This window comes from Flavobacterium anhuiense, from assembly GCF_004151235.1.
GTDB classification, from domain to species: domain Bacteria; phylum Bacteroidota; class Bacteroidia; order Flavobacteriales; family Flavobacteriaceae; genus Flavobacterium; species Flavobacterium anhuiense_A.
Genome location: NZ_JUIV01000009.1, coordinates 1 through 115,343 on the forward strand (window position 1 = coordinate 1; position 115,343 = coordinate 115,343).

Annotated in this window: 98 protein-coding genes (1 of these 98 running past the window's edge); 47 read left to right on the forward strand and 51 right to left on the reverse strand. The window is 35.0% G+C overall.

From position 1 onward, the window contains the following. Positions 1-228: 228 nt before the first annotated feature. Both NU08_RS12360 and NU08_RS12365 read left to right on the forward strand, forming a co-directional pair. Positions 229-1,245, forward strand: coding sequence for a sensor histidine kinase (locus NU08_RS12360; RefSeq protein ID WP_129747399.1), 1,017 nt, complete (start codon positions 229-231; stop codon positions 1,243-1,245). Beyond that, a complete protein-coding gene (locus NU08_RS12365) occupies positions 1,226-1,993 on the forward strand; it encodes a LytR/AlgR family response regulator transcription factor (RefSeq protein ID WP_129747401.1) in 768 nt (255 codons plus the stop codon). The genes NU08_RS12360 and NU08_RS12365 overlap by 20 nt, the downstream gene beginning before the upstream one ends. A gap of 213 nt (positions 1,994-2,206) precedes the next feature. On the opposite strand, the gene NU08_RS12370 is transcribed toward NU08_RS12365, so the two are convergent. The 7 genes from NU08_RS12370 to NU08_RS12400 all read right to left on the reverse strand — a co-directional run bounded on the left by NU08_RS12370 (position 2,207) and on the right by NU08_RS12400 (position 6,747). Further along, positions 2,207-2,602, reverse strand: coding sequence for a DoxX family protein (locus tag NU08_RS12370; RefSeq protein WP_129747403.1), 396 nt, complete (start codon positions 2,600-2,602; stop codon positions 2,207-2,209). Positions 2,603-3,089: 487 nt separating this feature from the next. Next, positions 3,090-4,151, reverse strand: a complete 1,062-nt coding sequence (locus NU08_RS12375; protein WP_129747405.1) for an NAD(P)H-dependent flavin oxidoreductase — start codon at positions 4,149-4,151, stop codon at positions 3,090-3,092. A 6-nt stretch (positions 4,152-4,157) separates the two neighbouring features. Next, complete coding sequence (locus NU08_RS12380; protein WP_129747407.1) at positions 4,158-4,532, reverse strand: nuclear transport factor 2 family protein; 375 nt, start codon at positions 4,530-4,532, stop codon at positions 4,158-4,160. Positions 4,533-4,552: 20 nt separating this feature from the next. Beyond that, complete coding sequence (locus tag NU08_RS12385) at positions 4,553-5,290, reverse strand: SDR family NAD(P)-dependent oxidoreductase (RefSeq protein ID WP_129747410.1); 738 nt, start codon at positions 5,288-5,290, stop codon at positions 4,553-4,555. Positions 5,291-5,302: 12 nt separating this feature from the next. Then, the gene (locus NU08_RS12390; protein ID WP_129747412.1) at positions 5,303-5,530 is read right to left on the reverse strand and encodes a tautomerase family protein; all 228 of its coding nucleotides are present in this window, start codon (positions 5,528-5,530) and stop codon (positions 5,303-5,305) included. A 12-nt stretch (positions 5,531-5,542) separates the two neighbouring features. Further along, positions 5,543-6,076: a YceI family protein gene (locus NU08_RS12395; protein ID WP_129747414.1), complete on the reverse strand. Its 534-nt coding sequence runs from the start codon at positions 6,074-6,076 to the stop codon at positions 5,543-5,545. 86 nt (positions 6,077-6,162) lie between these two features. Continuing rightward, the gene (locus tag NU08_RS12400; protein WP_129747416.1) at positions 6,163-6,747 is read right to left on the reverse strand and encodes a Crp/Fnr family transcriptional regulator; all 585 of its coding nucleotides are present in this window, start codon (positions 6,745-6,747) and stop codon (positions 6,163-6,165) included. Positions 6,748-6,961: 214 nt separating this feature from the next. On the opposite strand from NU08_RS12400, the gene NU08_RS12405 reads away from it, so the two are divergent. From NU08_RS12405 to NU08_RS12435, 7 genes are all read left to right on the forward strand, one after another. After that, positions 6,962-7,795, forward strand: coding sequence for a universal stress protein (locus NU08_RS12405; protein WP_129747418.1), 834 nt, complete (start codon positions 6,962-6,964; stop codon positions 7,793-7,795). Between the two features lie 617 nt (positions 7,796-8,412). Further along, a complete protein-coding gene (locus NU08_RS12410; protein ID WP_129747420.1) occupies positions 8,413-9,459 on the forward strand; it encodes a beta-ketoacyl-ACP synthase III in 1,047 nt (348 codons plus the stop codon). A 38-nt stretch (positions 9,460-9,497) separates the two neighbouring features. After that, entirely contained in the window at positions 9,498-10,592 is a 1,095-nt protein-coding gene (locus tag NU08_RS12415; RefSeq protein ID WP_129747422.1) for a sensor histidine kinase, read from the forward strand. Between the two features lie 5 nt (positions 10,593-10,597). Beyond that, positions 10,598-11,353, forward strand: coding sequence for a LytR/AlgR family response regulator transcription factor (locus NU08_RS12420; protein WP_129747424.1), 756 nt, complete (start codon positions 10,598-10,600; stop codon positions 11,351-11,353). 519 nt (positions 11,354-11,872) lie between these two features. Next, the gene (locus tag NU08_RS12425; protein ID WP_129747426.1) at positions 11,873-13,006 is read left to right on the forward strand and encodes an efflux RND transporter periplasmic adaptor subunit; all 1,134 of its coding nucleotides are present in this window, start codon (positions 11,873-11,875) and stop codon (positions 13,004-13,006) included. A gap of 27 nt (positions 13,007-13,033) precedes the next feature. Beyond that, on the forward strand, positions 13,034-16,189 hold the full coding sequence (locus tag NU08_RS12430) for an efflux RND transporter permease subunit (RefSeq protein ID WP_129747428.1): 3,156 nt from the start codon (positions 13,034-13,036) through the stop codon (positions 16,187-16,189). A 2-nt stretch (positions 16,190-16,191) separates the two neighbouring features. Continuing rightward, positions 16,192-17,601 carry an efflux transporter outer membrane subunit gene (locus NU08_RS12435; RefSeq protein WP_129747430.1) on the forward strand — a complete coding sequence of 470 codons (1,410 nt, stop codon included), beginning with the start codon at positions 16,192-16,194 and terminating at the stop codon, positions 17,599-17,601. A 199-nt stretch (positions 17,602-17,800) separates the two neighbouring features. Here NU08_RS12435 and NU08_RS12440 read toward each other — a convergent pair whose 3' ends face one another. The 11 genes from NU08_RS12440 to NU08_RS12490 form a co-directional block, all read right to left on the reverse strand. Beyond that, positions 17,801-18,739, reverse strand: a complete 939-nt coding sequence (locus NU08_RS12440; RefSeq protein WP_129747432.1) for a ring-cleaving dioxygenase — start codon at positions 18,737-18,739, stop codon at positions 17,801-17,803. Between the two features lie 572 nt (positions 18,740-19,311). Beyond that, a complete protein-coding gene (locus NU08_RS12445; protein ID WP_119790407.1) occupies positions 19,312-19,662 on the reverse strand; it encodes a hypothetical protein in 351 nt (116 codons plus the stop codon). Continuing rightward, positions 19,662-20,282, reverse strand: coding sequence for an alpha/beta hydrolase (locus tag NU08_RS12450; protein ID WP_129747434.1), 621 nt, complete (start codon positions 20,280-20,282; stop codon positions 19,662-19,664). Before NU08_RS12450 ends, NU08_RS12445 begins: the two co-directional genes overlap by 1 nt. Positions 20,283-20,482: 200 nt before the next feature. Further along, a complete protein-coding gene (locus tag NU08_RS12455; protein ID WP_410501064.1) occupies positions 20,483-20,848 on the reverse strand; it encodes a GNAT family N-acetyltransferase in 366 nt (121 codons plus the stop codon). 49 nt (positions 20,849-20,897) lie between these two features. After that, the gene (locus NU08_RS12460; RefSeq protein WP_129747437.1) at positions 20,898-21,569 is read right to left on the reverse strand and encodes a YoaK family protein; all 672 of its coding nucleotides are present in this window, start codon (positions 21,567-21,569) and stop codon (positions 20,898-20,900) included. Positions 21,570-21,578: 9 nt separating this feature from the next. Next, positions 21,579-22,052: a Dps family protein gene (locus NU08_RS12465; protein ID WP_129747439.1), complete on the reverse strand. Its 474-nt coding sequence runs from the start codon at positions 22,050-22,052 to the stop codon at positions 21,579-21,581. Positions 22,053-22,372: 320 nt separating this feature from the next. After that, positions 22,373-22,807 (reverse strand): DoxX family protein, encoded by a 435-nt coding sequence (locus tag NU08_RS12470; RefSeq protein WP_129747441.1) that lies wholly within the window; start codon positions 22,805-22,807, stop codon positions 22,373-22,375. 11 nt (positions 22,808-22,818) lie between these two features. Next, the gene (locus tag NU08_RS12475; RefSeq protein WP_129747443.1) at positions 22,819-24,705 is read right to left on the reverse strand and encodes an amidohydrolase; all 1,887 of its coding nucleotides are present in this window, start codon (positions 24,703-24,705) and stop codon (positions 22,819-22,821) included. A gap of 61 nt (positions 24,706-24,766) precedes the next feature. After that, positions 24,767-25,399, reverse strand: a complete 633-nt coding sequence (locus tag NU08_RS12480; RefSeq protein ID WP_129747445.1) for a hydrolase — start codon at positions 25,397-25,399, stop codon at positions 24,767-24,769. 102 nt (positions 25,400-25,501) lie between these two features. Continuing rightward, positions 25,502-25,819, reverse strand: coding sequence for a phosphoribosylpyrophosphate synthetase (locus tag NU08_RS12485; RefSeq protein ID WP_129747447.1), 318 nt, complete (start codon positions 25,817-25,819; stop codon positions 25,502-25,504). Between the two features lie 57 nt (positions 25,820-25,876). Further along, a complete protein-coding gene (locus NU08_RS12490; protein ID WP_129747449.1) occupies positions 25,877-26,692 on the reverse strand; it encodes an alpha/beta fold hydrolase in 816 nt (271 codons plus the stop codon). A 441-nt stretch (positions 26,693-27,133) separates the two neighbouring features. Between NU08_RS12490 and NU08_RS12495 the strand changes: the two genes are divergently transcribed. The 6 genes from NU08_RS12495 to NU08_RS12520 all read left to right on the forward strand — a co-directional run bounded on the left by NU08_RS12495 (position 27,134) and on the right by NU08_RS12520 (position 33,404). Beyond that, positions 27,134-27,544, forward strand: a complete 411-nt coding sequence (locus tag NU08_RS12495) for a hypothetical protein (RefSeq protein ID WP_242502545.1) — start codon at positions 27,134-27,136, stop codon at positions 27,542-27,544. 236 nt (positions 27,545-27,780) lie between these two features. Beyond that, positions 27,781-28,704 carry a hypothetical protein gene (locus NU08_RS12500; RefSeq protein WP_129747451.1) on the forward strand — a complete coding sequence of 308 codons (924 nt, stop codon included), beginning with the start codon at positions 27,781-27,783 and terminating at the stop codon, positions 28,702-28,704. A gap of 4 nt (positions 28,705-28,708) precedes the next feature. Further along, positions 28,709-30,688 carry a TonB-dependent receptor plug domain-containing protein gene (locus tag NU08_RS12505; protein WP_129747453.1) on the forward strand — a complete coding sequence of 660 codons (1,980 nt, stop codon included), beginning with the start codon at positions 28,709-28,711 and terminating at the stop codon, positions 30,686-30,688. Between the two features lie 50 nt (positions 30,689-30,738). Continuing rightward, positions 30,739-31,605 (forward strand): MbnP family protein, encoded by an 867-nt coding sequence (locus NU08_RS12510; RefSeq protein WP_129747455.1) that lies wholly within the window; start codon positions 30,739-30,741, stop codon positions 31,603-31,605. A 356-nt stretch (positions 31,606-31,961) separates the two neighbouring features. Further along, entirely contained in the window at positions 31,962-32,981 is a 1,020-nt protein-coding gene (locus NU08_RS12515) for a cytochrome-c peroxidase (RefSeq protein WP_129747457.1), read from the forward strand. A gap of 174 nt (positions 32,982-33,155) precedes the next feature. Beyond that, on the forward strand, positions 33,156-33,404 hold the full coding sequence (locus NU08_RS12520) for a hypothetical protein (RefSeq protein ID WP_111369468.1): 249 nt from the start codon (positions 33,156-33,158) through the stop codon (positions 33,402-33,404). Between the two features lie 41 nt (positions 33,405-33,445). Here NU08_RS12520 and NU08_RS12525 read toward each other — a convergent pair whose 3' ends face one another. From NU08_RS12525 to NU08_RS12540, 4 genes are all read right to left on the reverse strand, one after another. After that, entirely contained in the window at positions 33,446-33,649 is a 204-nt protein-coding gene (locus tag NU08_RS12525) for a hypothetical protein (RefSeq protein ID WP_129747459.1), read from the reverse strand. 180 nt (positions 33,650-33,829) lie between these two features. Continuing rightward, positions 33,830-35,260: an FAD-dependent oxidoreductase gene (locus NU08_RS12530; protein ID WP_129747461.1), complete on the reverse strand. Its 1,431-nt coding sequence runs from the start codon at positions 35,258-35,260 to the stop codon at positions 33,830-33,832. Between the two features lie 116 nt (positions 35,261-35,376). Next, positions 35,377-35,907, reverse strand: coding sequence for a hypothetical protein (locus NU08_RS12535; RefSeq protein WP_129747463.1), 531 nt, complete (start codon positions 35,905-35,907; stop codon positions 35,377-35,379). Positions 35,908-35,909: 2 nt separating this feature from the next. Beyond that, positions 35,910-36,527, reverse strand: coding sequence for an isochorismatase family cysteine hydrolase (locus tag NU08_RS12540; protein ID WP_129747465.1), 618 nt, complete (start codon positions 36,525-36,527; stop codon positions 35,910-35,912). 237 nt (positions 36,528-36,764) lie between these two features. On the opposite strand from NU08_RS12540, the gene NU08_RS12545 reads away from it, so the two are divergent. From NU08_RS12545 to NU08_RS12570, 6 genes are all read left to right on the forward strand, one after another. Beyond that, positions 36,765-36,968 carry a hypothetical protein gene (locus tag NU08_RS12545; protein ID WP_129747467.1) on the forward strand — a complete coding sequence of 68 codons (204 nt, stop codon included), beginning with the start codon at positions 36,765-36,767 and terminating at the stop codon, positions 36,966-36,968. A gap of 189 nt (positions 36,969-37,157) precedes the next feature. Then, positions 37,158-37,793, forward strand: coding sequence for a hypothetical protein (locus NU08_RS12550; protein ID WP_129747469.1), 636 nt, complete (start codon positions 37,158-37,160; stop codon positions 37,791-37,793). Between the two features lie 184 nt (positions 37,794-37,977). Further along, a complete protein-coding gene (locus NU08_RS12555) occupies positions 37,978-38,421 on the forward strand; it encodes a hypothetical protein (RefSeq protein WP_008463513.1) in 444 nt (147 codons plus the stop codon). A 635-nt stretch (positions 38,422-39,056) separates the two neighbouring features. Next, positions 39,057-42,248, forward strand: coding sequence for a SusC/RagA family TonB-linked outer membrane protein (locus NU08_RS12560; RefSeq protein WP_129747471.1), 3,192 nt, complete (start codon positions 39,057-39,059; stop codon positions 42,246-42,248). A gap of 12 nt (positions 42,249-42,260) precedes the next feature. Next, on the forward strand, positions 42,261-43,685 hold the full coding sequence (locus tag NU08_RS12565) for a SusD/RagB family nutrient-binding outer membrane lipoprotein (RefSeq protein WP_129747473.1): 1,425 nt from the start codon (positions 42,261-42,263) through the stop codon (positions 43,683-43,685). A 150-nt stretch (positions 43,686-43,835) separates the two neighbouring features. After that, positions 43,836-44,288: a YybH family protein gene (locus NU08_RS12570; protein WP_242502547.1), complete on the forward strand. Its 453-nt coding sequence runs from the start codon at positions 43,836-43,838 to the stop codon at positions 44,286-44,288. Here the strand turns inward: NU08_RS12570 and NU08_RS12575 are convergent. The 4 genes from NU08_RS12575 to NU08_RS12590 form a co-directional block, all read right to left on the reverse strand. Further along, positions 44,285-45,103 carry a helix-turn-helix transcriptional regulator gene (locus NU08_RS12575; RefSeq protein ID WP_129747475.1) on the reverse strand — a complete coding sequence of 273 codons (819 nt, stop codon included), beginning with the start codon at positions 45,101-45,103 and terminating at the stop codon, positions 44,285-44,287. The genes NU08_RS12570 and NU08_RS12575 overlap by 4 nt on opposite strands. A gap of 348 nt (positions 45,104-45,451) precedes the next feature. Next, entirely contained in the window at positions 45,452-46,222 is a 771-nt protein-coding gene (locus NU08_RS12580; protein WP_129747477.1) for an alpha/beta hydrolase, read from the reverse strand. Between the two features lie 7 nt (positions 46,223-46,229). Continuing rightward, a complete protein-coding gene (locus NU08_RS12585; RefSeq protein ID WP_129747479.1) occupies positions 46,230-46,769 on the reverse strand; it encodes a hydrolase in 540 nt (179 codons plus the stop codon). Between the two features lie 225 nt (positions 46,770-46,994). Further along, entirely contained in the window at positions 46,995-49,430 is a 2,436-nt protein-coding gene (locus tag NU08_RS12590; protein ID WP_129747481.1) for a sensor histidine kinase, read from the reverse strand. Positions 49,431-49,633: 203 nt separating this feature from the next. Between NU08_RS12590 and NU08_RS12595 the strand changes: the two genes are divergently transcribed. Continuing rightward, the gene (locus tag NU08_RS12595) at positions 49,634-51,601 is read left to right on the forward strand and encodes a sigma 54-interacting response regulator (RefSeq protein ID WP_129747483.1); all 1,968 of its coding nucleotides are present in this window, start codon (positions 49,634-49,636) and stop codon (positions 51,599-51,601) included. A gap of 87 nt (positions 51,602-51,688) precedes the next feature. Here NU08_RS12595 and NU08_RS12600 read toward each other — a convergent pair whose 3' ends face one another. Beyond that, positions 51,689-52,474 carry an alpha/beta fold hydrolase gene (locus tag NU08_RS12600; protein ID WP_242502548.1) on the reverse strand — a complete coding sequence of 262 codons (786 nt, stop codon included), beginning with the start codon at positions 52,472-52,474 and terminating at the stop codon, positions 51,689-51,691. A gap of 275 nt (positions 52,475-52,749) precedes the next feature. Between NU08_RS12600 and NU08_RS12605 the strand changes: the two genes are divergently transcribed. Further along, complete coding sequence (locus tag NU08_RS12605) at positions 52,750-53,586, forward strand: alpha/beta fold hydrolase (RefSeq protein ID WP_129747485.1); 837 nt, start codon at positions 52,750-52,752, stop codon at positions 53,584-53,586. A 165-nt stretch (positions 53,587-53,751) separates the two neighbouring features. Here NU08_RS12605 and NU08_RS12610 read toward each other — a convergent pair whose 3' ends face one another. Then, positions 53,752-54,432: a metal-dependent hydrolase gene (locus tag NU08_RS12610; RefSeq protein WP_129747487.1), complete on the reverse strand. Its 681-nt coding sequence runs from the start codon at positions 54,430-54,432 to the stop codon at positions 53,752-53,754. A gap of 509 nt (positions 54,433-54,941) precedes the next feature. Between NU08_RS12610 and NU08_RS12615 the strand changes: the two genes are divergently transcribed. Genes NU08_RS12615 through NU08_RS12630 form a run of 4 tightly spaced genes read left to right on the forward strand, consistent with a single transcriptional unit; the run spans position 54,942 to position 59,699 of the window. Beyond that, a complete protein-coding gene (locus NU08_RS12615) occupies positions 54,942-56,396 on the forward strand; it encodes a TolC family protein (protein ID WP_129747489.1) in 1,455 nt (484 codons plus the stop codon). Next, positions 56,397-57,386: an HlyD family secretion protein gene (locus NU08_RS12620; protein WP_129747491.1), complete on the forward strand. Its 990-nt coding sequence runs from the start codon at positions 56,397-56,399 to the stop codon at positions 57,384-57,386. After that, the gene (locus tag NU08_RS12625; protein WP_129747493.1) at positions 57,386-58,570 is read left to right on the forward strand and encodes an ABC transporter permease; all 1,185 of its coding nucleotides are present in this window, start codon (positions 57,386-57,388) and stop codon (positions 58,568-58,570) included. Before NU08_RS12620 ends, NU08_RS12625 begins: the two co-directional genes overlap by 1 nt. Continuing rightward, positions 58,539-59,699, forward strand: a complete 1,161-nt coding sequence (locus tag NU08_RS12630; protein WP_129747495.1) for an ABC transporter permease — start codon at positions 58,539-58,541, stop codon at positions 59,697-59,699. Before NU08_RS12625 ends, NU08_RS12630 begins: the two co-directional genes overlap by 32 nt. A 299-nt stretch (positions 59,700-59,998) precedes the next feature. On the opposite strand, the gene NU08_RS12635 is transcribed toward NU08_RS12630, so the two are convergent. From NU08_RS12635 to NU08_RS12655, 5 genes are all read right to left on the reverse strand, one after another. Then, the gene (locus NU08_RS12635) at positions 59,999-61,168 is read right to left on the reverse strand and encodes a porin (RefSeq protein ID WP_242502549.1); all 1,170 of its coding nucleotides are present in this window, start codon (positions 61,166-61,168) and stop codon (positions 59,999-60,001) included. Between the two features lie 43 nt (positions 61,169-61,211). Then, positions 61,212-62,261 carry a type II asparaginase gene (locus NU08_RS12640; protein WP_129747499.1) on the reverse strand — a complete coding sequence of 350 codons (1,050 nt, stop codon included), beginning with the start codon at positions 62,259-62,261 and terminating at the stop codon, positions 61,212-61,214. 29 nt (positions 62,262-62,290) lie between these two features. Next, entirely contained in the window at positions 62,291-63,937 is a 1,647-nt protein-coding gene (gene aspD, locus NU08_RS12645) for an aspartate 4-decarboxylase (RefSeq protein ID WP_129747501.1), read from the reverse strand. Positions 63,938-63,972: 35 nt separating this feature from the next. Next, entirely contained in the window at positions 63,973-65,667 is a 1,695-nt protein-coding gene (gene aspT / locus NU08_RS12650) for an aspartate-alanine antiporter (protein ID WP_129747503.1), read from the reverse strand. 314 nt (positions 65,668-65,981) lie between these two features. Further along, entirely contained in the window at positions 65,982-67,457 is a 1,476-nt protein-coding gene (locus tag NU08_RS12655; protein WP_129747505.1) for a DUF1254 domain-containing protein, read from the reverse strand. A 214-nt stretch (positions 67,458-67,671) separates the two neighbouring features. Here NU08_RS12655 and NU08_RS12660 point away from each other — a divergent pair, with 214 nt between their 5' ends. Next, positions 67,672-68,694 carry an LLM class flavin-dependent oxidoreductase gene (locus NU08_RS12660; RefSeq protein ID WP_008463550.1) on the forward strand — a complete coding sequence of 341 codons (1,023 nt, stop codon included), beginning with the start codon at positions 67,672-67,674 and terminating at the stop codon, positions 68,692-68,694. A 197-nt stretch (positions 68,695-68,891) separates the two neighbouring features. Here the strand turns inward: NU08_RS12660 and NU08_RS12665 are convergent, their stop codons facing one another. Next, positions 68,892-69,683 (reverse strand): polysaccharide lyase, encoded by a 792-nt coding sequence (locus NU08_RS12665; RefSeq protein WP_129747507.1) that lies wholly within the window; start codon positions 69,681-69,683, stop codon positions 68,892-68,894. A 504-nt stretch (positions 69,684-70,187) separates the two neighbouring features. On the opposite strand from NU08_RS12665, the gene katG reads away from it, so the two are divergent. The 4 genes from katG (at position 70,188) to NU08_RS12685 (ending at position 76,788) form a co-directional block, all read left to right on the forward strand. Next, the gene (katG, locus tag NU08_RS12670; protein ID WP_129747509.1) at positions 70,188-72,464 is read left to right on the forward strand and encodes a catalase/peroxidase HPI; all 2,277 of its coding nucleotides are present in this window, start codon (positions 70,188-70,190) and stop codon (positions 72,462-72,464) included. Between the two features lie 158 nt (positions 72,465-72,622). Further along, positions 72,623-73,198, forward strand: coding sequence for a hypothetical protein (locus NU08_RS12675; protein WP_129747511.1), 576 nt, complete (start codon positions 72,623-72,625; stop codon positions 73,196-73,198). A gap of 3 nt (positions 73,199-73,201) precedes the next feature. After that, a complete protein-coding gene (locus NU08_RS12680) occupies positions 73,202-75,319 on the forward strand; it encodes a cation:proton antiporter (protein ID WP_129747513.1) in 2,118 nt (705 codons plus the stop codon). A 110-nt stretch (positions 75,320-75,429) separates the two neighbouring features. Beyond that, positions 75,430-76,788 (forward strand): hypothetical protein, encoded by a 1,359-nt coding sequence (locus NU08_RS12685; protein WP_242502550.1) that lies wholly within the window; start codon positions 75,430-75,432, stop codon positions 76,786-76,788. Between the two features lie 49 nt (positions 76,789-76,837). Here the strand turns inward: NU08_RS12685 and NU08_RS12690 are convergent, their stop codons facing one another. Both NU08_RS12690 and NU08_RS12695 read right to left on the reverse strand, forming a co-directional pair. Next, positions 76,838-77,392 carry a hypothetical protein gene (locus NU08_RS12690; protein ID WP_129747515.1) on the reverse strand — a complete coding sequence of 185 codons (555 nt, stop codon included), beginning with the start codon at positions 77,390-77,392 and terminating at the stop codon, positions 76,838-76,840. Beyond that, positions 77,379-78,098: an NIPSNAP family protein gene (locus NU08_RS12695; protein ID WP_129747517.1), complete on the reverse strand. Its 720-nt coding sequence runs from the start codon at positions 78,096-78,098 to the stop codon at positions 77,379-77,381. Before NU08_RS12695 ends, NU08_RS12690 begins: the two co-directional genes overlap by 14 nt. A 131-nt stretch (positions 78,099-78,229) precedes the next feature. Between NU08_RS12695 and NU08_RS12700 the strand changes: the two genes are divergently transcribed. Together NU08_RS12700 and NU08_RS12705 are read left to right on the forward strand one after the other, a co-directional pair. Beyond that, a complete protein-coding gene (locus tag NU08_RS12700) occupies positions 78,230-78,550 on the forward strand; it encodes a winged helix-turn-helix transcriptional regulator (protein ID WP_410501065.1) in 321 nt (106 codons plus the stop codon). A 111-nt stretch (positions 78,551-78,661) separates the two neighbouring features. Further along, entirely contained in the window at positions 78,662-79,609 is a 948-nt protein-coding gene (locus tag NU08_RS12705) for an aldo/keto reductase (RefSeq protein ID WP_207214070.1), read from the forward strand. A 99-nt stretch (positions 79,610-79,708) separates the two neighbouring features. Here NU08_RS12705 and NU08_RS12710 read toward each other — a convergent pair whose 3' ends face one another. The 8 genes from NU08_RS12710 to NU08_RS12745 form a co-directional block, all read right to left on the reverse strand. Further along, positions 79,709-80,659 carry a polysaccharide deacetylase family protein gene (locus NU08_RS12710; protein ID WP_129747521.1) on the reverse strand — a complete coding sequence of 317 codons (951 nt, stop codon included), beginning with the start codon at positions 80,657-80,659 and terminating at the stop codon, positions 79,709-79,711. Positions 80,660-80,874: 215 nt separating this feature from the next. Beyond that, entirely contained in the window at positions 80,875-82,242 is a 1,368-nt protein-coding gene (locus NU08_RS12715; RefSeq protein ID WP_129747523.1) for an alginate export family protein, read from the reverse strand. Positions 82,243-82,244: 2 nt separating this feature from the next. Then, complete coding sequence (locus NU08_RS12720; RefSeq protein ID WP_129747525.1) at positions 82,245-83,255, reverse strand: MBL fold metallo-hydrolase; 1,011 nt, start codon at positions 83,253-83,255, stop codon at positions 82,245-82,247. Between the two features lie 236 nt (positions 83,256-83,491). Next, positions 83,492-85,258, reverse strand: a complete 1,767-nt coding sequence (locus NU08_RS12725; RefSeq protein WP_129747527.1) for an amidohydrolase — start codon at positions 85,256-85,258, stop codon at positions 83,492-83,494. An 8-nt stretch (positions 85,259-85,266) separates the two neighbouring features. Then, positions 85,267-86,286 carry an alpha/beta fold hydrolase gene (locus NU08_RS12730; RefSeq protein WP_129747529.1) on the reverse strand — a complete coding sequence of 340 codons (1,020 nt, stop codon included), beginning with the start codon at positions 86,284-86,286 and terminating at the stop codon, positions 85,267-85,269. Positions 86,287-86,324: 38 nt separating this feature from the next. Next, a complete protein-coding gene (locus NU08_RS12735) occupies positions 86,325-87,122 on the reverse strand; it encodes an alpha/beta hydrolase (protein ID WP_129747531.1) in 798 nt (265 codons plus the stop codon). Between the two features lie 283 nt (positions 87,123-87,405). After that, the gene (locus NU08_RS12740) at positions 87,406-89,352 is read right to left on the reverse strand and encodes a sigma 54-interacting response regulator (RefSeq protein WP_129747533.1); all 1,947 of its coding nucleotides are present in this window, start codon (positions 89,350-89,352) and stop codon (positions 87,406-87,408) included. Between the two features lie 6 nt (positions 89,353-89,358). Then, positions 89,359-90,978: a sensor histidine kinase gene (locus NU08_RS12745; protein ID WP_129747535.1), complete on the reverse strand. Its 1,620-nt coding sequence runs from the start codon at positions 90,976-90,978 to the stop codon at positions 89,359-89,361. Between the two features lie 175 nt (positions 90,979-91,153). Between NU08_RS12745 and eptA the strand changes: the two genes are divergently transcribed. The 9 genes from eptA to NU08_RS12790 all read left to right on the forward strand — a co-directional run bounded on the left by eptA (position 91,154) and on the right by NU08_RS12790 (position 101,085). After that, positions 91,154-92,692: a phosphoethanolamine--lipid A transferase EptA gene (gene eptA / locus NU08_RS12750; protein ID WP_262708815.1), complete on the forward strand. Its 1,539-nt coding sequence runs from the start codon at positions 91,154-91,156 to the stop codon at positions 92,690-92,692. Between the two features lie 199 nt (positions 92,693-92,891). After that, a complete protein-coding gene (locus NU08_RS12755; protein ID WP_129747539.1) occupies positions 92,892-94,316 on the forward strand; it encodes an amino acid permease in 1,425 nt (474 codons plus the stop codon). 248 nt (positions 94,317-94,564) lie between these two features. Further along, on the forward strand, positions 94,565-95,179 hold the full coding sequence (locus NU08_RS12760; protein WP_129747541.1) for a YdeI/OmpD-associated family protein: 615 nt from the start codon (positions 94,565-94,567) through the stop codon (positions 95,177-95,179). A 53-nt stretch (positions 95,180-95,232) separates the two neighbouring features. Beyond that, positions 95,233-95,931, forward strand: a complete 699-nt coding sequence (locus NU08_RS12765; RefSeq protein ID WP_129747543.1) for a DUF1826 domain-containing protein — start codon at positions 95,233-95,235, stop codon at positions 95,929-95,931. Positions 95,932-95,958: 27 nt separating this feature from the next. Beyond that, positions 95,959-96,594: an MEDS domain-containing protein gene (locus NU08_RS12770; protein ID WP_129747544.1), complete on the forward strand. Its 636-nt coding sequence runs from the start codon at positions 95,959-95,961 to the stop codon at positions 96,592-96,594. A gap of 314 nt (positions 96,595-96,908) precedes the next feature. Continuing rightward, on the forward strand, positions 96,909-97,931 hold the full coding sequence (locus NU08_RS12775) for an META domain-containing protein (protein WP_129747546.1): 1,023 nt from the start codon (positions 96,909-96,911) through the stop codon (positions 97,929-97,931). Positions 97,932-98,305: 374 nt separating this feature from the next. After that, a complete protein-coding gene (locus NU08_RS12780; protein ID WP_129747548.1) occupies positions 98,306-99,064 on the forward strand; it encodes a hypothetical protein in 759 nt (252 codons plus the stop codon). A gap of 182 nt (positions 99,065-99,246) precedes the next feature. Further along, complete coding sequence (locus tag NU08_RS12785) at positions 99,247-100,038, forward strand: hypothetical protein (protein ID WP_129747550.1); 792 nt, start codon at positions 99,247-99,249, stop codon at positions 100,036-100,038. A gap of 48 nt (positions 100,039-100,086) precedes the next feature. Further along, positions 100,087-101,085: a helix-turn-helix domain-containing protein gene (locus tag NU08_RS12790; RefSeq protein WP_129747552.1), complete on the forward strand. Its 999-nt coding sequence runs from the start codon at positions 100,087-100,089 to the stop codon at positions 101,083-101,085. A 111-nt stretch (positions 101,086-101,196) separates the two neighbouring features. Here NU08_RS12790 and NU08_RS12795 read toward each other — a convergent pair whose 3' ends face one another. Next, positions 101,197-101,604 carry a helix-turn-helix domain-containing protein gene (locus tag NU08_RS12795; protein ID WP_129747554.1) on the reverse strand — a complete coding sequence of 136 codons (408 nt, stop codon included), beginning with the start codon at positions 101,602-101,604 and terminating at the stop codon, positions 101,197-101,199. Between the two features lie 182 nt (positions 101,605-101,786). Here NU08_RS12795 and NU08_RS12800 point away from each other — a divergent pair, with 182 nt between their 5' ends. From NU08_RS12800 to NU08_RS12810, 3 genes are all read left to right on the forward strand, one after another. Then, the gene (locus NU08_RS12800) at positions 101,787-102,383 is read left to right on the forward strand and encodes a hypothetical protein (RefSeq protein WP_129747556.1); all 597 of its coding nucleotides are present in this window, start codon (positions 101,787-101,789) and stop codon (positions 102,381-102,383) included. Between the two features lie 285 nt (positions 102,384-102,668). Then, positions 102,669-105,611 (forward strand): Ig-like domain-containing protein, encoded by a 2,943-nt coding sequence (locus NU08_RS12805; RefSeq protein WP_129747558.1) that lies wholly within the window; start codon positions 102,669-102,671, stop codon positions 105,609-105,611. A gap of 546 nt (positions 105,612-106,157) precedes the next feature. Then, positions 106,158-106,814 (forward strand): outer membrane beta-barrel protein, encoded by a 657-nt coding sequence (locus tag NU08_RS12810; RefSeq protein WP_129747560.1) that lies wholly within the window; start codon positions 106,158-106,160, stop codon positions 106,812-106,814. A gap of 107 nt (positions 106,815-106,921) precedes the next feature. Here the strand turns inward: NU08_RS12810 and NU08_RS12815 are convergent, their stop codons facing one another. After that, positions 106,922-107,728 carry a helix-turn-helix domain-containing protein gene (locus tag NU08_RS12815; protein WP_129747643.1) on the reverse strand — a complete coding sequence of 269 codons (807 nt, stop codon included), beginning with the start codon at positions 107,726-107,728 and terminating at the stop codon, positions 106,922-106,924. A gap of 29 nt (positions 107,729-107,757) precedes the next feature. Beyond that, positions 107,758-108,753 (reverse strand): SDR family NAD(P)-dependent oxidoreductase, encoded by a 996-nt coding sequence (locus NU08_RS12820; protein ID WP_129747562.1) that lies wholly within the window; start codon positions 108,751-108,753, stop codon positions 107,758-107,760. 268 nt (positions 108,754-109,021) lie between these two features. Between NU08_RS12820 and NU08_RS12825 the strand changes: the two genes are divergently transcribed. Beyond that, entirely contained in the window at positions 109,022-109,954 is a 933-nt protein-coding gene (locus NU08_RS12825; protein WP_129747564.1) for a Dyp-type peroxidase, read from the forward strand. A 63-nt stretch (positions 109,955-110,017) separates the two neighbouring features. Here NU08_RS12825 and NU08_RS12830 read toward each other — a convergent pair whose 3' ends face one another. From NU08_RS12830 to NU08_RS12845, 4 genes are all read right to left on the reverse strand, one after another. Continuing rightward, positions 110,018-110,935 carry a bestrophin family protein gene (locus NU08_RS12830; RefSeq protein WP_129747566.1) on the reverse strand — a complete coding sequence of 306 codons (918 nt, stop codon included), beginning with the start codon at positions 110,933-110,935 and terminating at the stop codon, positions 110,018-110,020. A gap of 110 nt (positions 110,936-111,045) precedes the next feature. Next, entirely contained in the window at positions 111,046-113,415 is a 2,370-nt protein-coding gene (locus tag NU08_RS12835; RefSeq protein ID WP_129747568.1) for an FdhF/YdeP family oxidoreductase, read from the reverse strand. Positions 113,416-113,496: 81 nt separating this feature from the next. Further along, positions 113,497-114,390 (reverse strand): formate dehydrogenase accessory sulfurtransferase FdhD, encoded by an 894-nt coding sequence (fdhD, locus tag NU08_RS12840; protein WP_129747570.1) that lies wholly within the window; start codon positions 114,388-114,390, stop codon positions 113,497-113,499. Between the two features lie 216 nt (positions 114,391-114,606). Further along, positions 114,607-115,343: the 3' portion of an ATP-binding protein gene (locus NU08_RS12845; RefSeq protein WP_129747572.1), read on the reverse strand. The gene runs 568 nt beyond the window's last position; 737 of the gene's 1,305 nt are visible here — the last part of the coding sequence; the start codon falls outside the window, past its right edge; the stop codon is at positions 114,607-114,609.

Below are 115,343 nucleotides of genomic sequence, written 5' to 3' on the forward strand. Positions count from 1 at the left end.
AATAAGTAACTTTTACAATTTCGACGAAGGAGAAATCTCCACAAGAAGCTCTACAAAGATTGGCGACGTGCTGTGTGGAGTTACTTACGAAGATTTCTCCTTCGTCGAAATGACAACTGTGTGGGAAACTGGGAAAAAAATCCACATACATCTGCTAAAATCCTATAAAATCTGCGTGAAATCTTTTTCAAATAAACTTATCTTTGATCATAACAAACCAATTAAAATATGGAAAAAACAAAACGTTTTCAGGTTTCGCTCAAAGTCATTTGGGGAAGTTCGATTGCATTGGCGGTTATGGCTTCGATTCCTAAATTATTTGATGCCGATTCTACACCTGGAGATCTTATTATAAATTCTTCGATTACGCTGTTGTTTTCTCTTTTTATATGGTACTACAACATCTACAGTTTGCCCAAATTTTCTGCTAATCATGCTAATAAAAGTCTGTTTAACTGGAAACTTTTACTGAGTGTTATTCTAGGGATTGTCTTGATGGTGATTCTGGTAATTGCGCATCAGGAATTGTTTCAGGTTTCAAAAATGGATGCACCAATCATGTTTGAACTTCGAGGAGTTTTAATCAATTTGATTGTCTATATGTTTTTGCATCTGCTTTTTCAAAATTATCAGACACAGCAAATGGGAGTTGAACTAGAACGCACAAAAGCCGTAAATTTAGGCGCTCAATACGAATTATTGAAACAGCAGGTCAATCCGCATTTTTTGTTTAATAGTTTGAATACGCTAAAATCTATGGTTGATATTCAAGACCCGCAGAGTTCGGATTTTATCTTGAAATTATCCGATTTTTATCGTTTTACGCTAGAAAGCCGAAAAATGGATTTGATTCCGCTAAGCGAAGAACTTCAGATTTTAGATTCGTATGTTTATCTGCTGAAAGCTCGTTTTGAAGACGGATTTGTTTTAGAAAATGAAGTAAATCCAAAACAGTACGATTCGGCAATTCCGCCTTTTACTTTGCAATTATTGATTGAAAACTGCATCAAACACAATGTCGTTTCTTTAGATAAACCCTTGAAAATAAAACTCTATACAGAAAATGAGTTTTTAGTGGTCGAAAATAAAATTCAGCTCAAAAGAGGCGCCGTGTCTACAGGTGTTGGTTTAGATAATATCAACCAGCGTTTTATGCACCTGATTCATAAAGAAATTGAAATTGACAAAGACGAAACTACCTTTAAAGTAAAAATACCACTTGATTATGACTATCATAATAATTGAAGATGAAGTAAAAACGGCCAAAGCGCTTGGCCAGCTAATTCTGAGCATCAGACCCGATGTTCAGATTTTGTCGTATATACAAAGCATTGACGGGGCGGTGGATTATCTTTCAGAAAACGATCAGCCCGATTTGATTTTCATGGATATTCAGCTGGCAGATGGTCAGTGTTTTGAGATTTTTAAGAATGTTGAGGTTTTATCGCCCGTAATTTTCTGTACCGCTTTTGATGATTATGCAATCGACGCTTTCAAGTCAAACGGAATTGATTATGTTTTAAAGCCTTTTTCAAGAGAAAGTATTTCGCAAGCTTTGAAGAAAGCGGGAGAACTGAAAAACTTCTTTCAAAGAAATAAAAAAGCAATGCCCGATTTTGATTATTTGCTGACTCGAAATGGAGAAAACAAAGGGAAAAGCAGTTTTTTGGTTTTTAAAAACAATAAATACCAAACGGTTTTAACGGAGAATATTGCGTTTTTTTATATCAGAAATGAAACGCCAACGATTATGACTTTAGATAAAAATGAATATCCGTTAACGCAGTCTTTGGATGATATTCATAAACTTTTATCACCAATTCAGTTTTTTAGGGTTAACAGACAGTATTTGGTTAATTTTACAGCTATAAGAGAAGCAGAACATTATTTCTCGAGAAAGATATTGGTAAAATTAAGTGTTCCAACAGAAGAAAAAATATTGGTAGGAAAAGAAAAAGCAACAGCATTTTTGAGTTGGCTGGAAAATAGATAACCAATTAATTTATTGATGATTCAGATAAATTAATTGGCTTGATTTTATAATCCAGGAAACATAAAACAGCTTATAAAAAACAAAGCTGAAAGTATAAAACAGAGAATTAAGATGATCTTTTTCATGATAATTAATTAAAGAAAGATTAAATAGAAAATAATAAAATGCCTAATATTTAATTATTAGGCATTTTTATTTTGATGTAATTTTGTTTTAATTGATTTCTGAAGGAACGTAAGTTGCAGTATATAGTTTTCTATACATTGCATAGGTTACGCTCACCATGATAAAGGCAATAATCGCATCAGTTGCAGCCCCGAAACCTAAGACCGCAATTTTTGAAAAGAAAGCAAAAATGATGTCGAAAAATATGCCTGCGAAAACCCATTCTTTCAATCTCAGTAATTTGTTCGGAATTAAAAGCGTAATAACTCCAGCTACTTTAAAAACGCCTAAGATGTAGATAAAATGCGCTGGATAACCCAATTGTTGTGTGATTCCCCAAACCAATGGATTGTTTGTTAATTCGAAGAAACCGCTTGCGCCAAACCATAAAGAAGTTAATACTGCGCCTGTCCAATAGATAATTTTTGTTGTTTTTGAGTTCATGATTTTGATATTTAAAGTTATTTAACGGTACAAATGTGCGTTGAAAGCCTTAAAAACGAAATCAGAATCTTGTTGAAACGGACAAACTTCGGGGTGAAATGGACGGGATGTTGGGTGGTGTTTTTTAACCGCAAAGAGCGCAAGGATTTTTTTATATAAATGCTGGAGATTTTAAGTTCGCAAAGCTTTGTGTGGAAATGTTATGGTTTTTAATCTCGCAAAGTCGCAGAGTCGCAAAGTTCTATTTCACGCAGATTTAAAATGATTTAAGCAGATCGGCGCAGATTTTTTAAATAATAAAAATGAAATCTGCTAAAATCTGCAAAATCTGCGTGAAACAAAATCCTTTTAATCCTAATAATCTGTGGCTTTAAAAATAAAATCCTTTGCGACTCTGCGATTTTGCGAGATTATAAAAGACAAAGCTTTGCGAACTTAAAAACACAATCTAAAGCAAAAAAACTTAGCGCTCTTTGCGGTAAAAAAACTAAGCAGACATTTCAGCAATTAAAGCCTGCATCAATTCTCCAGCTTTATGATGTTTTAAATTGCTTGTATTTTGTCCCGACCAAAAACTAACCATATCAGTTCTTCCTTGCGCGAGTGCGGCTACTTTTAAAGGTGCGATTAATTTGGTCTGAAGCGGAAATGGTAATACCTCAGTTTCAAAAGGAACAGCATCAGAAATTGTATTGCTGATCATTCTGCCCATTCTTCCTGTTAGTGATTTCGAAACTGTTGTTGGCGTGTTTGGTTTTGTAAAAAGCATTTCTTTATGAATCGGTGCAGCGCCAGATTCATCGGTAACCATAAAAGCAGTTCCCAATTGTACGGCATCGGCACCTAACGCCATTGCGGCTTTTATTCCTTTTGCATCTATAATTCCGCCCGCAGCAATAATTGGCGTTTTGGTTTTAGCTTTTAGTTGCTGTACAAGAGTGAATAATCCCGTGAAAGAATCTTGCGCTGGTTTTAAGAATGATGGTCTATGACCTCCCGCTTCAAATCCAGCAGCGATAATAGCATCTACTTCGGCATCTTCTAGAGCGAGTGCTTCTTCTAGAGTCGTTGCGGCTCCAATGGTTTTTATGCCTAGTTTTCTACTTTCTTGAAGGATTTCTTTAGATGGAATTCCGAAAATGAAACTAAAAACGGCTGGTTTGAGTTCGAATAAAACTTCAACTTGTTTTTCAAATTTAGAAGGAATATCAGAAGATAAATCAGGAAGCGGAATCCCTAATTCGTCAAAATAAGGCTTAAAAAGCAGTTTTATTTTTTCCAGTTTTTCTGGAGGATAATTTAGGAGGCTTTTGTCAACATCATTAACCCATAAATTAATATTATAAGGTTTAGAAGTAGCGAGTTTTATTTCTTTTCCAGCTTCACGAATTTCTTCGGGAGTGAGCGTATAAGCGCCATAACTGCCTAATCCGCCTGCATTGCTTACGGCAGCCAATAAGGCGGCAGTTGAAAAACCACCGCCCATAGGACCTTGTAAAATTGGATACTCAATTCCTAGTAACTGTGTTATTTTGGTTGAATTCCACATTGTATTTTAATTTACGTTTGTTAGTAATTTATTGATGATAATCCATTTACCATCAACAATAACAAAGCTTAACTGATCGTAGTAATTGTAACCAAAGATTGGAACCTGAACTTTAGCAACAGCTGTGTTATTGATAATTTCTAAAGATAGGATTTTCATTTTGAAATCTTCGCCCAATTCTTTCGGACTTTTACGGTTTTTTACGCCTTCAAGATATTCCTCTAAAGTTTTAAAATAAGGCTGTCCGTTGATATCTCCAGCGACAATTGCTTTAGGATGAAAAGCACTTTTTAAGGTAGTTATGTCGCCGTTGTAAATTCCGTTAAAATAATTCATAAGTACAGCCGTAATTAAAGCTGCATTTGTGCTAAAATTTTCCATGATTTTAACTTTTGAAGTTATCAAATGCTATGGCCAGCAACGTGACCGCCATCTAAATTAATGATTTCTCCCGTTACAAAATTGCTTTCAGCCAAATAAAGAGCCAATTGTGCCACATCGTTGGTTTCTCCAATACGATTTAGTAAATGAAGTCCAGCTAAACTGTCTGCATCATCAACACCTGTTTTTGCCTGAAGCGGTGTTCGAATGATTCCGGGAGCTATCGCATTTACCCGAATATTGTTTTTGCCAAATTCTGCTGCCAGCTGTTTGGTAAACGCATGAATGCCGCCTTTGCTTGAAATTGGTGCTGTAGCAGGAAATCCATCAATAGCATGGTCAACCAAAACGGTTCCGATATTAATAATAGATCCTTCTCCTTGCACAAGCATTTGTTTTACTGCGGCTTGACTGGTAAAATAAGTTCCTTTTAAATTAATGTTTAAAAAACGATCTAAATCTTGTTCTTCAACATCTAAGAAAGATTGAGGCTGAAAAATTCCCGCATTATTGATTAATACATCGACGCTTCCAAAACGTTCTAAAGCCGTTTGCACTAATTGTTTTCCCGTAGCAATAAGACTTACATCGCCATGTACCATTGCTAATTGGTTAGGATGCCCTAATTCGTGATACGTATTTTCAAGGTTTTTTAAATTTGCGGAGTTGATCACCACATTATACCCTTTTTCTAAAAATAATTGTGCGGTTGTTTTACCGATGCCTGTAGAGGCACCGGTGATTATAATTGTTTTCATTTTTTCTTATTCTTAAAAGTTTTTTTTTCTTTGAGCGGTAATGCCTTTTTCGCGCAATACCGAAACTTGTTCGCCTGCAAATCCCCAATCGTCCAATTCTATTTCCTGAATGACAATATGAGTAAGGTTTGGATCTTTGTCTAAAACTTCAGTGATGAGTTCTGTAATACCAGAAATCAGTTGTTGTTTTTGTTCTCTGGTAACGCCTTCTCTTGTTAATTCAATTTTTACGTATGGCATGATTTCTAGGTATTAAGCAAGTTTTGCGGTTAGGTTAACATCCAATTCAAAATCATTGTAGATTAAAGTGTCTCCAAGATTGGTGAAGAAATTGCCAGAACGGAATTTCATGTCATATTTGGTGCGGTCAATGATAATTTTACCTGAAGCTTTCAAATCGCTCTCGTTTCTTTTTACTTCCAAATTAAAACCAATTGGATATGTAATAGCTTTAATCGTAAGATTGCCTTCAATAAAATAATCTGATTCAGTTTGTTTCGAAACCGCTGTAATATCTAAAGTAGCAGTTTGAAATTTATCTGTAGAAAAGAAATCATCTGAAGCCAAATGTCCAGCAAATTGCTGATTTGTTGCAGGATCGGTAACGTCAAGAATTACTATAGAAGTAGTATCGATAATGACATTTCCGCCAGTAAGTTCATTATTAGAAAAAGTAAAATTACCTTTTTCAATATTAATTGTTCCATTGTGTTGTCCAGTAACTTTTTTTCCAATCCAGTTTACTTGACTTTCAGTATTTGAAATTTTAAAATTTTGAGTTTCCATTATTTTATACTTTTAAATTGTTATTAATTTATAGTACAAAGTAATGGCGGTTTCAGAAGTTCATTACGTGATGTAGATCACATTCGTCAATGCGATTTGGAAGCGTTGTATAATCGGCTTAAAGTTTCTCTTGAAACACCTAGATAAGCTGCGATTAAATGTTTGGGAACAGTGTTGTATAAAGCAGGGTAGAGAGCCAGCAGTTCTTCGTATCTCGTTTTCGTATCATTATTCATAAAAGAAAGCAATCTTTTCTGAGAAGCCACATAACCGCGATTGGTACGCCATCTAAAGAAATGCTCAACTTCGTGTATTTCTCTGCAGAGTTTTTCTCGGTCATCATTAGAAAGAGAAAGAATTTCAACGTCCGAAATGCAATCTACATTAATTGTTGCTTTGGTTTTGTTGTAAAGTGCCGCATAATCTGATGCCCACCAAGTAGACATCGCAAACTGCAGAATGTACATTTTTATTTCATCATTAACATAAAAAGATTTTAGACAGCCAGAAACAACAAAATACTCTTTGTCAACATTCTGACCTTCACTAATAACAGTTTGCCCTTTCTTAAAAGTTTCTGTTTTAAAATGCGAAAAGAAATAATCAAACTGTTTGTCTGTTAAGGCAACAATTTTTGAGACATGTTCTTTTAAGAGGTTTTTAGCATCCATTACTGAAGTTTTAATAAAGGTAAAAATACTAAATATTGAAACGGCTCGCTTCAGTAATTTTTGATGGTTTTAAAGTAAGAAACAAAAAACGAATGGCTATTTTTTCAGGAATGATATTTTACGGTTGGGTCGTAAAAAATGATTATTCGGTTATATAAAAAAAATGTAAAGCGTTTATTTAGGCAATTTTGCAGAAAGCTTAATTACTTAATTTATGATTTCACCTCTTACTATAATCGCCGCGACAAACTTTTCTGATATTGCAAATAACGCAGTGGCTTATGCAGCTGGGCTTGCAAGAGCTACTGGCGCAAAATTGGTTTTATTTAATTCATTTTCTCTGAGCGTGCATAGCGCAAACTCACATATAACTGCTGATGCTATGCAAAAGCAGATTGACAGAGCAATTGCTAGACTAGAAAAATTGGCAAAGGAAACAGCCGATTTATATAGAATTGAAACTGCAGCAATTTGTACGTATTCTTTTTTAGAAGATGAACTTCCAAGAATTATTAAGGAGACCAATGCAGATGTTGTGGTAATGGGAATGGCGGAGCGTTCTTTTGAGCAGGAATTATTAGGAAATTCAACTACAACAGCGATTAAAAATTTGCAGATTCCAGTTTTGGCTATTCCTCAAAATGCACGTTTCGTTAATATAAGAAAGGTTTTATATGCTTGCGACAGCTTAAGTTTTTCGGCCATTAAAAAATTCAGTTGGATCAAAAATGCTTTAGGTGATTTTGAAGCCGAAATTGAGTTTTTTACTGTAGATGATAAATTGGATGATTTGAAAGAAGAACAGCACAGAATTTTGATGAATTCGAATCTCGAAAAAGAATTTGAAGATGTAAAATATCTGTATAAAACAGTTAGATCGAACGCTGTTATTAACGAAATTAAGAAAGAAATTAAAAATTATGAAGCCGATCTTCTGATTATGGTGCCTCAAAAATACGGTTTTTGGGATTCTTTGGTTCACAGAAGCAAAACTAGGATTCTGGCAGCGGGACTTGATATCCCATTATTGTCATTTCCGAATTATTAAAGATTGATTTGATTTAAAAATAATGATATAAAAATTATAAAGTTTTTTTGAAGAAATGGTATCAAAATAAAATTTAACAGATTTTTTTTGATTTTAGGGATTTTATAATTTTTGGAGCTAGTTGTCGAATTTCAAAATTATATTTTAACATTTCAGCCAGTTTTGTTAATTATTCTTAATTGTCTGCTAGTTTAAGATATTTTTAAATTAATTTTGTGGCACTCTAAAAAACGTAATGCAGATAGGTTTTTTTATCAGCATTGGCAACAGCCAAAATTGAGAATTATCTGCAAACTGAAACCGCATTGTATGATTTTAAAAATAAGATAAATTAAAGATTCTACACAAAGTAATACCGAGAGAACACTTTGTATAGGTTTTTAATTTATTTTAATTGGATTTTGTATAGTGTTTTTAGTTTGTTAAGGTTTTCTAAAACATTAATTTCTCAAAAAAAGTTATTGCTAACAGATTTAATCGGCTTTTAAGGAATACTAAAATTGTTTCCTGCGACTGCTCTATAAGATATTTCGTTTCCTATCGGGAGCTGTCAAAAAGAAGAAAAAATATTAAGCATTGGGTTCTAAGAGTACAAAGCTTAAAAAAAATAAAAAACAATGAGCGCAGTAATTACAGCTATAGGTGGTTACGTACCATCATCAATTTTGACCAACAAAAAAATTTCAGAGACAGTTGATACATCGGAGGAATGGATCATTAAAAGAACTGGAATTAGAGAACGTAGAATCGCAGACGACGACACAGCAACATCTGATCTTGCCGCAGCAGCGATTGAAAATCTTATCGAAAATTATAATGTAGATCGTGGAGAAATAGAAGCGTTGTTAGTAGCAACAGCAACTCCAGATCACATTTTAGCACCAACAGCAAGTATTGTTTGCGATAAAAGCGGACTTACAAATGCTTTTGGAATTGACATGAATGCGGCTTGCAGTGGATTTTTGTATGCGCTGGAAATGGGAGCAAACATGATCGAAAGTGGACGCTACAAAAAACTAATCATCGTTGGAGCAGATAAAATGAGCTCTATCGTAGATTATGAAGACCGTAATACCTGTATTCTTTTTGGAGATGGTGCAGGAGCCGTTTTATTAGAAAAAAGCGAATCTGATGCAGGTTTAATGAAAACTATCTTGAAAACCGACGGAAGTGGAGTTTCTTCTTTGGCTGTTCCAGCGGGAGGTTCTAGAAATCCAACTTCTATGCAGAGTCTTTTACATAGAACACACTATTTAAAACAAGACGGAGCTTTTGTATTTAAAAGAGCCGTTGCTGCCATGAGCCAAGTTTCTCAAGACGCTTTGGCAAAAAATGAATTGGAAGCTGACCAAATTGACTGGGTAGTTCCACATCAGGCTAATTTGAGAATTATTACAGCTGTGGGCGAAAGTTTAGGTATTGATTTTGAAAAAGTAAAAGTAAATATCGACCGTTACGGAAATACAACATCTGCAACAGTTCCGTTGTGTTTATGGGACTTCAAAGATGATTTCAAAGAAGGTCAAAATGTATTGATTACTACATTTGGAGCAGGATTCTCTTGGGGTGCAACTTGCTTAAAATGGGGCGTTATGCGCGATAAAAAAGTAGTTGAAACTATTAAAGCCGATAACAAAGAAGAAGGTGTTCTAGTGGAACACTAATAAAATAGGATTTTTCAATTTTACAGTTGAGGGAATAAATGGGTAGAAAGAACCAAAATAAAAAATCGGGCAAGAATTTTTTCTATAAATACTACAGAGTTATAGTAATTCCAGCCGTTTTTTTGGTTTATCTTTCATCTTATTATTTTCTAAATCCGTACAGAAATTTTGAAGAAGAAGGTTTGCTCGATTTAGACCAGACCTTCGACATCTTCATTATTTTATTGTATTGCGCCATACTTACAGAGCTCACTTTGTTTGTTGGCCGAAAGTTAAATTATTACATAAGTTGGGAGCAAAATCCAGCCTTTAGGGCCATTGCCCAGTTTATCTGCTTAATTGCAGGAAATATTCTTCTTAATTACTTTTTTTCATGGCTTTGGGATTATTTATACCCGTGTACAGCTTTAGAAGAAAATGATTTGGTTACCATTTGGCAATCCAAAATCATGGCGGCCATTATATCACTATTTATAAGTGCTATTCATACTGGAATTTTTCTTTTAAACAGATGGCGTTTAAATGCGATAGAAACAGCTGAATTAAAAGTGAAAGCTTCAGAACTTCAAGAAGCCGTAACACGTTCGAAATTAGAGTCTCTAAAAATGCAGTTAGATCCGCATTTTGTGTTCAATAATTTCAGCACTTTGACCGAATTGATTTATGAAGATCAGAAAGAAGCGGCTTCGTTCTTAGAAAATATAACGAGAGTATATCGTTATATGATTTCAAATTCAAACAAAGATACCATTACAGTAAAAGAGGAAATAGAATTCCTGAATGCCTATTTTTATTTATTGAAAAAAAGATTAGGCGAAAAAATTGATTTGAAGATTAATATCGATTCTGCTTCGTTGGCACTTCATTTACCGCCTTTGACCTTGCAATTGTTGGTAGAAAACGCGGTAAAACACAATATGGCAACTTTGACTAATCCGCTAACCATTTCTGTTTTTTCGGATTCTGGTGATATTATCGTTCGAAATAATCTGCAAAGAACCGCTGGAAAAACGTTGACTTCAACAGGAATTGGAAATAAAAACATCGAATTTCGTTATAAAATTTTATCTCAGAGAATGCCGATTTTCACAGAAACAAATGGCTATTATGAAGTACGTCTGCCATTAATTTAAGAGTTATGAAGATTTTAATTGTAGAAGATGAAAGCATTAACGCTAGCCGATTAAAAAGGCTGTTGGAAGAACTCGAACCCAATTGCGAAATTCTAGGCATTATTGATACTGTTGTAGATACTGTTGCATGGCTAAAATCGAATCCATGTCCAGATTTAATTACAATGGACATTCGTTTAGCAGATGGACTGAGTTTTGCTATTTTTGACGAAATCGAAATCACTTGTCCTGTAATTTTCACCACAGCATATGACGAATATGCGATTCGAGCTTTTAAGGTAAATAGCATCGATTATTTGATGAAGCCCATCGAAAAAAACGAATTGGAATTCGCCTTAACTAAATTCAAATCTTTAAATAAAAATGAAACCAGCGTAACCAATATCGCTGGAATTCTAAAAGAACTTATACAAAAGCCAGTATTCAGAATGCGCTTTTTAGTAACGCATCGTGACGGCTACAAAAGTGTAGATGTTGCCGATATCGACTTTATCTATTCGGAATTTAAAACCAGCAATCTGTTCCTAAAATCGGGTGTTATTATCTCGATTCCGCAAACTATGGAAGAACTGGAACAGGAATTAGATCCGAACATTTTCTTCCGTGCCAACCGCCAGTTTTTCATTCGCGCGGAAAGCATCAAATCTATTGCGAACTACTTCAACGCAAAATTAAAAATCCAATTAAAACTAGATCCCGAACGCGAGGTAATCATTAGCCGAGAAAAAACACCTTTCTTTAAACAGTGGATGGATAGATAAAGTTGCTAAGGTTCTGAGATGCTAAGGTGCTAAGGTTTTTTTTCGCCACGAATTCACAAATTTTTTTGATACGGAGATGCGATTTTTTTGCTACAAATTCCACGAACTTCCGCAAATTTTTTCCTGTATTTATGATGTTTTGCTCTCATTTTTGTCATTTCGACGAAGGAGAAATCTCCGCAAGTAGCTCCATAATCTATAGCCAATCTTTGTAGAGTTTCTCGCGGAGATTTCTCCTTCGTCGAAATGACAAACTTTGCGTTTTACCAACTTGGCGATAAAAATTCGAGATATTATCTGCAGTATTGCACAAAACAATTTAATTTGAGAAAATTCGTGGAATTCGTGGCAGAAAAAAAACTTAGAATCTTAGTATCTCAGAACCTTAGCACCTCAAAAAAAACATCCGTTTCAGTATCAAAATATGTCGTTTGGGTAAATTTCTTCCATAAAAAAGCGGTTTTACGCTGTTATTTTGCTGCCAAATTTGAGGTAATTCATTTAAAAATGAAAAGTAAAATGACAAAACAGTATTTTAAAAATAATAACGCAATTGGCAGGATTGCAATTTTATTGATAATGATCTCCCTTTCTTCATGTGGAAAAAGTGGAGATGCGCAAATGGCTCCGCCAAAGCCAGAAGTAGACTTTCTTCAGACCAATTCGGCAACAGGAGAAGTAGAAAAGAAATATCCAGGTACAGTCGAAGGTACTGTAAACGTTGATATAAAAGCTCAGGTATCAGGTTATCTTGAAGCTATTTATGTAAAAGAAGGAGACTATGTAGCCAAAGGACAATCTCTTTTTAAAATTAAAGGCGACGTTTACGCCGAACAAGTAAACAACAGTCGTGCAGCTTACAAAAGCGCTTTAGCAAATCAAGCGAATGCGAAATTGGAAGTGGAAAAAATTAAGCCTTTGGTTGAAGGAAAAGTTTTCTCAGACATGCAGTTAAAAACTGCGCAAGCCAATTACGAAGCCGCAACAGCACAAGTAGCACAAGCTAAAGCCGCTTTGGGATCATCTCAGTTAAATGCCGATTTCTCTTTGATTAAAGCTCCCGTAAGCGGCTATATTAGCCGTATTCCAAACCGAATTGGAAATTTAGTTACACCAGCTGACGCCGTTCCATTAACTACACTTTCGGAGATTAATAGCGTATTTGTATATTTTTCTTTGACAGAAGCAGACTATTTGGCTTTTTCAAAAGACGCAAAAAACAATCAGACCGTAAGTTTAATTATGGCCGATGACAGCGAGTACGATCAAAAAGGAAAACTGGAAGTTGCCAGCGGAAACATCGATCGTGCAACAGGAACAATTGCTTTAAAAGCCATCTTCCCAAATCCGAAGAAAATATTGCGTTCAGGAGGTTCTGCAAGAATTGTATTGAACAAAAGTTTGTCATCAGTTATAACAGTTCCGATGGCGAGCGTAAAAGATATTCAGGATAAATTTTTTGTTTTTGTTTTAAAAGAAGGCAATAAAGTAGCCATGGTTCCAATTGAAATCGCAGGAAGTGCCGGATCAGATTATTTCGTGAAATCTGGATTGAAATCTGGAGATAAAGTAGCGCTGAATAATATCGACATGCTTTACGATAAAATGGAAGTTGTTCCAAAAATAGCCACTGCAAACACAAGCAGTAAATAATTTTTCATTCAATAAAATAACATTTCCATGTTAAAGAAAATAATAGACAGGCCAGTATTGGCCACAGTTATCTCTATTGTACTGGTTATACTGGGGATTATAGGTCTTACCCGATTATCGGTAACAAGATTCCCAGATATTTCGCCGCCAACAGTTATGGTAAGCGGTTCGTATCCGGGAGGAAATAGCGAAACCGTTATTCGTTCGGTAGTAACGCCTTTAGAAGAGCAGATTAACGGAGTTGAAAACATGCAGTACATTAAATCTACTGCTAGTAATGACGGATCTTTTTCGATCAGTGTTATTTTCAAACAAGGTGTAGATCCTGATCAGGCTGCGGTAAACGTACAGAATAGAGTGCAGCAAGCAACGCCAAAACTGCCTCAAGAAGTTATCCGAATGGGATTGACGACTTCGAAACAGCAAAATAGTATGATTGTTATTTTCAACTTGTATACAGATGATAATAGCAAATACGACGAATTGTTTTTGCAGAATTACGCAAATATCAACTTAGTGCCTCAAATGAAACGTGTTCCAGGAGTAGGGCAGGTTCAGATTTTTGGGGTGAAAGATTATTCGATGAGAATTTGGCTAGATCCTCGCAAAATGGCAAATGCAGGTTTAGTTCCGTCAGATGTAACTCAAGCTATTGCAGAACAGAGTTTAGAATCGGCTCCGGGAAAACTGGGCGAAGAATCTTCTGCAGCATTAGAATATGTAATACGTTACAAAGGAAAAAAGAATAAGCCAGAACAATATGAAAATATTGTCGTTAAAAATAATGGAAGTAATGTCTTAAGATTAAAAGATGTTGCACGAGTTGAATTTGGTTCTATTTCGTATAGCGGAGACAATAAATCGAACAGTAAAAATGCTGTTACGATGGCGATTTTACAAACTTCGGGTTCTAATGCAAATGACATTGAAATCGGAATCAACAAAGAAGTAGAACGATTATCTAAATCTTTCCCTCCAGGTATCAAATACGTTAATGTAATGAGTACCAAAGAAAGATTGGACGAAGCAACGGGACAAGTAAAATCGACTTTGATTGAAGCTTTTATTCTGGTATTTATCGTCGTGTTTATTTTCCTTCAGGACATTCGCTCGACGATTATTCCAGCTATTGCAGTTCCGGTTGCGATTGTAGGAACGTTTTTCTTCTTATTGGTTTTTGGATTTACGATTAATATTCTAACGCTTTTTGCCTTGGTGTTAGCGATCGGAATTGTGGTCGATGATGCCATTGTAGTTGTCGAAGCCGTGCATAGTAAAATGGAAGAAGACGAAGGAATTTCGGCCAAAGAAGCAACACACGGTGCAATGGCAGAAATTACAGGAGCCGTTATTTCGATCACTTTGGTCATGTCGGCGGTATTTATCCCAATTGGATTTATGACAGGATCTTCTGGAATTTTCTATAAGCAATTTGCTTATACGTTGGCGATTGCGATTATCATTTCGGCTGTAAATGCCTTGACTTTAACGCCTGCATTATGTGCGCTTCTGCTAAAAAATCATGGACATAAGCATGGAGAAAATGAACATAAAACGAGTTTTAAAGACCGTTTTTTCGTCGGATTTAATAGCGGTTTCAACAATTTAACGGGAAGATACATTAAAGGTGTTCGTTTCTTAATTGGCAGAAAATGGCTTGCAGCAGGATTAGTTGCTGGAATTACAGCCATTGCGGTTTACACGATGATGTCTACGCCAAAAAGTTTTGTACCTCTTGAAGATGATGGTTTTATGGTGTACAGTTTATCAATGCCACCAGGAACAGCTTTGGATCGTACTACGGCCGTAATTCAGAAATTAGAAAAAGAATTGGCTCCAATAGAAGCAATTGATGTAAACACAAGTATTACAGGATTCAATATTTTGAGTAATAGTGCCAGCCCTGCTTACGGATTAGGTTTTATCAAACTAAAACCTAAAAAAGATAGGGGAGCAGTTAAGGATATTGAAGAAATCATGAATATCGTAAGCGGAAAATTGGCTAAAATTAAAGAAGGCCAAATTATGGTTTTCAGAATGCCTCCTGTTGAAGGATTTGGTGTAACGAGCGGTGCCGAAATCGTGTTGCAGGACAGAATGGCGAGAAGTCCAGAAACTTTAAAAGCGATGTCTGATAAAGTAATCGCACAGATTATGAAACAACCAGGAGTGCAATATGCCTACACGACTTTTAGAGCCGATTATCCGCAATTGGAATTGGAAGTTGACGAAGATAAAGCACGCCAAATGGGTGTAAATATCAAAGAACTTTTAGGAAATATTCAGACGTATTTTGCAGGAGATCAATCAGCTGACTTTTCGAGATTTGGTAAATTTTACCGTGTGAATGTAAAAGCCGATGGTATTTTTAGAATGGATGAAGATGCTTTTAATGAGATTTTTGTGAGAAATGCCGATATGCAAATGGTTCCTGTAAAATCTATAGTGAAATTCCACAAAGTGTACGGACCAGAATCCGTAAACCGTTACAACCTTTATAATTCGGTAAATATTACAGCGATGGCTTTGCCTGGTTATAGTAACGGACAAATTATGGAGAATCTGGAACAAGTTTTAGATAAACTGCCTTCTGATTACACTTACGAATGGACAGGTTTAAGTTTGGAAGAAAAAGCAGGAGGAAGCCAGACTGTTGCCATCTTCGGATTATGTCTATTGTTTGTATTCTTCTTATTGGCAGCGCAGTACGAAAGTTATTTATTGCCACTTGCTGTATTGCTTTCTATTCCGACTGGAATTTTAGGGGCTTTCGCTGGAATTAAAGCAGTTGGTTTAGATAATAATATTTACGTTCAGGTCGGATTAATTATGCTTGTTGGACTTTTGGCGAAAAATGCCATTTTGATCGTGGAGTTTGCCTTACAAAGACGTCTTGCTGGATTAACGATAATCGACGCAGCAATTGAAGGAGCAAAATCAAGGTTGCGACCAATTATTATGACTTCGCTGGCATTTATTGTAGGTATGATTCCGTTGATGTTTGCTTCTGGAGGAACTGCAGTCGGAAACCGATCTATCAGTGTGAGTGCGGCAGTCGGAATGTTTAGCGGTGTTGTTTTGGGAATTTTTGTGATTCCGTTACTTTTCATTGTATTCCAATATTTACAGGAAAAAGTATCAAGAAAGAAGATTGCGACTCAAGTTCAAACGATAAAAGAATAAGAATGAAAATAATATATAAAATTGGAATGGTTTTACTTATTGCATTGATAATGACATCGTGTGTGGTAGGAAAAAAATATTCCCGTACAGAATTAAATGCTCCAGAAAAGTTCCGCGAAGAAATCGCGGTAACTGGAGATACGGTTTTGCTTCCGTGGAAAAGCTATTACAAAGATCCTCTTCTGGTTGCTTTGATAGAAAAGGCTTTAGTAAAAAACAATGAAGTTATCATTGCGATGAAAAGCATGGAACAGCTCGACCTCAGTTATAAACAAGCCAAATTATCGTTATTACCTACACTAGATTTCGATGCTGGAGCGAGCCGTTCTTATCCGTCTAAAAATTCCCTAAACGGATCTTTAAGCCAGCAGTTTATCGGTAAAGATTATATGGATGACTACAGCGCTAATCTTCGTCTTTCGTGGGAAGTAGATATTTGGGGAAAAGCAGCCATGCAGAAAAGAGATGCAAAAGCAGCTTATTTTGCTCAAAAAGAGAATCTTTCGGCATTAAAAACCCGAATTATTGTTCAAGTGGCGCAGTCGTATTACAATCTTTTAGGTTTAGATGAACAGCTTAAAATTGCAGAGAAAAATATCGAGTTGAGCACCAATACTTTGGACATGATGAAATTGCAATATGCATCGGGTTCAATAAGTTCTTTGGCAGTAAATCAGACCGAAGCTCAGAAGAAAACGGCCGAATTGTTAGTGCCTTTAGCGAAAGCGAATATTGCAGTTCAAGAAAACGCTTTGCAGATTTTATGCGGAGAATATCCAGATAAGATTGAAAGAGCAGGAAATATTGATGCTGCCGAAGTTTCGGTTATTTTCCCAACAGGAATTCCAGCTTCGCTTTTAAGCAGAAGACCAGATGTGAAAGCTAGTGAATATGCGGTTATGTCTGCCAATGCTAAAACAGGATTGGCAAAAGCAACCATGTATCCGACTTTAAGTTTGAATCCGTCAATTGGGGTTAATTCTTTTGAATTTGAAAACTGGTTCGATTTTCCAGGTTCAATCACCAAAACTATTGCGGCCAATTTAGCACAGCCGATTTTTAGAAAAAAAGCGTTGCGAACGACTTATGAAGTGGCGGTTTTAGAACAAGAAAAAGCGGTTGTACAATTCAAACAGTCTTTTATAACGGCAGTTGGCGAAGTAAACGATGCCATGTCTAGAATGAAATATGCTGATGAACGTATAATTTTAGCAAAAGATAAAGCCGAGTCTTTGGACAAAGCGACTTCAGATGCTTCTTTGCTTTACAAAAGCGGAATGGCCAATTACCTGGAAGTTATCGCAGCTCAAAACAGTTCGCTCCAAAACGAATTGGATTTGGTAACAATAAAACTCGAAAAGCTGAATGCAGCAATTAACCTGTACCGTGCTTTAGGCGGCGGAGTAGAGTAATACTTAATTTTTGATGGTTCACCATTTCTGTAAGCAATTATAGAGGTGGTGAATTTCTTTTTGAATTGAATTAAAAAAGAATAGTGCAACGGAATCTGTGCTTTCGGGTTTCAGGGCAAACAAAAAAGCCATCCTAAATAAGGATAGCTTTTTCAAAATAGTTGTGTGTTTCGGGATCAAACCCAGTTTAGCTTTTCAATTAATTAATTTTAACCAAATGAGCTTCAATAGCAGCTCTTTGCGGCTCGTATTGAGCTGGAAGTTTTAAGTTTTGACCTAATTCTTCTAAGCTTTCGTCTACAGTAAATCCAGGATTATCAGTTGCAATTTCGAATAAAACTCCGCCCGGTTCTCTGAAATATAGAGAGTGGAAATACTGTCTGTCAATTTGCGGCGTAATCTGTAATCCGTAATCTTCAATTTTTTCTCTAAATTTCATCAAAATTTCGTCGTTTGGAACACGGAATGCTACGTGATGAACAGTTCCGTTTGCGTTTAAACCGCGTTTTTCTTCTGGCAATTCTACCAAGTCAACAATTGCAGCATTTTCTACAGCATCTGTAGCATAACGGTAACGGTTTACTTCCTGATCGATTAATTTGTAACCGAATATGTCTGTTAAGATGGCAGCGGTTGCTTTGATGCTGTTTAAAGTCAATGTAATGTTATGAAAACCTTTTGTAGCCACATCAGCTTTTACTTCGTCAGTTTCCCAAGCTTTTCTGTTATCGTCTGTTTTAGATTCGATTAACTCTAATTTTAATCCGTCTGGATCTAAGAAAGTCAAATATTTTTCTCCAAACTTTTCAGCTGGTTTATTGTAAATTACATTGTATTTTTCAAAACGTTTCTGCCAGAAATCCAAACTTCCTTTTGGAACAGAATAACCAATTTCTGTTGCCATTCCAGAACCTTTTCTTCCTTGTTGGATTCCTTCTCCCCAAGGGAAAAAAGTGAGAATTGTTCCAGCGCTTCCCACTTCGTCACCAAAGTAAAAATGGTATGTTCCAGGATCGTCAAAGTTTACTGTTTTTTTGATAAATCTTAATCCTAAAACTTTTGAATAAAAGTCAAAATTACGTTTAGCGTCACCTGCGATTGCAGTAATATGGTGTAAGCCTAATATTTTATTTTCCATGGTATTTGTTATATTAAATTGTTATTGATTTTTCTTTTACAAATTTACGTCCGTTATGCTTCTGCATCGATTAACCTAGATTAAGAAATGAAAAATGGCACGTTTTAGAAATTTTCAAAGAATAACCAAATCCTATTCCATTTGATTAAACGCTTTATTTTCAGGGTTTTTAAGAAAGGTCTAATTTGGTATTACACGATATATCGAGACTTTACTGATATGAAATGGCATATTTAGAGAATCACAAGAATATTTTTCTCACAGATTTAAACTGATTCAAGCCGATTAAATATTTAATCTTTCTTAAACACATAGAAACATAGTTTTTTTTGGGATGTATAAAAGGCGTTTCACTTATATAAATACACATAGAGTCTTGCGCTTACTTTTGATTTTTTTTCACGCAGATTTAAATAGATTTAAGCAGATTGAAATTTATTATTGATTTAATTTTAGAAAAAACTTTGCGACTCTTTGTGAGATTCCTTTTTAGTATTTGCAAAAAAAAAACTTTGTGCCTTAGCGCCTTCGTGGCAAAAAAAAATCCTTTTAATCTGTGACACTTTTTTAAATTACAATTTTATAAATATTGATTTTCGCAGCTTTGGCTCGATATTTTTAGTTTTGTGGCCTTTTCCGGTAGTATCTTCTACCAATAAAATTGAACCGGTCGGGAATGTTCTTTTTTCTCCCAGGGAAGTTTCGATTTCTACGCCACCTTCCAGTAAAACAATATACTGGCGGTCTGGCGCATTATGAAAATCGTAATCGTAAGACGGACTTACTTCTCTGAAAACAATAGATTTGACAGGCTCATCATCAGATAAAAATCCGATATCGCCATTGTTTTTCAACGGAACTTGAAAGTCTTCAAAATGACTTTCTCCGTTAGCATCGCTGTAAACACGAGTTATGGTAATCATTATTTTTTATTAAAAATCAATGCATTTGCACAATCTACTTCATCCTGACTGATGGTGTGTCCCATATTTGGATAGATTTTTTTAGTAACGTCAGCACCCATTTTTTCCATAAGTGCTTCGGTATCATTCACTCTTTCTACAGGAACGTGAAAATCAGGATCGCTTGTTCCAATAAAAACGGGCGTATTTTCAAAGTTTCCAGAATAATGATTTTCATACACCTTATCACCAATTAATCCGCCTGTAAAAGCTACGATTCCGCCATACTTTGCAGCATTTCGAGTTGTAAATTCCAAAGCAAGGCAAGCACCTTGAGAAAAACCTAAGAAATAAATATTTTCTTTTTCAATTCCGTTTTGCTGAATAGCAACAACAACCTGATGAATTGCATCCAAAGATTTTGAAAATGAAGGTTCATTTTCGTTTAGCGGAGCCAAAAACGAATACGGATACCAAGTTCTATTTTCTGCCTGAGGAGCAACCAGTGCAAAATCTTCTACTTTAAGATGTTTTGCGATAGAAAGAATATCATGCGCACTAGCACCGCGACCGTGAATCATGATTAGGGCTTTTTTGGCTTCATTTAAAGGAACACCGCCTGTAAATATATCTGTATTCATAATAAATTTTTAATTTTTTTAAATCTGCAACTGTCTTTTTAAACACATAGAAACATAGTTTTTGTTACGATCAAAAGGCGTTTCACTTAGTTTAAAAAAACACAGATCTATGTGTGAGAAACTAGTTTCTTTCTTTATTCTTTTCCAAAATCAAGAAAAATCTAAGTTTCTATGTGTTTAATATTTATAGACTAAAGAGCTTAAGATTTCTTCCAAATATCTTCGTATTCATCTGGATGTCTTTTGAATTGAGCGTGCACATAAGGACAAAGCGGCAAAACCTTCAAATTGTTGGCGCGAACATACGATACCATTTCTTCTAAAAGTTTCTTTGCATAACCTTTTCCTTCTGCTTCCGGTTCAACTCCAGTGTGATAAACCGTCAATAGATCAGGTTTGATACTTACCGTCATTTCTCCCAGTTTTTTACCGTCAACATATAGATTGAAAGCACCATGTTTTTTTTCGTCTAATTCTAATTTTATTGTTTCCATATTATTGGGTTGTATTTTTATTTTATACCTAATATCCGTCATTTCTTTTTTAGGAAAAAGAGAGAAAACCATTCTTTAAAGATAGTATATTATTAGTAAACTGCAATTCAAAAAAGCTTGTTTACTGGCTGTCTCGATGGTACAAATAGCAAATAATCATAGCAATTCCTGGCAGAATTAAAGTCCCTAATCCGAAAAACTTTCCTGCAACAGCTCCAAGAAAACATCCTACAAGAAATCCGATTATAGTAACTAATTGCTTTTTAAAACTTAATAAAACTTCAGCGTCTTTAAATCCGTTTTTTAATAAATTTCCTAAATCAAGAGAGGCTTGAGTTACGTTTCCTGTCATCATAGTTGTCGGGCCGTGTGTTTCTTTGGCGTAAAGCTTTCCAAAAGCATTCTGTAGTCCCATTGCAAATACAGTCGTCATGGCAACCGTGTACATCGTCCATTCTTCGAAATTTTGCAGGTAACCAAAAACATACGATGCAATGCCGCTTAAAACCAACATTATTCCTTCCCAAAATAAGATAGTGTAGCGATTAGTGGCTTTTAAGGCAATTCTTCCTCCAGTAATTACCGCAATAATAAAAATAGGGAAAGTAAGCAGTTTTATCCACGCATGAAGATCTGAGCCTTTGATAATCTGGTAAGCAAATACGATAAAGTTGCCTGTAACGTGCGCCGAAAATATCGAATCGGCGGCGACAAAGGTTACGGTATCGCAATACCCTGCTATGATTGTTAAAAGCAGGGTTACGTACCAGATATTGTTTTGTTTTACTTCCATAATTTCTTTTTAGTTTAAATGAGCGCGAAGCATCCACGTCATTTTTTCATGATTTTCTACAAGACCTGTAATAAAATCGCTTGTTCCTGCATCTTGCAGATCGTTAGCAATAAGATTGATGTTTTCTCGCAGATAAATAATAATGCTTTCGTGATCTAAAAGTAATTCTTTAATAAAACCATTGCTGTCATTTTTCTCTTGTAATTCTTCAGTAAGATGTGTTAAAGCTAAGAAATCTTTTAAAGTAGCAGGAGTATAATGTCCTAAAGAACGGATTCTTTCTGCTACAGTATCAACAATTTCGTCAATTGCATCATATTGTTGTTCAAAGAAAATATGCTTGTTATAAAAATCTGGACCTTCAACGTTCCAGTGTGCTCTTTTTGTTTTGGTGTAAAGTATAAATTCGTCTGCAAGAACTTTAGTTAAAATCTCTACGATTTTTGAGATGTTTTCTTGTTTGATTCCGATGTTTGCTTTCATTTTAAATTGGATTTAATAAGTTATGAGTTATGAGTTATGGAGGAATCTAAATGAATAAACACATAGAAACATAGGTTTTTCTTGATTTTGAAAAAGAATAAAGAAAGAAACTAGTTTCTAACACATAGATTTATTAACGCTTTGTGAGAACTTTGTCAAAGTTTTAAACTTTGACAAAGTTTGTAATGGAAAATATCCGCCTAATCTGCTCAATCTGCGAGAGAATAAAAATATGCTATGTGTATTAATGCAAAGAGAAACGCCTTTTACTCAATCCCAAAAAGCTATGTTTCTATGTCTTAAAAATATTTGTGTTTAAATTAATTGTTTAATAATGTTACTAAATAATGATCTAGTGAATATGTTCCTGCACCAAGAGCAAGAAGCAGTAATAAAGATAAAGTGTACATGTATGGTACATCGCGCACTTCGAGCGAATCGTTTTTGTGAACCACAAAATAGCCAATTGCCGTTACGCCAATTGTGGGCAAGACAGCGAGCCTTGTTCCAAGTCCGAGAATAATGAAAAACGGAATTACAGTATCTGAAAACGTTGCTACTAAACCGTTTAGTTTTTCTGGCAAATGCAACGGATTTGGAACATGTTCTTTTTGTCCGTTTTCAACTCTGAATTTCTTCATTCCGTGTACTCTAAATAATTCAACAGCAAGCAGAACTCTAAAAGCTAAAAGCGCTGCATTGTTGAATGAGGTTCCTAAGTCGGAGTACAATATTTGTTTTATAAATTCGATCATTTCTTTAAAATTTAAAAAGCAAAACAAGAACAGCCTAAAGCTCCCCAGAATGCATTATAATTATTAACTGGAACATTGCTCAATCGAGCCGCATCGTGATTGTGTAAATGAACGTCGCAACTTCCGCTGCAGCTATGAATCTGCGATGTTATTTTTGGTTTTGCATCGGCTTTTGCATTTTTTTCAATTGCACTCTGCAGACCGCTTCTCACAGGATATCCGTTGTAAATATTTGTTGGTGACCAATCTGGCAAAATCGGAATATGAGGCGGGGAGAAAGAAGAAAAATCTCCGTTTGCATACACAATTTTTCCGTCTACAATAGTCAAATCGGCTTCGATTTTTTTAATGTCTTCGTCGTCAATTGTAAAATAATCTCGGTCTAAAACCACTAAATCGGCAAACATGCCTACTTTGACATCTCCTTTTTTAGTTTGTTCTTGCGAAAACCAAGCGCTTCCTCTGGTATACAATTCCAAAGCAGTTTGTCTATTCAATCTGGTTTCGTTGTACAATTGCAATCCTCCGACAGTTTTACCAACGGTCATCCAATACATTGAAACCCACGGGTTGTAACTGCTAACGCGCGTTGCATCTGAACCCGCACCGACAGGAACTTCCATTTCGATCATTTTCTTAATTGGCGGTGTATTTTCAGCGGCTTTCGTACCGTAGCGATCTGTGAAATATTCCCCTTGATACGCCATTCTGCTTTGTACAGCAATTCCGCCACCTAAAGCTTTTACACGTTCGATGTTTCTTTCGTCAATCGTTTCAGCGTGGTCAAATATCCAAGGAAGTCCGTTAAAAGGAATGTCTTGATTTATCTTTTCAAAAACATTCAAAAATCGCGTAATACTTTCGTTATAAGTCGCATGCAGTCTAAATGGCCAACGGTTTTCTACCAGAAGACGAACCACTTTTTCTAAATCGGCTTCCATGTTTTCTGGAAGATCTGGTCTAGGCTGCAGAAAATCTTCAAAATCGGCAGCAGAGAAAACTAACATTTCGCCAGCGCCATTGTGACGGTACATGTCATTTCCTTGATATAATTTTACGGTATCAATCCAATCTGAAAAATCTTCAAATTCGTGTTTTGGCTTTTGCGTGAAAAGATTGTACGCAATTCTTACCGTCAGTTGTTTCTTTTCATTCAATTCATTAACCACTTTATAATCGTCGGGAAAATTCTGAAATCCGCCACCAGCATCAATGACACTTGTGATTCCGAAACGATTCAGTTCTTTCATAAAATGACGCGTTGAATTGATCTGATGCTCATAAGAAAGAGCAGGACCTTTAGCCAAAGTAGAATATAAAATCATCGCATTTGGCGTTGCAATAATAAGTCCTGTTGGTTCTCCGTTTGAATCGCGCTCTATTTGTCCACCCGGAGGCGCAGGAGTATTTTTGTTGTAACCAACAGCTCTCAGCGCAGCTCTGTTCATAATGGCTCTATCGTATAAGTGCAGAATAAAAACAGGAGTATCTGGCGCAATAGCATTGATTTCTTCTAAAGTTGGCATTCTGCGTTCGGCAAACTGAAATTCCGACCAACCGCCAACCACACGAACCCATTGCGGATTTGGCGTGCGGTCTACCTGCTCTTTCAGCATTCGAAGCGCATCGGCTAGGGAAGGAACTCCGTCCCAACGCAATTCTAAATTATAATTTAATCCGCCACGGATAAGGTGAATATGTGAATCGTTTATTCCAGGAACAGCTCTTTTATTCTGAAGGTCGATTATTTTGGTTTCCTCAGAAGCAAACTGCATAATATCGCTGTCGTTTCCAACTCCGATAAATTTTCCATCTTTAATGGCTACTGCTGTAACGTCTGGCGTTTCTGGATTGAAACTATGAATTTTTCCGTTGAATAAAATTAAATCTGCTTTCATAATTCGATTATTTAGAGTTGAGCCTCGGATAGGTATATAGGTTTAAATGAACTCTTTTAGATTAGTGTTTCAACATAGTGTGTGCATATTGGATGCCTATTCCGTAAGAACCTCCATATTTTTTCATTAAAGAAGTTACAGGACCATAAGTAGCTTCGCGTGCCCAGTCTCTTTGAAGTTCTAATAAATATTGGATAGAAGTTACAGGAATTGCACCAGCTTGCACCATTCTCTGTACAGCACGTTCGTGAGCTTCTTTGCTTACGTCACCACAGGCATCTGTAATAATGTAAACTTCGTAACCCTCCTCAATAGCCGATAATGCTGGTCCAACTATGCAAACGCTTGTCCATAATCCGGCAAGAACAATTTTCTTTTTATTTTTTGCTACAATAGCTTTATAGGCATTTTCGTCTTCCCAAGTATTCATTGTAGTTCTGTCAATATATCCAGAATTAGCAATTGGATAAAATTCTTCAACTTCAGGAAAAACAGGGCCAGAGAAGCTTTCTTCTGCGACTGTAGTTACAACTGTTGCCACATTAAAGATTTTTGATGCTCCAGAAACGATAGCTACATTTGTACGTAATTCGCTTACTGGAATATTGTGTGTTGCGAAAGCCATTTGCCCTTCAAAATCGATTAGTACTAAGGCGTGATTATCTGGTGTCAATAAGTTAGATGATGGTTTCATGATGTTTATTTTTTTAGAGTTACAATTAGTTATAGAGTATTTAGATTCCGAGAGAACTAGCGATATATCGTTATTTTGTTGAGATACGCTATTATTTTAATATTAATGAGTAGAAAGCTTTTTAATCATTTCGGCAGAAGTAGAGTCTGCATAAATTCCAAAAGCACTGGTTAGGACACCTTTTACATTGTAGATGTCAGAGGTTATGCCGTATACGATATCTTCATCGCCAGGATCGGTATCGCCTTCAAAACGAAATAAATATTCGATTTTGAATTCTTCTGGAGACATTCTAATAGTGTTGGTATTGCATCGAAGACAATCTGTATCAAGATTGAAGTTTTCTGTAAAACCTTGTAAATTCAACCATTGTAAGGCTTCTGTAACGGTTTCAAAATAGGGTTGTTGTAATGCACTCATGATTTTGGGAGGTTAAACTGCCTGCAAAGAATTTTGCAGACAGTTGTATTTTTGGAGTTATTTTATAAAAGCTAAAATATCATTATTGATAGTCTCAGCTTCAGTAGTAGGCATGCCGTGAGGGAATCCTGGGTAAGAAATCAGTTTTCCGTTTTTTAGCAGCTTAGCTGATTTTGGCGCTTGATGATAAGGAACAATTTGGTCATCTTCTCCGTGCAATACAAGAACAGGAATATCCAAACTCTTAAGATCTTCTGTAAAATCGGTCTCAGAGAAAGCTTTAATTCCTTCATAATGAGATAATACAGAACCCATCATTCCTTGGCGCCACCAATTTTGCTTAATTCCTTCTTGAACGGTTTGGCCTTCGCGATTCCATCCATAAAAAGGAATAGGAAAATCATAAAAATATTGTGATCTGGTAAAACCTGTTCCTTTTCTGATTTCATCAAAAACAGATAAAGGCACGCCTTCTGGATTAGATTCGCTTTGAATCATAATTGGCGGTACTGCGCTAATGATTACTGCTTTTGCGATACGTCCTTTTCCGTATTTTGCTGCATAACGAATTACTTCACCGCCTCCTGTTGAGTGACCAACGTGAATGGCATCTTTTAAGTCAAGAGCCTCAACTAATTGAGCAATGTCTGATGCGTAAGTTTCCATGTTATTTCCTATAGAAGTCTGGCTTGAACGTCCGTGACCGCGGCGGTCGTGTGCAATAACTCTGTATCCTTTTTGAACAAAAAACATCATTTGTGCGTCCCAATCATCGCTTGATAAAGGCCATCCATGATGAAAAACAATTGGTTGTCCTGTTCCCCAATCTTTGTAATAAATTTCTGTTCCGTCTTTTACTGTAAATGTGCTCATGGTTTTTGATTTTAAGATTAATATTTGTTTATATTTTTAATTTAAATTGATTTATAGGTTTAAAATTTAAACTTACAAGTGGTATTTTATTTTGTTTTGTTATGATTACACTGCAAATATATTACAGAGTGAAAGTTCTACTGGTTAATCTAGATTAAGAAGTGAAATTTTTTATGTTTAGTACGTGGTGGGGCATGCAGAAAGAAGGATGTTGGATTAATTTTCATATTTCACATTTTTGTATTTATAAATGATGCCAGATTTTAGCCAATTAGCGTGCCTCATTTGCAAAGCCTTTATTTTAAAGCGATTAGTAAGAAAACAGGATTTTCTATTTGCGATATTTCGTTAATTCATGAAGACTTCGCTTTTTTACGAATGCAATTGAATATTTCTTATCCAATAAAAAATGTTGAATTATTAAAATAAATAAAGAATAGTGTGTATTTTTGCCAGCAACTATTGGACAAGCAATTGAAAAGGGTAATCATCATAGCGCTTTCTATTTTAATTCTGTCGCCATCTTTTGGCAGCTTGTTCGTCTATGCTTCTTTTAAAATCAATCAGAAAGAAATCGCAAAAACCATATGTGTGCAGCGTAAGCAAGCCTTTAACAGCTGTAATGGCCGATGTGAACTTCAAAAAAGCATTAAAAAATACTCAGATAACGAACGAAAAATGCAAGACAGTCTAAAAGATAAATTAGAGCTTGTATACGTTCAAAATACTGCTGAAATCAATTTTAGCTTAATTCCAGTTATCGAATCAAAAGAAAATACTTCAATTTTATTTGAAAAGAAACCTATCGGGGCTTCTAATCTTACTTTTCATCCTCCGCTCTATATAGTGTAGGTCATTTTTAGTTTTTAAATTCCCACTTCCAAATTCTAAATTTGGATTGGTTTCGTATAATTTGTTTTTTCTTTCTAAAACTGATTCCGATCTTCTTTTGTAATTGAAAAGAAAAACTCTTTTTTCATTTACTATTTCATTCTTTTGGCGCATTCACAGCATTTTGATTCTCTTTTTGGTATTCAAAAAATTATATCAAAAAGGCTGATTTTAAACTTTTTCTATAACATCATCAAATGAAAACTTTTAATTTTTGGATAATCGCACTATTGTTAGCGATTACTTCCTGTACAATTGATAAAACAGATTACGAAGCTGAAACCGGTTCTGAAGTTCCTGAAAGCTACGAATTTAAAGAAGCAACTTCGTTTACTAGCGGTAACTATAAAATAAGTATAGACGCCTTAAACGGAATATTTTATAAAGGATATAATGAGCTTCATTTAAAAATTATTAATACGCAAAACAATCAGGTGCTGACTTCTTCTGATGTAACTTTTCTTCCTATTTTGAGTAACGCCGACGGAAGCAAAAGTTCTTGTCCTCATGAATACAATGTTGCTTATGATGCAGCTAACAAATATTACAGCGCATATTCTGTTTTTACTGGCGAAAGCTCAACTACGGCTAGTTGGAAATTGTACATCAGTTTTACGGCTGATAACCAAAAATATGAGATTAATAAAGATGTTTCTGTAGCACAACAAACCAATAAGAATCTTAACATGACGGCTTTTGCAGGAAATGATGGAGAGCAATATGTAATCGCTTTAGTTTCTCCTCAAAAGCCAACAGTTTCAGAAAATCCGCTTGTGGCTGGAGTTTACAAATACAATAAACCGACAACGCCTGCGGGAACTTTTCCAGATCCAACTCAATTTTCGTATTCAAAAGTTGTGGGTTATATTTTAAAGTTAGATCCTAGAATGCCTGAACCTTCTATGGGAAATCATTCTTCGCCAAATAATAAGGATTTGGTGCAGGAAAACGATGGTTTATATCATGGTGTGGTTAATTATACGATGACAGGTAATTGGACATTGAATTTAATTATGATGAATCAAAACGGATTAATTGTAAAAGGGACCGTAGTTCCAACTGATCATACGCCCGGAGTAGAAGGCGTGAAAAGTGAACTCTATATTGATACTTTATTCTAATAACATGAAATATATTATAATGCTGCTTTTTTGGGGAATGTCTGTAATGGCTCAAAATCAGCATGCACATCACGACAGCATCAAAAACTTAGAAGAAGTAACAGTAAAAAATGCGACGAAAAAGAAAATTGAAACCGAGATGAAAATGGCTGTTTCTGTTGATGAATTTTTGTCATCATCAGAAAATATCAGTTTTATTAAACGAGGAGCTTATGCCTGGGAACCGTTATTAAACAATATGAGCACAGAACGTTCTACGGTTACGATTGACGGAATGCACGTGTTTGGTGCTTGTACCGACAAAATGGACCCAATTACGTCTTATGTAGAAAGCAACAATCTTTCAGCAATCGATATTAAATCGGGACAGGAGGGAAGTCTTCACGGATCAACCATTGCGGGAAGTATCGATTTAAAAAGAAAAAGTACGCCGTTTGGTCTTCAAAAAAAATGGAATGGAGCGTATCAGACAGGATTTGAGTTTAATAATAAGCAGTTTTTCAATTTAGGAAATATCTCTTATTCGGGAACTAAATTTGTTGCGGACGGAAGCATTTCATACCGAACTGCAGATAATTATTATGACGGAAATAATGATGAAGTAAAGCATTCGCAATACAATAAATTCAATACTTCATTAGGATTGGCATATAAAACCAGCGATTTATCTTCTTTACGATTAGATGCGATTTTTGATGTGGCAAAAGATGTAGGTTATCCTGCTTTGCCAATGGATTTATGGCTTTCACGTGCGCTGATTACGTCAGCTTCTTATAAAAAATTGTTTGAAGAAGGATTGGTTAGAGTGGTGGATACAAAAGTATATTTTAATGCAATCGAGCATTATATGGATGATACCACACGTCCTGAAAATCTGGTTCACATGGATATGCCGGGTTGGAGCACGACTTACGGATTGGTTTCTAAAGCCAATTTGAAAAGAAATAACTATTCGTCAGAAATTCAGTTGAATGCCTACGATAATTTGTCCATTGCAGAAATGCGCATGTATCCGCAAGATCGAAGCGAGAGAACGATGTTTGCGTATAGCTGGCCTTGGGTAACGACACGTTTTGCAGGACTTTCCATGAATAATTCTTGGGAACTTTCAGAGAAAAGCACGGTGATTTTAGGAGGTTCTTTGGGAGTAAATTACAATTATTCTAAATATATAGAGTTCAACTGGATTTTTCATCCTGGAGCGCCTCAGGAAAAAACGAGATTTCTACCAAGTTTAAATGCCAGTTATCAGTTAAATATAGATCAATTTAATTTTTCTGTTGGAACAGGTTATGGCCATAGAGCGCCTTCTGTTTCTGAAGGCTACGGTTATTACATTTACAATAGTTTTGACCGTTATGATTATATCGGAGATCCGAATTTGAAAAATGAAATTTCGTATGAAGGAAATGCAAGTGCAGGTTTTAAAAACGAAAGATTAAGCATTCAGGGAAAAATCAACTATTTCTACATTGATAATTATATTATTGGTAAAATCTTGAGCTTAGGAAGTCCAATGAATTATCAGTCAGTTGGAGTAAAAGGCTATACTTCTTTAGATTATGCGACACTTTTGAATATGTCTGCGAATGTGAATTATGATATTTTGGAACATCTGCACTGGAAAGGAACGTTGACTTATGCTCGCGGAATGGATAATAAAGGAGGAAATCTGCCTTTTATTCGTCCGTTAAGTTATCTGACTTCATTGCATTATATGTATAGAAATTTCGGAATCCAGACTTCTGTAAATGGCGATTTCGAACAGATTAATTACAGTCCTGAATATGGCGAAGATTTGACCGCAGCTTATGCAATTTGGAATATTTCTGCCGATTATTCTTTTAAAATCAATAAGGTAAGAAGCACAATACAGATTGGCGCAGAGAACTTATTAAACGAATATTACAGCACGTATGCTGACTGGGGAAATATCCCGAGGATGGGACGTAATATTTTCACGTCTTTAAAATTGAATTTCTAATCAGCAAAACATAAAAATTAAATTTAAACACAATAAATTAAAATCACAAAATGGAAACTTTAAAAAAATACCTTGTATTATCAGCGGCCGCTTTAGCATTTGTATCATGTTCAAGTGATGATGATAATCCCGCAGCAAACAACCTAACATTGGAATTCAACAATACTTTCAAAGACAAGACAATTGTTTTAGGAGATGCAGCTTCGGCTTCTGCAACAACAAATACTTCTGCAGCAGGACAAATTCACCATTTCTCTGAGGTAAAATATGTAATTAGCAATATCCGTCTTATAAAAGATGACGGAAGCGAAGTGCCTTATAACGTAAATGATTTGGATAAAGGTGCAACGGTAATCGATCAAGCAAAAGCAGAATCATTAAACTATATTTTGAGCAATGTGCCATCTGCAACTTACAAGCAGATTAAATTTGGTTTAGGTATTAAAACTGAGCAAAATACTTTAGATCAAACAAGATTTCCTTTATTCTACGCAGCAGCTGGAGCCAATGATACTAAAATGATGTGGGAGTGGGGAACAGGATACCGTTTCACTAAAATTGAAGGATTTTATGATGTAGATAACAAAGTAATGTCTATTCATACTGGAAGTACTGTAGCAGGACAAGAAGGTGCTTATACTCAAGGTGTAAATGCTTATAGAGATATTACATTAAGTCTTACAACAAATGCAGTAGTAGGAAGCAAAGCTCCAAAAATTAAAATTAAAGCTGATTTTGATAAATTATTGAGCGGAAAAATCAATACCATTACATTATTAACAGGAACAGGAATGGGCGATAATGCAACTCCAAATGTTCATACTGCTGCTCAAATGGTAAAATTTGTGGATAATTTGGGAGGAAATGGAACAAATGATATCTCAGGAATGTTTTCTGTTACTAGCGTAGAAAACTAAATTAAGCTTTGATTTACAAATTTAATTGCCTCCCTCTTTAGATGGAGGTGCATAAATCTAGCAAAATTAGGGCTTTAGCATAAACGCGTTAATTTGGCTAAAGCCTAGTTTGTGTACATTTCAAAAATCCCGTAGTTAAAACTAGGGCTATTGAGAAAACTTTAATCATATAAAATCTAATTTAATCTGTTAAAATCTTTTAAAATCTGCGTGAAATACTTTTTGCATATAGATTTTTTCACGCAGATTTAAAAGGATTAAAGCAGATTTATACAGATTAAATTTAATCTATTGATTTAAATTAAATTTCAGAGCCGTCTGAAAATAAAGACGGCTCTATTTTAAAATTTATTATAATGAAAAAAATAATCAGCTTCATCATAATCGTAATCTTTTTCACTTCCTGTAGCAGTAGTGATTCTGGTGAAATTTATTTTGATAATCCTGAACTTTCATTGTCTATTCCGGCTGATTTTCCGGAAGTAAACAGTTATGTGAGTTTGAACAAGCCTACAAAATATGGAGCTGAATTGGGCGAAAAACTTTTCTCTGACAAAAGATTTAGTGCAGACAATACAATTTCGTGTTCAAGCTGTCATATTCAAGCGAATGCTTTTGCAGATCATAATGCACGAGCAATTGGAATTGACGGCAGAGTTGGACTAAGAAATGCACCACCGCTTCAGAATTTGATGTTTCTAAAGTTCTTTAATTGGGATGGAAGCAGACTGCAGTTGGAAACACAGCCTTTAGTGCCAATTATTACCCATGAAGAAATGGATTCATCTATTCTGGAAGTGATCGGAAAAATTAAAGATGATGCTTCTTATAAAAATTTATTTAAAAAAGCATTTGGCGATCAGGAAATTACTGCCGACAGGATTTATAAAAGTATTGCTCAGTTTGAATATACTTTAATTTCTGCTAACAGCAAATATGATAAAGTAAAACGAAAAGAAGGACAATCGTTTACAGAAAGCGAAGCGGCAGGGTATTCAACATTTCAGCAGAAATGCGCTAGTTGTCATAGCACAGAATTGTTTACAGACCAAAGTTTTAGAAATATTGGTTTTCCGTTAAATACAGATTCTAATGAAGCAGGACGAGCAAGAGTTACCGGAATTCCGTCTGATTTTATGAGTTTTAGAGTTCCAAGTTTGCGTAATGTTGAATATACGGCGCCTTATGGAAGTTTTGGACAGTTTGCCACATTAAAATCGGTTTTGGATTATTTTGATAGTGGTGTTTTGGAAGCAGAGAATCTAGATCCTATTTTTAAAAATAATGGTAATAGAATTCCGCTTACCGAGCTAGAAAAAGAAAACCTTATTGCGTTCATGAAAACCTTAAGCGACAAAGATTTTACTGGTAACTAATCTCGAAACGCTTGATTTTACTGGCATTTAGCAATTTCTTTTATAAAAAAGAAAAATGTTTATAATATGTTGATAAATAATACGTTGCGAACAGTGTTAAAATCTGATTTCGATAGATTAAATGTTTTAAATTTAGTAACTGAATGATAGTTAATTATTTAAAATTATTTGAATATGGAAAGAGCTATAAAATTACAGGTTCGCAAAGAACTTGACGGGAAGCAGCAAGTAAACGTAATTAAGCTGAAAGGCAGTTTAATCACCAAAGGCTACACAGAAATTATCCATATTAGCGATAAGGACGATGAATTTTACATTAATTCGTTTGCAACCAAAACAGAGGCAAGCAATGAAGTAAAAGAATTTATTTTAGATTTTATAAACAAAGAAAATTTAAGCAATACAATTAGTGTTCTAGCATAAAATGATAGAACTGTACAATTGTAGTGCTTAATATGGCAGATTTAAACTGCACTTGTAAAACTTGTATTTTGATCCAGATAAAGAGGCTTATCTTGCAAAGCATCTTCTGGTTTCTCGTCCCAATCTCCCCAATCTCCTACATAAGTTTTACGAAATATTAATTCGTTATTATCACCATTACAAACCAAAGTTCGGTCTGTACAGGTTTCATTGTTTGGACTGAAATTTATTTGTAAATTTTTCATGACGTGATTTTTTTAATTGTTTGTAAATGAGATTATTGTAAATGAGATTATAAAATTAAAAAGATGAGATGTGATTCAGTTATAAAATAATATTAAATTATTGTTTAATTTACATGTATATGGTTGAAAACTAACTCTATAAAAAAAAGCTAAACAAATCTTGTTTAGCTTTTTTTATCTTTAATCTTTCGTCTTTCTGTCCCTCGTAAGGCATCTCCCTCTAGGTTCATCGCCTTCTTGAAGTATGATTTCAGAATGCAAGAACTGTGCAGCATCGGCAGAACCTTTTACTTTTGCGGCACTGCGCTCGAGCATTTCAGCTTCAAATTCGTTTAATACGCATTCTCTCAATCCTCTTTCTTTCCATTTTGACTTAGCGTTACAGCCTTTTGAAATTTTTCTGGCCAATTTTAAAGCATCCAATAAAGCTTGATTGGCACCTTGTCCTTTAAACGGACTCATGGGATGTGCCGCATCGCCAATTAAAGTAATATTCTGATTTTTTTCTAATAATGCTGTACTCAATAATTCGCGGTCGTAAACAGGATATCCAGAAATTAGATTTTCCTGTGTTGCTTCCAAAATCTGTGGAATAGGAGCGTGCCATTGTGTTCTTCTGCGAGCTTCTTCTTTTAAGGCTTGCGGTCCTTTTGCACTTAGTTCTTTAGCTTCTTCCTCAGACATAGGGAAACTTAATTGCCACATTATAGAATCGACCGTATAAGGCATTACGTAAATACGTTCGTTTCCGTTGGCAGTCTGGAATATTGTTTCACTATCTAGCAAATCACTCGAAAGTTCTTCTAGAGAATTTAAAGGACAAATTCCTAATATTACAATGCAATCTAAATAACGGAGCGGTGTAGTTTCTTCGCCAATTATTAATTTTCTAACAACGCTTCTAATGCCATCTGCACCTACAACAAGATCGGCTTTTACTGTTTTTATATCGCCGTTTGTCTGAAAATCTAGTTTAACACCATTTTCAGATTCTCTTAGATTTACTAATTGATGTCCCCATTGCACTTTATTATTGCCTCCAAGCTGTTCCAAAAGAGCCAATCGCAGGGATTGTCTTGCGATATGTATGTTGGTGCGTTTTGTAGGTGATTTTATTGCGGTTTCCAGCCATTTCCTGGTTCCCCATTCGCCCAATATTTTCCCCTCGGTATTGTGTACGATGTGCTTTGTCGAAATTACACCTTCTAAAGCAGTAATTCCTAATCCTTTCATGGCTTTGCTGGCCTGCTGTAAAGTAAGTCCGTAGCCTTGAGATCGGGCATCAAAATTAGAATCTCTTTCATAGATCGTAAAAGGAATTCCTCGGTGTAAACAAGCTACGGCCAATGCAACACCACCAATACCAGCGCCAATAATGGCAATATGCGGTTTTGTGAGATCGGGTTCAAGATACTTTTCAGATTGAACTAATCCTGACCCTGAACAATTTGTGCACAAATGCAGATGAGCTTTTGGACGAACCGGTGCATTTTCTGAGTTTGGCGATTGCTCATATGCAGCCAATTCCGTTTGATAACGGCGTTGTGCTTTTTTACTGAGTCCGCGATTTATTTTGCCCTGTCCTTGGCATTCATGGCATATAATCCACATAATTTGTTGTAACTTATTGAGGTTGCAAAGTTACGTTTAAACTACTGATTTTCAATATTGAAGTTTGATAATTGTCAATTCATTGATAATCAGTGTTGTTTTTTAGATTAGCTAATCTACCTCCAAACACCAGACAAAGCCTTTTTCTGAATGTTTGCAGCAAACAACGGTGTCTCTTCTATATTATGTGCCTCCAAATTATCTTTCATATTAATACGAACGGGTTCTAAATCTGAAACGCCAGCCTCATTAAGCAGTTGAAGAAAATGTTCGGTGAGCGAAATCACAACATGATTAGAAAGTTCGCATGAGGAATCAGAACGTTTTTTTACTTTCAATTCCCATTTTATAATCAAAGTGGTGCGGCCGAGAGGAGACAAAGAATCAGAAACTGAATTAACAGCACAATGGTCTCTTTTAGAAATATCTTCCACATAATGCTGAATCAATAAATTTCCAGCAATCTCTTCCACATTTATAGATGTTCTTAGGCCATCTTCTGTTACTGAACTTCCTGCAGCGATATGCGAAGCAGAACATTCCTGATATTCTTTATCTTTTAAAGTAAAAAGCCATTCTGTCAAATTAATGCTTTCTAAAGGCGCATTGATAATGGCTGTTGTGGTGCTTTCGGTAAAAGATTCCATTTTTAAGAATTGATATTGTTTATGAATTCTTCGGTTGATGAAAGAACATGCCCGTAATTAGGAAAATTGGTTTCCACCGTTGCTTTGATTTCTTCCCAATTAAAAGCACCAATTCCGTCTTTGATTAAAGTGACGTGATAACCCAATTCGACACCAAATCTAGCTGTCGAATCGATACAGGTATTGGCTCTCATTCCAGCAAGAACAATTTGGTCAATATTGTGCTGACGCAAAAGAAAATCTAAATCGGTGTTGGCAAAACCGCTGGCTGTCCAATGATTTTGCGCCATAAGATCTCCTTCCTGCATAATAAGGTCAGGATGAAATTCGGCTCCCCAAGAACCTTTTTCAAACAAAGTAATGCTTTTGCTTCCTAAATGTGAAGGTGCCATAAACTTCCAGTTCAAATAATCTCTTATCTGCGTATGGCGATGCGGTGCATAAATCACCTGAATTTTCTTTTCTCTCGCAGCTGTCAATAGTTTTTTGATGTTGCTGACCACTTTATTTCCTTCAACAGTTTCTTTTGTTACAGGAAATAATTTTCCTCCTTCAGAAAGAAAATCATTAAATGGATCAATAATGACAAGTGCGGTTTTTTGAAGTTGATACAAGCCCATAATTTTAAAGTTTTTAATTTAAGTTGTTGTATTCTAATAATATGCCAGTTGTTTTGTGATACAGTTTTATTGATGTTTCTCAAAATATGGCAAAATGAAAACTGCGATATTTAACGGATTTTCGAAATAAAGCGAATTGATCAAAGCCGTTTCATTTTATAATTTTTAAAAAAGATTCTATAACCAAGACCATTGTATTTGACTTAATTTTAATAATCATTTAAAAACGAAGAAATTATGGAAAAGAATAATCAAACCCAGAAAAACCTAAACCCTAAAGAACAAGGCGGGGGAGATCATCGAAATGATATGAGAAAACATCAATATAAAGAACATGATGAAGTGTTGACCAATGATGAAAATTTTGACGCTGACACCAAAAAGTTCAAAGGCAAAGAACCTAAATTCGATGATAAATTGAATAATGAAGAGAAAAAATAATCACAGACGCCTCGAATTTATTTGAGGCGTTTTTTTTTTTTGGAAAAGATCATTTTAAAGGTTTAGATATACTTTTTTTAAGAGATAAAATAGAAGTAGTAAAAAATATGATATGATTTTTATAGATTTGTAAAAATCTAATACTATCTCTCAAAAATAATAATTGAGAAACAATATATAATACAAGGCATGAAATCGGTTACTTCAGTTTTTTTACTTTTAATGTTTTTCTGTTCCAATTCTTATTCACAGTTGAGTTCTGATAAAATATTTGAAAGTTTTAAACAAGGTGAACGCACCAATTGTTCATCTATAGCTTTTATCAAAGCTTCTTTAAATGTTTACGGATTAGATAATCTTTTTGTAAGCGAAAAGCTAAACGACGATTTGTACAGAATTACTTTAAAAAATAATGCTTCATTCAACCTTAATAGCACCGAAATTAGTAAAGCCAAAGAATCAGCAGGCTTTGTCTATATTAAAGACAATTGCGATAGCGAGAAAATTACTGACTATGCAGAATTGACTTATGCAGTAATGGCGAAATACAAGCAAATTATTGATAAGGAAGCTACTTTTGATAAAGCCTTGGAAGATTTGGAAGATGGTACGGTTTATACTCCAACTATTTATAAATACTTAGGTTTTACACTAGGCAAACAAATTCAAAAACTAAAAAAAGAATCTGGAACCGATTATTGTGGCGTTGTTGCTTGGTCTAAAGTGCATGCCGTTTTTGTTTGCGGAGAATTTATGGACTATTATGGAAACAAAAAGAGCTTGTGGATTAAATATCCAAGCCGTTTTAGAATAATTAAGTCATAAAAAGTAAAATTAGCTTTTGGGAAAAATATGCTGAAATAGCCTAAATTCCTGACTTAGGCTGTAATCTTTTCCTTATCGCAACGTAACAATAATAATTTTATTGTGAAAAAGAAATTATAAAAGTTGCATTTTAACATAATTTATATATTTTTGTTTTTATTCAAGAACCAAATCTATTAAGAAAATGAAGAGCAAGATTATTTTATTATGTGTCCTTTTCTTCTTGACGACTGCTGCCGTTTCTGCACAGGCAAAAAATGCACCAAGAAGTATCATTAGTACAACAGCTTTAATTCGCAAATACCATGATCAAAAAGAACTAAGTGGTATGCAAAAAGGAGAACTTTTAGAATTGTACATTGAACGTATTAAAGTTCTAGTAAAAACACTTCCTTATATTGCTTTGGTTACTAAACCTGGTGTAACAATGGCAGATTTAGGTATTCCCGATACAAGTGAGAATAAAAAAATCTTAGATGGACAGGCAGAAGGCACCACTGTTTTCTTAGATACTACAGTAGATTTCCAAAGAAAAATGATGCCTTATTCTGATAAAGGAAATCTTATCGCGGCCATCTTATTTTATGAAACTACATTGAAATCGTTGCACGAGTTTAACGAGTTATAATATTTCAATACTTAAAATAGAAGCTCCAAGGTCTTATGATCTTGGAGCTTTTTTTTGCACGAAACTTTGCTAAAATGCTATTAAAAGCATTTTTTGAGTTTCAAGATTAGTACAATTCTTATAAAACTGTAAAAACGCGCATTTTTTCTAACTATTTTATTTTTAGATGCTTAAGGTCTTTTGTTTACAGGGATTAACATTTTTTTTGCAAAAAGTTTAATTAAAATTTGGGAACTAAAATTTTTAATATACTTTTGTTCTATCAAATTAGTAGAGTTTAAAATTTAATTAGAAATACAGAGATTTAAACCTTATCATTTCATTTTCAGAAATATAAAAAGCATAACACATTTGCACAGTATGCATCACTACGGTTAAAATTCCTCTTTTAAATTCATTTGTAAATTTTTAATAACACTATCCTGAAAAAGGGTAAAAATTGTATAGGCCAAATAAAATAATAATCTAAAAAAAAAGTAAAAATGAAAAAACGAATGTGCTGCAGATAAAAAGAAAAACCATTTCTGTTGCAGCAGAAATGGTCAGAGTTTAAAGAAATTGTCATCTCTAAAGGAAAGTAAGAATAGCATAAAACTGTTCTAGGCTTGCCTTATTTATTAAACTAAAACAAAGTAATGAAAATAAAATTAAAAAGATATGCTTGGCTATGTATTTTATTGATTTCCATAGGAGTTAAAGCTCAAGATACTAAGCCATTAATTCAGTCTAAATTAGAAGGAACAGTAGTCGATGCCATTACAAAAGAGCCAATTATTGGGGCTTCAGTAACTATCAAAGGAACTACGCACGGTGTTGTTACAGATACAGATGGAAAGTTTTTCTTCCAAACAGGACAAAAATTTCCTTATACACTTTTAATTAGTTATTTAGGATATAAAAAAGAAGAAGTTGTAGTAAACAAAAATGCTATCACGATCAGTCTTACAGAAGAACAGAACGCATTGTCTGAAGTCGTGGTTACGGCACTTGGAATTTCTAAAGAAAAAAAATCCTTAGGATATACAACTCAGGCATTAAAAGGAAAAGAATTGGCGACTACAAAAGAAACCAACTTTTTGAATGGTCTTTCTGGTAAACTGGCGGGTGTTCGTATTACAAATTCACAAGGAGATATGGGATCTTCACGTATTATTATCCGTGGGGAAACTTCTATTGCAGGAAACAACCAGCCGCTATTTGTGGTAGACGGAGTTCCTGTAGATAACTCTCAATTGAACTTTGGTGGAGCAACTCGTGATTTCAGAAACGCCATTGCCGATTTAAATCCGCAGGACATTGAAACTTTGACAGTTTTGAAAGGACCAAACGCCGCTGCTCTTTACGGATCTCGTGCTGCGCATGGTGTGGTGCTTATTACTACAAAATCTGGAAAAGGACAAAAATCAGGATATGGGGTTACTTTTAATACAGGTATAACTGTTTCTCAAGTAGCTACTTTACCTTCTTTCCAAAATAGTTTTGGACAAGGTTCTAACGGAAAATTCAGTTATGTAGACGGAAAAGGTGGAGGGGTTAATGATGGAGTTGACGAAAGCTGGGGGCCAAGAATGGACGGTCGTCTTATTCCGCAATTTTATTCTAAAGGAGAAGCTGTTCCTTTCGTAGCGCATCCAAATAATGTGAAAGATTTCTTTAATACTGGACTTACTTATGACAATAGTGTTTCTATAGCAAAATCTAACGAAAAATCAGATTTCCGTTTAGGTGTAAACAATCAGAAACAGCTTGGAACTGTACCTAACAGTGAAATAAACAAAACAAACTTTACAATTAATACCAATTATCAGATTTCTGAAAATGTGAAAGTTGGGGTTAATGCAAATTATATTGTAACCAATGCTCCACAATTGCCAGGAGGTCCATCTGGAGGACGTGCTGCGGGTGTAATGCTGCAGTTTCTTTGGTTCGGACGTCAGGTTGATATTAATGAATTGGATAAAGACTGGAACACGAACTGGAACAACAGTTACTACAGTAACCCTTATTGGAATGCCTATTACAATACAACAAGCCAACAGCGTAACCGTATAATTGGAGATGTCCATTTAGACGCGAAATTGGCAGAAGGACTGAATTTCAGATTCCGTACAGGTGTTGATTATTATAATGACCGCAGAAAATATACTATTAAGTATGGTACAAACGGAACTCCTTTCGGATCGTATGCAGAAGATGCTTACACGGTAAATGAGCAAAATACTGAGGGTATATTTCAATATACAAAACAGCTTAATGATGATTTCAGTTTAGATGCACTTGCAGGTTTCAATATTCGTAACCATAGCGATGCCAACAATTATCAGAAAGCTCCACGTTTAGCAGTTCCAGATTTGTATACTTTAACCAACTCTAGAGATCCGTTGACTTCATCAAACTCATTATCGAGATTAAGAGTGTATAGTGCTTACGCATCTGCACAGGTAGGATTTAGAAATTATGCTTTCTTAAACGTAACAGCGCGTAATGATTGGTCTTCTACACTGCCAAGCAGCAACCGTTCTTATTTCTATCCTTCTTTTAATGGAAGTGTAGTCTTAACAGATGCATTGAACATTAAGAGCAGTACACTTGATTTCTTAAAAGTTAGAGGTGGATGGTCTGAAGTTGGAAATGATGCAGATCCGTATCAGTTGGCTACGGTTTACAATTTCCAAACTGCTTTTGACGGAAACCCGATTCAGACTTCTTCTCAAAAGAAATTAAATGAAAACTTAAAACCAGAAACAACTCGTTCTACAGAGGTAGGTCTTGAAGCTTCTTTCTGGAAAAACAGACTTCACTTTGATGTAGCATATTATAATACAAATAGTTTCGACCAGATTTTAGAAATTAAAACTACAGCATCAAGCGGTTATACTTCGCAGTTAATCAATGCAGGTAAAATTAACAATCAAGGTATTGAGGTGCAATTGGACGGAAATCCAGTTCAAACTGAAAACTTCAAATGGAATGTGGCTTTAAATTATTCTAAAAATAAGAGTAAAGTAGAAATTCTAGATTACGCTGGAGATATTAAAAACTATACTATTGGTTCTTCTGGAGGTGTAGATGTATTGGCATCTGTAGGACAAGCTTACGGAGCACTTTACGGAACAGCGTATGAGCGTGATGCAAGCGGAAATATTGTAGTAGGAGCAAACGGTCTTCCAAAAGCAGATCCGACAAAAAGAGTTTTAGGGCATTATACTCCAGATTATTTAGCAGGTCTTACAAATACTTTGACTTACAAAAATCTTGAGCTTTCGTTCCTTGTTGATGCTAGCGTTGGTGGAGAACTTTTCTCTGGAACTAACAGAACAGGAAACTATACAGGAGTTTTGGCACAGACTCTTCCGGGACGTGGCGCTGAAAACGGAGGTTTAAGCTACTATTATCCAGGAAATAATACAGCTAACCCAAAAACTTTGGTAAGCGGTGGAGCTGCTCCAAGCGGTGTAACGGTTTATGACGATGGAATGATTTTCGGAGGTGTATTTGCAGACGGAACTCCAAACAATAAAGTAATTAGTGCACAAGAATATTATAAAGCATCATACAATATTAGTGAGGCATATATTTACAGCTCAACTTTTGTAAAAATGAGAGAGATAAAACTTACTTATAATGTTGATAAAAAGTTGGTTAAAAAGTTAGGATTAGAAGGAGCAAGCATTACTGCAGCTGGACGTAACTTATTCTTTATCTATAAAGATGCGCCAAATATAGATCCTGAAACCGCTTTCAATACAGGAAATGCACAAGGATTGGAAAGTTTAGCGTTGCCAACAACAAGAAACTTCAGTCTTAACCTTAATGTTAAATTTTAAAAACTCGGAATCATGCTAAAAAAACTATCATATACAATACTGTTTGCATTGACACTGAGCTCTTGCAGTGATACTCTTGACGATATAAATAAAAACCCAAATGCAACTGAAACGCCACTTGCGCCATACCTTTTGACTGGTACTTTAAAACAAGGTGCAGATTTGTATTGGGGAGATGCAAATAACTTTAACTCAACGTTGCTTTTTGTGCAGCATTGGGCTAAAATTCAATATACAGAACCAGACCGTTACGATGTTTCGAACACTTCTTTCACTTCATTGTGGAATACTGGCTATGCTACTCTAATTACAGATTTGAACACGATTATTAAATTCCCAGATGCGCAGGCGAATTCTAATTATAAAGGAATTGCCTTATCACTACGTTCGTGGACATTTTTATTGCTGACAGATGCTTACGGAAGCATTCCGTACAAAGAAGCAGGTCAAAAAGTAACGCCTGCGTATAATACTCAGAAAGAAGTTTATACAGGATTGCTTGAAGATTTAAAACAAGCGCAATCTTTATTAAATGCTGCAAACGGTTCTGTTACTGGAGATTTGGTTTATAAAGGCGATATAGCAAAATGGAAAAAATTTGTGAATTCGCTTCGTCTGAGAATTGCTTTAAGAATTTCAGACAGAGAACCTGTTTTGGCGAAACAAGCTGCAATTGACGCGACAAGCGATGCTGCAGGACTAATCAGCAGCGAAAGTGAAACATTTAAGTTCACTTACACTAGTTCTCCACAGCAAAATCCTGCTTCGGCTTGGTTTGAAACTCGTGATGATTTCCGTATTTCAAAAACTATGGTTGATCAATTGTATGCATTATCAGATCCGCGTTTGCCAGTATTTGCACAATTGCCATCAGATGCAAGCGTAGGAAAATATGTTGGAGGAGCAAACGGATTATCAAATAGTGATGCCAACAGCCAAGGTTTTGCTAAAACATCAAAACCTGGAACATATTTCCTTACATCAGCTTCGCCTGCTGTAATTGCTTCTTATTCTGAAACGTTATTTAATTTGGCAGAAGCTGCGGCAAGAGGTTATATTTCTGGCGATGCAGAGCAGTACTATAAAAATGCTATTACAGCATCGTTCATTCAGTTTGGTGTTACGAACCCAACAACTATCTCAACTTACTTGAATCAGGCAAGTGTGAAATATGATGCTTCAAATTATGCTAAATCAATCGGTACGCAAAAATGGATTGCTTTCTTCGGACAAGGTTTAGATGCATTTACAGAATGGAGAAGATTGGATTATCCTGTCTTAACAGCTGGGCCAGCTACTGTTTTGGACGGAAAAATTCCTTCACGTCTTTTCTATCCAGGTACAGAACAATCTCTTAATGGAGCAAGTTATCAAGCTGCTGTTGCAAATCAAGGAAAAGATTTATTGACAACTAAATTATGGTTTGATGTGAAATAAATCTGAATTTTAATAAATTTCATCAAAAAAGCCCCGTATCAAACTTTGATGCGGGGTTTTTGTATTGTTTTCAATTATGATAAAGTTGTTCGTTATTTTACAATTTTTGCCCTAACAGAATAATTTCCTTTGTAAAAAAATATATAAACCATGAAAACAAAAATCATTTTAAGCACATTCCTGATGCTTACTTTTTGGTGTAACGCCCAAACCACAGATCCAGCTTTAAAAGAGGTAAAAAAAATTATTGAAGCCAGTAACAAAACGTTCTCCGACTTTACCAACAAGAACGATGGTTCTATTATTGCAAGATATACGGACGATGCTTGTCTATTTCCGCCAAATGGAGAGCCAAAATGCGGAGCAAAACAAATTGATTCTTTTTTTAGAGGCGGACCTCAAGTGCATGTTATATTCACAATTCAGCATCTTTACGGAGACGCAAAAACAGCCGTTACTGAAGAAAGTTTTTATGAAATGACTGATATGAATGGCAAAAAACTAGATGACGGAAAAGTAATCGTGATCTGGAAGAAAACCAAAGACGGCTGGAAAATGCATCGTGATATGTTTAGCAGCAATCATCCTGCAAAACAAGGCTAAAAACCAATGTTGACAGCCTGCTGTAAATCGGTATCGTTTTTAAGTAGCGAATTTCTGGATGCAGATGGCGTAATGCCAGTAAACTTCTTAAATTCTTTAATAAAATGAGCTTGGTCATAATAGCCATTATCGTAAGCTATAGTAGTCAATGATTCTGTCGTGTTGAGTACTAAATCCAGACTTTTATTAAATCGGACAACAGAAGTAAAAGCCGCAGGACTTATGCCAATATTAGACAGATACAGTTTTTGGATATACCTTTCTGACAAACCTGAATTTCGGGCAAGGAAAGGTAAGTCCAATTGCTGATGATGTCGAAAAAGCTCCTGACTCAGATTCTGAACTATTGAAACCTTTTTCAGCCGAGTTTCATTTTTCTTTAATTTTTGCAGAAAATACGTTTCTAAAACGCTTATTTTAGACAATAAATCGTCCTTTTCCATAATCTGGTCATACAAATCCCTGTTTTCTCCCAAAGCAACATCATACATATCCGTAGCATAATTGGTAAATTCTGATAAAGGATCAGAGAAAAATAGTGTGCTCGCATGCGGATAAATTCTTGCAATGAGTACAGATGTTCCTTTTGCTACAGAAAGACGCGTTGGAAGCGTAAGATGCCCCAGTAATTCTATTGCAGGAGTATCTTTTTGTTTACCATTGATAATGGTAGCGGCAAATCCTCCAGAAATATTTACAATCAAATCGACATATCCGCTTGGATAAAATACTTCGTTGTCGAGATCTTTTTCGATGGTAACAACAGTATAATTTTTTATAAACGGCGCTAAACTGGCGGACGGTAAAATCTGCATATTGTTTTTTGTTGTAATTTGAAAGTAAATTAACTGATTTATAGCAAGTTCTAAATTAGCAATAAATGCAATATAAACGAATTAAAATTTTGCAGATGTTCTTGATTCAAAAGCATATTCCGTAGGAATATCTGATCGGTAGAAAAAAAATGGTGTTATCACGAATAGTGTCCTGTAGGGACATCTGTTTTGTTGCAAATGATATGTATACCGATTAATCAAACGTTCCTACGGAACGTAAATTCACAATCCGAATTCAATTCTACCGATCAAACATTCCTACGGAATGAAAAAAAACTGTATCAAAGTATAATACAGAGATTTACATTTATTATGAAAACTGTTTTTTTATAGTTTTTCGTACCAATTTAAAATATAATCGGCTACACTTTCCCAGCCTGGTTCTCCACAGATAAAATGGCTTTTTCCATCAAATATTTTAAGATCAACTCGTCCTGCATTTTCTTTATATCTACCGGCAATTGTTTCTGTTAAGTTAGACGGAAAAATATGATCGCTGCCACCGCCAATAAAGAGAATAGGTTCATGAGGTTTTTTGAAATTGATATTGGAAAACGAATTCAAAACCAATTCTCGGCTTACTTTATAACTTTCTGGCACTGCAAATTTCTCAAAAGCAATGCTTCTTTGAGATTCTGGTATAGTATTAAAAAAAGCATAATCGTACCATTTTCGGCTTCCCATAAAATACTTTGCAGAAGAGAAAAAGCCAAAGGCAGGAATTACTGTTTTTAAAGTTTGAAATGGCGGAAAAACATTTTTTGGAGGCGCTCCGTCAATGCTTACGCCAGCGGCTGCTTTGCCAAGTTCTACCAATTTCAATACTGCCATACCAGCCATAGAATGTCCAATAACCAAAGGCTTTTCGGGTAAAGTATCTATTAATTTGCTGATGTTATTTACAATATCTATAAATCCGGTTTTTATGAGATCTGGGTGAACTTTAGTTCTCAATTCGGCAGGATTTCCATCATGGCCAGGATTTGCTGGAGTGTAAACCGTATATCCTTTTTCTTCATAATACTTTTTCCATTCCTCCCAAGTTTTGTCATTGACAAAATTTCCGTGTATTAATACAATTGTTTTTGATTTTGACATGATTTTTTTATTTGATTAATGTTAGAATTTCTTTGAAGGTTTCTCGTCTAGAGTCTTTTACCAATTCATAAAGACACATTTCAATATTGGTTAGTGCTGCTCCTTTTTGCTGCAGTTTTTGTAAAGCGATTAAAATGCTTTCTTTTGATCGGGAAGAAATGCAATCGGTCACAATTTCGACTTCAAAACCATTAGATAATAATCCCATAGCGGTTTGATAAACACAAATATGAGCTTCTATGCCACAAACCAGCCATTGTTTTCTTCCCGAATCGAAAACTGCCTGCTTAAATATTTCATTATCAAGAGCATTGAAGGAATATTTTTCAATGGGTTTCTGATGAATTAATAGCTTTTCCAATTCGGGAATTGTAGAGCCAAGTCCTTTTGGATTTTGTTCTGCCCAAATTATCGGAATTGAAAGTATTTGACAGCCACGAATTAGTTTTTCCAGATTTACAGCAAGTTTTTCGCTGTTATGTACAATTCGGGCAAGTTTTCCTTGCACATCAATTACAATCAATCCAGTTTTTTCTTGTTCAAGCATCGCAGCTAGAATTCAGAAATAGAATGATTAATGGCAATATTGATTTTTTCATAGTAAATAGTTTTTAAGGGTTAACTTTCCTAGAAAACCAATTTATATGCCATGCCAATTTAATCCTTAATAATTAGGTTTTTTGTGCTTTTTGCTTGATTTTAAGTGCTATATATCGCTAAACAAATTTAGATTAGTGAGATTTCGCTAGACAAAAATGAGATTCTTTTTTTACTATTCTCTTTTTTCATGGATTGGAAATTCCTTTGAAAATTCAATTTTAAGAATCGTTCCGTTGTTGTTTTCCATAGAAAAAGCAGCATCCAAATCGTCGCTTAAACCTTTTATCAAGCTTAATCCAAATGAATTGATTTTCTTATTGCTGATATTAGCATCAAAACCAACTCCGTTATCTGCAATGGTAAGCAGATATTTGTTTTCGGATGTAGCCTGTAAAGTGATATAAATCATTCCAGTACCATTGTCTGGAAAAGCATATTTTATGGAATTTGTAATCGATTCGTTTAAAATAAGTCCAAGCGGCACAGCTTGTGCAACGTCCAATTCTAATGGATCAATTTTTAACTCAAAACGGATTCTTTGACCAAGCGAAAAAGATTCTCTTAAATACTCGACCAATTCTTTGATATAATTCGGCATATTGATAGTCGAAATATTCTCTGAGTTGTATAATTTCTGATGAATTAATGACATGGAATGAATACGGTGCTGACTGTTTTTAATAGCTGACAACGCCATATCATTTTCGAGATAAGCCGATTGTGAGTTTAGAAGACTTATTACAGTTTGAAGATTGTTTTTTACACGATGATGAATTTCTTTTAAAAGCCATTCTTTTTCATCGAGCAAATGCCTCAAATTGATGTTTTTCTGGTTGATTTCCTTTTCTTTTAATTCCAGTTCAGCATTATTTTTCTGTTTCAGACGATATCTGTTGTATAATAAGGCAATGATAAGAACCAATAAAACCAAACTCGATATAGAGACTGTATTTAATAATTTTGATTTTTTTAAGGCTGTTTCCTGTAAACTAGTTTCTTGATTTAAAGATTTGATTTTCTGTTCTTTATTTACTGTTTCGTATTGAAATCTAAGTTCTTCAATCTGCTTGTTTTTAGCATAATCTAAAACAGAATCGCTCATTTTCTTATACGATTTATGATGCTCTAAAGCCGATTTAAAATTGCCATTCAACGAATCTAATTTATATAAGGACATTTGCAGCGCTTCAGAATTGTAGTTCTGGCTGTATTTTTTTGAAAGGACATCAATCTTATCGATATATAATTTTGTTTTCTGGAGGTTTTTTCGATTCGCATAAAATAAAGCAATAGACGAATAGGTGTTGCAGACATCTCTATAGGTTTGTTGAGAATCTAAACCATCAGCAGCTTCTCCAGCTTTTATAAAATACTTTTCGGCTGTGCCATAATTTTTGATTCGCCAGTAACAATTGGCATAACCATAATTCATAAGCATATTATCAAATTTATTTGGAGGAGGATAATGGCTCGTAATAGAATTCATGTATTCTATGGCTTCTTTGTTTTTTCCTTTCATAGACAAAGATGCTGTCGCTGTCATAAAACTTTTGTACCAACTGCCGCTGCTAAAAATGTTTTGTCCGTATCTAATGCTTTTTTCAGAAACTTTTATGGCTTCGTCTGTATGGCCCATTTGCAAATACACCAATCCTAAGCGCATATAAAAAATATCGGCAAAAGTATAATCTTTTGTACGCTCCATCCTTTCTACACTCTTTAAAGCATAATAAAGAGCACTTTTAATATTGAATTGTATACCTTCTATATAAGCAATTGTAGTTTCAATGTATTGTTGCTGCCTGAAGCCAATTTTTCGCATATCGGCAGCATTTTGATATAAGATTTTCTTGGCATCGTTTATTTTTCCGTGCCAGAAATAGATGGTGCATATCCTTGCTTTTGTAATTATTCTTTTTTCTTCAAAGCCTAGAGTTTTGTATAAAGATTCGGCTTCTTTGAGGATTTTTTCTTTTTCGGGATCTAAATCGTATTGATTGGTTGCCTGATAGAATAAAGCATCTGCCAGGGCGGCTTTGTCGTTTTGTTTTCGGCACTCATTTACGACTTGCGAAAAGCATTTTTTACTTTCAGGATAATTGTTGATCTGGAAATAAAACTTTCCTAAAAGCATCAAACTCTGATGTTGCCATTTTTGAATTTTTAACTGATTGCTGATTTTTACTGCCTCTGTTATATAAAAATTAGCATTTTTGATATCATCTGGTTTTGTAAAAGGTTTAAACAAATAAAAGATTCCCAATTGCAGCGCCAGTTTTACTTTGTTTACACTTTTTGATTTGAGAAAAAGCTTTTTAGCGGCATCAATATTGCCTTTTTCAATTAGATCATTTCCAATTAGATAGGAACCATCGTTGAAACCCTCATCATACGCTAAAGAAACTGGCAGTTTGTAGGCTTTGCAGGTCAAAACTACGGCGCTGTCGGCATCTATTGATCCTTGATTTGAATTATATAAATAAGAAGAACAGGTCTGTATCAGCAAACGCTTCTTTTTTAAATCATATCCTGCTGTTGCAGGATGATTTTGCGCTTCCAAATTAAATGTAATAAAGAATAGCAAACAAAAAGAGTAGAGGAGCTTCATAGATCTAAGCGATTAAATTTAGTAAGTGTTTAATTAACAAATATAAAGAGAAACAATTCAGTTGTGATTGCAAAATAACGCGAAAATTATGGTAAAATGTGATTTTTATTTAACTAAATTTGGAGACGCTTAATTTTAATTGTGATAATTAACTATTTTTGTATCAATGAATTAAGTGTAATATAAGAAAAATTTAATCACTTATGAAAAAGTCTGCCGATAACAGATATGAAGCTGCAGTTTCAGCATTAAAAAAAAGAGTTTTAATTGTTGAAGATCAGTTTATAGAAGCACACGATTTACAGCTAATTCTTGAAAAAGCCAATTATGAAGTGACAGGAATTGCAAGATCGGTTGAGCAGGCTTTGGAACAGATTGAGATTGAAAAACCAGATTTGGTCTTTTTGGATATTATGCTCAAAGGCAATCGAGATGGGATTGAGCTGGCACACATTCTTAAAGAAAAATATATCGGGTTTATATTTATTTCTGCCAATTCTAGTAAAAGTATATTAGATCAGGCAAAAACCACTCAACCTTACGGATTTATTGTAAAACCGTTTCGAGATCAAGATGTTCTAACGACTTTAGAAATAGCCTTTTATCGCCAGCAGTATAGCTTAGAAAGTCAGTTGCGACAACAGTTTCAGCTTCAGGCAGCAATAACAGAAATTATAAATTCAAACGTAAAGAAAGAAGAGGCGTTATTGGCATTTGCAAAAGCGGTTCAGACTTTTATTCCGTTTGATTATTTAGAAACTGGTTTTATTTCCGACCATTATGATAATCTTGGAATTGTCCGCAGGAATCTAGATCAATACCAAATTATCAATTTGCAGAAACTTTCCCAGATAGTTGTACTGTCTGAAAAGGAAATAAATGAAACTTACAGAAAATCAAAAATAGACAAAGAGCCTATTATTTATACTGAAGAAGCCCTAATAAACAATCTTCAGGAAGCGCCAATTAAAGCATTATTGACACATAACTTTGGAATAAAATCGTATCTGGTCTTTCCGATTTCGGTTGCTTCAATCCAAAACTATCATTTTACGTTTTACAGCCGTAATCTAAATGTGTATTCTCAGGAGCATTTACGAGTTTTAAGTTCACTAGAACCTGTTTTCTGTCAATTTATTGCTAAAATTTATTCGAAAGAAGATTTAAATCTGCCTTCTAAAAAAGCTGAAATCAAAAATAGTAAAGTTATTGCCGCAGAAGGCTTTGAAGGAATTATTGGAAATAGTTCGCAAATGAATGCTGTTTTTAATTACATCCGAAAAGTGGCGCCTTCAGATACTTCTGTTTTGGTTTTAGGCGAAAGCGGTACAGGAAAAGAAAAAATTGCGCAAAGTATTCACGCTTTATCTCCAAGGAAAGACAAACCTCTAGTCATTATCAATTGTGGAGCGATTCCAGAAAATCTTGCCGAATCATTGCTTTTTGGCCATGAAAAAGGAGCTTTTACAGGCGCTTTGGACAGACGTATCGGCAAATTTGAATTGGCTGACGGCGGAACTATTTTTTTAGATGAAATAGGAGAGATGTCGCTTGAGCTGCAAGTAAAACTGTTGCGTGTTTTGCAGGAAAGAGAAATTGAGCGCATTGGTGGGACTTCGCCAATGAAAATAGATGTGAGGATTATTGCGGCAACCAATAAAAATCTTGAAGAAGAGGTTTCTGCGGGCAGATTTAGAATGGATTTGTATTATCGTTTGCATGTTTTTCCGATTATGGTTCCGCCATTAAAAAAGAGAAAAGAAGATATTCCAGATCTTGCCAACCATTTTATAACGATTTACAGTGAGAAAATGGGCAGAAAAGCGCCAGTTCTTTCCGATTTTGCCTCGCAGCAGATTATGAATTACAATTGGCCAGGAAATATCAGAGAACTTGAACATGTTATGCAGCGCTCTATTTTGCTGACTGAAGGAAATACAATTAAAGAAATCGAACTTTCTATGTCACCAAAAATGCATCCTGAACAGCCATCCGAATCATTTTCGATAAAAACAATATTAGAAAACGAAAGAGATTACATTCTTTATATCCTTAAAAAATGCAACGGAAAAATTTCTGGAGCTGGAGGTGCAGCCGAAATTTTAGATATTCATCCGTCTACTTTAAATTCTAAGATTAAAAAGCTGGAAATAAAGAAAGGGATCATTTAGCGCAAATATTGATTCTGTTTTTTTAGTCACATTTTAAAATATAGCCCGTGGTTTCAAACACGGGAACACAAAAAATACCGCAATTTGTTAAGTGATTTTGATTAGCCAGTTTGCTATAAACTCAGCAATAGTTTCCCAGTTTTCTAGATTTATGCCAAGATGATTTAAATCGTAAAATTCTTTATAGCAAGTTATAGAATGCATGTTTTTGTATTTTTTAAAGTTTAAATAATTTAAAGAAACAGGAGTAAAAGCATCTTCTGACCCCGATATAAACAAAAGCGGATTGTGTTTCTTTTTGAAATCGATTTTGCCCGATTTAGAATAAATATTGCGCATTATTAACTTAGATTCGGGGATTAATAATGTCTCGTATTTTTCTTTTTGCTGTTCAAATGATAATTGATTTGCAAAATAGTGCTGCCATTTTCTGAAAGGCATTAAATAAGTTTTGCTTGTAGAACCGAAAAAATCTGAGGTATCCCAAACTCTTCTATAGAAAGAAAAACTAAAATAAACCAGATTGCCTGGCGGAATAGAATTGATGCAAACTCCAACAGAACCAAGTTCTCTTTGAATAAGCAATTGAGTTAGAAGAGCTCCATAAGAATGGCCTATCAAAATTGGTTTTTCGGGAAGTTTATCAATGATTTCAGTATAATAATCCAGCAAATCAAGTAATTGAATTGATGCAATTTTTGAATTGGGATGCGCGTGTCTTAAATCAACTGCAGATTCATTTTTATGCAGCCAGGGCGGAGCTACAGTTTTATAACCTTTATTTTCAAAAAAAACAATCCATTCTTTCCAGCACACATGGCTGATAAACGCTCCAGTAATAAACATAATTGTTTTTTTGTTAGATAAATACATATTGAAGCTGTTAGGTTAATTTCAGAAAAGGAATGCAATTTGAAAAACAAAAGGAATGCCTCTTTTGTAAAGTATTGATTATAAAAGTATTGTTGGAACAGATGGCGGCAGAAATTATTATATATCGTTAAAAACAAGTTTTGATTCTTGAAATATCATAAGTTCAAATAAAAAAATAGCTCGTAAATCCTTTGTTTTTAAGGTTCTGCGTTTTGGTTTAATCTTTGTCTCCCTCAAAAAAAAAGAATATGGGTTTCAATCTTTAAATTATAATTATGGAAAAAATTTATGACACAGAAACAAGTTTTGCCGAATTAGGCGATCGTACCATTGCTTATCGTTCGTATGGGAAAGGAAAAGCTATAATTTTTGTGAACCGTTTTAGAGGAACACTCGATACTTGGGATCCGCTGTTTGTGGCAAAAATGGCGGAAAAATTCAACGTTATCGTATTTGATTATTCTGGAATTGGTTCTTCTACAGGGAGTCTGGCTCCAGATATTACAGTTGTAGCAAAAGATGTTAAAGATCTAGCTGATTTTTTAAAGCTGGATTCCGTTATTGTTTTGGGATGGTCTTATGGCGGATTGGTGGCGCAGACGGCAACTTTACTATATCCTAATCTGGTGACGCACGCTGTTTTAGTAGGAACAAATCCGCCGGGTAAAAATGAGATTCCGATTGAACAGGCATTTTTTGATGCTGCGTTAAAACCTATAAATGATTTTGAAGATGAAATTGTATTGTTTTTTGAACCAAAATCAGAATCTAGCCAATTGGCAGCAAAAGCTTCGCATGACCGAATTCACAAGAAAATTGATGTAGCAAAAATTCCATCAACGATGGATGTTTTTCAATTGTATTTTGGCGGAGGAGACACTTTTAGAGAAGATCCTCTTAATTTTAGAGAACAGCTCAAGAAAATAAAAACGCCAATCTTGATTATCTCTGGCGATCACGATATCAGTTTTGCAGTAGAAAACTGGTATCCGTATATCAATCAGATGACAAATGCGCAAATGATAGTGTACGCTGCAACTGGTCATGGACCGCATCATCAATATCCTGAACTCACAGCACAGTATATCATTAATTTTGCTGAATACATATAATTTAAGTTCATCAGCAAAACGTAATTATATGTAAAAAGGAATAGTGTCAGCAGCTATTCCTTTTTTTGTATAAAAATTTTAAAGATTTTTTGTTTCGATAATCGACATCATGATATTTCGCTAAAAGCTGTCTTTTAGCGAAATATAACAAAGAAAATACATCATTTATATATCAATTGTACTGTTGATTTTAGGAAGAAACAATTGAAGCGAAGCATTTTTAAACGCATCCAAAGCTTTTTGATGATCCATAATAATGAAACCAAAAGTATCGTAATGAACGCCTAAGATTTTGTTTACTCCCACAAGTTTTGAAGCTTCAATAGCTTCCTCGATTCCCATTGTGAGTCCGTCGCCAATAGGAAAAACAGCAAAGTCAAGTTTGGTAAATTTAGGAATGAGCTGCATGTCTAAAGTCAAAGCTGTATCTCCACTGTAGTAAAAATTTCCATCAGAGGTTGTAAGTACAAAACCACAGGCAATTCCGCCATAAGAACCATCTATAAAACTGCTTGGATGTTGGGCTATGACGCATTTTACGGTTCCGAAATCAAAATTGAATTTACCGCCTGGATTTATGGGATGTGCATTTTCGATTCCGTTTTTCAATAGCCAGTTATAGATTTCAAAGTTTCCGAGAACTTTTGCGCCTGTATTTTTTGCGATTCGTTCAACATCTAAAATATGGTCATAATGCGCATGTGAAATAAAAATATAATCTGCTTTTATAGCGTCAACGTTAACCTCTTTGGCTAATTCGTTTGGCGTAATAAAAGGGTCGAAAAGAAGGTGTTTTCCGTTAGCATAAACTGAAAAACAAGAATGCCCGTAGTACGTGATTTTCATGGTAAATAGTTTTAAATCAGTTAATAATGAAGAATGTTTTTTCAAGAAATATGCCAGTGGAGAAGAATGTTGTAAAAGTAAGCTAAAGCTGGAGGCAATTAAATTGATAGCTCCCGCAAAGCAAAATATTTATGGAAATTCAATTTTACACCAACAAAAAGCTCCAAAGGAGGGACATACAAAATCGTTAAATATCTTTTTCTTGTTTCAAATTCTTTAAAAGCAAGAACGATATGATTTTAAAAAAATTAACAGTCAGTTATTAAATAAAATCTTATCTTTAACTAGATGGTATTTCGGTTTATGCGTTATACTTTTCTGATTGTTGTTTTAGATTAAGCCCCATTTTCACAAACAGCATTTTTAAATAAAATTCGGTCATTCTGATAATTCCGGATTTATTTGAAACAATAAGTTTTTATTTCATTTCTATTTTATCCTGCTGTTTTAGCTAAACAGCAAAGAAGTCGCTGGTTAAAAGTAATTTCAATTTTAAGAATATTATATAGATGTACGTAAGACTAAATTTTCTAAAGCCTTTTATTTTGTTTTGTTTTCTGTTGTCCTTTTTGGAGATAAAAGCACAAAGTACTTCTCTTGAAGAATGCTTTTCTATAGCCAAACAAAATAATATTACTATAAAACAAGCTCGATCTGCATTATTAACAGGAGAATATAATCTACAGGCTGAAAAGAAAGGGTATCTTCCTAAGGTGGATCTTTTGTCTAGTTATTCTTATTTGGGCAATCCCCTTACTATAAACTTGCAGACGGTTAAAGATGGTATTGTAGAGGGTTCATCGCAGCAAAGCGTGAATACTGCCAACGAAATTTATCATGAAATTACAGGTGGCAATTTATCGCAGGCTACTCAGGATCGTATTTATAATGCCTCAAAAAAAGTTATTAGCGGTATTTATCCAGATTACAATCCTAGTTTAAGCAAACAATCTTATTTTATTGCTGGATTGGGAGTTCGTCAGCCAATTTTTTTGGGTAATAAAATAAATTCCAGTATAGATTTGGCCCAATCGGTTGTCAATTCAGCAGGCATTGGAGTGGAGCTTGCAGGAAAAGAAGTCGATTTTTTAATTGCCGTTCAATACATCAGAATATTATATCTCAATTCGCTAATTAAAAAACAGGAACAGATTGTAAATGCTTTAGATAAAAATAAAAATTACGCAGAAGAACTGGTCAAAAATAAAATACTTCCTCCATATCAAAAAAATTGGACCAATGTGGTTTTGATTCAGGCACAAAGCCAGTATAACAATATTAAATTGGAAAAGCAAAATGCTCATCTTGAGTTGAATAAATTGATGGGAATTGATCTTAATGCCGATATAGTGATTTCGGATACTTTAAGATACAATGCCGTTAATCTAGAAAAACCACTAAAAGACTACTGGCTTACAAATCCTATTTATAGAATTGCAAACAATAAGATAACGTATGCAGAAACTGCTGAAAAAATCAGTAAATCGATGGCTTTGCCTAACATTTTTGCTATAGGAAATTACAATTTGTATCAGAAAGATTTACCAGTCACTATTCCTGATTGGTTTGTAGGTCTTGAATTGCAATGGACTTTATACAATGGACAAACGAGCAAAAAAACGATGGCCGCAAAACAGCTTATAGAAGAAGCCAAGTTAGGAGAAGAAAATTCCAGTTTAATGCTCCAAGTGCAGTCTAGAGTTGCAAAAAACAAAATGACTTCTCTTCAAAATGATGTTGATGCCATGGATGCAGCCAGAAAAGAAGCTGCTACAACAAGCAGTTTAATTACCAAGAGAATGAACAATCAGCTGTCATCACCAAAAGATGTGAATGATGCTTTATTGGTGGAAACAGAAATAGAAAAAGGATATTATACAGCTGTTTTAGGGTACTATCTGGCATTAGCTGAATATTTCAATAGTTTAGGAAATCCAAGTCAAATAACGCAATTTATTAAATAGATGAAAGAGATATTTAAAAACTACTGGGCGCTGATCATTCCGATTTTTGTAGTACTAGCGGGACTGATTTTTTTCTTAAAAGACAATAATAAAGAGGATGATAATTTTATAGGAATGGTTGACGCGACAAGTGTTGATGTTGCGGCCGAATTCCCAGGAAGATTAGATTCGTTATTGGTAAAACAGGGCGATACTGTCAAAACAGGACAATTGCTGGCTGTACTTCGATCTAACGAAATAAACGCCATAAAAGCACAGGCATTATCGGCAATTGATGCGGCAAAAGGACAGCAGGAATTGCTTACACAAGGAGCAAGACCAGAGTTGATAGAAGCAACTTCTAAACTCTATCAAATCAGTCAGGAGCAATACAAACTATTTAGTACAACTTATGACCGTATGGAACGTCTCTATAAAGAAGATGTGATATCGGGGCAGGAAAAAGATGTTTTCTATTTTAAGTTTCAAGCTGCGAAAAAGGAAATGGAAACTGCTCAATTAAATCTGCAAATGCTCAAAAATGGCACAAGACCCGAATTGCTAAAAACCGCAAATGCTATTGTAAAACAAGCAGAACAAGCTTATGAATTGACCAAAGCACTTGGCGATAATACAAGAGTGTATGCTCCTGCAGATGGAGTTATTTCTAGTTTGGTAACGCATCAGGGCGAAATTATTTCGATCGGTTATCCGATTATGACGATTGAGAAGAAAAATTCGACTATAATTAAGTTTAATATCAGACAGGATAAATCGAATCTGCTTAGAGTAGGAAGCAAAGTATCGGTTAGAGTTCCTGGCTCCGAGCCAGAAACTTTTGATGCTGTTGTGCACACTATTGCGCCTACGTTGGAGTTTGCCAATTGGGTGCCTTCAAAAGATAAAGGAGAATTTGAACTGAGAACTTTTACTATAGAACTGAAACCTGTTGATCTAGCTCGTATTAAAGGACTACGTTCTGGTATGACTGCTTCTCTAATTCTTCCTTAATGAATTTTATAAAAAACATAATTGTTAGAGAATGGAAACGCATTCTAAGTTTAAAAGTTTTTTACTTAGTCATGCTTGTTGTTCCGGTAGTTTTGTTTTTCTTCTATGCGCTTATTTATCAGAAGCAAGAAGCGAAACATTTAGCATTTGCTATTTGGGATGAAGATCAAAGTGCTGTCAGTCGAGAGCTGATCTTTTTATTGGGACAAAAAGAAGCATTACAAATTACAAGAAGAGTAAGCAGTGAAGCCGAATTAAAAAAACTGGTACAAGAAGGCAAAATACTAGGTGCCGTACATTTTCCTGCCAATTTGCAGAAGAATATCTACAGCAGACATCCGAGTACAGTGACTTTGTATACCAATGCAGCCGCGCTTGTTCCAGCCAAATTGGTTTATAAGGCTGTCGCCGAAGTTATCATTACAGGAAGTACGGGTGTCATTTTGCAGAAGTTTGTTAAGACTGGAATGAAATCAGATCAAGCAATGGCTATTGCCAATCCGATAAGCTTGAATACCTACCAGCTTTATAATCCGACTTATAATTATCAGGAATATTTGGTTCCAGGTTTGATAACAGTAGGAATGCAGATGATTCTTATAATCAGTTCTATGCTGGCTTTAAATTATGAATGGGTTACAGGAACGATGCATCAGCTTTATGATGCTTCAAAGGGGTCTGTTTTTGCTACAATTATTGGAAAAACAATTGCTCATCTTGCCATTAGCTGGATTAATTTTGTCATAATTGTGGGTGTCATTTTTCCTTTTTTTGATATTGGTGTTCCTGCTGCAACAGGCAAGTTTTTTGTAATATATACGATGCTTTCATTAGCCTGTATTGGCATTGGCATGTTTATATCGGCTTTGTTTAAAGATGTGATGCTTTCTGGAGATGTCGCTCTTTTTTATACTTCGCCAGCATTTGTTTTTAGCGGATTTACTTTTCCGAGATGGGCAATGCCTTGGTACGATCAATATTACGCACTTATTATGCCTTATACTGCTTTTTTAGACGGATTTTTCAAGGTGTATTATATGAATTTGCCTTTAAAATATGCTCACGGAGAAGTAGCCAAACTCTTTCTGTTTTGTGCGGTAATGTATCCAACAGCTATGTTGTTGTTTAAACGTCAATTTAATTCGATTAAAGATGAAAAAGAAACCGCAACAATCGCTGATTGATCTTTTTTTGAGGGAAGCTTCGCAAGTGGTAAAAGATCATAGTTTGCTGCTTACGCTTCTTATTGCTCCTTTGCTTTATGCCTTTTTTTATGGAAGCATTTACATTAATAAAGAAGAGTTTGATGTAAAACTGGCCGTTGTAGACGATGATAACTCTAGATTATCTCGTTTGCTGCAGCAAAATATAGACGATTCTCCGATAGTAGAACTCATTCATTTTTCGAATTTGGAACAGGCAAAAGAACAAATGTATCAAGGAAATTGCCAAGGATATTTTTATATTCCAGAAGGAACAGAAGCTAATTTGTTAAGTTTGAAACAAAGCAATGTCGTCTTGGCCATAAACGCTGCAAGGTTTCTGCCGTCAAGTGATCTGTTGTTAAATGTACAGCAAATCTGTCTTACCATTGGAGCAGGAGTGAGGCTTCAATATTATCAGAAAAAAGAAGGCATGAGCACTACTATCGCTATGGAAAATGTAATGCCTGTAAATTTAGATTATCGTCCGTTATTTAATGAAAGATCAAGCTATGGTGCGTTTTTGCTGCCGGGATTGCTTGCTCTTATTTTGCAGCAAACATTATTGATTGGCTTATGCGAAAGCGTTGCAGGCGAGCGTCAGCGTTCTAGATTAAGAGAATGGCTCGGTTCAGGGATTTCTAATGGCATTTGGGGAAAAGGATTATTCTATCTGATTCTTTTTTCTTCGTATGGCTTTTTCTTCTTAAATGTAAATTACAAACTGCTTAATTTACCCATGAGAGGCAACGGACTTGAATTGAGTTTATTGTTGCTTTTGTTCATTGTCACATTAATTCCGATGGCGCAGTTTATAGGTTCTTTGTTTAAATCGCAATTGCTTTGTTTGCAGATGATGGCTTTTTCGACCTATCCGATTTTTTTGATTACAGGATACAGCTGGCCTTTTGAATCGCTTCCGCTAATATTGCAGTGGTTATCTAATCTTTTGCCGACAACGCCTTTTATTGTTTTGTATACAGCTATTGTACAATCGGGTGCGAGTTTATGGGATAATCCGTCTGTTTTATTGCATCTAATACTGCTTTTTGCTTTTTATAGTACAATCTGTTTTGTTCGCTTAAAATATTTGGCAGGTAAAGAATTATGAATTATGAGTTATGAGCTATGAGTTTTTACTACTTTAAACATATTTTTTTGCTTTTAGGGATATATTCACACATTGCGTGTGGTTTCAACCACATGGATACGGATGATATGGATATAAATCTGTTATTAATTTGAATTGGCTCCAGCTTTAGCTGGAGGCTATTCATAAATCAAAGAGTTTTAATTTATTCTTAAATCTGCTCAATCTGCCAAGTCTGCGAGAAACAAATAAAAAAAGCTGGAATAAATCGCATTTTACGATTTGCTCCAGCTTCTTAATTGAGTTAGTTACTTAAATTATTACAATACCACCAAAGGAGAAATTATACCAAGCATAATTCTTCCGCTTGTGGTATTCGATTGTCCCAAATCTGCTTTAGCATAATCACTATAATTGTAGAATCGCTGCACATATGTGGCAAAAAACTTTAAATTGAAGTTTTTTATTGGGTAAAATTCAACAGTCGGAATAATACCATAGGCAGTACGGATTCGGTTCGAGCTTACAGCAGGATCAGGAATATCTTTCCATGAAGCTTTACTTGTCATTCCGATAATCGTAAGTTTCCATTGTTCATTCAGAGAATAAACAGTTCTAAGCCAGTGTTCTACATAATATACATTTTCTGCAGCATGATCTAAAACCGTATCTGGAATAATATTACTAACAACTCCTGTTCGATCTAAATCTTCGCTGCTCCATTTGAAATCATATTGAAAAAGCCATTTTTTGCTTCGAAATTGATTTCCTAATGCTGTATAATACATATTTACCGGTCGTCCATTTTTTGTAGCTTCCTGAAAAATGCTGAAACTATAAATGGTTTTAAATTTTCCGTCTAAAAAACTTCCGTTCCAGTTTCCAACATAAGCTGCAGGAAATTTGGCTTCTTCTACATCGGGAACATTTTGATATAATTCAGAAAAAGTTTTCGTCCTTGAATTTAAAATTTGTCCCGAAAAAACATGATTGGCATTTAGTTTCCAGTTTACCTGAACTCCCGTTAAGAAGTTATCCGAATTATCCACAATATCATTATATTGATAAATATCAATCGGATTCATATCAAACTCATAACCGCCCCAGTTTGCTGTCATTTTACCAATTGCAATGCTGGTTCTTTCAGATATTTTATAACCGATAAAAGCCAAATCTGTAGAACTGCTGATGTTATCGGTAGACTGCGGTTCAGTTTCTTTAGTATATCGGTCTCGAAACCTAAAAAAAACTTTATCCTTATACACTTTTCCTTTTACTTCCAGCCTAAATTGGTTTACTTCAAATTTACTGCCAGTGTAATTTCCGTCATCAAAATAGGTGTTAAAACCCACTTGAGTATTGAAAATCAAATCGACATTATTTAGCAAATCAACTTTGGTTGCTTTTATTAAAGGAGTTTTATGATTTAGGATCGTATCAGTCTGTTTTTCCTGCTGTGCATACGCACCTGCCGAGAGAAAAACGCTCAAAATTATAAAAGTTAAGGCACGCATAATTTACAATTTCAATGGTTTAATACTCAAAGAAATACTCCTGCAGTTTTTTGCTGTCAGTAGTTTGGGTAAGGCCAAGCATTAATAAAATTCTCGCTTTTTGCGGAATTAAATCATCTGCGACAATGGTTCCAAGTTTTTGATCATCGGTTTCGTCAAATAAAGTGACCCTTCCAGACGGTACTCTTGAAGCTCTAGCAACAGCAATTCCTTTTTTAACAGCGCTTGCCGCAGCATCTGAATTTACTTTATTTAGATTTCCGTTTCCTAAACCTCCCGTTACAATTCCTTTTACTCCAGAAGCTACGTACGCATTTATTGCAGTTGCTGGTGCATCGGCATATAATTCGACAACTGCCACTTCAGGTAATGTGGTTAAACCTGTAATATCAAACGGAGTGCTTTTATTGGCTTTTCTTACAGGAGTTTCATAAAGAGAAACTTTTCCGTCATAAACCTGTCCAATTGGACCGTTGTTTGGTGCTGTAAAGGCATTTAAGTGCGTTGTACTGGTTTTTACGGCGCTTCTTCCTGTAAAAATGTATTCGTTAAATACCAATAAAACACCACTGTGCGCCGCTTGTTTAGACGCTGCTAGAGTTACCGCATCGTACAAATTCTTTGGTCCATCTGCGCTTATCGCTGTTGCAGGACGCATAGAACCTGTAATGATTACGGGTTTATCATATCTTACTGTTAATGATAAGAAATAAGCCGTTTCTTCTTGCGTATCGGTTCCGTGAGTGATTACAATACCATCAGCTTCATTATTTTTATAAATTTCGTTGATTCTTTTATTCAGCTTAATCCAAATGTCTACCGTCATATCCTGACTTCCTACATTTGAAATCTGTTCTCCCGAAATTTCTGCAACTTTGTCTATTCCTGGAACCGCCGCGATTAAATCTTTTATTGGCAATTGTCCCGCAGTATAAGCAGAACGATCTGCCGATGCGCCTTGTCCAGCAATTGTACCTCCAGTTGCAAGTATTTTGATTCTAGGTAGTTTCTGAGCGTAAATACCTGTTACTAATAAGACCGATAATAATAAAGTAAATAGATTTTTCATAGATCAAATGTTTATATTTTACAATTCTATTATTTTTTTGAATTTTCCCAGCTGGTTACATATTCCATTAAAATTTTACGGATATTTTTCCCTAATATTAGATAGCTATCAGTTGGAAGATTGGCAAGAGAAACCCTGATACTCCATTCTGGGCCGGCAAAACCGCCTCCATTTAAAAGTACGATTGCTGTTTTTTCTGCCAAACGGAACAATACATCAACGGGCTCAAAATTTGTTTTTAGCCAATTGGCAAAATCTTCACCATAAAAGTGTTTTGCTGCAACCATAACATCAATTTCAGAGTAATATCCTGCTCGCATCGGGTCTTCTAGAATTGGAACTTCTAGTCCTTCCCATAATAAATTAAGACGTTTATGAATGATTGATTGTGTAAGGGTTTTATAAACATCTTGAGTATCTAATAAACAAAATGCAGAGAAAAGCATCATCTGAAATTGTTGAGGTAATGATAATCCTGCCGTGTGGTTTAAAGCCACTTGTCGGCTGTCGGCAACCAGTCGATCAATAAACTTGATTTTTTCCGGTTCTAATGTTAAGCTGGAATAGCGGTCATGCAATTCTTTTTTGAGGGCAGGACTTAAATTGGCAATTTTTTTGTCGAATATATTGTCCTCATGAATGGCTATGGTTCCAAGTCTCCAGCCTGTACAGCCAAAATACTTAGAGAATGAATATACTGTAATGGTATTTTGCGGAATAATGGCCATTAAGGATCTAAAATTATTGACGAATGTTCCATAAACGTCATCAGTAATAATCATTAATTCTGGGTTATGATTTTTTACAATATCAGCAATGTAATTTAGAGTTTCGTTGCTCATTGCAGAAGACGGCGGATTGCTCGGATTTACTACAAAAGCCACTTTGACTGCTGGATCTTTCAATTTGTCCAATTCAGAATTTGGATATTGCCAAGTGTGGAAACCATTTTCGCCAGTTCCGCTTGCTTCTACGTAAACGACATCAAATTTGTATCGATCTAATTCTGGAATTTCGATATAAGGCGTGAAAGTAGGAGTAAGGAGTGCTATTTTATCACCGCGTTCAGTAAGGTGGTTTTGCATAAACGAATCAAAAATATAGCACATTGCCGCAGTTCCTCCTTCAACAGCAAAAATATCGTACTTGCCTTTATCGTTTCCTACACCGCACATTTCCTGCACCAAATAGTCGTGAACTATAATTTCTATCTGACTTAACATACGATCAGGGACTGGATAGTTAAATCCGATTACGGCTTCTATCCATTCGCGAATCCATGCATCACCATCAAAATCATGTTTATCAACACCATATTGGTATGTTTTTTCTAAAAGCGAAGCTCCAGGCGCATCTTTATGTTTTGCTAAAAATGCTTCAAAACGTGAAGCCACTCCGCTTTTGTTTTGTACAATTCCTGCCAGAATGCCTTGTTCTTCCATAACATTACGGCACTCTTCTAATGCAAATTGTCCGAAAAGGAAAAAAGCTTCTCTAGGAACAGTAGCAATCCAGTTTGGGTTTCCTCTTCCAGCGTTTAGGGTTATCGCTGTAGATTTAAGCGCGCTTTCTTCTGCCAGATGAATTAATTCATTTTTAATTTCAAACGGACTTAAAGTTTGAAGTGTTTTCTCGACCTCTCGAGATGTCTTTATTTTTGAAATATCAATTGCCATGATTTAAATTGTTTTAGAGATTATATAAAATTTGATTAACTCATGATTAAAATGATGACGACGCCCCAAATAATAAGCAGCGTATTACCAACTGCATAAGTCACGGTGTAACCCAAGGCTGGCGTTTTGCTTTTTACAGCATCCTGCAAAGCACCTAGAGCGGCAGTGGTAGTTCTTGCTCCAGCAGCGCATCCCAAGGTGATAATAGGGTTGAATTTGAAAATATACCTTCCTATAAGAAGTCCAATAATTAGCGGAATCGCTGTTGCTGCTGCGCCCGCGATAAAAAGTCCCCAGCCAGCTTCTTGAAATCCGACAATAAAACTTGGTCCTGCCGTAATACCCACTACTGCGATAAAAATGTTTAATCCAACATTATTCATAATCCACAATGCAGGTTCCGGAATTCGTCCAAAAGTGGGATGCTGACCTCTTAGCCATCCAAAGAAAAGTCCTGAGATTAAAGCACCTCCGCTAGTACTAAGGCTTATTGGCACTCCGCCAATTTTGACAGTCAATGCTCCAAGCAATCCGCCTAGAACTATTCCTAAGCCAACAAATGCCATATCTGTAGAGTTTGTTGGACGATCTGGATAACCAATATGAGTAGCAACTTGATCGACATCTCGTTTGATGCCCACCAATTCGATCATATCTCCTTTTTGCATGACTGTATTGGGCAATATAGGCATCTGGATTCCAGATCGTTTTAGAGATCTGATTACAACTCCATGCATGTATTTGAGATGACGCAAATCTGCAAGAGTTTTGTCTATCACTTCTTTTTTTACAATTAAGACGCTTAGAACTTCTACTGGAAAATTAAGAAGTTCAACATCCAGAACTTCTTTCTCATTTACAGCAACATAATTCATCATATATTCTCTTCTTCCGCCCAAAGCAACGACATCATTTTCTTTAATTACAAATTTTGGAGTAGCTTCTATAATTTCCTTTCCTCTTCTGATTCGTTGTATAAATAACCGTCTTCCTTTGCTTTCCAACTCATTTTCAACATCTGAAACTGTTTTATTATTGGCATAAGAGTGTGAAGCAATCTGATAGGCATTATAAATAACACGATCGTAAGCAGAGGCAATACTTGGGTCATCGCCAATGGCGTCTCCACCGAGTTGAATTTCAAGTTCTTTTGCTTTTTCTACGAGATTGCCACCTAATAGTTTTGGTCCTATAGAAGCCAACAGCCAAGCCGATCCAGCTGTTCCAAAAATGTAAGTAACGGCGTATGCTACTGGAATTTTATTGATTAAAGCTGTTTTTTGGTCAGCAGGAATCCCCAACTGATTGATAGTATCTGAAGCAACACCAATAACAGCAGATATGGTTTGAGATCCTGCAAGCATACCAGCGGTCAGTCCCATATCGTAGCCCATGATTTTACCTATAAGGTATGGACATATAAGGCATAAGACGCACACTATTGCAGCATAAAGCATTTGAGGCAGTCCGTCTTTTTTTAGACCTCCAAAAAATTGAGGTCCTACGCTATATCCGACGGCAAAAAGAAACATGAGAAAAAAAACGGATTTAACGTTAGGAGAAATCACAATGTCTAATTGTCCGACTAAGACTCCAACAAGTAAAACACTGGTGACGGTTCCTAAGGAAAAACTTCCGATTTTAAATTTCCCGATGAAATAACCTAAAGATAAGGTTAGAAAAACGGCCAATTCAGGATAATCTTTTAATGTAGTAATAATCCAATCCATAATTATTTGTTTTTAGTATAGATGTATCAATAATTGATTATGAAAATCGCAGGAGTAGAAAAAAAGACTGGGGAGCTTTTAAGGACAGATTTTTTAGGCTTCTCAAAATTAGGCTAGAAAGTCAGAATAATTACACAAAAAATAGATAGAGATGTTTCAAATTATAATTTGAAACAAAAAAACTTGCAACATTAAGTTGCAAGTTTTTGTTTGATAATGAGTGTTTTAAGTAAAAAACCTCCAATTGGAGGTTTTTATTTTTAAAGTATTTTTTAGATGTTAAACAAATTTCTTAGATATGATTTTTTATCAAATTAATATTTTTCAACTACAGGCGGAATCCAACTTTCGTCTATAATTGCTTTTTCTCCCCAATATGCTCTTATGTATAATGAAAAATCACCTTTAGGAGCAGGAATCCAATTGCTTTCTTTATCTACACCAGGATTTTTATTGCCAACGTAAAGTGTTAATGAACCGTCAGCATCTTTCTTAAGTCCTTTGTTTTTTGTACCAAGCGAATATCTTTTCAGATCGTTAGGAAAAAAGAAATGTTCAGCGTTATATAATGTCATTGACCAGAAACCTTTAACAGGAGGAAGCACTTTAAAAGTTACTTTATAATTTTGGTTACCATTAAGCTTTTCTCCTTTTGTGGTATTGTCAGTATAGAAATACTGAGTTTCTGTTGGTCTGTTGTCAAATATGTTACTTCTTCCAGAGCTGGTTCGGTTTGTATAATCAAATCCCCATACCGCATTATGAAAAGATCTGTTCCATCCATTTCCAGCAGGTTTTCCGTTATATTTCCATTTCAAATAATCTTTAATGAGTGTCTGGTCTAAAGTAACCGCTTCTTGAACAATTATTTTTTTAATCTCTGGATCTTTTGCCGCTGTTGCCAGTAAGGCTTTAAATTGAGCATACAAAGCTTCTTCCCCTTTTAGTGGCGGTACTTTTTCTAAAATTTCAGGCAAGAGATCGAAGAATTTTTCAGGAACTACCCATTTAATTTCACCTCCGCCAGTACTGCCTGTTGGAATGTTTGGAACTTTACTCCATTCTTTTGTTTTCATTTTTCCATCAAATTCTGAAAGTGGATAGGCTACAATTTGATTGATAACGGGCTGTAAAGCAGCTCTGTCTTGTGGTGTGTCATCTAGAAAAACCCTCGGGATCGCATTTCCTAGTTCGGTTTCAAATTTAATCACGCCTGTAATTCCACTAGGAACTTCTCCTTTCCAGTTAGGGCCGTGAAGAAGATAAAACCCAGGTTTTGTATTGTACATTTTACCAACATGACCAGTTTGTTCAGTTCGAGCGTTATAAAGAGCATAAACCCAAAAACGATCTCCAAAATCTGGAACCTGAATGACTACAGGAGTTTTATCAAGCTCAAAATAACCATAACCATATGCAACATCCTGATTAGGACATGCGACACTGTTTTGTTGTGGCGCTATATAATCAGAAAGCATACAGATTTGCCCAAGAGGAGCACCAGGAAGAACTCCGTTAAGTCTGCCAGGCTCTTTTAATGGACGAAAAGCATTTCTTCTATTAAAAACATTAGCTAACGGATATCCCCAAATATAGGCCGCACGAGCAATTGTTTTGGCATATTCAGGATGCAGAAGAACATCTGAACCTGGAACTTTAATAGAATCTGTACTTAGTGTATCAGATAATTTTTCTGCGGTAGCTTTTTCAGGATTGGTTGTGGATTCTTTTTTGCAACCGGTTAAAATAATTAAAAAGAAACAGGTTGATAATACTAATAACTTTTTCATGTTGACTTGTTTTTTAGGATTATATTCAGTGAGTACTATCAAATTTACAGAATGTCTTCTCAGAAATTTATTTTTTGATGTTGCATATTATAATTTGAAACAAGTTTTTTAAGCCAATATTTAGTTTTTTTAATTTTATGTATTAGTGATATAAAATATAGCATTACTCGCTTCTGATGCGTATATTTGAGAGAATAAAAAAATAAAAGCCATTATGAAGAAAATAGGATTTTTATCATTTGGGCATTGGGCAAATCATCCATCATATAAAACTCGTACAGCGGCAGATACCTTGTTGCAATCTATTGATTTAGCTGTAGCTGCAGAAGAAATAGGAATAGATGGCGCTTACTTTCGCGTGCATCATTTTGCACAGCAGTTAGCATCTCCTTTTCCGTTGCTTTCGGCAGTTGGAGCTAAAACGAGCAAAATAGAAATTGGGACGGGCGTAATCGATATGCGATACGAAAATCCGATGTATATGGTTGAAGATGCCGGAGCAGCCGATTTGATATCAGAAGGACGTTTGCAACTCGGAATAAGCAGAGGATCACCAGAACAAGTTATTGACGGATGGCGTTACTTTGGTTATGAACCCGAAGAAGGTGAAACCGATGCCGATATGGGGCGTAAAAAAGCTTTGGAATTTTTAGATAAATTGAATGGAGAAGGATTTGCAGAACCCAATCCGTACCCGATGTTCCCAAATCCGCCTGGCCTGTTGCGCATAGAGCCACACTCTGAAGGATTAAGAGAACGAATCTGGTGGGGAGCGGCCTCTAATGCAACTGCTATTTGGGCAGCAGAAAACGGCATGCATCTTCAGAGTTCTACGCTTAAATATGACGAAAATGGAAAGCCATTCCATATTCAGCAGGCAGAGCAAATAAGATTATATAAAGAAGCATGGAAAAAAGCTGGGCATCAGCGTGAAGCGAGAGTTTCTGTCAGTCGCTCGATTTTTGCACTCGTCAACGATCAAGACAAATATTATTTTGGCGGACAAGCCAAAGGCAATGATAGTTTTGGTTATATAGAGCAAGACAAAAGAGCAATTTTTGGTAAAAGCTATACCGCAGAACCTGATAAACTGATTGAAGAATTGGCGCAAGACGAAGCTATTCAGGAAGCAGATACATTGCTGTTGACCATTCCGAATACTTTGGGTGTAGATTATAATGTACACATTTTATCTTCTATACTAGAACACGTGGCTCCGGCATTGGGTTGGAGATAGATTCTATTGCTTAAAAAAATAAAATCCTGAATCAATAATTTGGTTCAGGATTTATTTTTAAAAATCAATTCGATTAGCATCCTTTGCCTGTCTGATTTTTGTATTAATAACAACTCCAATGTTTTATTGGTAATGATAAAAACATCGAAGTTGTATATTTTGTTTTTTCGGTTCAAATTCTTTTTAAAGCTTATGCACTACAGAGCATCCCAAGATGCACTTGGATAGTAGATAGAGCTTGTTACAGGAGCAGTCCAATAACTTTGGCTTCCCCCACGGAAAGTGTGGAAGCTTACAGCATTAACATTTCTCTTAGCATCATTAGTTACCCAACGAATCTTTTCATTCAATATCTCTGTTCCATTCACATAATATTTCACATATCCATCTGTATTTGATCCAGTGTTTAGTTTAACAGATATCTGGCAGTTATAAGTTACGCCTTCTTGAATGTAATATTTTTTTCCAAAATCATTACCATATTGTCCAGGCTGATCTCTATAATATACATAAGGCTGAAGATAAGCGCCACTTCCCTTAGCAGTATTGGATCCATTTGGGCAATACCACATAAATCTGGCACTTCCGCCATTTCCATCCCATGCAGCATCACCGCCGGTATTTTGGTCACCGATTAAGATTCCGTATCCACATTTTCCGCCTCGGCTCCAGTAAAATCCGTTATTAAATTTCATTTGGAACCAAACAGTGTAAACGCCAGTTGACCAAACACCATATGATGTGCATAAACCTCCAGGGCAAGACAGCGTATTAGTTTGCAATGTAATTGTCCTAGCTCCAGCTGTACCTTTTGCTGTGGTGCTGCCTTCAAGTGGCGAATTAGATGCTAGAGTATCTTTGCTAGCGATTTGCTGAGCTTCTTTTTTAGAGGTTTGGGGCCCATTCGTGTCTTCTTGTTCCTTTTCGCAAGAAGTAAGTACCAATGCCATGGTAAGTAGCATACTGGTTAATTTTAAGAATTTCTTCATCTTTTTAAATTTTAAGGTTAGTAAAACGATTAATAGTTAGTAATAGATAGTAGATTACAGTATTTGGAACCGAAAGTGTAAAGTTGGATAATAATAATTTTTGGAAGGAGTAATAAAGTACGTTTTTACGTACACAGAAATACAAGCTATACTTTTTGTATATTTTTCTGAAATTTTAAAAACAGCTAGATTGAGTTTTTTTCGCAGAAAGGAGTGTAATATGCTTAGGTTCTTGAGTTAAAAATCAGCAAATTGCTGAATTATAAATTTTTATAAAATAAAATGATTCTTTTTATTAAATTTATGTAGTTATAATCTCATATTAATAAAGTTATTTTTTAATGAGCAATCTTATCTTTTCGAATTATCTGATTATAAGGATTCGCAATCGTAAAAATCTTATCGAATAGATTTTGTCTATTCCGTCAGTATTATTTATGATTCATAGCTCTAACTTTCTCTTTCATTAGTTTGTAATTTAGTAAAAAATAAAAATTTTCAACTATGGACAATCAATCAAATGACATCAGCAAATGCCCTTTTCATAATGGGAGCATGGACAAGCAAGCCGCGACAGGCACGAAGAATCGTGACTGGTGGCCCAAACAGTTAAAGGTAAATATCCTGAGACAAAATTCGGCATTATCAAATCCGCTGAATAAGGATTTTAATTATGCAGAAGCTTTTAAAAGTCTAGATCTTGAAGCAGTGAAGAAAGATTTACATGCTCTTATGACTGATTCACAAGATTGGTGGCCCGCTGATTTTGGTCACTATGGAGGACTTTTCATAAGAATGGCTTGGCACAGCGCCGGTACTTACAGAGTTCATGATGGACGTGGAGGAGCAGGAGCAGGACAGCAGCGTTTTGCACCGCTTAACAGTTGGCCAGATAATGTGAGCCTTGATAAAGCCCGCAGGCTGCTTTGGCCAATTAAACAAAAATATGGACAAAAAATTTCATGGGCAGATTTAATGATCTTAACAGGAAATGTGGCTCTAGAATCAATGGGTTTTAAAACATTTGGTTTTGCAGGCGGACGCGCCGATGTATGGGAAGCAGACGAATCTGTATATTGGGGATCTGAAACGACTTGGCTTGGAGGTGACGAGCGTTATAAAGATGGTTCTGAAGGTGTTCCGAAAGATCATGGCGTTGTTTCATCAGATGATAATGCAGATGGAAATATTCATAGCAGAAATCTTGAAAAACCTCTTGCAGCAGTGCAAATGGGACTTATATATGTAAACCCAGAAGGACCAGACGGAAATCCAGATCCTATAGCTGCAGCCAAAGATATTAGAGATACTTTTGGTCGTATGGCAATGGATGATGAAGAAACTGTAGCGTTAATTGCCGGTGGACACACGTTTGGTAAAACGCACGGAGCTGCTTCTTCAGATCACGTAGGTAAAGAGCCAGAAGCTGCTGGTTTAGAATTGCAAGGTTTAGGTTGGCAGAATAGTTATGGTTCTGGTAAAGGTTCTGACGCCATCACAAGCGGACTTGAAGTGACTTGGACAAAAACGCCAACGCAATGGAGCAATAACTTCTTTGAAAATTTATTTGGTTTTGAATGGGAACTTTCCAAAAGCCCTGCAGGAGCGCATCAATGGGTAGCAAAAAATGCAGAAGCCATTATTCCTGATGCTTTTGATGCCAACAAAAAACATTTGCCAACAATGCTTACAACCGATTTATCATTAAGACTTGATCCAGCTTATGAGAAAATCTCCCGTCGATTTTTAGAAAACCCTGATGAATTTGCAGATGCTTTTGCAAGAGCATGGTTTAAACTGACACACCGTGATATGGGACCGCGCGCCCTTTACCTAGGACCTGAAGTGCCAGCGGAAGAATTATTGTGGCAAGATCCAATTCCTGCAGTGAATCATGCTTTAATTAATGATCAGGATGTAGCTCAACTGAAAGAGAAAATAGTAAACTCAGGTTTAAGTATTTCGCAATTGGTTTCTACAGCATGGGCTTCGGCTTCTACTTTTAGAGGATCAGACAAGCGAGGAGGTGCAAACGGTGGACGTATAAGACTTGCACCACAGAAAGATTGGGAAGTAAACAATCCAACAGGATTAAAATTGGTTTTAGATAAATTAGAAGCCATTCAGAAAGAATTTAATGCTGTACAAGGAGACGGAAAAAAAGTTTCATTGGCAGATTTAATAGTTCTTGGTGGTACTGCTGCCGTTGAAAAAGCGGCTAAAGACGCAGGAGCTTCAGTTTCTGTGCCTTTCGCTCCTGGACGTATGGATGCATCTGCAGAACAGACAGATGTTGAATCATTTGGATATCTTGAGCCCAAAGTAGATGGTTTTAGAAACTACAGAAAAACAAAATCATCTGTTTTGACAGAAGAATTGCTTATCGATAAAGCTAATTTACTGACCCTTACAGCGCCAGAATTGACAGTGCTTTTAGGAGGTCTTCGTGTGCTGGATATTAATGCTGACGGAAGCAAAAATGGTGTTTTTACCACTAGACCAGGTCGCCTGACAAATGACTTCTTTGTAAATCTTTTGGATATGAACACACAATGGCAAGCCGTTTCTAACGATAAAGAACTTTATACAGGAAACGACCGAAGCACTGGACAGCCTAAATGGATAGGAACACGTGCCGATCTTGTTTTTGGTTCAAATTCAGAATTGAGAGCAATTGCAGAAGTGTATGCTGCATCTGATGCACATGAGAAATTTGTGCATGATTTTATTGCCGTTTGGACTAAAGTAATGAATCTGGATAGATTTGATTTGAAAAAATAATATTAGCGAAAAGCAATAAATGTAAAAAGACGCCATAATTGGCGTCTTTTTCTTTTAAGATCCTTGCAAATTAAAAATCAATTTTTCCTTTTTTTATCAGTTTTTGGAAGGTTAAAAGGATTTTTCTGCTTAACTTGTAGAATCCAAAATCAATTCTTATGACTTTAAAAGGACTTATTCTTGTCGGTTTTATACTTGCATTATATTCTTGTGGAAACAAAAAAGAGCAGGAGCTTATTGTGCGCGAAAACTCACTTTTAGAAAGGGAGAAACAGTTTCAAGATAAAGAAGCAGAATACGAAAAGCTGTTAAAAATGAAAGACAGTTTACTGTCTCTCTCTAAAGTAAAAGATACGCTTCCAAAAATAAAAGAATGGCCTGAAAACCTAAAAGTAGTATGGAACAGCAAAATGGTCTGCAGGGAATCGAATTGCAGTAATTATGTCATTGGCGATCAGCGCACTGAAACTTGGGAGTTCCGATCAGATTCGACAGGAATGTATGCCAATGTATTGAGCAATAATGAAATTAAACGAGTTTTTACAGGACAATATCTTGAGAATAAAATAGTGCTGGATTCGGCAAAAGAAGCTTCTGCTAAAAACAAAATAAAAGTGAGCGTGGTACTTGATGATATTAAAAAAAATATAATCAAAGGCACGCAGACCATTACGGGTCAAGATAATTGCATCGCAAAATTCTCAGTTGAACTTACTCCATCCAATAAAAAGTAATTTATGCAGCTGAGTATACATCATATAAGTTTTCCTATTGAAGATCCTTTGTTAAAGTATCTTATCGAGATTATCATTATTTTATGCATTCCGCTTTTATTGAATAAAATAAAAGTGCCGCATTTGCTTGGCCTTATTATTGCCGGTGCGCTTATTGGGCCTAATGGATTTGGAGTGCTTTCTAGAGACAGCAGTGTAGTAGTCACAGGAACTACAGGTCTTTTGTACATTATGTTTTTGGCAGGCTTGGAAATCGATATGGCCGACTTTAAAAAGAACAAATGGAAGAGTATTATTTTTTCTATTTTCACTTTTACCGTCCCGTTTGTTTTAGGACTTATAGGCGGTTATTATATATTAGGCTTTTCATTACTTACCTCAATCCTTTTTGCCAGTCTTTTTTCGTCGCATACTTTAATAGTTTATCCAATGGTAAGCGGTTTAGGAATTGCTAAAAATCTTTCGGTAAATATAACAGTAGGAGGAACGATGATTACCGATGTGCTTTCGCTTCTTGTTTTAGCGGCTGTCGTTGGAATGTCACAAGGTGAAGTTGGAACAGCTTTTTGGGTGAAGTTATCTGTTTCAATGGTTGTTTTTACATTAATTGTATTGCTTATTTTTCCGATAATTGCCCGCTGGTTTTTTAAAAATGTAGAAGATAAAATATCTCAGTACCTTTTTGTACTTGTCATGATTTATCTGGCGGCGCTTTTGGCTGAATTGGCTGGAATTGAATCTATTATTGGAGCTTTTTTTGCCGGATTGGCTTTAAACAAATTGATTCCGCATACTTCATCATTAATGAACAGAGTAGAGTTTGTCGGAAATGCCATTTTTATTCCTTTTTTCTTAATAAGTGTCGGAATGCTGATTGATTTTAATGCCTTTATACAAAGTTGGGAAACATTGTGGGTCGCATCAATTATGCTTATTGCATCTATTGGAGGAAAATACGTTGCCGCTATGCTAACGAAAAAGACATTTAAACTTACTAATGATGAAGGACAACTGATTTTTGGACTGAGTTCGGCTTCTGCGGCAGCTACTCTGGCTTCAGTAATGGTGGGATATAATATAATTATCGGAGAAAATGATGCTGGCGAACCTATAAGACTTTTAAATGAACATGTGCTTAACGGCAGTATTCTTCTTATTCTCGTTTCTTGTACCGTATCATCGTTTGTATCGATGGCAAGTGCACAGCGTATAGCACAGGCAGATAAAGACAATACCGTATCGGGTAAGAACGAAGAGAAAGAAAATATACTTTTGGCAGTAAACCATGAGGCTACTGTTGAAAAAATGGTCAATCTTGGACTGATGGTAAAGTCCTCTGCAAATAAGCAGCTGTATGCTGTAAATGTAATTAACGAAGATGCCAATGAATCTTCTGAAAAAAATGCTGAACGAATATTAGAAAATGCCGTTAAAACCGCTTCTGCTGCCGATATAGAATTGCACCCGATTACCCGTCATGATAATGATATAGCAAGCGGAATAAGCAATGTGATAAAAGAAAAAGAGATTACAGACCTTATTGTAGGGCTAGAGGGAGGAAAAGGCTTTTCGGCTTCATTCGTGTATAATTTGTATAATGGGTATCTCCGAAATAAAAGCATCAACTTGATGGTATATCACGCTGTTCAGCCTGCTGCCACAATTAAAAGATATTTGGTTTTTATACCAGCAGATGCCGAGCTGGATGCTGGATTTTTTCATTCGATGTTAAGAATCTGGAATATAGGCCGTAATTCTGGAGCAAAAATGAGTTTCTACGGAAAAGAGAAAACGCTCAACATTCTAAAAAGAATCGCAAAAAAGGCCTCCATAGAAGCCACATTTGATATTTTCTCAAATTGGGAAAATGCAGAACAGACAGCACTTTCTATTGAAGAAAATGAAGGCCTAGTCATTATGATGGGAGATAGAGGAATGCATTCCTATTTTCCGAGAATGCGAGATATTCCGGATCTATTGAATCATAGATTTAATAATAACAACTATATGCTTATTTATCCTTTTTCTAAAACGGCATTAAGCAATACAGAAAAAAGATCTGTAAGCAGTCACGATGATTTTGCAGAAATAGGAAAAGCGATTCGAAATATTTTTAAATAATGCTTTAGACTTAAAAAAAACTATTTTTTTTAATGGAAAATAACCATGTAATCAGGTATTGTTTTCTGTATTTGACGTCAGTAAATTTGTGGCTAATCAAATAAATACCGATGAAAGTTAACAGTTTAGATGGTTTTTTAGCGATGAAATTAACATTTTTTGAGAATAGAAAAGCAAGTTTAGTAAAACAGATTTTGTATATAATGATGCTAGTTCCATTTCTTGCATTTAGCCAAAAAGAAATAGTCCCTGGAAGTAAAGATATCAATACAAAATATATTAAACCCGAAAAATCGCTCTATACCGTGTATTATGTAAAAGGTACAGAATGGAAAAATATGGGAGCATTGACTTACGATATTTCTTTGGCTAACAATCAGCTGACTTTAAATAATACTTTTACTCCAAAAGACAACGGAAAGCCTACAACAAGAATTAGTACAGCAGATGCATTAACTCTTAAAGCGATTAGTTATTCTGATGAAACAAAGAATGCAAAACTAAACCTTAATTTTGGAGAAACGATTACAGGTAATTTTTATTCAAAGAAAACCAAAAAAGACAAAAAGCTCAAGCTTAAGCCAAAGGAGGAATTTTTTGATTTCAACTGGACTGATCACTTGATTGGAACATTACCATTGGATGTTGGGTATAAAGGTCGTTTTCCGCAATTTTATTACAATGACGAGTCAAATGTTCTTGTTGAATATTACACTATTAAAGAAGTAAAAAGCTTCGTTTACAATTCTCCTCGAACTGGAAAGCATGATTCATGGATTGTTTCAGTTCTGGAAGAAAGTACTAACGCTTATTATAATTATATTATAGACAAAAAAGACCGTCGATTATGGCAGCGCGAAATGTCTACGGCAAATGGAATGTGGGAGATTACTGTTAATGAAGAATTAGATTATCAGCCAATTAAAAATAAATTTAATAAAGAAGAAGTTGCCAGACAGATTTCCAGTGGCAACAGTGTCATAATTGGTACAGCTTATGCAAGATCTGACTCTGGTAAGCGATTGGGAGGTTTGGTCAATACGGCTAAGAAACAATTTGCGCCAAAGGGAACGGAGATTACTATTTTTCCAAGTTCAGCTTATTATGAGGAATGGATAGAAGTCAATAAGAAAATCCGTAAGCAGAAGAAAATGCCAGAAGTCCCTTTGGATAGCGATTTTGGTTACTCAATTAAAAAAGCCAAAGTGTATGACGATCAAGGACATTTTGAATTTGCCGATCTAATGCCAGGAACTTATGTTGTTATGGTAAGTTTTGATTTCACAAACTCGTATAATTATTCGTATGTATCTGGTTATACTAATTATTATAATTATTTTGGCTATCAAGGTTCTACAACAAATTATGGTAGTGCAAGGCAATCTTATACTGATAAAGCTAATATTGAGAAGCGCGTGACGATTGATAAGGATGGGGAAAAGAAAGAAATATACTTAAAAGAGATATAAAAAATCAGAAAGCCGTATTAGGAGAGAGTTTGATACGGCTTTAGTTTTTTTAATTTTCCTGCTCAAATCTGGACATATACATATACCAGTTCCATTCCCAAGAATTTCCGTTATCTTCAGAAAATGCTTGGCTCCATACAGGATTATTTTTGTCTCTGGCATCCCAGCGAAAAATCACAACGATATCTTTTCCGTTAAAAACATCTTTAGTTACAAAATGGCCAACATTATTCTCAAAAGAACCTAATACCGGCGGATCTAGTTTTCCTTCATTAGAATCGGCCCAATAAATACTCCACAATTTGCTTTTCGGATTAAACAATCTTACAGTCATGCCTTCAAATGGATGTCCGTCAAAAGTGGCAAGAAAATTATCAATATTGCCAATTCCATTTAGAACCTTATACATTTCTTGTGTCGATTCAAATTCTGTCCATTCAGTGCAATTGGACAATCTTGAATTGAGTTTTTTATTGCGAAGTTTCCATTTTCCTTGAAAAAAATCAAAATCATCTTTAGATGAAGTAGGAGAAGGCGTGATTATTAATTCTCCATTTGCATCAAAATTTATTTTTGGAATTTCTAAATCTTCAGTTTGCATCATTTTTAGTTGTTTGATTATTAGTCTGCTGGTTTAAAAGTAATAATTTACGATGGATTGTTACCAGTTGCTGTATTGAAAAATTTAATGAAGACGGCATATTGTCAATTGCTTTTTGTTTTGTTTCATACTCACTTTTGTCTTCATAATGGGTTATAGCTACCAAGAGATTTTTATCCTGAAAAACAGGCAGTCTCGGAAAATCGTTCTCTTTCATTTCACTTACCCAAAACGAAATATCAGTAACATCCATAGTTTTCAGAAACGGAATATATTCAATGTCAAATAGTTTTATTGTTTGTTCTAATGTACTGTTGCAGATGTAGAAATCAATAACTGTGATGTGTTTATTGGTTTTAAGATTTGAGCTTTTATACAATGGTTTTAAGAGATAAACATTATCAGAGTTTATCATCATTTCATTGGCTGCTTTTCCGTTTTCTTTCCATACAATGCTTTCACAATAAAAGTCATTTAGAAATTTTATTCTGGTTTCCATGTTTTTAAAGCCACGAAACCAAACAAATCGATCATTTGAGTTCTCAATTTTAAATTCTCCCAAAGTGTAACCGCCTAATTCCTGCATAGGTTCAACAAACTTTGTGTGAAAAAAATTACTGAATGTGTCGGCTAAATTGGGTTTTAGTAAATAATTACGAATCTCCAATACTTTGATATCTTCTGAACCTTCTTGTGTATTATAAGCCATATTATTTCTATTTAAAATGTTTATGCAAAGTAAATTAAATGATATCTTTATGACAAGTAGGCACAATTTTGTATCCTACATACCAAAAACAAAGTAATGCTGATTATCAGTTTGTTAAAATCAAAAAAATGATAAAAAAAAATAAAACCGCTTATTGTCCTGTTGATTATGCTTTTCAAAGAATTGGCGGAAAATATAAAGGAAGAATCTTGTGGTATTTGAAAGATGGCATCATGAGATATGGCGAATTAAAAAGAATTGTAGAAGGAATAACACCAAAAATGCTTACTCAAACGCTAAGAGAATTAGAAGAAGATAAATTAATTATGAGAAAGGTTTATAAAGAAGTGCCACCTCGTGTAGAATATCGCCTTTCGGAAACGGGAAAAGAATTAATTCCGTTTATTGACCAGATGCGAATTTGGGGAGAAAAACAAATGGCTATGGAGTAGCTTTTAAATTTCTTTTTGAAAAATTTTCAATATTAGAAAATGAATCATTTTATTAAAAAAAATATATACTTTTAGTAATTGATTACTAACTGACTAATAGACCAAAAAAACATGAGTTCTCAAAACCCAAAAAACGAAATAAGCCGGCGCAAGTTTTTACAAAATAGTACATTAGCGACAGCTGGAATTTACTTAGGTATTTTAGGCATGCCTAAAGTATTCGGAAATGTCTTGATTGATAAAGATGCTAAAGGCATTCAAGATATAAAGCTAAATAATGGACTAAAAATGCCTATGCTCGGGTTCGGGACTTACGGATTAAGCGGTGAAGTTTGCCAAAAATCTGTGGTCGAAGCCATATCTGCTGGTTATCGCCTTATTGATACAGCAAAAGTATACGGGAATGGAGTAGAAGTAGGCAAAGCCATAAAACAAAGCGGAATTGATAGAAAGCAGCTTTTTGTAACTTCAAAACTATGGGTTGACGATGCTGGTTACGAAAATGCTAAAAAAGGTTTTGAAGAAACGCTAAGAAAATTACAGCTAGATTATCTGGATTTATATCTAATACACCGTCCGAGAGGCGATGTAAAAGGATCTTGGAAAGCCATGGAAGAACTGTACAAAGCTGGAAAAATCAAAGCTATCGGCATAAGTAATTTTGATCCTGCCCAATTGGCTGATCTTTTATCTTATGCGCAAATAAAACCAGTTATAAATCAGATCGAAACTCACGCTTATTTTCAACAGGCAAATGACTATAAAGTGCTAAAGCAGCATAATGTACAGATGCAAGCATGGGCGCCTTTTGCAGAAGGACGAAACGGTCTTTTTACTAACGAAGTTTTGACTCAAATAGCTAAGAAACATGGCAAGACTACCGCACAGGTAAGTTTAAGATGGCATTACCAGCTAGGTATTGTTGCTATTCCGAGGTCTTCTCAAAAAGAACATATTACAGAAAACCTTAATATTTTTGATTTCAAGCTTGACGATGCTGATATGAAAGCGATTGAAAAGTTAGATTTAAATAAAACCCAGTTTCCAGAGTGGAGTTAACATTTTGGTATGAAAACTATAATAAAAAGCCCATTTCTATTGAAATGGGCTTTTCAAGTTTATAATCCTTACTGAATGTTTCAGCCACTTTGAATTTGTTTACTCACGAATAGATGTTTTATCTTCTAGAGTCATTTTGGCAATTTCGTCTTTTCTTTTAAAAGATACGCCATTATGTTTTTTCATATAATTTAATAATTCAGAAACTGTTTGAACCATTTGCGGAGTGCCTCCAATTCTATCATGAAAGCTAATAGACATTTGTCTGCGCTTGAATTCGCTTTCGGCATAAAGTTGGTCAAATTCTGCTTTTACCTGATTAAAGAACTGATCCGTTGAAAAGTTTTTCCCTTCAATCAGAACAATATCATTACAACGAATGGTATATGTAACCACTGCAAAATCTTTTTTATTGGCTTGAATTATAAAAGGTTCATCTCGGCTTAAATCGTCAATATGATAGATAAAACCTAATTCTTGCAGAATTTTAATGGTATTTTCTCCACGTCGAAGCCAATTCGCATTATATCCAACTGGAGTAAATCCGGTTACTTGCTTTATGGCATCGGCACCTGCTTTTATGAATTTTTTCTCTTCATCATAAGGCATGGCATATTGCGAACTCCAGTTCATACCATGAGCAGCAGCTTCATGACCTCGCTGCACAATTTCTTTTGCCAGTTGCGGATTTTGTAAAACAGCTGAACCCACCATATGCGAAGTAACTTTTATTCCATGTTTATCCCAATTGTCCAGCATTCTCGGAATTCCCTCTTTATAACCATATTGATACCAAGTTAATGCAGGCTGATCAATATAGCCTTTTTGCATATTTTGCGGAAACGGACTTTCTGCATTTTCGGGCTGTCCGCCAGCTTCAAACTGCATAGAAATAGAAACCACCAATCTTGAACCGTCTAACCATTTATTTTGTATTTCTGATTCCATTTTTTCTTGTTTTATAGGATTCGAAAATGCATCAACAGGGTTTGTCATTACTGCAGCACCTGTCAAGCCAGCCATTTTTATAAAATCTCTTCTTGTTGTCATTTTTTTGATATTTAGAAATTATCATTTTTTTTAGCAATAAGTTTTTTAAACACATAGAAACAGATATACTTTGCCAAAAAAGACGTTTCACTTAATTTAAATGCATCCCGATAGCTATCGGGACTATGTGTTAGAAACTAGTTTCTTTCAATATTCTTTTCTAAGATTAAAAAATCTATGTTTCTATGTGTTTAAAAATTTGCCAATGATTTAACTTAGAACTTAATCTGCATCGTAACGCCTGTAAAAAACATATCTTTTCCAGTTCCCGCAGCTTTTAAGAAATCCCCCGCTTTAAACCAAGTTGCCTCAACGCGGAAATACAAATACTGGTTAGGCGTATAGATAATTTCACTTTCCAACTGTTTTCCAATTTCTTTTGCGTCGGTGGCATCACCAGGATAAATCATGATCGTGTTCGGACCGTAAATTCCATCTTCGCTGCTATATCTCCAGAACATATCGTAATCAATAACCCAATCGATGTTTTTTGCTAATTCTAAGGCGATGGAAGGATGAAAATCAACTAAATTGGAAGGGCCAATAACAGAAGCCAATCCGAAGTAGGCGCCTCTAGGAAACAATGGATTAAAAGTGTTCAATTGATTGTCGCCATTGGTTTTATCTCCGCTGATTAATTCGACCTTAAAACCAAATTCAGGTTTTAAAACTACAGATGCAAATCGATATCCAGTATTTAGAGAAACTGTCCAAGCTTTGATGTTTTTAGATTCTACATCTCCAAACTGGTAAACCGCTTCGGCATCATAACGCCATTCGTCATATTTTCCCCAAATACGAGTTCCTATAGAGTGGCGCAATTCTTTTCCGCTAGCATCATCAAAATTGGCATTGGCTCTTTGGTAACCCAAATAATAAAGGTCAACATTCTTGATCGCCGGAATTTTATTGATAACAAAATAACTTCCCCAGAATTGTCTTTTTTTATTCGAATAATCATCAAAAATACCATCTTGAGCCACTACATAATGGCTATAAAATAAATCGGTGTGGAAATTATTGTACCCAAAAATTGCTTTTGCAGCATCAAAAGATTGGCGGTTATTTGGCCCATCGCGCACGGCAACCAAACGCTGTGATCCATAACTCAATTCCTGTCTTCCAGCTCTAAAAACCAATTGTTTGTTCTTTTCTGAAAGTATATTAATATCAATAAAACCCTGATGTACTTCGAGCGGATTACTATCCACCGGACTCGGGTCAATTCTCCCATTAGCATTGCTGCTTTGAAGCTGAATAAATGCTCGAAAGTATTTGCTCGAATGAAAATCGGCATGAAGCAAAAGTCGGTTCAAAATGTATCCGTCAGGATCTTGAGGATCATCTCCCCATTTTTCATTTTTGGCATAGAAATATTGATACCTGACTTCTCCTCCAAAACTCAGATAAGTTTCTCCCGAAGAGGAGAGAGGCAGATATTTCATGGTTTTGTACCAGCTTTTTTTGACAGTATCTTTTTGTAAAACCTCATAGTTTTCATCATATCGCAAGGATTTAAAATCTGGATACGATTGTGCCTGAAGTTTCAAACAAATAAGAAATATAAGAATGATTTTTTTCATGGCTATTTGCCTAAGTTTTTCTTAATATCGTTGTATGCGTTTGGAATATTAAAATTGTAATGCAGCCAATTAAAAAGAACATATCCTTTATCAAACTCCTTCATTGTTACCGAAGTTTTTACATGTTCCAGAGTTTCGCCTTTTTTTACTGCATCTTCCACATTTTTTTTCAAAGCATTTACATAATCAATGGTGTATTTAATTCCATTTTTATTGGTAATTCGCCCGTGACCCGGAACCACAACATCATTATCTCGAATCATGTCATAAATTTTTTGGAGATTGCGAACAGGCTCCAAAAAATAACCGTCAAACAACCACGGAATCGTTGGACTTTCAGCAATAAATGGATTTCCTGCCCATAAAACATTCTTATCCGAATCTTTTAGAAATACAAACAAATCGGCTGGAGATTGCGCTGTTCCAACATTTATGATTTCTACAATTTTTCCGCCGCCCATATCAATTTTCAAACTTTGATTTAACGCAATTGTAAGATCCGCAGGACGATACACACTTTCCTCTATCCCGCGGTCTTTTCCAAAAAGCATGATCATAAATTGTTTTATTCCGTCATAATTCTTAGCAAGGTTTTCTTTGCAGAATTCGTTTTGTATCAGAATAGTTTCTTTTGGAAGCAGATAATTTCCAAAACAGTGATCCCCGTGATCGCTTGTGTTTACTGCATAAACAATTGGTTTTGGAGTAACAGAACGAATCAGTTTGTATAATTGATCGTATAATCGTTTACTCAACATGGTTTCAATTAACAAAACGCCTTTGTCGCCCACAATAAATCCCGCAGAAGTAGCTTGCGGAATTCCTTTTGTGGTTTCAGTTTCGGTCGTTGATGGCGAAACGGCATAAACATTATCCGAGATTTTATGCAATTGTAAAGTCACTTTATTGGCATCCCAAATTGGAACTTCTGGTGGCATTGGGAATTGCGCATACGTATGCTGTACTAGAAACAGCATCATCAGTATCATTAATATATTTTTTATCTTTTTCATGATTGTTTTTTTATTGAAGAATAATTTTTTTAGAAGCAGAAACAAAAGGCATTTTTATAAACATGGTTCCTGCTCTCCGCTATATCTTTGCTTTTTTAAAGAAAAAAAGCAAAGGATGCCGCTTCGATCAGGGCTAAAGGGAGAGAAATCGCTTTTTTGCAATCATCTCAAATTAGAGCCTAAAAAAACCGTTTAAATCCGCGTCTTCGCGAAAGCGAATCCGTAAAATCTGCTTGTTATTGTTTCTGATAACCTCCAAAGTATTTCACAGGAGACCAATTTGGAATTACCGCAGGAATTTCTGGATTCAGAGCTTTATATTCCGCGGAAGCGTAAACAATTTTACCATTTACAATAGTCAAAACCGATTCGATTTTTCGAACATCATCTGCTTTTGCTGAAAAATAATCATCAGACAAAATTGCCATATCAGCATACATTCCTTTTACAAGTTTTCCTTTGTCTTTTTCTTCGCCAGAAAACCAAGCGCTTCCAGAAGTATACAATTGCAAAGCAGTGAATTTGTCCAAAACTTGATCTTTTGGCCAGAACTGCATTCCGCCAATCGTTTTCCCAGTCAAAAGCCAATGCAAAGCCATCCAAGGATTGAAAGTTGAAATTCGAGTTGCATCTGTTCCCATTCCGACAGGAATGCCTAATTCGAGCATTTTTTTAATTGGAGGCAATTGTGTTTTTGGCGCTCCATACAATTTGTTATACAATTCTCCTTGATAATACATTCTAAACTGTACTGCAATGCCACCGCCAAGTTTTTTGACACGCTGTAATTCTGACGGCGTAATGGTTTCGGCATGATCAAAAAACCAGCGTAATCCGTTAAACGGAATTTCTTTGTTTACTTTTTCAAAAACATTCAGCATTCTGTCAATCGATTCGCCATAAGTGGCATGCAAACGAAAAGGCCATCTATTTTTGACTAATAATCGAATGATAGGCTCCAAATCAGTTTCCATTTCATCAGATAAAACAATTCTCGGTTCTAGGAAATTTTCAAAATCAGCAGCCGAAGCAACGATGTTTTCTCCAGCGCCTTCTTCGACATAACCATTTGCCACAATCAGATTATCATTTTTATTGATTTGAGTTGTCGCAACCCATTTTTCATAATCCTCTAGTTCTTTGCCTTTTTGCTGGGCAAATAAATAATAAGAAATTCGAAGGCTAAGTTTATTTTGCTTCGCTAAGTCAAGAGATGTAACATAATCAGCAGGAAAATTTTGGCTTCCGCCAGCAGCATCAATTACACTTGTAAGTCCGAAACGGTTCAATTCGTGATTAAACTGTATCGAGCTGTTGATGCGTTCTTCAGGAGTCAGCTTTGTTGTTAATCCCATCGTCATGTAAATGGCTTTGGGCGTTTCTTTGGCATACATTAAACCCGTCAAATTTCCATTAGCATCTTGTTCTAAAAGACTTCCTTCATATTTTGTGTCTTTTGTATATTTTAAAACTTCAATTCCCTTTTTGTTCAGAAAAGCTTTTCCATACAAATACGTTATAAAAACTGGTTTATCAGGAACTGCAGCATTGATTTCGTCAATTGTAGGCTGTCTTTTTTCTTCAAATTGAAATTCGTTCCAGCCTCCAATAACTTTTATCCAAACACCGTCTGGAGTCCTTGCGGCTTGCTCTTTCAGCATTTCCATGGCACGTTTTAGTGTTTTTACGCCGTCCCAGCGGAGTTCGGAATTGTAATTCAAACCTTCACGAATAACATGCATGTGGCTGTCATTTAATCCCGGAATTACCGTTTTGCCTTTGGCATCAATTAATTTTGTTGTTGAAGATTTATAAGAAGCAAGAATGTTTTTATCGATTCCTGTGTCCAAAATGATTCCGTCTTTCATTGCAATGGCCTGAACAAATTCGTTTGGTTTGTGCATGGTTGCAATTTTTCCGTTGTAAATAATCAGATCAGCTTTTTGCTGGGCTTGAGATGACAAGCCCGCAGAAAGCAATAGAATTAATAATAATTTTTTCATGGCATTTATTATTTAGCCAAAAAGAAGGCAAGTAAATCTTTTTGCACCTGAGCCGTATTTTCTTGAACAAGCCAATGCCCAGAACCAGCAATTTTAGATTCGCTCACGTTTTCTGCAACCAATTTGGAATGATCTTTAAGAAAAGCTGCTGCGAAATATTCTCCACCCATTGCCAATAATGGCATTTTTAGTTTTTTCTTTGCGAAAATAACATTGTCTTTTCCGTCCTGATCAAATGCTCCAAACCATTTAAAAGCGTCCGTTGTTCCGCCTTCTGTAGCATAAGCTCTAATAAATTCTGCAGATTCTTCAGCAGTAAAAGGATCTTTTACGTGACCTACAACGGGCCAGAAATTTGTCAAGAATTCTTTTTCTTTTCCTTTTACAATGTCTCCAGAAGCAGGCCATCCGAAGAAACCAAACCACCACGCAGAAGCTTTTACAGAAGACCAAACTGGTTCGATTCCTGGTAAAAGTGCGTCCATTAAGGCAACTTTTTTTACGCTGTCGCCATATTGTGCTGCATACGCATAAGCAACCATAAGTCCGATGTCGTGTCCCGCCAGATTGATGCTTTTGTATCCAAGCTGATTCACTAATTCGTGAATATCAGACGCCATTGTTTTTTTGTCGTAACCGCTTTCTGGTTTATCAGATTCGCCAACACCTCTTAAATCGGGAGCAATTACAGTAAAATGTTTAGAAAGTTCTGGCAGCAAACGATTCCACATATACCAGTTTTGTCCAAAACCGTGAACTAAAACTAACGGATCACCTTGTCCGCCAATAACATAATGAATTTTAATTCCGTTTACTGTGGCGGTTGCATGTTTGAAATTTGCAGGCGGATTTGCCGGAGCGACTTGAGCTGTTTCAGTTGTTTCGGCAGGTTTTGCTTCTGCAGCAGGAGTTTCTTCTGCTTTTTTATTACAAGAAATTAAGGTTAGTAACAAAAGACCAAAGGAGATAAGCAGTGTCAATTTGCTTTTGAAGTTTAAAAAAGTGATGTTTAATAAATTCGTTTTCATGATTTTAAAATTTTAATTAGTTATTGAATAATTGGTTATTATGAATTTTGAACTGGAAGTTTTTCTATCCAGTTTTGGATATAAAGTGCGATTTCCTGCCATCCGGGCTGATTCAAAACAAAGTGATTTCTATCTGGAAAGACTTTAAAATCTGTAATTGAATCTTTGTCGATGTATTTTTTGTAATTAGAATAATTAAGCGATTCAGGAATGGTATGATCTGTTGATCCTGCAATTAGTAGTAACGGTTTATGAGGCGCGTGAAAATCCACTTTTGCAGCTGAAGTTATAGTGTCGCGAACTATGAGTTTAGATTCAGGAATAACCGATTCGCAATAGGCTCTTTCTTGCCATTCTTCGGGCATTCCGTTTGTAAAAGCGTACTGCCATTGCGGAAAACTCATTAAAAATGTTTTTTTGGCAGAAGTGAAAAAACCTAATGGTCCCCAACCAGCCTTTAAAAATGAAAATTTAAAAGTCATAATTCCTTGAGGAGGAACAGAATGTATGGCTATTGCTGCCGACGCCAAATTACGCTGTAGAAGTATTTGGGCCGTTAATCCGCCTATAGAGTGACCTATAATGATGGGTTTCTGAGAAAGACTTTTAGCGATATTTTCAAAATGTTCTATTAGATCAGTAAGCCTTAAGCTAGCAATTTGTGGATCAGGATGACGGTCTCTAAGAACAGTCGCAGGCGCATCTTTATAAGGCCATGCGGGTGCCAGTGTTTTAAAACCTTTATTTTCAAAGAAGATTTTCCAGTCCTCCCAGCATTTATTGCTGACAAACGCGCCAGTAATAAAAAGGATTGTAGTAGGATTTTCCGTTAGCATAATACATTGTTTTAATGTTATGCCAAACTATAGACTAAAATCAAGCCTATTTATTTAATGTATTGATTTTTAAGTATTTATGTGTTTTTGAGTTGGGTGTGCCAAACTATATTTCGTCGTAAAACGAAAAAAAGACAACTAAATATCGTCTTTCTTTAATTATGAGTTATGAATTATGAGTTATGAAATGTGAATTGTAAGTTTTGGATTTTTGATTTTGCGAATTTTATTAAAAACTTCAATTCAATTTCTAGATTATAAATAAATAATTCATAACTCATAATTAAAAATGGCTTCTTTTTATGCCCAGTTTCTGCATTCTTGAGGCTAATGTAGTAGGAGGAAGGCCTAATATTTCTGATGCTCCTCCAGCACCTCTGATTCTTCCATTGCATTTTTCGAGAACATTAATAATGTGTTCTCTTTCGTTTTCCTGAATCGTTTTAAAGAACCATTCATTGGACTTGAGGTTTATCTTGGTTTCATCAATGGCAGGAAGCGGAATATGCTCGATCGTATCTGTTTTTGCCAAAAGGATGCTTCGTTCTATAAGATTTTCGAGTTCGCGGATATTTCCAGGCCATTGATATGATAAAAGACTTTTTAGAGCAGTTTCTGATATTTCGGTTACATTTTTTCCTGTTTTAGCACTATATAATGCAATAAAATGGCGTGCCAGCAGTCCGATATCTTCTTTGCGTTCTCTCAACGGTGGCAATTGAATTGGAAATACATTTAATCTATAATACAAATCAAGTCTGAAACGCCCGTCTGCCACTTCTTTTTCGAGATTGCAATTTGTTGCCGCTATAATTCTTACGTTTACTTTTACCGGAATATTTCCGCCAACACGTTCAATTTCTTTTTCCTGTATGGCACGAAGCAGTTTTGCCTGCATTTCAAGAGGCATATCTCCAATTTCATCCAGAAATAAAGTTCCGTTGTTGGCTTGTTCAAACTTGCCAATTCTTTTTTCTGTAGCACCTGTGAATGAGCCTTTTTCATGGCCAAACAATTCTGATTCTATGAGGCTCGGATGCAGAGCAGAACAGTTTATTTTTACAAAAGCTTCATTTTTTCTGCCTGATAATTGATGGACACTATTGGCAATGCTTTCTTTTCCCGTACCGCTTTCGCCTGTAATTAAAACCGTTGTATCGGCTGGGGCAACTTGTATAATGTGGTCAAATAATTTGAGCAATATCGGACTTTTACCTACAATTGACTCAAAGCCTGATACATTTACATTTTTTCGGTTTTCATGGCTCTTAGAAATACCTTTTTGGTCTAATTTTCTATCCTCGCTTATTAAATTTTCAATGGCATATATTAAAGGATCTTGAAGCCTTTCACATAAGTTTAAAACATTTTTATTATAATTATTAGGCTGCCTGCTGAAAAAGGACAAGTAAAGACCTCCATTTTCAAGAAGTTTAAAAGGAATTGGCAGCATAAGATTGGATTTCATATTCATGGAAGTGGCAATCATTTTTTTGATTGGAGTTTTTTCGCATATTTTTACAAAATCCAAATCATTGTAGAAAGTTGCGATAGTTTCTACTTTGCTTTTGTTTCTTAATTCGTTGATTTCGAATTCTTTTAAAGCTGTTATATTCTGTAGCTCTTCAATGCCTATTTTTTGATATTCATGCAGACCTGTTCTGGCATAGCCTAAAACTTTATTAGATAATTTATTGTCCACATAAAAAACGGCCATTACAAGATCAAAAGAAATTAGGGCTTGCAGAGAGGTTATGATATTCAAAACTCTGTCATCCCAAGTGCCTTTTTTGCCTGCTATACTTTTTAATTGCTGCTGAAATAAAAGTTCTTTTCTGATAGAAGATTCGATTCCGTGTTGCTGATGATATTCCGCTATTTCAATGGTTATCAATAAATCTCTTTCGCGAAAAGGTTTTACCAAAAAACCATACGGATGTGTTAGTTTCGCTTTATTAAGAACTTCTTCGTTTGAATTTGCAGACAGATAAATAAAAGGAATGTTATCCTCTTTTAATTTTTCTGCAAGATCAATTCCTGTTTCTTTTCCAGAAAGAAAAATATCCAGCAGAACTAATTCTGGTTTTTCTTGCGAGATATAGTATTTGGCATCTGGTACCGAACGTGCGATTCCTATAATAGAATGTCCGGCTTTTTTGAGCATTAATCGCAAGTGATTTGCTTCTACAAACTGATCTTCAACAATTAGGATTTTGAGTGGTTTTGCCATTTTTTTTCAATTAAATTTATGGAGACTATTTTCCTCGAAAGTAAATACCAAAGTAATCTTTGTACCATTTGAATTAATTATTAAAAACTTTCCTTCTATATCAGCAGATAGTCCGTACATTAATTTTATGCCTAATGAAGGATTGTTATAGGGATCAAAATCGTCTGGAATACCAATGCCATTGTCATGGATAATTAAGGTATAATTATTTGCATTATCTTTTTTTAGTGAAATAGAAATAGTTCCCTTTTCATTATTAGGGAATGCATATTTTATAGCGTTTGTAACCGCTTCGTTGAGTATTAATCCAATTGGAATGGAATGCGATAGAGGCAGGCTAAAGCCATTTATTTCAAGGATAAAACGAATACGGTTTCGAATTTGAAACGAATCTTTCAAATACTCAGTTAGTTCAAATATGTACGCAGGCATATTAATCATCGATAAATTTTCTGATTGATACAATCTATGATGAATTAAAGACATCGTATGAATTCGGTTCTGGCTGTCATTAATAGCTTGAACTGCTTCTTCATTTTTTAAAAACTCAGACTGGCTTGCCAAAAGTCCCACAACCATATGAAGATTATTTTTTACCCGATGGTGAATTTCTTTCAATAGCCATTCTTTTTCTATTAGAAGGTTTTGCAGTTTGACGTTCTGTTTGTTGATTTCATTCTGCTGGGTTTCCAGTATCTTATTTGTTCTCTTTTTGAACATAAAACTTTTGTACAAAAGACCAAGAATTATGAGTAAGAGAATCACAAAAGTTATCATTGAATTGCGCAAAAACACTTCGCTGTTCAGTTTGCTTTGCTGTAAAAGAGTTTTGTTTTTCAGCTTTAGAATATCCCTATTTCTTTTATCAGCCTCATAAATTATATTGAGCCTTGTAGAAATAGGATAAATAGCTTCTTCTTTTAGATGTGCAGCTTTATAGTAAAATACGGCTCTTTTGAGATAATGGAGAGAGCTGTTAAAATTGGAGGACGAAAAATACAATTCGCTAATTTCTCTATAACAGTCGCCAATTCTTTTATTGTTGCCCGTTTTTTCAAATATAGATGCCGCTTTAAAAATAGGATCAAGCCTCTCTTTTATGGGGGCATTGGTACGCATTTTTGCTGACCATACCATAACCCAAGATTCAGCCAAGTCATTAAGCTGATTGGTTTTGGCTAACATTGCTATTGCTTTTCTAGCAGTAATTTCTATCATAGAATTGTTGTTTCTCAATTCATGTATCATCGAAAGCTGCAAATAGCATTTTCCAGCATATATATTAGAATGAATAGCCTGGCTTATTCTAAGAGCATCCTCTGCATATTGAAAAGCTTTTTCTAGTGTTTTTGGATTATTATAAGATGCTTCATACCAGTCGCTTACTTTTAATAAAATTTCGATTTTATTAATATCTTCTGGTAATGTATGGAGTAGACCTTCTGCTTTTTTTACCTGCAGTTCATTATACTTTGTATTCTGACTGCTATTAGATACTTTGGCAGATAGCGTTTTTTCGGCGGTTTCAACTTGTTTTTTGTTTCTATGAGAAGCCCAAGCATTTTGTTCTCCAATTGTAAATGCAACAAGGAGAAGCAAAAATGCTTTAAAATGGTTAAGAAACATCTTTTGTTTAGTTAAATTGGTTTTGGCTATACGAAGGTATTGATAATTATGTCTGTAAGATTAAAAAATTATAAAATTGATTGCCAACGAAATATCGTCGGAAAATAATTTTAGGTTTAGTTATTGCATCAATTAGTATCTTTATTTTTCAATTTGCCATTAATCCGTTTCTTGTATAAAATTATTCAAGCTTATGTTAAAAGGTAGTTTAAAACTGACTCATTTTGTTCTGATAATGAGTGTGCTGAATTTTATATTCTTTCATTTGCCTTTTTTCACTTTCGTCTTTGAAAATGTTGATTGCAAAAGTTTCAACGGATTAATTTTAGTAATCAGTCTAATCGTTTTAATGCTGGTGGCAAACGCGTTTGCTTTCTATCTGATTTGCTTTCTATCTCGTTTTTTTGGAAAGCTTTTCTTGGTGCTGTTTTTTTTGATTAATTCTATAGCGGTTTATTTTATTAATACATACAACGTTATAATAGACGAAAGTATGATTGGGAATGTTTTAAATACCAATTACGAAGAATCTAGCAGTTTCTTTTCTTTCAAATTGATATTATATGTGATTCTATTTGGAATATTGCCTGGCATTTATATTATTAAAGTTAAAATAATAAAAGAGCCGGTTAAGAAATTCCTAATTCAGTTTTCAGTCAGCTTATTGTTTATTATTATTTTAGTGTTTGTCAATGCGGCCAACTGGCTTTGGATCGATAAAAATTCTAAGCGTTTGGGCGGTCTTGCAATGCCTTGGTCATATACTGTAAATACGTCGCTTTTTTACATTCATCAATACAAAAAAAATGAAAAAGAAATTTTACTTCCAAATGCAGTAATTAAAGACAACGTAAAATCTGTTGTTGTTTTAGTAATTGGAGAATCGGCGAGAAGCCAAAACTTTTCTTTGTATGGTTACCCTAAAAATACGAATCCGCTGCTTTCTAAAACAAAGAATGTATTTCATTTTAATGCTACTTCTTGCGCCACTTATACCACCGCGGGCGTAAAGTGTATTTTAGAACATACCAATTCAGATGATCTCTATGAAATTTTGCCCAACTATCTATACCGAAATAATGTTGAAGTTATTTGGAAAACAACCAATTGGGGTGAACCTCCTGTACATATTAAAGAGTATCAAAACCGAGATTTTTTGAGGAAGAATTGTAAAGGTGAGCAATGTAATTATGATGAAGTGCTTCTAACAGGATTGAAAGAACAGATTTTGGCCAGTACAAAAAATAAAATCCTAATTGTACTTCACACCAGTACAAGCCACGGACCAACATACAGCAAAAAATATCCGCTCGATTTTGAGACTTTTAAACCTGTTTGCAATAGTGTTGAATTAGGAAAATGTTCACAGCAGGAACTTTTAAATGCCTATGATAATACGATCGTCTATACCGATTATATTTTGTCTCAAATAATTCAAGATTTACAGCAGTTGAAAGATTATAAAAGCACTATGATTTTTGTTTCGGATCATGGAGAATCTTTAGGAGAAAAAAATCTGTATATGCATGGAGTTCCAATAAGTTTTGCGCCTAAAGAACAGTATCAAATTCCTTTTATAGTCTGGGTTTCTGACAATTCTAAACAGCTTAAAGAAAATGAAATGTTGTCTCAAAATCATGTATTTCATAGTGTTTTAAACTTTTTAAATATACAAAGCCCTATTTATAATGAAGGAATGAATATTTATAAATAAAGATTTCTAAAAATTTATCTGAAGAAATTATTCGAAAACTTCATTTTAAGCTCATAAACACAGACTTCTAGAAAACTTTTAAAAAAGAAACACCAAATTAGGGTTTTAGCATAAAGCAGTCTTTGTACGATTCCTTTTTTAACTTATCTTCGCTTTTTATAGATTTCCAAAAACAATTAACTCCTTTAAAATATAATTTGTGAAAAATAATCATGATGTCGCAGAAGACAATCAGCTAAAACGTGGACTAACTAATCGCCACATTCAATTAATTGCCCTTGGCGGATCAATAGGAACGGGACTTTTCCTCGGAATTGGCCCAGCGGCTGTACTGGCGGGACCATCTGTAATTTTAGGATATGCCATTGCCGGAATTATCGCTTTTTTTATTATGAGACAGCTTGGCGAAATGGTGGTTGAAGAACCAGTTTCAGGAAGTTTTAGCTACTTTGCCTACAAATATTGCGGTTCTTTTGCTGGTTTCGCTTCTGGTTGGAATTATTGGATTTTATATATTCTGGTTAGCATGGCTGAGCTTACTGCTATTGGTGTTTATGTGCAGTTTTGGTGGCCTGAGATTCCGCTTTGGGCGTCCAGTTTATTTTTCTTTCTGGTTATTAATGCTTTGAATTTTGCTTCGGTAAAAGTTTACGGAGAAACTGAATTTTGGTTTTCTATCATAAAAGTTGTTGCCATTATTGCCATGATCCTTTTCGGAACTTATTTGTTAGTAAGCGGAACAGGAGGAGAGCATGCTACGATTCATAATCTATATAACGATGGAGGCTTTTTCCCGAAAGGGTTTTTCGAAAAAACTGCAAATGGAAGCTATCAAGGTTTATTATCTGCAATGGCGTTAATTATGTTTTCTTTTGGAGGCTTAGAACTAATCGGAATTACAGCTGCTGAGGCAGAAAATCCAGAAAAAAACATCCCAAAAGCAACCAATCAGGTTATTTATAGAATCTTAATATTCTATGTTGGTGCATTGGTTATTTTGTTTGCTTTGTCGCCTTGGAGACAAATTACGACAGATAGCAGTCCGTTTGTAATGGTTTTTCAGAATCTAAACGGAATGGAATTTGAATTGTTTGGCAACAAAATATACTTTACGCGTCTTATTGCCAATGTGCTGAATTTAATTGTACTAACTGCAGCTTTATCAGTGTATAACAGCAGTGTATACAGTAACTCACGAATGTTGTTTGGTTTGGCAGACCAAGGCAGTGCTCCTAAATTTTTAAAGAAACTGAACAAACAATCGGTGCCAGTTAATGCGATTTTAATTTCGTCATGTTTTGCCGCCATTTGTATTTTAATCAATAAAATAATTCCAGAAGAAGCATTTAGTATTTTAATGTCTTTAGTGGTGTCATGCTTGGTTATTAACTGGGTTATGATTTCGTATACGCATCTGCAATTTAGACGTACAAAAGACAATGAAAACATAAAAACCAAGTTTGCTTCTATATTTTATCCAATAAGCAATTACATCTGTTTTGTGTTTTTATTGGGTATTTTATTCATTATGTGGATGACAGGAATGAAGTTGTCTGTAGAATTAATTCCTATTTGGCTAGGTATCCTTTTTGCATTCTATAAAGTTTTTAAAGTAAAAAAATAAATAGTTTTTAAAATCCCATTTGTAATGAAATGGGATTTTAATTTTTATGAAGTCTATATTTGTCATACTAAAATGAAATGGAAATTGATAAGAAATAATGTTCATAATATGATATAATGAAGTAATCAAAATATATGCTTGTTTAAGTAGATTTGTCATAAGCACAAAATAATTAAAATCATTTTGTGTTAGAATATAGTAATATTGAAGTAGTTTGAAATTTTATCGAAAATTAAATAATTCAATCAATGGAAAATTATAATAAAGACGTTACGGCTTACATTGCAAAAATGGCTGACTTTGCAAAACCTATTTTAAACCATTTACGAGAAATAGTTTTTAACGCTTGTCCCGAAGTAGAAGAAAACATTAAATGGGGAACACCACATTATTCTTATAAAGGAGATCATTTAGTTATGATGGGCGGTTTTAAACAGCATTGTTCTTTTAGTTTATATAAAGCTGAATTAATGAAAGATAAGGAGATTCAAGCAAGTGTAAAAGCGGGTAAAAAATTTGGCTATTTAGACAAGATTAAGGATTTTTCTGAGTTGCCAAGCAAAGATAAATTGACTGCATATATTAAAGAAGCAATGGTTTTAAATGAAAATGGAACCGCAAAACCCAAACCAGTAAAAGAAAAATCGACTGCAGAAGTCGTGGCGCCTCAAGAATTTATGGATGCATTAAAAAAGGATAGTAAAGCAATCGAAATTTTTGAAAGCAAATCGCCGTCATTCCGTAAAAATTATATTATTTGGGTTGCCGATGCAAAGACAGATGAAACTAGAAATAAAAGAATTGCACAATCTCTAGAATGGATTGCAGAAGGAAAAGATAGATTTTGGCAATCCAAGAAATAACCGCGACTATCAATCGTCTATAATTAAGAAGTAAAAAACTTCTAAATATTCTCATGAGCAATACTTTTTCTGATAATAGCCAGATTGGAGTAGTATCTACTTTTTCTGAACTTGTGCATACCAATTTCAAAGGAGAAATGAATGCGCTTTGCTGGCACAGAAATTTGGAAGGCGATTTTAAAGAGATTGTTTCCAAGTTATCTTTAAAAGAAAACATAACAGAAGTTTCTCGAGAAGATTTAAAAACACTCCAACTCTCAGAAAAAGGAAATATAGCGAGAGAAATAATTTTAAATGATTTGGAATTATTAGCCGATTTTGGAGCTTCGCCATCTCTCAATTTACTAAAGTGTTACGAACGTGACGATGAATTTGATTTCATTTCTACAGATGTTTATTCGTTTCATGTAGATCGTTCGCCAATTGCAACAGACACTTTTTTATGCACATATCACGGAGCTGCAAGTGATATTGTGGCTAATTCGCAAGCAGAACAAAAAATCTTAATTCCAGAAATTAGAGCAAAACTCAAAGAACTGCACAATGGAGCAGAAGAAGAGTTTGAAGATTTTTTGAAAGAAAACTATTTTGATTTGCATTATCAGATTCGTGCAAATGCCAAACCAATTAATTTAGGTTTAGGGCATCTTTGGCGATTGGCTGTAGATCACCCAAAGCAAGAAGTACTGCCTTGTGTGCATAGAGCGCCAATAGAAAATGAAGGAGAATACAGGTTGCTGCTGATTTGTTGATGAAAAATATTTATTTATATTTGAGTTATGAACAAACAGACTCCTTTTACGGTATGTGGAGAATCATTGACGGCTCCAATGCACATTTGTGGTTTTTTCGATTCGAGAGAACAGCAATATGAAGTAATCATTCCTTATATTTTGGAAGGTTTAGAAACCAATGATAAAGTCATAAATATCCTTGAAGGAAACCGCCATAGTGAACATTGCCGTTGTCTGGCTCAGAACGGAATATCTATTGCCGAAAAATTATCAACCGGACAATTGGAAGTACTGGCTTCTGAAAATACCTATATCAAGGATGGCGAATTTGCAGCAGATAAAATGTATAAAATGCTCGAACAAACTTTACTTTCGGCTTCGAGAGCTGGATATGATAGTGTAAGGGCGTGCGGAGATATGGTTTGGGCTCTCAAAAACCTGCCAGGAACTGATGAACTTTTAGAGTATGAAGCCAAACTGAACCTACTCACTCCACAACATTCAGTTTCATTAATTTGTATGTACGACATTAGTAGTTTCAGCCCAAAAGCACTTGCAGATATATTGATTACCCATCCTTATGTAATCAAGGACGGAAAAATTAGCAAAAACCCGCATTATGTAGAACCTTTAGAATTACTTTCTAGTCTTTCTTCCCGATCAGGAGTGCTTAAATCTTAAGCGATTTTCTTTTTCTTATTAGCCTAATTTCAAAAAACAGTATCATTATCTATGATGGCAGTTTAAACTAGAACAATACAAAAAGACTACAAAAATATTCTTAAATATAACAAAAGTGATTATTTTTGTTGTATTTATACAAACAAACTGATTCCCAGTGTTGTAATAGTTTAATTGTTAAAGAAAAAACGGAATTCAGCGCTGATAAAAAAACGTTAAAAACATTCTTAATTTTAAAGTGGCACAATTCCTGCCTGCAAAAAAATCATTGAATAATCTGAGCGCTTAATCGGTGTTCTAAAAAATTAAAATAAATGAAAAGATTTAAATGTATGTATGTTTTTGTAGTAGTGTTATTATCAACATTTACATATGGTCAGGAAAGTTTAAAAATGTTTGTAAAAGATAGTAAAGTGCCATGTTCGGGTGTTGCACCTATGGAATGTCTACAGGTAAAGTATGATAATGACAAAGAATGGCAGTTATTTTATGATCATATTGAAGGTTTTAATTTTGAAAAAGGAAATCGATATGAGCTACTGGTAACGAGAACCAAAAGACCAGAACCAATTCCAGCTGATGCTTCTGCATACGAGTACAAATTGAAAAGCATAATTTCTAAAACTCCTGTAACTAAGGAAAAAGGAATTTATGATACCAAAATGATTTTAACCCAGTTAAACGGAAAAAAGGTAAATAACGGAAAAGCATTTATCACAATTAACGATGAAGCTGGTACAATAAGCGGTAAAAACGGATGTAATAATTTCAACGTAAAATACACGAAGCTTTCTTCAAAAAATCAAATCAAGACCAATTCTCCTATGGGAACTTTAATGGCTTGTGACGATGAAAGCATGAAATTAGAAAAAGAATTTAGCGCTGCGATAACCAATAAAAAGTTCAAAATTATAAAGAAAAACAATACAGTGCAGTTTAAAAATACTAAGAACAAAGTGGTTATGGAATTCTCTATTCCAACTCAAGACCAACTTTGGAGTTTTATCGGAAAAAACAATTGGAAACTAATCGCACTAGAAAATGTTGGACAAGATTACGGAAAAGCTTCTATTAAGTTTAATGTAGCAGAAAAGAAAGTAAGCGGAAACACGGGATGCAACAACTTCGCTGGAACTTATGAAACTAGCGGAGATCATATTTCTTTTGATAAAGTAGCAGCTACTTTAATGGCGTGTATTGGTGAAGAAGGAAATAAAACAGAGCAAAAAATGCTATTTTATTTAAGCAATAAAGACCTGCGTTTTGACGTAGCAGACCAAACGCTTAATTTTTATCTAAACGATAAATTGGTCATGATGTTTGGCATTACAAAATAAACTTGTTCTATGAATCATCTTAAAATAAATGATGATTTATATAAAATGATTAAAAAACCAGTGAAGTTGATTTCACTGGTTTTTTTATAGATTAATTATTTTCGCAATTCATGAAAGTTCAACTGAAAAGCTGCGCAAATGTCTCCGACTTTGCGCAATTTTTTTATCTTCTTTTAAATAAAAAACTTCTCAAAAGCCTCTGACTTTTACACAAACCGTCTTAGGTATTTTAAATGAGACGAAGCCTTGCATAAACATTTTTTTTGACGATTAATTATTTCTAATTTAGTGTATTAATATATGATAGAAAGATTTATTATATGGAGACGTTAGCTGAAAAGTATAGATCGTTACAATTATCGAGTTTAAATTCAATGAAGAGTTATACGTGTATGCTCTTGACAAATACTCCTAAAGTTCATGGTACGGGAGTGTTTATTCAGATTCAAAACCACTATTTCCTTATTTCTGCGGCTCATGTTTTTGATAACTACGAAGAGTTATTTATTCCTTTATCACAAAATTATGAAATAATTAAAGCTGGAGGTGAAATTTTCCATATTAATAAAGTAATTAGAGAGAAGGATGGAGTTGATATAACTGTTATGAAACTAGATGATCAATGTGTTCCTCACCTTTTACGTACTTATAACTTTTTGCAAGCTGATGATCTAGCTATTAACCATATATTTCAAAGTGAAGAATACTATACGTTTTTAGGTTATCCTACCACAAAATCAAAAATTTTATATAAAAGCGATATTTTTGATTCTACCTCTTTTTTTCATTTTACCACTCCTAAAAGTAAAGATGATGATTATTCAAAGATTAATAGAAATCCTGCTGTTAATGTTATTACATCATATAACAGAAAGCTTTCATTTAATCACAAAAAAATGATGTTTGGAACGGGTCCAGATTTACATGGTATTAGCGGTTGTGGTCTTTGGTTTACAGATCCTTTGGATATATTTACAGGAATTGTGAAGCCCAAATTAACAGCAATAATGACTGATTGGCCAATTAAAAATAGAGGTATTATTATTGGGACACGTATTGATATTATTACTGGTATTATACGAAAGTATCTTAATGTTGATTTTCCTGAATCGAGAATTGTAAGGATCAATTAAATTTGTCAGATTGAAATAGCAGATTCAGTTGTTGTTAATTTGTAGACATGATAGTCCTAAATGGTAAATTGAAATATAATGTATAAATTTGAAACTTATCGGATTTAGAATAGTGATAAATTACCAATTTTAACTGTTAAGTTACTATTTTATAGTAATAAAAATATGCTGTACATAATATTATGACCAATACACAAATAAATTTTATTATAGACATTGTTTCAGGAATTGGAACTTTTATTTCAAGTATAATTGCATTATTTGCTCTTAAAGAGGTGATTAAGCAAAGACGTGCAATGTATCAACCAAAACTTTATTTTAATGAATTTTCACTTTCTGTAAAAGGTAATCCTCATTCAGAAAAAAAATCTCTTTACCATTATTATTTGCATAATTTGCATGAACCAGTAAGAGAAGACTCCAGAAAGGGTTATTCCGTGTCGGCTCAATTTTTCTTTGAAAACATTGGTTATGGTGTGGCAAATAATATAAAATATGAGTGGACTTTTGATTATATTAAGGCTGCGAGAATGTTATGTGAATTAAATCCAAAATTCAGCTATGACGACGATAAAAAGAGAAAGTCGCTTATGATAATTTTTGACAATAAGTTTTTTAATTCTTATGATTATAGTGATGTTGGAAAAACAAAAAAAATTGATTTTATAAAACCTGAAAGTCTACAGCAAAACTTCAAACCAACATCAATTCCAATGACAATAACAGACGTTCATATGGACTACGTTCTGCTAAAAAATAAAATGTTTAGTGAAGAATGTGATAGATTTAATCATGAGAAATTTAATAATTTTCCTATCCCAAAATTAAACATTTCTTATCATGATATAGCTGGTAAAAAATATGTAGAAGAATATTTATTTAATATTTCTTGTTACAATTCATTTAGGCAAATGGATGATAAATTAATAAATACTGAAGAAGATTATGCAAGTTTGTGTTTTTATTTAAAATGATACTTTACAAATCAGTAAGTATAGAAATGTATAAAATATAGATGTAAAATGAACTCAGTTTTAGAACAAATAATAAAATACGATTCAGAAGGTGCAAATTTAGATTTTAAGAAAGAAGAATATTCTTTAGGAAGAGTAGAAAAAAAGCATGAAATCTTAAAAGATATTTCTGCATTTGCAAATCATCATTCCGATGCTGATAAATACATTTTAATTGGTGTAAAAGAAGTAAACGGAGTTGCAGATTCATTCTTCGAAATAGAAAATTTGACAGATGAAGCCAAATATCAGCAGTTTTTAGTTGAAAATATAGAACCCAAAATAAATTTTGAGTATAAATCGGTAATGTATGAGGGAAAAAAAATAGCATATTTCAGAATTTTCGATAACAAAAACAGACCATATCTATTTAAAAAGAACTTGCAAAATCCAATTACAAATTATATTGAATACAAAATAGGAGATGGTTTTATTAGATTAGGTTCTTCTTCAAGAAAACTTGAAAGAGCTGATTTTGAGAATATTTACAGAAATAGATTTACAGAAAAAGACCGAAAAAATGACTTAGTTATTGAAAGCTATTTTAGTACAAGCGACAATGAAGAAATTATAAATTTTGGCGTAAAATATTTAGACATTAGAATAGAGAATCAATCGAATAAATCAATCGAGTTTGACGTCGAAATGAAAGTTTATAAAAGTGAAAACTTGGGTTTGATTTCTGAAGATGAGTTAATAAAAAAAATTAGAGAAAGAGAAAAAAGACCAAATCGTGGATTTGGAATTAATGATGAAATTATACTGCCACAAATGTTGAATTTAAATGTTCATTTGGAAGAAAATGACAGTTTTATATTGATTTCTAGGAATAGATTTAAAAGAAAGGCAGCTATTAATTTAGCTCAAAATTCATTTGAATTAGATATTTTCTGCAAGTATTTACTTGTTTTGGGAGAAAACGCGGATGAAATAAAAGCTGAATTAACAATTAGAAGTGATGATTTTACAGAGGGACCTTTAATCAAGGAATTAATATTTAAAAAATAAAAAACATTTGAGAGAGATTTAGAAATATTCTTATATGTTTTAGGAATCATACTTGAACAAAAAAGAGACTTTTAAAGTCTCTTATTTTGTTTTGTATATCTCTGTAAACAATCACTTGCCAATCAATTTCTCCAATCTAACCATCATCTCATCTTTCTCCTTCAACATACGCTCATACAAAGCAATTTTTTCATCATGAAGTTGAATTAGTTTATCAATTGGATTAACATTAAAAGTTGAATTATGACCCGTATTTAAAAACGCTCCATTTTCAAATGTATTAGCAATAATATTCACAGCATGTTCCTCATCAAAATTCTGAAAAGCTTCAACAGGAATTTTCAATACAGCAGAAATTTGTTTCAGCAGGTTTTCTTCAATAACATCTTTTTGCTCCAGCATCGAAATTTTCTTTTGGTTCCAGTCTTCGCCCAGATCATAAGCCAAAGCTTCCTGCTTTATATTAAGCATTTCTCTAAAACGTTTTACGTTTCTTCCCTGATGTATTTTCTGTTCCATAATGAATATTGAGTTTTCTGAAGATTCAAAGATAAAGCCATTTGGGCTAAAAATCGTGAGTTTCAAAGATAAAAAAATATTTCAAAGAAGAATTATTTTGTAAGAATATTATATCTGTATTTCGAATAGATTATCCTTTAGAAAGAAGAGAATTTCGCTTTAGAATTTTAAATCTATAAGCCATGAAAAAGAATAAAACAACCTTCGAAACTAGCTTCTGGGCAGGATATGCAGCGGGAAATCCGTTTAAGGCAATCGATGCTTTTTTTGCTTTTGCACATCTGGATTACTACAAAAAAAGTTTAACCGAAGCGGTGCTATACAGCTATAAAACAAAAGTCTACAAACAGGACAATCCTTCGGATGTTTTTGTTTTGTATACCGTTATCAAATCTTTCCTCAAGGTGTGTTTCTGTCTAAAGGAGAAAAGTAGAAAATGGAAAATAAAAGATTCTCTGCGATCTGAAACGGTTTTTCATCTTTCTTCGCTAACAAAAGAAGAATATGAGAATCCATTTTTGGTGTTTCAAAAAGCATTTGCAAAAAAAAAGCTAGAAGAATTTGAATCATTTCTATACCAAATCCTTGAGCTTTCATTGTCTCCACATTCCGCAGATTCCGAGCCCGATTTGATGACACCTTATATTCATATAAACAAAATGCTTGATGCAGTAGAACTCATAAGAGAAAGGGGAGTTGAGAAAATCAAGAAAAGGAACCCGATCACGCAGATTTATCTCCGTAACGATAGCGCGGATTTGCAATCAAACGATTCTTGAGGAATAAATGAAAGTAAATTTTCAGAAGCAAATAGGATTAAAAAATAAGGTTGTTTTTTTTAGATTTTCATTTTCAGGACCTTAAATTATCAAATTTGCATCTATATTGATTCTTGATTTTTTATTTTAGTTTTAAATATATTTTATTGATTGTTAGTGTTTTATGTTAATGAGATCGTTGCATTGATCTTGATTTTTTGTCCACTTTTACCTTAGTTTCTTTTTTAAGTATAGTTTCGTTATGACCTTTTTGTAAGGCACTAACTATTTAATAAACCAAAACTTATGAGAAACAAATTACATTATTTTTTTTTGAGAAAAGCTCAATTTTACCATATTATATTATGGTTTTTTTTTCTTCTTTTTACTTCAGGTTCCTATGCCCAACGCGGTTATTATGATGCACCTTATAAAAGGTACGAAGCAAATTTAGGACAATTGTCTAACGGTGCTTCAGTCACTGCAAAATCATACAGTCAGGCCGATCTTCAGTCAGAAGCTTCAGATCAGCAGTGTGTGAATATGTCTGCCACAAATGCGACCGTTCAATGGACGCTTAGTGAAGCCGCTGACGGATTAGTAATTCGTTATAGTGTTCCTGACGGACAATCTGGAACTATTGGGGTTTATAATGGTAACACAAAGCTTACAACGCTTACTTTGACTTCAACCTGGTCTTGGGAATATTTGTGGAGCAACGGAAATCCGAACAATAACGGAATTACAAATCAAAATCCAAGAATGCGTTTTGATGAAGTTCGTTATAAACTTCCTGCTAAAATTGCTGTAAACGGAACATTAAAATTGGTGAGAGAATCAGGTAATGTTCATATTGACTTTGCAGAAATGGAACCAGTGCCAACAGCTGTTACAGCTCCTGCAGGTGCCGTAACTTATTCAGGAAACGGAAGCGATCTTCAGACTTTTATTGATGCAAATGGCGGAAAAAAAATATTTGTTCCAGCTGGGGTTTATAATGTTAACCGAGAATTATATTTTGGTTCAGCAAACACTTCACTAATTGGTGCAGGAATGTGGTACACACAGATTAATTTTACCAACACCAGCAGTTTAAATGGCGGATTGCGTGCCAATGCAAGCAACATTTCATTCACAGATTTATATCTTACAACAAATTCAGCTTCGAGAAGTAATTCTTATAAAGCTATAAATGGAGTTTTTACAAGTGGTTCAGTAGTAAAAAATATCTGGGCAGAACATTTTGAATGTGGTGCCTGGATTGCGCAATACAATTCTGGTGGGCCAGCAATTGCTGACGGATTTACATTATCGCACTGTCGCTTTAGAAATAATTATGCTGATGGAATCAATCTTTGCAAAGGAACAGCAAATTCAATTGTAGAACATTGTAATTTTAGAAACAACGGAGACGACGATCAGGCAATTTGGTCTGCTGACGGACTCGAATGCATCAATAATGCTTTTCGATACAATACTTCAGAAAACTGTTGGCGCGCTTGTGGACTTGCTATTTACGGAGGGAAAAATAACAAAGCTTACAATTTAATTATCAAAGACAATCTGGAAGCAGGAATCAGAGTGAGTAATAATTTTCCGGGAGCGCCATTTAACAATGATGGTATGCACGAAATTCATGATATTACCGTAACAGCCTGCGGAACTTTTAATGATACTTACAACAATCCAGTGGCGGCAATTGATATTTTTAGTGCTACAAATGCTGGAAGTCAGGTTAAGAATGTTCAGCTTTACAGCATTGATATTATAGATTCAAGAAACGATGCAATTTCTATTAGTAAAAGATCGGGAGATGGTATTTATAATCTTTCTTTTAAAGACATAACAGTTAACGGAACGGGTAAAGAATATCCAAATAACAATGTATTGAACAGAAACTGGGGCAGAGGCTATTTTGTTCTTATTGCAGGTTCTCCAAGCGGAAATGGTACCTATTGCAATATGAATTATTCTAATAGAGGCGGAAATGCCACAACTAATGAAGAAATTAGTGCAATTGGTACATTTTCATGGACGCAGGGCGGAAACTGTTCCACTACAAATGTTCCAGTTTCAGGTGTAACGCTTTCGCCAGGAACAGTAACTCTAGGTGTTGGTGCTACACAGCAATTAACTCCAACTGTTTCTCCAGCCAATGCTACCAATAAAACAGTAAGTTATAGTTCAAATAATACTGGTGTTGCAACGGTAAATGGTTCAGGTTTAGTAACTGCGGTTGCTTCGGGATCAGCTACCATTACAGTAACGACTCAGGATGGCAATAAAACGGCGACTTCTGTCATAACAGTAAATTCATCAAATGTGGCTGTAACTAGTGTGAGTTTAAGTCCTTCATCAGCTACATTAGCAGTAGGCGGAACACAGCAGTTAACACCAACAGTTTTGCCTTCAAATGCAACTAATAAATCGGTTAATTATACTTCAAACAATACAGGTGTAGCAACGGTTAATTCGTCAGGATTAGTTACTGCAGTTTCAGCGGGTACCGCTACAATTACGGTAACCACAGTTGATGGAAATAAAACGAGTACTGCAGCAATTACTGTAAATGCCGCAACAGGAAACTATTTTACTATTAAAAACAAATGGACAGGCAATTATTTATATGATGCCGGAAACAATGTAGGATATGGTCCAACAGTGGCAAACAATACTTACAAATGGGAAAAAGTAGCTATTGATGGTACTTACTATATGATAAAAAATGTAGGTACAGGAGACGTAATGCATATTGAGAATTTAACTGGTGCAGTACAATGTACAGCAGGCCAGTCCGGCTGGTTGAGCGCACAATGGTCTTCTGAAAATGTAGACGCAACCTGGGTAAGAATCAAAAACAGATGGCAGACAGGAGCGATGATTCATATTGAAAATCTAAATGGTTCTGCGCAATATCTTGGAGGTCAAAATAATTGGGAAAGTGCACAATGGCAGTTTGAAAACACTTCGACAGCGAAAAAAGTGAATACTCCTGAAGTTACAGTTGAGAATTCTGTAGTGAGCATTTATCCAAATCCTTCAGTTAATAAAGAATTTAATATTGTTTTGCCAGAACTGGAAGCAGATGATACAGCAACTGTAACAGTCACTGATAGCAGTGGAAGAAAAGTTTTGGTAAACAGAATCAGTTCATCTTCAAAAATCAGTCATCATTTGGCCCCTGGAATATATATTGTGACAATTAATTCCAATGCTTTTAATGTCTCTAAAAAATTGATTATTAAATGATAGATTAAAATTTAGAAAATGAACTGCAGACGCATTTATAATTAAATTTTATCAGAATGAGCTCGATATTGCATCGGGCTCATTCTTTTTTAGAGTTAGTTTTATTCTGTGTACGCACAAGCGATACGCTCGCGCCAGCAGGGGAATATAAAAGATTGCATTAATTTGTGTAACTTTTGTTTTGATGATTTGTTTTGTGTCTTATTGTTGCGGGTACGAATTGCAAATCCGAGCGAACGGAAAATCAAGAAAAGAAACCAAGTTGATTCTGCATCAGAATAAAACATTCGTTACCAAAAACATAAAAAAGAAATTTGTCTAATAGCATTTTGATTTTAAAAACAACACATGATTTTTTAGAATTTATCATATAATGGTTTCATTTTATAATTTGAAACATAATTGGTTACGCATTTTTGCAGAAAATCACTTTTGTAAGATAACTTTGGGTAAGAAAAGCCACCCATACAGACTCTAATTATTTTTCAATTAAGCTGACAGGCTTGGAACAATAAAATCATTTATTAAAAACTAAAATTAGAAATCATGAAAAAGTATTATTTATTAGTTACCTTTTTTTTCTTTTCGTTGGCGCTGTCGGCCCAAAGCGCCCAGTCATTTCTGCTTAACCTGTACGGAGGTTATACCTTTGCTGACAGAGTAGATTTCGATTCTTCTTACGCACGTGTAGAAGATGGTTTTGAGTACGGAATAGGTTTGGAGTACTTTATAATGGATAACGCTTCGGTAGAGCTAAAGTATAATAGGCTTGATACACACATGCCTTTGTATACAAAAGTTGCTATAATAAATGGTGCTAATACCATTCCTGCCGGCACTCAGCTTAATGCGGGAGATGATAAAGGCGCTATCAATTACATATTGGCAGATTATACATATTATTTCGGTTCGAGCTCTCAAAAGGCGCTTCCGTTTCTTGGTGCAGGTTTAGGGGTATCTATTCTTGAAACGCCTAGAAGTGGCAACGGAACTTATTTTGCTTGGGAGATTAAAGGCGGTGTGAAAGTAAAAACCAATTCGCCATTATCAATTAATCTTCATGCCTATCTGCAGTCTATGTCAGCAGCTGTTGGATATGACTATTATTGGGACTACTATTGGGGACCTGTAGCAGTTACGGATTATGCTACAACATTTCAATTTGGGCTTGGCGCTGCTATAAGCTACGATTTCAGCAAATAAAGATTCCTGTATTGAAAAAAATATAGATTAGAGTTAATTATTTCTTGTATATGAAAAAAGACAGATATCAGCAATATCTGTCTTTTTTATGAAATAAAGTAACGCCTTTATATTTTAGTTAGATCGGTAGGGGAGCAGCCGAATTGTTTTTTGAAAGCAAAGGAAAAATGGGATAGATTCTCAAATCCGATTTCATAATAAATATCAGAAGGTTTTCTATTTTTCTCTGTAAGCTGATAGTATGCCGTTTCTAGCCTTTTTTTGGTTAGCCAACGCTGAGGCGTCAGGTTAAAGGCCTTGTAAAAATCTCGTTTGAAGGTAGTAAGACTTCGGCCTGTCAGATAGCCAAATTTTTCCAGAGACATATTAAACATAAAATTCTTTTCCATAAAAGCGGCTAAGTCGATTTTGCCTGGTGCAGCAAAATCTGATAGAATAGAGTCAATATCTTTATTTATAGTTCTAAGAATTGTAATGGCCTCAGTAATTTTTAGTGAAGCTATATTTTCTGGAAAGCTCTCCTGCATTTCAAAATAAGGAATCAGCGAAGCCATACAGCTAGAAAGCAGAGGATGCTGGCCAAAACTGAAAATGCTTGATTTAGAAATCTTTGGTGCAGGATTTACATGGCTATAAAAATCCTTAAGTCTTTGAGCTGAAAGATGCATGGCAACAGCTTGGTGCGGTAAACCGTCTTTTGGGGTATTGATTATTGTAGCGAGTTGGTTTCGCGGAATTAAAAAAGTGCTGCCAGCGCCAAATATAAAACTTTCATCTGCTTGAATAATTTTTGTTTCACCCGAAATCAGCCACACAAGCAAATGGTCATCAAAGGCAGCCTCTGTTTTGAAGAGTCTGCCAGTGTAGTTGGAAAGTTTTATTTCGCTTGTGATATAATTTACCTGATATTCCATAATGCCTGTGCGGTTTAAAGATACCAATTTTAACTGATATTGAATGTTATGCCTGTCATTTCTTCGCTCAGTTTCCATAATTTTTCTGCATTTGCTTTATCTAGCGAATACGGTTTGATTCCGCCGATTATGGATACATCAGAATTTAAATCTGCTACATCTGCATTCTCGCAATATACTCCGCCAATCGTATCAAGAAGTTTGCTCGTAGCTGCCCAAACTGTCGTGGCTGCGCCTTGTGGAATTGTTTTTAAGGATGCGGCAACTTCTGGCAGTATGTTTCCTTCTGCATCGCTGAATCCTAGTTTATGAAATAAATCAACAGGAGCTTCTCTTCCTAATTCAGTTTCTCCCACTGATCCTGGACATAAGGAGTAAGCGCGCACGTTGTGATGTTTTGCTCTTTTGTCCAATTCTACTGAAAAAAGGTTTACAGCTGTTTTGGACTGTCCGTAAGCAGTCAAAGTTTCATATTCTCGATTTAGGAAATTAGGATCTTGAAAATCAAAATCAGAAAATTGGTGTCCGCCTGATGAAACATTTACCACTCTGGCTCCGTCTGCTTTTTTGAGAGCACTCCATAGTCTTGCCGTAAGTTGGAATACGGCCAAATAATTGGTTGCCAGCTGTGATTCGTATCCGCGATGATCTCTTCGTAAAGGCACCCACATAATTCCGGCATTATTTATCAGCAAGTGTAGCGGTCTGCCAGTAAGGATAAACTTTTGGGCAAAAGCATCAATCGAGTCTGGATTCATCAAATCCATTTCTTCAATTGTTACGTTGGATAATCCTTCCAGATTTCTTGTTGCTTTTTCTATGTCTCTTGCCGGCACTATGATTTGAGCGCCCGCTTGAGAAAGCGTTTTTACGGTCTGTAATCCGATACCCGTATTTCCTCCAGTTACAATAACGGTTTTTCCCTGAAGATCAATTCCTCTAATTATTTCCTCTGCTGTTGATGATGCATTAAATCCTGAACCTAAAGCTCTCTGAAGTGCACCTTGATAATTGTTCTGTTCCATTTTAATTTTATTTAAGTTATTATGATGAGGCAAAGTTATGTGCGATACTGTAAGGTCATTTTGTTTAAACGTCCGAATATGTTTTGTTTAAACGTCCGAATTAAGTTTTGAACTTTTAATTCAGAATTTGGCATCATATAAATGAAATAGATGTGACTGATTTGCTTTAGGGAATACCTAGCTGTAACTGTAGGTTTTATTGGACGATGGATCTTTTTACTTCGAAATTTTAGTTTTATATTTGAATGGCAATTAAACATCAGCAACAATGAATCAGTCTCAAAACGTTACAGATTACCCAAATAAGAATACGATTTTTATGGTTTGGAAATTTAAAGATCAGACCGATGCGGCAGCTGTATTTAAGAAACTCTGTTCATTAGTAGGTAACTTAAATAATTCTTATGCTGTAAGAAGGCCTGACGGACGTACCAGTTGTGTGATGGGAATTGGTCATGATGCATGGATAAGACTGGGAATGCCAAATCCGCTGCCTAAGGAATTGGTTAATTTTGAGCCTATTGTAGGGATCAAACACACTGCAGTAGCCACTTTTGGAGACCTTCATTTTCATTTAAGAGCAGAAAATGAAGCTATTTGTTTTGATATGGCCATGGCAATCAGTGATGTACTAAGGCCGAATGCTGAGTGTCTCGAAGAAGTCCACGGATTTAGATATTGGGACGGGCGTTCTATAATCGGTTTTGTCGACGGCACTGAAAATCCAATAGGAGAAGAAAGAGAGTTTTTTGCCGTAGTAGGAGATGAGGATCCTGCATACAAAGGGGGCAGTTACCTATTTGTTCAGAAGTATTTGCATAATATGAAGGACTGGAAAAGTCTTTCAACAGAAGAACAGGAAAAGGTAATTGGAAGATCTAAAATGGATGATATTGAAATGTCTGATGAAGTAAAACCGTCAAATTCTCATAGCGCTCTTACTGCCATTACAGATGAAAATGGTGATGAACTTAAAATTGTGAGGGACAATATGCCATTTGGAAATCCTTCAAAAGGTGTTGCAGGAACCTATTTCATTTCTTACGCCAGCACATTCAGCACTACAAAAAGAATGTTGGAAAATATGTTTATTGGTAATCCGCCAGGCAATTACGATCGCATTTTGGATTTTAGCACAGCGCAAACGGGAACATTATTTTTTGTACCAACTTTGGATATGCTAGATCAGTTTGGCGAGTGATTTTTTTTGATAAATTTATTTCATAGTGAAATTAGCTAGATTTATTAAGGCATAAGTAAAGCCTTAATCAATAATGATCGCTGCTGATTTTGTCGTTTCTTTCAAAGTTATTCCTGCGAGTTCACATACCGTATTTTCAATCATATGGCACATGCTATTTAAGGCCAAATCATTGGGTTCTGTTCCAAAAGGATTTTCTATTTCATCGGCAATTGCCTCAAAAGCAACAAAAGTGTAGGCAATGAATACTACAATAAAGGGAGTAAGCCAATTCAAACTGTCTACTAATCCAAATGGCAGCAGAAAACAGTAAATATATACCGTCCTGTGCAGTAAAACACGATAAGAAAACGGTATAGGAGTAGAGGCAATTCTTTCGCAACCTCCCACAATAGTAGTTAAAGCATCGAGATTTTCATCAAAACGCGCTTGTTGGATAGAATCAATTTTGTTTTCTTGTTTTGCCTTTCCAATCCATTCTGCCATAAGTTTTGTCAAAACAATAGGTTTATAGCGTGCCTCAGAAACTATTGCCAACTGTTTTTCTGTGAGACGCATTTTCAAATCCTCATCAGGACTTGTATTTCTTAGCTGATGTTTCAAAGCATAAGGAAAAGTGCGAAGCAGGGAAATAAATTCCACTATCTGTATATTATCTGTTTTAGGATCTGTTAAAGTCAGACTTTGTCTTGCTAATGATCTTGTATCGTTCAATAAGGCTCCCCAAAGTTTTCGACCTTCCCAGAATCTGTCATAACTAGCATTGTTGCGAAATCCTAGAAACAGAGCCAACACAAAACCAAACAAAGTGAGTGGTGCCGGATTAAGAGGAATTTTAAATGAGAAGATAATTCCGTGAAAATATACGATGGCTAGAGACATCAGAAATAGTACAGCTAATCTTGGCAGTAAACGAGGCAGCACCGAACCATGCCAGACAAAAAGCATTTTAAACCAGTTATCTTTACTTTTTATTATCATAATCAATTTATTCGAGTTCCTTTAAAAACAGCACTTCGGTTGCAAATATAAACGAATTGGCATCTGAGAACTATTTTTAAAGGCAATGGCACGCTATTAATTTAGTGAAATTACAATTGTTTAATTTTAGTGTAAATTTCAGGATCGTGTTTCCTGATTTTAATTTTTACATATTTGGACGCTGGCATATTGCTGTCTTTCACCACATTATTTACAGATACTAGAACATTGGTTTCTGGGAAATAGGTGACAGTGTTTTTTTCAGGTATTTGATATGAAACAATGATAAAAAGCGGAGCAATCCTTTCAATATTGTCGTCATAATTAAACAAATCAACTTTATCGCCAGTTTTGAAGCCTGCTTTGTCAATATCCTTCTGATTCATGAAGATTACCCTGCGTTCATTTTTTATGCCACGATAGCGGTCATCAAGACCATAGATTGTGGTGTTAAACTGGTCATGCGTGCGAGTTGTTGCCATCATGTATTCGTCGTTTTCAAGTTCATTTTGTGGCACTTCTGTTAAGGTAAATGGTGCTCGATCTCCAAATTCTTTTGTTATGAATTCTCCGTGGCGAGCTGCATTTGGGAGATAGAAACCGCCTTTTTCGCGCACTCTTATGTTATAATTCTCAAATCCAGGTATGCATTTTTCGATGTCATCTCTTATTGCGTCATAACTGTCATGATAACGCATCCAGTTAATCACGGATTTCTCTCCCAATGTGACCATGGCCATTCTGCAGACAATCTGAGTTTCATTAATAAGATGATCAGAAACAGGTTTAAGTATGCCTTTTGAAGACTGAACCACACCCATAGAGTTTTCTGTCGATATAAACTGCGCCTGACCATTAACCATATCAATATCGCTTCTAGACAATGTTGGCAGTATTAAGGCTTCTCGTCCGTGTATGAGATGGCTGCGATTAAGTTTGGTAGACACGCAGACGGTCAAATTTAGTTTTCTTAATGCTGCGGCTGTGTAAGATGTATCGGGGGTTGCAGATAAAAAATTGCCTCCCATGCAGAAAAGTAATTTTACTTTTTCGTCATGCATTGCTTTAATGGCACGAACAACATCATATCCATGTTTACGCGGCGGATTAAAACCATAAAATGCCTGCAGACGGTCAAGCTGTTCGTCGGTAGGTTTTTCATCGATCATCATAGTTCTGTTTCCTTGTACATTGCTATGTCCGCGTACAGGACAGACACCAGCGCCAGGTTTGCCTATGCTTCCTTTTAGGAGTAAGATATTAAGAATTTCTCTAATCATATCAACACCATTAGGCTGTTGGGTTAGTCCCATTCCCCAGCAAACTATAATTCGTTTTTTGAATGCGAGCATTTCCGCAGCCTGATAAAGTTCTTCTTTAGAAACACCTGAAAGCTGTGCAAGATCGTCAAGATTATAGCGGCTAAACTGCTCTGTAAAGGCATCATATCCTGTTGTTTTTTCTCTGATGAAATCAGCATCGAATACCTTTCCTGGGTTGTTTTTTTCTAATTCAATTAAGATAATTTCAAGAGCTTTTAAAAGAGCCATGTCCCCATTTATTTTTACAGGAAGATATAGATCTGCCAGTTTAACCCCGCTTCGGAGAACTCCGTTAATTTCTTGAGGATTTCTAAAACCCATCAGACCGGCTTCTGGCAATGGATTGATGGCAATAATTTTTGCTCCGTTCTTTTTGCCTTTTGCCAAGGCGCTCATCATTCTAGGGGCATTCGTGCCAGGGTTTTGACCAATGATTATAATGAGATCTGTATCATAGAAATCGTCCAGAGTAACAGTGCCTTTTCCGATTCCAATTGTCGGTCTTAAAGCAGTTCCAGATGTTTCATGGCACATATTGGAGCAATCTGGCATATTGTTGGTGCCATATTCTTTGGCAAAGAGCTGATAAAGAAAAGAAGCCTCATTGCTCGTTCTTCCAGAAGTGTAAAAAGCGGCCTGATCTGGCGATTCGAGCGTATTGAGCTGTTGCGCTATTTTTTTGAATGCATCATTCCAGCTTATAGGTTCATAGTGAGTGCCGTTTTCGGGAAGGTACATGGGTTCAGACAGCCTGCCCATTTTTCCTATCTGATGATCGTCTAATTGGGCGAGATCATAAATAGAGTTTTCTTTAAAAAAATCGGCAGTAATTTTTTTTGTAGTGGCTTCTTCAGCCAGTGCTTTAGCACCGTTTTCACAATATTCGCCCAAAGAAGACCGTTCATCATCAGGATCGGGCCACGCACAGCTCGGACAGTCAAAACCGCCAGTCTGATTCATCTTAAAGAGAGCTTTTGTTCCTCTAACCAAGGTTTTCTCTTCAATAAGATCGCTAAAAGCAGCTACCACGGCTGGAACTCCCGCCGCCCAATTTTCAACTTTTGTTAATTTCAGATCTAAAAGTCTATATGGGTTTTCAGCGTCTGGTGATTTTATATTTTCTCCATTGCTACTTTTCTCGTTTTGATCCTTTTTCATCGCTTTTTGGTATTAATTGGCACTTTGTGAAATTTGTGAATAATGTTGCTTTCGCTCTATTTGGAAATATTTTATTGATTTTTAAACAGTCTTATTCTCTAAATCAGAAATCAGTATGGGTGCAACATCAGAGGAATTATAGACATTGAATCTATCTTCTCTGAGGAATCCTATAAGAGTCATGTTAAATTCTTTTGCTAGATCGACAGCAAGACTTGATGGTGCGCCTATTGCTGCAACAGCCGATATGCGAGCCATAGCTGCTTTTTGGATTAGCTCAAAGCTTGCTCTTCCGCTCAGCAGCAAAATATGTTTATTAAGGGGCAACAAGTCTGCTGATAATGCTGATCCAATTAGTTTGTCTAGGGCATTGTGCCTTCCCACATCTTCACGAAGAAGGATAAGATCTCCATCAACAGAAAATAATCCAGACGCATGAATACCACCAGTATTTGAAAAGTCGGTTTGTGCCGTTCTTAATTTGTGAGGAAGCTGAGACAAGATTTCTCTAGAAAGATGTAAGACAGTTTTATTTTTAACGCTAAACGCACTTACTGTTTTTATAGATTCAATTGAACTTTTCCCGCAAACCCCACAGCTTGAAGTAGTGTAGAAATTTCGGTCAGCTTGCATTAATTGAGGAATAAAATCTTCTCTGAGCTCGACCTGAATGGAATTTTGTTTTTGTCTTGTACATTGTCCTGCTAAATGGCTGACCTCTTTAATAATACTATATGAAGGAATAATTCCTTCAGTGAATAAAAAACCTGTAGCGAGTTCATGATCATTACCTGGAGTTCTCATTGTCACAGAGATGTTTTTTTGAGTTCTCTGATTTTCGGGTCCGTACAGAATCTTTATTTCCAGCGGCTCTTCAACTGAAAGCATATCCAATACTGCTTCGCTATTAAAAGCATTGATCTTTGTGATTGGCACATCCTTGACAGAAACAGGACCTATATTAGTGATTTCCATGTAAATCGATTATTATAAACACTAGTAAATTTACTAAAATAAAAGATTGAAAAGTCACGTTGCAACTTATATTAATTGAATGAAAGTAATGCAGTGGATTTTAATTTATTGATAATCTGATTTTTTAGGAAATCTATTTACTGTAATTTATAATCTATAATAAATGGAGTTATGCTTTTTACATAAGGTTATAAAAAGATCTGAAGTGATATTGAATTACATCATTTTTCCTTCTTTTGCGTATTCTTTTTTAATTCCTTGAAGTAAATGATTGAGATTGATGCTTTTGTTTTGATCTTCTAAAGTTTTCAAGCAGGCATATTGAATAATGTTGACAATGTTGGCGCCTGTAATATCGTATTTTTTTGAAAGTTCATTGAGATTTACATCTTCAGCAATTTTAATTCCTTTTGGAAGATTATTTTGCCACAATCTTAAACGCTCGCCATAAGAAGGCACTTCAAACTCAATTATAGATTGGAATCTACGAGTAAAAGCAGTATCAATATTCGTTTTAAAGTTTGAGGCCAGAATCACTAATCCAGGATGATTTTCGATTCTCTGTAATAAATATGAAACTTCCTGATTGGCATATTTGTCATGCGCATCTCTAACATTGGTTCTTTTTCCGAAAACGGCATCGGCTTCGTCAAAAAATAGAATCCAATCTTTATCAGTTGCTTTGTCAAAAAGAGAAGACAGGTTTTTTTCGGTTTCCCCAATGTATTTCGAAATCACCATCGACAAATCTATTCTATAAACATCTCTTTGGGTATATTTTCCTAAAAGCGAAGCAGTAAGTGTTTTTCCTGTTCCTGGCGCACCGTAAAACATTACTCTAAAACCGGGTTTTATTTTGGCTTTCATATTCCATTCGTGAAGCAGAATATCGTTGAATTTAAGCCAAGTTTCAATTTCTTTTATCTGATTTAAGGTGTTAGAATTCAAGACCA

Excerpts from the sequence above, each read along its gene's own strand:
- NU08_RS12360 (WP_129747399.1), top strand. The coding sequence starts at position 229 with ATGGAAAAAACAAAACGTTTTCAGGTTTCGCTCAAAGTCATTTGGGGA.
- NU08_RS12365 (WP_129747401.1), top strand. The coding sequence starts at position 1,226 with ATGACTATCATAATAATTGAAGATGAAGTAAAAACGGCCAAAGCGCTT.
- NU08_RS12370 (WP_129747403.1), bottom strand. The coding sequence starts at position 2,602 with ATGAACTCAAAAACAACAAAAATTATCTATTGGACAGGCGCAGTATTA.
- NU08_RS12375 (WP_129747405.1), bottom strand. The coding sequence starts at position 4,151 with ATGTGGAATTCAACCAAAATAACACAGTTACTAGGAATTGAGTATCCA.
- NU08_RS12380 (WP_129747407.1), bottom strand. The coding sequence starts at position 4,532 with ATGGAAAATTTTAGCACAAATGCAGCTTTAATTACGGCTGTACTTATG.
- NU08_RS12385 (WP_129747410.1), bottom strand. The coding sequence starts at position 5,290 with ATGAAAACAATTATAATCACCGGTGCCTCTACAGGCATCGGTAAAACA.
- NU08_RS12390 (WP_129747412.1), bottom strand. The coding sequence starts at position 5,530 with ATGCCATACGTAAAAATTGAATTAACAAGAGAAGGCGTTACCAGAGAA.
- NU08_RS12395 (WP_129747414.1), bottom strand. The coding sequence starts at position 6,076 with ATGGAAACTCAAAATTTTAAAATTTCAAATACTGAAAGTCAAGTAAAC.
- NU08_RS12400 (WP_129747416.1), bottom strand. The coding sequence starts at position 6,747 with ATGGATGCTAAAAACCTCTTAAAAGAACATGTCTCAAAAATTGTTGCC.
- NU08_RS12405 (WP_129747418.1), top strand. The coding sequence starts at position 6,962 with ATGATTTCACCTCTTACTATAATCGCCGCGACAAACTTTTCTGATATT.
- NU08_RS12410 (WP_129747420.1), top strand. The coding sequence starts at position 8,413 with ATGAGCGCAGTAATTACAGCTATAGGTGGTTACGTACCATCATCAATT.
- NU08_RS12415 (WP_129747422.1), top strand. The coding sequence starts at position 9,498 with ATGGGTAGAAAGAACCAAAATAAAAAATCGGGCAAGAATTTTTTCTAT.
- NU08_RS12420 (WP_129747424.1), top strand. The coding sequence starts at position 10,598 with ATGAAGATTTTAATTGTAGAAGATGAAAGCATTAACGCTAGCCGATTA.
- NU08_RS12425 (WP_129747426.1), top strand. The coding sequence starts at position 11,873 with ATGACAAAACAGTATTTTAAAAATAATAACGCAATTGGCAGGATTGCA.
- NU08_RS12430 (WP_129747428.1), top strand. The coding sequence starts at position 13,034 with ATGTTAAAGAAAATAATAGACAGGCCAGTATTGGCCACAGTTATCTCT.
- NU08_RS12435 (WP_129747430.1), top strand. The coding sequence starts at position 16,192 with ATGAAAATAATATATAAAATTGGAATGGTTTTACTTATTGCATTGATA.
- NU08_RS12440 (WP_129747432.1), bottom strand. The coding sequence starts at position 18,739 with ATGGAAAATAAAATATTAGGCTTACACCATATTACTGCAATCGCAGGT.
- NU08_RS12445 (WP_119790407.1), bottom strand. The coding sequence starts at position 19,662 with ATGATTACCATAACTCGTGTTTACAGCGATGCTAACGGAGAAAGTCAT.
- NU08_RS12450 (WP_129747434.1), bottom strand. The coding sequence starts at position 20,282 with ATGAATACAGATATATTTACAGGCGGTGTTCCTTTAAATGAAGCCAAA.
- NU08_RS12455 (WP_410501064.1), bottom strand. The coding sequence starts at position 20,848 with ATGGTTTTCTCTCTTTTTCCTAAAAAAGAAATGACGGATATTAGGTAT.
- NU08_RS12460 (WP_129747437.1), bottom strand. The coding sequence starts at position 21,569 with ATGGAAGTAAAACAAAACAATATCTGGTACGTAACCCTGCTTTTAACA.
- NU08_RS12465 (WP_129747439.1), bottom strand. The coding sequence starts at position 22,052 with ATGAAAGCAAACATCGGAATCAAACAAGAAAACATCTCAAAAATCGTA.
- NU08_RS12470 (WP_129747441.1), bottom strand. The coding sequence starts at position 22,807 with ATGATCGAATTTATAAAACAAATATTGTACTCCGACTTAGGAACCTCA.
- NU08_RS12475 (WP_129747443.1), bottom strand. The coding sequence starts at position 24,705 with ATGAAAGCAGATTTAATTTTATTCAACGGAAAAATTCATAGTTTCAAT.
- NU08_RS12480 (WP_129747445.1), bottom strand. The coding sequence starts at position 25,399 with ATGAAACCATCATCTAACTTATTGACACCAGATAATCACGCCTTAGTA.
- NU08_RS12485 (WP_129747447.1), bottom strand. The coding sequence starts at position 25,819 with ATGAGTGCATTACAACAACCCTATTTTGAAACCGTTACAGAAGCCTTA.
- NU08_RS12490 (WP_129747449.1), bottom strand. The coding sequence starts at position 26,692 with ATGAGCACATTTACAGTAAAAGACGGAACAGAAATTTATTACAAAGAT.
- NU08_RS12500 (WP_129747451.1), top strand. The coding sequence starts at position 27,781 with ATGAAAACTTTTAATTTTTGGATAATCGCACTATTGTTAGCGATTACT.
- NU08_RS12505 (WP_129747453.1), top strand. The coding sequence starts at position 28,709 with ATGAAATATATTATAATGCTGCTTTTTTGGGGAATGTCTGTAATGGCT.
- NU08_RS12510 (WP_129747455.1), top strand. The coding sequence starts at position 30,739 with ATGGAAACTTTAAAAAAATACCTTGTATTATCAGCGGCCGCTTTAGCA.
- NU08_RS12515 (WP_129747457.1), top strand. The coding sequence starts at position 31,962 with ATGAAAAAAATAATCAGCTTCATCATAATCGTAATCTTTTTCACTTCC.
- NU08_RS12520 (WP_111369468.1), top strand. The coding sequence starts at position 33,156 with ATGGAAAGAGCTATAAAATTACAGGTTCGCAAAGAACTTGACGGGAAG.
- NU08_RS12525 (WP_129747459.1), bottom strand. The coding sequence starts at position 33,649 with ATGAAAAATTTACAAATAAATTTCAGTCCAAACAATGAAACCTGTACA.
- NU08_RS12530 (WP_129747461.1), bottom strand. The coding sequence starts at position 35,260 with ATGTGGATTATATGCCATGAATGCCAAGGACAGGGCAAAATAAATCGC.
- NU08_RS12535 (WP_129747463.1), bottom strand. The coding sequence starts at position 35,907 with ATGGAATCTTTTACCGAAAGCACCACAACAGCCATTATCAATGCGCCT.
- NU08_RS12540 (WP_129747465.1), bottom strand. The coding sequence starts at position 36,527 with ATGGGCTTGTATCAACTTCAAAAAACCGCACTTGTCATTATTGATCCA.
- NU08_RS12545 (WP_129747467.1), top strand. The coding sequence starts at position 36,765 with ATGGAAAAGAATAATCAAACCCAGAAAAACCTAAACCCTAAAGAACAA.
- NU08_RS12550 (WP_129747469.1), top strand. The coding sequence starts at position 37,158 with ATGAAATCGGTTACTTCAGTTTTTTTACTTTTAATGTTTTTCTGTTCC.
- NU08_RS12555 (WP_008463513.1), top strand. The coding sequence starts at position 37,978 with ATGAAGAGCAAGATTATTTTATTATGTGTCCTTTTCTTCTTGACGACT.
- NU08_RS12560 (WP_129747471.1), top strand. The coding sequence starts at position 39,057 with ATGAAAATAAAATTAAAAAGATATGCTTGGCTATGTATTTTATTGATT.
- NU08_RS12565 (WP_129747473.1), top strand. The coding sequence starts at position 42,261 with ATGCTAAAAAAACTATCATATACAATACTGTTTGCATTGACACTGAGC.
- NU08_RS12570 (WP_242502547.1), top strand. The coding sequence starts at position 43,836 with ATGAAAACAAAAATCATTTTAAGCACATTCCTGATGCTTACTTTTTGG.
- NU08_RS12575 (WP_129747475.1), bottom strand. The coding sequence starts at position 45,103 with ATGCAGATTTTACCGTCCGCCAGTTTAGCGCCGTTTATAAAAAATTAT.
- NU08_RS12580 (WP_129747477.1), bottom strand. The coding sequence starts at position 46,222 with ATGTCAAAATCAAAAACAATTGTATTAATACACGGAAATTTTGTCAAT.
- NU08_RS12585 (WP_129747479.1), bottom strand. The coding sequence starts at position 46,769 with ATGCTTGAACAAGAAAAAACTGGATTGATTGTAATTGATGTGCAAGGA.
- NU08_RS12590 (WP_129747481.1), bottom strand. The coding sequence starts at position 49,430 with ATGAAGCTCCTCTACTCTTTTTGTTTGCTATTCTTTATTACATTTAAT.
- NU08_RS12595 (WP_129747483.1), top strand. The coding sequence starts at position 49,634 with ATGAAAAAGTCTGCCGATAACAGATATGAAGCTGCAGTTTCAGCATTA.
- NU08_RS12600 (WP_242502548.1), bottom strand. The coding sequence starts at position 52,474 with ATGTATTTATCTAACAAAAAAACAATTATGTTTATTACTGGAGCGTTT.
- NU08_RS12605 (WP_129747485.1), top strand. The coding sequence starts at position 52,750 with ATGGAAAAAATTTATGACACAGAAACAAGTTTTGCCGAATTAGGCGAT.
- NU08_RS12610 (WP_129747487.1), bottom strand. The coding sequence starts at position 54,432 with ATGAAAATCACGTACTACGGGCATTCTTGTTTTTCAGTTTATGCTAAC.
- NU08_RS12615 (WP_129747489.1), top strand. The coding sequence starts at position 54,942 with ATGTACGTAAGACTAAATTTTCTAAAGCCTTTTATTTTGTTTTGTTTT.
- NU08_RS12620 (WP_129747491.1), top strand. The coding sequence starts at position 56,397 with ATGAAAGAGATATTTAAAAACTACTGGGCGCTGATCATTCCGATTTTT.
- NU08_RS12625 (WP_129747493.1), top strand. The coding sequence starts at position 57,386 with ATGAATTTTATAAAAAACATAATTGTTAGAGAATGGAAACGCATTCTA.
- NU08_RS12630 (WP_129747495.1), top strand. The coding sequence starts at position 58,539 with ATGAAAAAGAAACCGCAACAATCGCTGATTGATCTTTTTTTGAGGGAA.
- NU08_RS12640 (WP_129747499.1), bottom strand. The coding sequence starts at position 62,261 with ATGAAAAATCTATTTACTTTATTATTATCGGTCTTATTAGTAACAGGT.
- aspD (WP_129747501.1), bottom strand. The coding sequence starts at position 63,937 with ATGGCAATTGATATTTCAAAAATAAAGACATCTCGAGAGGTCGAGAAA.
- aspT (WP_129747503.1), bottom strand. The coding sequence starts at position 65,667 with ATGGATTGGATTATTACTACATTAAAAGATTATCCTGAATTGGCCGTT.
- NU08_RS12655 (WP_129747505.1), bottom strand. The coding sequence starts at position 67,457 with ATGAAAAAGTTATTAGTATTATCAACCTGTTTCTTTTTAATTATTTTA.
- NU08_RS12660 (WP_008463550.1), top strand. The coding sequence starts at position 67,672 with ATGAAGAAAATAGGATTTTTATCATTTGGGCATTGGGCAAATCATCCA.
- NU08_RS12665 (WP_129747507.1), bottom strand. The coding sequence starts at position 69,683 with ATGAAGAAATTCTTAAAATTAACCAGTATGCTACTTACCATGGCATTG.
- katG (WP_129747509.1), top strand. The coding sequence starts at position 70,188 with ATGGACAATCAATCAAATGACATCAGCAAATGCCCTTTTCATAATGGG.
- NU08_RS12675 (WP_129747511.1), top strand. The coding sequence starts at position 72,623 with ATGACTTTAAAAGGACTTATTCTTGTCGGTTTTATACTTGCATTATAT.
- NU08_RS12680 (WP_129747513.1), top strand. The coding sequence starts at position 73,202 with ATGCAGCTGAGTATACATCATATAAGTTTTCCTATTGAAGATCCTTTG.
- NU08_RS12685 (WP_242502550.1), top strand. The coding sequence starts at position 75,430 with ATGAAAGTTAACAGTTTAGATGGTTTTTTAGCGATGAAATTAACATTT.
- NU08_RS12690 (WP_129747515.1), bottom strand. The coding sequence starts at position 77,392 with ATGATGCAAACTGAAGATTTAGAAATTCCAAAAATAAATTTTGATGCA.
- NU08_RS12695 (WP_129747517.1), bottom strand. The coding sequence starts at position 78,098 with ATGGCTTATAATACACAAGAAGGTTCAGAAGATATCAAAGTATTGGAG.
- NU08_RS12705 (WP_207214070.1), top strand. The coding sequence starts at position 78,662 with ATGAGTTCTCAAAACCCAAAAAACGAAATAAGCCGGCGCAAGTTTTTA.
- NU08_RS12710 (WP_129747521.1), bottom strand. The coding sequence starts at position 80,659 with ATGACAACAAGAAGAGATTTTATAAAAATGGCTGGCTTGACAGGTGCT.
- NU08_RS12715 (WP_129747523.1), bottom strand. The coding sequence starts at position 82,242 with ATGAAAAAAATCATTCTTATATTTCTTATTTGTTTGAAACTTCAGGCA.
- NU08_RS12720 (WP_129747525.1), bottom strand. The coding sequence starts at position 83,255 with ATGAAAAAGATAAAAAATATATTAATGATACTGATGATGCTGTTTCTA.
- NU08_RS12725 (WP_129747527.1), bottom strand. The coding sequence starts at position 85,258 with ATGAAAAAATTATTATTAATTCTATTGCTTTCTGCGGGCTTGTCATCT.
- NU08_RS12730 (WP_129747529.1), bottom strand. The coding sequence starts at position 86,286 with ATGAAAACGAATTTATTAAACATCACTTTTTTAAACTTCAAAAGCAAA.
- NU08_RS12735 (WP_129747531.1), bottom strand. The coding sequence starts at position 87,122 with ATGCTAACGGAAAATCCTACTACAATCCTTTTTATTACTGGCGCGTTT.
- NU08_RS12740 (WP_129747533.1), bottom strand. The coding sequence starts at position 89,352 with ATGGCAAAACCACTCAAAATCCTAATTGTTGAAGATCAGTTTGTAGAA.
- NU08_RS12745 (WP_129747535.1), bottom strand. The coding sequence starts at position 90,978 with ATGTTTCTTAACCATTTTAAAGCATTTTTGCTTCTCCTTGTTGCATTT.
- NU08_RS12760 (WP_129747541.1), top strand. The coding sequence starts at position 94,565 with ATGGAAAATTATAATAAAGACGTTACGGCTTACATTGCAAAAATGGCT.
- NU08_RS12765 (WP_129747543.1), top strand. The coding sequence starts at position 95,233 with ATGAGCAATACTTTTTCTGATAATAGCCAGATTGGAGTAGTATCTACT.
- NU08_RS12770 (WP_129747544.1), top strand. The coding sequence starts at position 95,959 with ATGAACAAACAGACTCCTTTTACGGTATGTGGAGAATCATTGACGGCT.
- NU08_RS12775 (WP_129747546.1), top strand. The coding sequence starts at position 96,909 with ATGAAAAGATTTAAATGTATGTATGTTTTTGTAGTAGTGTTATTATCA.
- NU08_RS12780 (WP_129747548.1), top strand. The coding sequence starts at position 98,306 with ATGAAGAGTTATACGTGTATGCTCTTGACAAATACTCCTAAAGTTCAT.
- NU08_RS12785 (WP_129747550.1), top strand. The coding sequence starts at position 99,247 with ATGACCAATACACAAATAAATTTTATTATAGACATTGTTTCAGGAATT.
- NU08_RS12790 (WP_129747552.1), top strand. The coding sequence starts at position 100,087 with ATGAACTCAGTTTTAGAACAAATAATAAAATACGATTCAGAAGGTGCA.
- NU08_RS12795 (WP_129747554.1), bottom strand. The coding sequence starts at position 101,604 with ATGGAACAGAAAATACATCAGGGAAGAAACGTAAAACGTTTTAGAGAA.
- NU08_RS12800 (WP_129747556.1), top strand. The coding sequence starts at position 101,787 with ATGAAAAAGAATAAAACAACCTTCGAAACTAGCTTCTGGGCAGGATAT.
- NU08_RS12805 (WP_129747558.1), top strand. The coding sequence starts at position 102,669 with ATGAGAAACAAATTACATTATTTTTTTTTGAGAAAAGCTCAATTTTAC.
- NU08_RS12810 (WP_129747560.1), top strand. The coding sequence starts at position 106,158 with ATGAAAAAGTATTATTTATTAGTTACCTTTTTTTTCTTTTCGTTGGCG.
- NU08_RS12815 (WP_129747643.1), bottom strand. The coding sequence starts at position 107,728 with ATGGAATATCAGGTAAATTATATCACAAGCGAAATAAAACTTTCCAAC.
- NU08_RS12820 (WP_129747562.1), bottom strand. The coding sequence starts at position 108,753 with ATGGAACAGAACAATTATCAAGGTGCACTTCAGAGAGCTTTAGGTTCA.
- NU08_RS12825 (WP_129747564.1), top strand. The coding sequence starts at position 109,022 with ATGAATCAGTCTCAAAACGTTACAGATTACCCAAATAAGAATACGATT.
- NU08_RS12830 (WP_129747566.1), bottom strand. The coding sequence starts at position 110,935 with ATGATAATAAAAAGTAAAGATAACTGGTTTAAAATGCTTTTTGTCTGG.
- NU08_RS12835 (WP_129747568.1), bottom strand. The coding sequence starts at position 113,415 with ATGAAAAAGGATCAAAACGAGAAAAGTAGCAATGGAGAAAATATAAAA.
- fdhD (WP_129747570.1), bottom strand. The coding sequence starts at position 114,390 with ATGGAAATCACTAATATAGGTCCTGTTTCTGTCAAGGATGTGCCAATC.